Source organism: Carnobacterium mobile DSM 4848 (assembly GCF_000744825.1).
In the GTDB taxonomy this organism is placed as follows: domain Bacteria; phylum Bacillota; class Bacilli; order Lactobacillales; family Carnobacteriaceae; genus Carnobacterium_A; species Carnobacterium_A mobile.
Map to the genome: position 1 here is coordinate 692,058 of NZ_JQMR01000001.1, position 115,343 is coordinate 807,400.

The 115,343-nt window shown below is 36.2% G+C and carries 104 protein-coding genes, 1 tRNA gene, 1 other RNA gene, 1 pseudogene, 1 riboswitch and 3 other annotated features (2 of these 111 cut by a window edge); of the genes and pseudogenes, 15 read left to right on the forward strand and 92 right to left on the reverse strand.

Annotated features, from left to right (window positions below; genetic code table 11):
• From BR87_RS03110 to BR87_RS03155, 10 genes are all read right to left on the reverse strand, one after another.
• Positions 1-1,025: the 5' portion of a V-type ATP synthase subunit B gene (locus BR87_RS03110; protein WP_035028533.1), read on the reverse strand. 352 nt of this gene lie to the left of the window's left edge; the window shows 1,025 of its 1,377 coding nt (coding positions 1-1,025); it begins with the start codon at positions 1,023-1,025; the stop codon falls past the left edge of the window.
• Positions 1,018-2,802 (reverse strand): V-type ATP synthase subunit A, encoded by a 1,785-nt coding sequence (locus BR87_RS03115; RefSeq protein ID WP_035028536.1) that lies wholly within the window; start codon positions 2,800-2,802, stop codon positions 1,018-1,020. Before BR87_RS03115 ends, BR87_RS03110 begins: the two co-directional genes overlap by 8 nt.
• Positions 2,803-2,814: 12 nt before the next feature.
• Positions 2,815-3,126 carry a V-type ATP synthase subunit F gene (locus tag BR87_RS03120; RefSeq protein WP_035028539.1) on the reverse strand — a complete coding sequence of 104 codons (312 nt, stop codon included), beginning with the start codon at positions 3,124-3,126 and terminating at the stop codon, positions 2,815-2,817.
• Positions 3,116-4,120: a V-type ATP synthase subunit C gene (locus BR87_RS03125; RefSeq protein ID WP_035028542.1), complete on the reverse strand. Its 1,005-nt coding sequence runs from the start codon at positions 4,118-4,120 to the stop codon at positions 3,116-3,118. Before BR87_RS03125 ends, BR87_RS03120 begins: the two co-directional genes overlap by 11 nt.
• A 19-nt stretch (positions 4,121-4,139) precedes the next feature.
• Positions 4,140-4,718 (reverse strand): hypothetical protein, encoded by a 579-nt coding sequence (locus BR87_RS03130; protein ID WP_035028544.1) that lies wholly within the window; start codon positions 4,716-4,718, stop codon positions 4,140-4,142.
• A 47-nt stretch (positions 4,719-4,765) separates the two neighbouring features.
• Positions 4,766-5,245: a V-type ATP synthase subunit K gene (locus BR87_RS03135; RefSeq protein ID WP_035028546.1), complete on the reverse strand. Its 480-nt coding sequence runs from the start codon at positions 5,243-5,245 to the stop codon at positions 4,766-4,768.
• Positions 5,246-5,295: 50 nt separating this feature from the next.
• Positions 5,296-7,251 carry a V-type ATP synthase subunit I gene (locus tag BR87_RS03140; RefSeq protein WP_035028548.1) on the reverse strand — a complete coding sequence of 652 codons (1,956 nt, stop codon included), beginning with the start codon at positions 7,249-7,251 and terminating at the stop codon, positions 5,296-5,298.
• A complete protein-coding gene (locus tag BR87_RS03145) occupies positions 7,238-7,564 on the reverse strand; it encodes a hypothetical protein (RefSeq protein ID WP_035028550.1) in 327 nt (108 codons plus the stop codon). The genes BR87_RS03140 and BR87_RS03145 overlap by 14 nt, the downstream gene beginning before the upstream one ends.
• Before the next feature lie 45 nt (positions 7,565-7,609).
• Positions 7,610-7,656, reverse strand: a sequence feature (sodium ion sensor (DUF1646 type); this cis-regulatory element may regulate processes involved in with the transportation of sodium ions).
• Positions 7,657-8,052: 396 nt separating this feature from the next.
• Positions 8,053-9,462: an ISLre2 family transposase gene (locus BR87_RS03150; protein WP_035028552.1), complete on the reverse strand. Its 1,410-nt coding sequence runs from the start codon at positions 9,460-9,462 to the stop codon at positions 8,053-8,055.
• A 131-nt stretch (positions 9,463-9,593) separates the two neighbouring features.
• A complete protein-coding gene (locus tag BR87_RS03155; protein ID WP_035028554.1) occupies positions 9,594-10,463 on the reverse strand; it encodes a DegV family protein in 870 nt (289 codons plus the stop codon).
• 168 nt (positions 10,464-10,631) lie between these two features.
• Here BR87_RS03155 and BR87_RS03160 point away from each other — a divergent pair, with 168 nt between their 5' ends.
• Positions 10,632-10,949, forward strand: coding sequence for a hypothetical protein (locus BR87_RS03160; protein ID WP_035028557.1), 318 nt, complete (start codon positions 10,632-10,634; stop codon positions 10,947-10,949).
• A 212-nt stretch (positions 10,950-11,161) separates the two neighbouring features.
• On the opposite strand, the gene BR87_RS03165 is transcribed toward BR87_RS03160, so the two are convergent.
• From BR87_RS03165 to BR87_RS03205, 9 genes are all read right to left on the reverse strand, one after another.
• Positions 11,162-11,815, reverse strand: a complete 654-nt coding sequence (locus tag BR87_RS03165; RefSeq protein WP_169741145.1) for an ABC transporter permease — start codon at positions 11,813-11,815, stop codon at positions 11,162-11,164.
• 18 nt (positions 11,816-11,833) lie between these two features.
• Entirely contained in the window at positions 11,834-12,775 is a 942-nt protein-coding gene (locus BR87_RS03170) for an osmoprotectant ABC transporter substrate-binding protein (protein ID WP_035032750.1), read from the reverse strand.
• 31 nt (positions 12,776-12,806) lie between these two features.
• The gene (locus tag BR87_RS03175; protein ID WP_035028560.1) at positions 12,807-13,430 is read right to left on the reverse strand and encodes an ABC transporter permease; all 624 of its coding nucleotides are present in this window, start codon (positions 13,428-13,430) and stop codon (positions 12,807-12,809) included.
• Between the two features lie 12 nt (positions 13,431-13,442).
• A complete protein-coding gene (locus BR87_RS03180) occupies positions 13,443-14,636 on the reverse strand; it encodes a betaine/proline/choline family ABC transporter ATP-binding protein (RefSeq protein WP_280511511.1) in 1,194 nt (397 codons plus the stop codon).
• Between the two features lie 173 nt (positions 14,637-14,809).
• Complete coding sequence (gene cls, locus BR87_RS03185) at positions 14,810-16,261, reverse strand: cardiolipin synthase (protein WP_035028570.1); 1,452 nt, start codon at positions 16,259-16,261, stop codon at positions 14,810-14,812.
• A gap of 164 nt (positions 16,262-16,425) precedes the next feature.
• Positions 16,426-16,998 (reverse strand): energy-coupled thiamine transporter ThiT, encoded by a 573-nt coding sequence (gene thiT / locus BR87_RS03190; RefSeq protein WP_035028572.1) that lies wholly within the window; start codon positions 16,996-16,998, stop codon positions 16,426-16,428.
• A 71-nt stretch (positions 16,999-17,069) separates the two neighbouring features.
• A riboswitch (TPP riboswitch) is annotated at positions 17,070-17,172 on the reverse strand.
• Positions 17,173-17,278: 106 nt separating this feature from the next.
• Positions 17,279-18,358 carry a toxin Cry1Ac domain D-VI-related protein gene (locus BR87_RS03195; RefSeq protein WP_035028574.1) on the reverse strand — a complete coding sequence of 360 codons (1,080 nt, stop codon included), beginning with the start codon at positions 18,356-18,358 and terminating at the stop codon, positions 17,279-17,281.
• A gap of 58 nt (positions 18,359-18,416) precedes the next feature.
• Positions 18,417-18,908, reverse strand: coding sequence for a GNAT family N-acetyltransferase (locus tag BR87_RS03200; RefSeq protein WP_035028576.1), 492 nt, complete (start codon positions 18,906-18,908; stop codon positions 18,417-18,419).
• Between the two features lie 85 nt (positions 18,909-18,993).
• A complete protein-coding gene (locus BR87_RS03205; protein WP_051929652.1) occupies positions 18,994-19,662 on the reverse strand; it encodes an HD domain-containing protein in 669 nt (222 codons plus the stop codon).
• 426 nt (positions 19,663-20,088) lie between these two features.
• Here BR87_RS03205 and BR87_RS03210 point away from each other — a divergent pair, with 426 nt between their 5' ends.
• Positions 20,089-21,288: a quaternary amine ABC transporter ATP-binding protein gene (locus BR87_RS03210; protein WP_035028578.1), complete on the forward strand. Its 1,200-nt coding sequence runs from the start codon at positions 20,089-20,091 to the stop codon at positions 21,286-21,288.
• Positions 21,281-23,119: pseudogene (locus BR87_RS13310) on the forward strand (ABC transporter permease/substrate binding protein). Before BR87_RS03210 ends, BR87_RS13310 begins: the two are co-directional and overlap by 8 nt.
• Before the next feature lie 75 nt (positions 23,120-23,194).
• On the opposite strand, the gene BR87_RS03225 reads toward BR87_RS13310, so the two are convergent.
• Genes BR87_RS03225 through BR87_RS03235 form a run of 3 tightly spaced genes read right to left on the reverse strand, consistent with a single transcriptional unit; the run spans position 23,195 to position 26,873 of the window.
• Complete coding sequence (locus BR87_RS03225; RefSeq protein ID WP_035028585.1) at positions 23,195-24,874, reverse strand: ribonuclease J; 1,680 nt, start codon at positions 24,872-24,874, stop codon at positions 23,195-23,197.
• Positions 24,875-24,907: 33 nt separating this feature from the next.
• Entirely contained in the window at positions 24,908-25,786 is an 879-nt protein-coding gene (gene dapA / locus BR87_RS03230; RefSeq protein ID WP_035028586.1) for a 4-hydroxy-tetrahydrodipicolinate synthase, read from the reverse strand.
• Between the two features lie 40 nt (positions 25,787-25,826).
• A complete protein-coding gene (locus BR87_RS03235) occupies positions 25,827-26,873 on the reverse strand; it encodes an aspartate-semialdehyde dehydrogenase (protein WP_035028587.1) in 1,047 nt (348 codons plus the stop codon).
• Between the two features lie 226 nt (positions 26,874-27,099).
• On the opposite strand from BR87_RS03235, the gene BR87_RS03240 reads away from it, so the two are divergent.
• Positions 27,100-27,864, forward strand: coding sequence for an alpha/beta hydrolase (locus BR87_RS03240; protein WP_035028588.1), 765 nt, complete (start codon positions 27,100-27,102; stop codon positions 27,862-27,864).
• An 88-nt stretch (positions 27,865-27,952) separates the two neighbouring features.
• Here BR87_RS03240 and pnp read toward each other — a convergent pair whose 3' ends face one another.
• The 25 genes from pnp to gdhA form a co-directional block, all read right to left on the reverse strand.
• The gene (pnp, locus tag BR87_RS03245) at positions 27,953-30,058 is read right to left on the reverse strand and encodes a polyribonucleotide nucleotidyltransferase (protein ID WP_035028591.1); all 2,106 of its coding nucleotides are present in this window, start codon (positions 30,056-30,058) and stop codon (positions 27,953-27,955) included.
• A 205-nt stretch (positions 30,059-30,263) separates the two neighbouring features.
• Positions 30,264-30,533, reverse strand: a complete 270-nt coding sequence (gene rpsO, locus BR87_RS03250; RefSeq protein WP_035028594.1) for a 30S ribosomal protein S15 — start codon at positions 30,531-30,533, stop codon at positions 30,264-30,266.
• 233 nt (positions 30,534-30,766) lie between these two features.
• On the reverse strand, positions 30,767-32,755 hold the full coding sequence (gene uvrB, locus BR87_RS03255) for an excinuclease ABC subunit UvrB (protein ID WP_035028596.1): 1,989 nt from the start codon (positions 32,753-32,755) through the stop codon (positions 30,767-30,769).
• Positions 32,756-33,011: 256 nt separating this feature from the next.
• The gene (locus BR87_RS03260) at positions 33,012-34,397 is read right to left on the reverse strand and encodes an ISNCY family transposase (RefSeq protein ID WP_035028598.1); all 1,386 of its coding nucleotides are present in this window, start codon (positions 34,395-34,397) and stop codon (positions 33,012-33,014) included.
• 505 nt (positions 34,398-34,902) lie between these two features.
• Positions 34,903-35,157 carry a 30S ribosomal protein S20 gene (rpsT, locus tag BR87_RS03265; protein WP_035028600.1) on the reverse strand — a complete coding sequence of 85 codons (255 nt, stop codon included), beginning with the start codon at positions 35,155-35,157 and terminating at the stop codon, positions 34,903-34,905.
• A gap of 156 nt (positions 35,158-35,313) precedes the next feature.
• Positions 35,314-36,339, reverse strand: coding sequence for a DNA polymerase III subunit delta (gene holA, locus BR87_RS03270; RefSeq protein ID WP_425304598.1), 1,026 nt, complete (start codon positions 36,337-36,339; stop codon positions 35,314-35,316).
• Between the two features lie 65 nt (positions 36,340-36,404).
• On the reverse strand, positions 36,405-38,753 hold the full coding sequence (locus tag BR87_RS03275) for a DNA internalization-related competence protein ComEC/Rec2 (RefSeq protein ID WP_084683557.1): 2,349 nt from the start codon (positions 38,751-38,753) through the stop codon (positions 36,405-36,407).
• A 54-nt stretch (positions 38,754-38,807) separates the two neighbouring features.
• A complete protein-coding gene (locus tag BR87_RS03280; protein ID WP_156959127.1) occupies positions 38,808-39,263 on the reverse strand; it encodes a ComE operon protein 2 in 456 nt (151 codons plus the stop codon).
• Between the two features lie 108 nt (positions 39,264-39,371).
• The gene (locus BR87_RS03285) at positions 39,372-40,070 is read right to left on the reverse strand and encodes a helix-hairpin-helix domain-containing protein (RefSeq protein WP_035028608.1); all 699 of its coding nucleotides are present in this window, start codon (positions 40,068-40,070) and stop codon (positions 39,372-39,374) included.
• Between the two features lie 111 nt (positions 40,071-40,181).
• Positions 40,182-41,225, reverse strand: coding sequence for a SepM family pheromone-processing serine protease (locus BR87_RS03290; protein ID WP_035028610.1), 1,044 nt, complete (start codon positions 41,223-41,225; stop codon positions 40,182-40,184).
• A 49-nt stretch (positions 41,226-41,274) separates the two neighbouring features.
• Entirely contained in the window at positions 41,275-41,763 is a 489-nt protein-coding gene (coaD, locus tag BR87_RS03295; protein ID WP_035028612.1) for a pantetheine-phosphate adenylyltransferase, read from the reverse strand.
• Positions 41,756-42,331, reverse strand: coding sequence for a 16S rRNA (guanine(966)-N(2))-methyltransferase RsmD (gene rsmD, locus BR87_RS03300; protein WP_035028614.1), 576 nt, complete (start codon positions 42,329-42,331; stop codon positions 41,756-41,758). The genes coaD and rsmD overlap by 8 nt, the downstream gene beginning before the upstream one ends.
• A 79-nt stretch (positions 42,332-42,410) precedes the next feature.
• Positions 42,411-42,743, reverse strand: coding sequence for a YlbG family protein (locus tag BR87_RS03305; RefSeq protein WP_035028617.1), 333 nt, complete (start codon positions 42,741-42,743; stop codon positions 42,411-42,413).
• 60 nt (positions 42,744-42,803) lie between these two features.
• Complete coding sequence (locus tag BR87_RS03310; protein WP_035028620.1) at positions 42,804-43,976, reverse strand: CAP-associated domain-containing protein; 1,173 nt, start codon at positions 43,974-43,976, stop codon at positions 42,804-42,806.
• 36 nt (positions 43,977-44,012) lie between these two features.
• On the reverse strand, positions 44,013-47,444 hold the full coding sequence (locus BR87_RS03315; RefSeq protein WP_035028623.1) for a pyruvate carboxylase: 3,432 nt from the start codon (positions 47,442-47,444) through the stop codon (positions 44,013-44,015).
• 101 nt (positions 47,445-47,545) lie between these two features.
• Positions 47,546-48,706, reverse strand: a complete 1,161-nt coding sequence (locus tag BR87_RS03320) for an FtsW/RodA/SpoVE family cell cycle protein (RefSeq protein ID WP_035028626.1) — start codon at positions 48,704-48,706, stop codon at positions 47,546-47,548.
• Positions 48,707-49,081: 375 nt separating this feature from the next.
• On the reverse strand, positions 49,082-50,926 hold the full coding sequence (typA, locus tag BR87_RS03325) for a translational GTPase TypA (protein ID WP_035028629.1): 1,845 nt from the start codon (positions 50,924-50,926) through the stop codon (positions 49,082-49,084).
• 253 nt (positions 50,927-51,179) lie between these two features.
• A complete protein-coding gene (locus BR87_RS03330; protein ID WP_035028632.1) occupies positions 51,180-51,965 on the reverse strand; it encodes an inositol monophosphatase family protein in 786 nt (261 codons plus the stop codon).
• 55 nt (positions 51,966-52,020) lie between these two features.
• Complete coding sequence (locus BR87_RS03335) at positions 52,021-52,305, reverse strand: UPF0223 family protein (RefSeq protein ID WP_035028636.1); 285 nt, start codon at positions 52,303-52,305, stop codon at positions 52,021-52,023.
• Positions 52,306-52,318: 13 nt separating this feature from the next.
• Positions 52,319-53,263: a lactate/malate family dehydrogenase gene (locus BR87_RS03340; protein WP_244877022.1), complete on the reverse strand. Its 945-nt coding sequence runs from the start codon at positions 53,261-53,263 to the stop codon at positions 52,319-52,321.
• Between the two features lie 248 nt (positions 53,264-53,511).
• A complete protein-coding gene (gene lpdA, locus BR87_RS03345) occupies positions 53,512-54,918 on the reverse strand; it encodes a dihydrolipoyl dehydrogenase (RefSeq protein WP_035028644.1) in 1,407 nt (468 codons plus the stop codon).
• Positions 54,919-54,931: 13 nt separating this feature from the next.
• Positions 54,932-56,548 (reverse strand): dihydrolipoyllysine-residue acetyltransferase, encoded by a 1,617-nt coding sequence (locus BR87_RS03350; RefSeq protein ID WP_035028647.1) that lies wholly within the window; start codon positions 56,546-56,548, stop codon positions 54,932-54,934.
• A 138-nt stretch (positions 56,549-56,686) separates the two neighbouring features.
• Positions 56,687-57,664: an alpha-ketoacid dehydrogenase subunit beta gene (locus BR87_RS03355; protein WP_035028653.1), complete on the reverse strand. Its 978-nt coding sequence runs from the start codon at positions 57,662-57,664 to the stop codon at positions 56,687-56,689.
• Positions 57,665-57,666: 2 nt separating this feature from the next.
• On the reverse strand, positions 57,667-58,776 hold the full coding sequence (gene pdhA / locus BR87_RS03360) for a pyruvate dehydrogenase (acetyl-transferring) E1 component subunit alpha (RefSeq protein ID WP_035028655.1): 1,110 nt from the start codon (positions 58,774-58,776) through the stop codon (positions 57,667-57,669).
• A 526-nt stretch (positions 58,777-59,302) separates the two neighbouring features.
• Entirely contained in the window at positions 59,303-60,649 is a 1,347-nt protein-coding gene (gene gdhA / locus BR87_RS03365; RefSeq protein WP_035028657.1) for an NADP-specific glutamate dehydrogenase, read from the reverse strand.
• Positions 60,650-60,892: 243 nt separating this feature from the next.
• Between gdhA and def the strand changes: the two genes are divergently transcribed.
• The 3 genes from def to BR87_RS03380 all read left to right on the forward strand — a co-directional run bounded on the left by def (position 60,893) and on the right by BR87_RS03380 (position 63,321).
• Positions 60,893-61,456: a peptide deformylase gene (def, locus tag BR87_RS03370; protein ID WP_035028659.1), complete on the forward strand. Its 564-nt coding sequence runs from the start codon at positions 60,893-60,895 to the stop codon at positions 61,454-61,456.
• 201 nt (positions 61,457-61,657) lie between these two features.
• The gene (locus BR87_RS03375) at positions 61,658-62,953 is read left to right on the forward strand and encodes a Y-family DNA polymerase (protein WP_035028661.1); all 1,296 of its coding nucleotides are present in this window, start codon (positions 61,658-61,660) and stop codon (positions 62,951-62,953) included.
• On the forward strand, positions 62,950-63,321 hold the full coding sequence (locus tag BR87_RS03380; protein ID WP_035028663.1) for a hypothetical protein: 372 nt from the start codon (positions 62,950-62,952) through the stop codon (positions 63,319-63,321). The genes BR87_RS03375 and BR87_RS03380 overlap by 4 nt, the downstream gene beginning before the upstream one ends.
• A gap of 185 nt (positions 63,322-63,506) precedes the next feature.
• Here BR87_RS03380 and BR87_RS03385 read toward each other — a convergent pair.
• The 4 genes from BR87_RS03385 to BR87_RS03400 all read right to left on the reverse strand — a co-directional run bounded on the left by BR87_RS03385 (position 63,507) and on the right by BR87_RS03400 (position 67,977).
• Positions 63,507-63,579, reverse strand: a tRNA-Ala gene (locus BR87_RS03385).
• A gap of 37 nt (positions 63,580-63,616) precedes the next feature.
• Complete coding sequence (locus BR87_RS03390) at positions 63,617-64,396, reverse strand: Cof-type HAD-IIB family hydrolase (protein ID WP_035028668.1); 780 nt, start codon at positions 64,394-64,396, stop codon at positions 63,617-63,619.
• Positions 64,397-64,471: 75 nt separating this feature from the next.
• The gene (locus BR87_RS03395; RefSeq protein WP_035028671.1) at positions 64,472-66,250 is read right to left on the reverse strand and encodes an ABC transporter ATP-binding protein; all 1,779 of its coding nucleotides are present in this window, start codon (positions 66,248-66,250) and stop codon (positions 64,472-64,474) included.
• On the reverse strand, positions 66,247-67,977 hold the full coding sequence (locus BR87_RS03400; protein ID WP_035028674.1) for an ABC transporter ATP-binding protein: 1,731 nt from the start codon (positions 67,975-67,977) through the stop codon (positions 66,247-66,249). The genes BR87_RS03395 and BR87_RS03400 overlap by 4 nt, the downstream gene beginning before the upstream one ends.
• 437 nt (positions 67,978-68,414) lie before the next feature.
• Between BR87_RS03400 and BR87_RS03405 the strand changes: the two genes are divergently transcribed.
• The gene (locus BR87_RS03405; protein WP_035028677.1) at positions 68,415-68,633 is read left to right on the forward strand and encodes a DNA-directed RNA polymerase subunit epsilon; all 219 of its coding nucleotides are present in this window, start codon (positions 68,415-68,417) and stop codon (positions 68,631-68,633) included.
• The gene (gene rnjA, locus BR87_RS03410; RefSeq protein WP_035028685.1) at positions 68,630-70,306 is read left to right on the forward strand and encodes a ribonuclease J1; all 1,677 of its coding nucleotides are present in this window, start codon (positions 68,630-68,632) and stop codon (positions 70,304-70,306) included. Before BR87_RS03405 ends, rnjA begins: the two co-directional genes overlap by 4 nt.
• A 95-nt stretch (positions 70,307-70,401) precedes the next feature.
• Here the strand turns inward: rnjA and BR87_RS03415 are convergent, their stop codons facing one another.
• From BR87_RS03415 to BR87_RS03460, 10 genes are all read right to left on the reverse strand, one after another.
• Positions 70,402-70,701: a HesB/YadR/YfhF family protein gene (locus BR87_RS03415; RefSeq protein ID WP_035028688.1), complete on the reverse strand. Its 300-nt coding sequence runs from the start codon at positions 70,699-70,701 to the stop codon at positions 70,402-70,404.
• A 144-nt stretch (positions 70,702-70,845) separates the two neighbouring features.
• Positions 70,846-71,478 carry a response regulator transcription factor gene (locus tag BR87_RS03420; RefSeq protein ID WP_035028691.1) on the reverse strand — a complete coding sequence of 211 codons (633 nt, stop codon included), beginning with the start codon at positions 71,476-71,478 and terminating at the stop codon, positions 70,846-70,848.
• A complete protein-coding gene (locus tag BR87_RS03425) occupies positions 71,475-72,545 on the reverse strand; it encodes a sensor histidine kinase (protein WP_035028693.1) in 1,071 nt (356 codons plus the stop codon). The genes BR87_RS03420 and BR87_RS03425 overlap by 4 nt, the downstream gene beginning before the upstream one ends.
• The gene (gene liaF / locus BR87_RS03430) at positions 72,542-73,279 is read right to left on the reverse strand and encodes a cell wall-active antibiotics response protein LiaF (RefSeq protein WP_035028695.1); all 738 of its coding nucleotides are present in this window, start codon (positions 73,277-73,279) and stop codon (positions 72,542-72,544) included. Before liaF ends, BR87_RS03425 begins: the two co-directional genes overlap by 4 nt.
• Positions 73,280-73,455: 176 nt before the next feature.
• Positions 73,456-73,929: a transcription elongation factor GreA gene (greA, locus tag BR87_RS03435; protein ID WP_035028698.1), complete on the reverse strand. Its 474-nt coding sequence runs from the start codon at positions 73,927-73,929 to the stop codon at positions 73,456-73,458.
• A 260-nt stretch (positions 73,930-74,189) separates the two neighbouring features.
• Positions 74,190-74,843 (reverse strand): uridine kinase, encoded by a 654-nt coding sequence (gene udk, locus BR87_RS03440; protein WP_404813293.1) that lies wholly within the window; start codon positions 74,841-74,843, stop codon positions 74,190-74,192.
• Between the two features lie 80 nt (positions 74,844-74,923).
• Complete coding sequence (gene mltG, locus BR87_RS03445) at positions 74,924-76,075, reverse strand: endolytic transglycosylase MltG (RefSeq protein WP_244877067.1); 1,152 nt, start codon at positions 76,073-76,075, stop codon at positions 74,924-74,926.
• A gap of 285 nt (positions 76,076-76,360) precedes the next feature.
• Entirely contained in the window at positions 76,361-76,696 is a 336-nt protein-coding gene (locus BR87_RS03450; RefSeq protein WP_035028702.1) for a DUF1292 domain-containing protein, read from the reverse strand.
• A 64-nt stretch (positions 76,697-76,760) separates the two neighbouring features.
• Positions 76,761-77,183, reverse strand: a complete 423-nt coding sequence (ruvX, locus tag BR87_RS03455) for a Holliday junction resolvase RuvX (RefSeq protein ID WP_035028704.1) — start codon at positions 77,181-77,183, stop codon at positions 76,761-76,763.
• Complete coding sequence (locus BR87_RS03460; protein WP_035028707.1) at positions 77,183-77,449, reverse strand: IreB family regulatory phosphoprotein; 267 nt, start codon at positions 77,447-77,449, stop codon at positions 77,183-77,185. The genes ruvX and BR87_RS03460 overlap by 1 nt, the downstream gene beginning before the upstream one ends.
• Positions 77,450-77,630: 181 nt before the next feature.
• On the opposite strand from BR87_RS03460, the gene BR87_RS03465 reads away from it, so the two are divergent.
• Positions 77,631-79,016, forward strand: coding sequence for an ISNCY family transposase (locus tag BR87_RS03465; protein WP_035028710.1), 1,386 nt, complete (start codon positions 77,631-77,633; stop codon positions 79,014-79,016).
• 244 nt (positions 79,017-79,260) lie between these two features.
• Here the strand turns inward: BR87_RS03465 and alaS are convergent, their stop codons facing one another.
• Positions 79,261-81,909 (reverse strand): alanine--tRNA ligase, encoded by a 2,649-nt coding sequence (gene alaS / locus BR87_RS03470; RefSeq protein WP_035028713.1) that lies wholly within the window; start codon positions 81,907-81,909, stop codon positions 79,261-79,263.
• 658 nt (positions 81,910-82,567) lie between these two features.
• Complete coding sequence (locus BR87_RS03475; protein ID WP_035028716.1) at positions 82,568-83,449, reverse strand: YitT family protein; 882 nt, start codon at positions 83,447-83,449, stop codon at positions 82,568-82,570.
• Positions 83,450-83,653: 204 nt separating this feature from the next.
• Between BR87_RS03475 and BR87_RS03480 the strand changes: the two genes are divergently transcribed.
• The gene (locus BR87_RS03480) at positions 83,654-84,607 is read left to right on the forward strand and encodes a diacylglycerol/lipid kinase family protein (RefSeq protein ID WP_035028718.1); all 954 of its coding nucleotides are present in this window, start codon (positions 83,654-83,656) and stop codon (positions 84,605-84,607) included.
• A 67-nt stretch (positions 84,608-84,674) separates the two neighbouring features.
• Here the strand turns inward: BR87_RS03480 and recD2 are convergent, their stop codons facing one another.
• The 8 genes from recD2 to BR87_RS03520 all read right to left on the reverse strand — a co-directional run bounded on the left by recD2 (position 84,675) and on the right by BR87_RS03520 (position 95,037).
• Complete coding sequence (gene recD2 / locus BR87_RS03485) at positions 84,675-87,167, reverse strand: SF1B family DNA helicase RecD2 (RefSeq protein WP_035028721.1); 2,493 nt, start codon at positions 87,165-87,167, stop codon at positions 84,675-84,677.
• Positions 87,168-87,189: 22 nt separating this feature from the next.
• A complete protein-coding gene (locus BR87_RS03490) occupies positions 87,190-87,870 on the reverse strand; it encodes a tetratricopeptide repeat protein (protein WP_035028724.1) in 681 nt (226 codons plus the stop codon).
• Between the two features lie 193 nt (positions 87,871-88,063).
• Positions 88,064-89,188, reverse strand: coding sequence for a tRNA 2-thiouridine(34) synthase MnmA (gene mnmA / locus BR87_RS03495; RefSeq protein ID WP_035028727.1), 1,125 nt, complete (start codon positions 89,186-89,188; stop codon positions 88,064-88,066).
• Positions 89,189-89,372: 184 nt separating this feature from the next.
• Positions 89,373-89,714 carry a cysteine desulfurase gene (locus tag BR87_RS03500; RefSeq protein WP_035032768.1) on the reverse strand — a complete coding sequence of 114 codons (342 nt, stop codon included), beginning with the start codon at positions 89,712-89,714 and terminating at the stop codon, positions 89,373-89,375.
• Between the two features lie 97 nt (positions 89,715-89,811).
• Positions 89,812-90,960: a cysteine desulfurase family protein gene (locus BR87_RS03505; RefSeq protein WP_035028730.1), complete on the reverse strand. Its 1,149-nt coding sequence runs from the start codon at positions 90,958-90,960 to the stop codon at positions 89,812-89,814.
• Positions 90,961-91,109: 149 nt separating this feature from the next.
• Entirely contained in the window at positions 91,110-93,392 is a 2,283-nt protein-coding gene (gshAB, locus tag BR87_RS03510; RefSeq protein WP_035028733.1) for a bifunctional glutamate--cysteine ligase GshA/glutathione synthetase GshB, read from the reverse strand.
• Complete coding sequence (locus tag BR87_RS03515; protein WP_035028737.1) at positions 93,379-93,918, reverse strand: pyrophosphohydrolase domain-containing protein; 540 nt, start codon at positions 93,916-93,918, stop codon at positions 93,379-93,381. Before BR87_RS03515 ends, gshAB begins: the two co-directional genes overlap by 14 nt.
• A gap of 21 nt (positions 93,919-93,939) precedes the next feature.
• Positions 93,940-95,037, reverse strand: a complete 1,098-nt coding sequence (locus BR87_RS03520; RefSeq protein ID WP_035028740.1) for an AAA family ATPase — start codon at positions 95,035-95,037, stop codon at positions 93,940-93,942.
• A 300-nt stretch (positions 95,038-95,337) separates the two neighbouring features.
• On the opposite strand from BR87_RS03520, the gene BR87_RS03525 reads away from it, so the two are divergent.
• From BR87_RS03525 to BR87_RS03535, 4 genes are all read left to right on the forward strand, one after another.
• Entirely contained in the window at positions 95,338-96,618 is a 1,281-nt protein-coding gene (locus tag BR87_RS03525; RefSeq protein ID WP_035028743.1) for a replication-associated recombination protein A, read from the forward strand.
• A gap of 89 nt (positions 96,619-96,707) precedes the next feature.
• Positions 96,708-96,895: non-coding RNA, 6S RNA (ssrS, locus tag BR87_RS12805), on the forward strand.
• A 112-nt stretch (positions 96,896-97,007) separates the two neighbouring features.
• Entirely contained in the window at positions 97,008-97,289 is a 282-nt protein-coding gene (locus tag BR87_RS03530; RefSeq protein ID WP_035028746.1) for a hypothetical protein, read from the forward strand.
• A 135-nt stretch (positions 97,290-97,424) separates the two neighbouring features.
• Positions 97,425-97,886 (forward strand): universal stress protein, encoded by a 462-nt coding sequence (locus BR87_RS03535; protein WP_035028749.1) that lies wholly within the window; start codon positions 97,425-97,427, stop codon positions 97,884-97,886.
• A gap of 95 nt (positions 97,887-97,981) precedes the next feature.
• On the opposite strand, the gene BR87_RS03540 is transcribed toward BR87_RS03535, so the two are convergent.
• From BR87_RS03540 to BR87_RS03640, 21 genes are all read right to left on the reverse strand, one after another.
• Entirely contained in the window at positions 97,982-99,175 is a 1,194-nt protein-coding gene (locus tag BR87_RS03540) for an acetate/propionate family kinase (protein WP_035028752.1), read from the reverse strand.
• A gap of 21 nt (positions 99,176-99,196) precedes the next feature.
• Positions 99,197-100,204 carry a class I SAM-dependent methyltransferase gene (locus BR87_RS03545; RefSeq protein WP_035028759.1) on the reverse strand — a complete coding sequence of 336 codons (1,008 nt, stop codon included), beginning with the start codon at positions 100,202-100,204 and terminating at the stop codon, positions 99,197-99,199.
• Positions 100,205-100,350: 146 nt separating this feature from the next.
• The gene (locus BR87_RS03550; RefSeq protein ID WP_035028760.1) at positions 100,351-100,683 is read right to left on the reverse strand and encodes a hypothetical protein; all 333 of its coding nucleotides are present in this window, start codon (positions 100,681-100,683) and stop codon (positions 100,351-100,353) included.
• A 98-nt stretch (positions 100,684-100,781) separates the two neighbouring features.
• Positions 100,782-101,066, reverse strand: a complete 285-nt coding sequence (gene rpmA, locus BR87_RS03555) for a 50S ribosomal protein L27 (RefSeq protein WP_035028762.1) — start codon at positions 101,064-101,066, stop codon at positions 100,782-100,784.
• 29 nt (positions 101,067-101,095) lie between these two features.
• Positions 101,096-101,431: a ribosomal-processing cysteine protease Prp gene (locus BR87_RS03560; protein ID WP_035028765.1), complete on the reverse strand. Its 336-nt coding sequence runs from the start codon at positions 101,429-101,431 to the stop codon at positions 101,096-101,098.
• A gap of 17 nt (positions 101,432-101,448) precedes the next feature.
• Positions 101,449-101,757, reverse strand: a complete 309-nt coding sequence (gene rplU, locus BR87_RS03565; RefSeq protein WP_035028768.1) for a 50S ribosomal protein L21 — start codon at positions 101,755-101,757, stop codon at positions 101,449-101,451.
• A 15-nt stretch (positions 101,758-101,772) separates the two neighbouring features.
• Positions 101,773-101,846 (reverse strand) — a sequence feature (ribosomal protein L21 leader region).
• 119 nt (positions 101,847-101,965) lie between these two features.
• On the reverse strand, positions 101,966-102,646 hold the full coding sequence (locus BR87_RS03570) for an amino acid ABC transporter ATP-binding protein (RefSeq protein WP_035028770.1): 681 nt from the start codon (positions 102,644-102,646) through the stop codon (positions 101,966-101,968).
• A 15-nt stretch (positions 102,647-102,661) separates the two neighbouring features.
• Positions 102,662-103,210: an amino acid ABC transporter permease gene (locus BR87_RS03575; protein WP_342341580.1), complete on the reverse strand. Its 549-nt coding sequence runs from the start codon at positions 103,208-103,210 to the stop codon at positions 102,662-102,664.
• Between the two features lie 159 nt (positions 103,211-103,369).
• Complete coding sequence (locus BR87_RS03580) at positions 103,370-104,170, reverse strand: amino acid ABC transporter substrate-binding protein (RefSeq protein WP_035028773.1); 801 nt, start codon at positions 104,168-104,170, stop codon at positions 103,370-103,372.
• Positions 104,171-104,246: 76 nt separating this feature from the next.
• Positions 104,247-104,501: a binding site (T-box leader), on the reverse strand.
• A gap of 23 nt (positions 104,502-104,524) precedes the next feature.
• On the reverse strand, positions 104,525-105,319 hold the full coding sequence (minD, locus tag BR87_RS03585; protein WP_035028777.1) for a septum site-determining protein MinD: 795 nt from the start codon (positions 105,317-105,319) through the stop codon (positions 104,525-104,527).
• A complete protein-coding gene (locus BR87_RS03590) occupies positions 105,304-106,017 on the reverse strand; it encodes a septum site-determining protein MinC (protein ID WP_035028780.1) in 714 nt (237 codons plus the stop codon). Before BR87_RS03590 ends, minD begins: the two co-directional genes overlap by 16 nt.
• A gap of 48 nt (positions 106,018-106,065) precedes the next feature.
• On the reverse strand, positions 106,066-106,590 hold the full coding sequence (gene mreD / locus BR87_RS03595) for a rod shape-determining protein MreD (protein WP_035028784.1): 525 nt from the start codon (positions 106,588-106,590) through the stop codon (positions 106,066-106,068).
• Between the two features lies 1 nt (position 106,591).
• Positions 106,592-107,443, reverse strand: coding sequence for a rod shape-determining protein MreC (mreC, locus tag BR87_RS03600; protein ID WP_035028787.1), 852 nt, complete (start codon positions 107,441-107,443; stop codon positions 106,592-106,594).
• 152 nt (positions 107,444-107,595) lie between these two features.
• Positions 107,596-108,609 carry a rod shape-determining protein gene (locus BR87_RS03605; RefSeq protein ID WP_035028790.1) on the reverse strand — a complete coding sequence of 338 codons (1,014 nt, stop codon included), beginning with the start codon at positions 108,607-108,609 and terminating at the stop codon, positions 107,596-107,598.
• 444 nt (positions 108,610-109,053) lie between these two features.
• Entirely contained in the window at positions 109,054-109,254 is a 201-nt protein-coding gene (locus BR87_RS03610; RefSeq protein ID WP_035028792.1) for a cold-shock protein, read from the reverse strand.
• A gap of 416 nt (positions 109,255-109,670) precedes the next feature.
• Positions 109,671-109,871 carry a cold-shock protein gene (locus BR87_RS03615; protein ID WP_035028795.1) on the reverse strand — a complete coding sequence of 67 codons (201 nt, stop codon included), beginning with the start codon at positions 109,869-109,871 and terminating at the stop codon, positions 109,671-109,673.
• A gap of 172 nt (positions 109,872-110,043) precedes the next feature.
• Positions 110,044-110,244 carry a cold-shock protein gene (locus tag BR87_RS03620; RefSeq protein ID WP_035028798.1) on the reverse strand — a complete coding sequence of 67 codons (201 nt, stop codon included), beginning with the start codon at positions 110,242-110,244 and terminating at the stop codon, positions 110,044-110,046.
• A gap of 288 nt (positions 110,245-110,532) precedes the next feature.
• Positions 110,533-110,733, reverse strand: a complete 201-nt coding sequence (locus tag BR87_RS03625; protein ID WP_035028800.1) for a cold-shock protein — start codon at positions 110,731-110,733, stop codon at positions 110,533-110,535.
• Positions 110,734-110,914: 181 nt separating this feature from the next.
• Positions 110,915-111,607: a RadC family protein gene (gene radC / locus BR87_RS03630; protein WP_035028802.1), complete on the reverse strand. Its 693-nt coding sequence runs from the start codon at positions 111,605-111,607 to the stop codon at positions 110,915-110,917.
• Between the two features lie 237 nt (positions 111,608-111,844).
• Positions 111,845-113,152, reverse strand: coding sequence for a bifunctional folylpolyglutamate synthase/dihydrofolate synthase (locus BR87_RS03635; RefSeq protein WP_035028804.1), 1,308 nt, complete (start codon positions 113,150-113,152; stop codon positions 111,845-111,847).
• A gap of 126 nt (positions 113,153-113,278) precedes the next feature.
• A protein-coding gene (locus BR87_RS03640; protein WP_035028806.1) for a valine--tRNA ligase crosses the window boundary here: on the reverse strand, positions 113,279-115,343 show its 3' portion. 581 nt of this gene lie beyond the right edge of the window; the window shows 2,065 of its 2,646 coding nt (coding positions 582-2,646); its start codon lies beyond the right edge, outside the window — the gene reads right to left on this strand; its stop codon occupies positions 113,279-113,281.

A 115,343-nucleotide genomic window follows, 5' to 3' on the forward strand; every position in this document is an offset into this window, starting at 1 on the left:
ATCGGCGGCTGTATTCCGCTGTTGTATAATTCACGGGATAAAATAATTTGTCCTTCCGTGATATAACCAGTCAAGTCGGGAATCGGATGAGTGATATCATCTTCAGGCATCGTTAAAATTGGTATTTGTGTTACAGAACCTTTTCCACCTACTAAACGACCTGCACGTTCAAATAACGTTGCTAAGTTCGTATACAAATAACCTGGATAACCACGACGTCCCGGAACTTCACGTCTGGCAGCCGAAACTTCACGTAATGCTTCACAGTAATTTGTCATATCCGTCATAATTACTAAGACATGCATATCTTTTTCGTAAGCTAAATATTCTGCTGCTGTCAACGCCATTTTCGGAGTTGCAATCCGTTCAATAGCTGGATCGTTAGCCAAATTGATAAACATAACAGAGTGATCGATTGCGCCTGTTTCACGAAAATCTTCCATAAAAAATTCAGCTTCTTCAAAAGTAATGCCGATCGCTGCAAACACAATGGCAAACTCTTCTTCGGAATTCAAAACCGTTGCTTGTCTTGCGATCTGAGCAGCTAATTCCTTATGAGGCAAACCAGATCCTGAAAATACCGGTAATTTTTGTCCCCGGACCAATGTATTTAAATGATCAATAGTGGAGATCCCGGTTTGGATAAACTCATCCGGATAGTCGCGTGCCATCGGGTTGATGGCTTCTCCGTTTACATCTAAGGTTTTTTCAGGAATCAATTCTGGTCCATTGTCATTAATTCGACCCATTCCATCAAAAATTCGACCAACCATATCTTCAGAAACATCCAACGACAAAGGTCTGCCTAAAAAACGAACTTTTGTGTCTTTTAAGTTGATCCCACTGGAACCTTCAAAGATTTGGACCATCGCTTTATCGCCATCGATTTCTAAAACTTGTCCTCGTCTTCTTTCGCCATTTTGCATTTGAATATCGACTAATTCGTCAAATTTAACCCCTTCAACGCCTTCAACTGCCATTAAAGGACCAACAGCTTCTGTTACTGTTCTATATTCTTTAAGCATTTGAGTCCATACCTCCTTTTTCAACGATTTGATGAATAACTGTTTCAATATCAGTTTTCAACGTTTTAAATTCGCCGATGTTTTCTTCAGGAATATATTTTCCACGAGCAATTCTGTCACGAATGGCAACAGTTCCTTCAATAATTTCATTGAAGTAAGCTCCTAATTTCATTCCAGCTAACGCTTCGTCTTCAAAAAGAAGGATAGTTGATAACATTTCATATTGTTTTTCTCTTGAAGTATAGGTATCTACATCATCAAAAGCATTTTGTTGTAAAAAGTCTTCACGAATCATTTTAGCTATTTCTAATTTCAACCGATCATTTTCAGATAAAGACTCCACACCTACTAAACGGACAATTTCTTCTAATTCTGATTCGTCTTGCAGCAATGTCATCGTTCTTCTGACCATGCCAGTCCAGTCTTTTCCTAATACTTCTCCTGTATATTTACCTAATTCTTCTGAATATAAAGAATAAGATGACAACCAGTCAATTGAAGGGAAATGCCGTTTTTGTGCAAGTAAATTATCTAAGCTCCAAAATACTTTCGCTACGCGCAATGTATTTTGAGTCACCGGTTCAGATGTATCTCCTCCTGGAGGCGATACTGCTCCGATTGCTGTAATACTGCCTTCGCGTCCTGTTGAACCTAAAGTAATAACTTTACCTGCACGCTCATAAAATTCTGCGATCCGGCTACCTAAATACGCAGGATATCCTTCGTCTCCCGGCATTTCTTCTAAACGTCCAGACATTTCCCGTAGCGCTTCTGCCCAACGAGACGTAGAATCCGCCATGATTGCTACACTATAACCCATATCTCTAAAATACTCAGCAATCGTAATACCTGTATAAATGGAAGCTTCACGGGCAGCAACGGGCATATTTGATGTATTTGCAATTAAAATCGTCCGTTCCATAATAGATTCTCCAGTGTTTGGATCGACTAATTCAGGAAATTCATTGATTACATCCGTCATTTCGTTACCGCGTTCTCCACAACCTACATATACTACTAAATCAACATCTGCCCACTTAGCGATTTGGTGTTGCACAACTGTTTTACCGGCACCGAATGGTCCAGGAACAGCAGCAGCTCCTCCTTTTGCTACGGGGAATAACGTATCGATTACTCGTTGACCAGTGATCATCGGCTCAGCAGGGTTTAATTTTTTAGCAGTAGGACGACCATGTCTCACTGCCCATTTTTGCATCATTGTAAATTCTTTTACGCCGTCTTCTGTTTCTACTGTATAAATGGTGTCTGTAATGTCAAACTCACCATTCTCGATGCTTTTGATCGTTCCTTCTACTCCATAAGGCACCATTATTTTATGGTCAATCACTTTTGTTTCAGGAACAATACCTACGATATCTCCAGCAACTACTTTGTCGCCTACTTCAACAGTTGGCGTAAATTTCCATTTGGCCGTTCGACTTAAAGCTTCAATTGATACACCGCGAACCAAATAATTACTTTCTGTTTTTGCCATAAATTTATCCAATGGCCGTTGAATCCCATCAAACATTTGAGCAATCATACCCGGTGCCAACTCTACTGACAATGCTTCTCCAGTGGTTTCAACTGGTTCCCCTGGCCCAATCATGGATGTTTCTTCGTAAACTTGGATAGAAGCTACATCATTACGCATTTCGATGACTTCGCCGATCAATCCAAGTTTACCGACTTTACAAATATCTTGAATATTAGCTTGCTCCATGCCATCAGCAGTGACTAATGGCCCAGAGACGCTTACGATCTTTCCTTTGTTCAAACTGGTAACCTCCTATAAAATATTTTGCCCAACTGCTTTTTCAACGTTTTGCTGAATCCGTTCTTTTCCAATATTTAATGATCCTAAATGATTTGGAATCAAAATAACAGCAGGTTTAGGTACTTGATCGTAACGTTCAATCGTTTCAGGTATTAATTTACCTAAAGGCTCAGTCAAATAAATAATTCCATATTCTTCTTTAGCTAAACGATCTACAATACGTCGAGCTTCTTTAGCTCCGGATGCATAAAAAATATCAAACCCTAAAACTTTAAAAGGCAAAATCGAATCTTTATCACCAACTACTCCAATTTTATGAGCCATAATTGATCCGCATCCTTTCTCTAACCTCTTCGATGGGCAAATTGTTTTCTTTTCCTACTAAAATCAGACGCAAATTTTTCACTTCATTTTCTTTAGCGTAAATATAAGCCAATAAAGGCATCGGGCCAAAGGCTTCTAATTTTGCTGCTTTCATTTTCTCCATAAAGGCATCATCTGTTGCCAAATCTATTTTAACAGGAGACAGTTCTTGATTATCAGAATGAATGGAAGCCATTATGATAGCACGATACTTTCCTTCTGCTAATTTTCTGCCCGCATCTTCTAAACTTTCAGAACCTAATGAAACCAATTCTTCTTTAGGGATACTTCCAGAGCTAGATAAAATAGTAGTTAAAAAATTACGTGTCCGTTTCTGTTTGATCGCTCTTGCTAAAGTAGATAAATTGTTTAAATCAATGTATGACGTGATCAAATCCATCACTTGAGGGTCATTTATTTTTTTAGCTAATTGTTTCAAATGTGTAAAATAGCGCCGATCTAAAATAATATCAATCGATTGCGGATTTTTATATTCTTCATAATCCGTTAATACTTCTTGGATACTGATAAGGTATTCCTGTTCTAAGTCTTCAGATTTACCGGTTTCTACGGCTTGTCTTAACGTTGAAAGAGGTTCTTTTCCAATCGGAATCAACATTTCCGAGAAATTATTTCCAGTAACCTTTTCTTTAAGCAGTACTTTTAAATTATGATAAGAATAGCGTAATGAGAACAGTTCTACTAAAGCAGGTTCCGGGCTAATGCTGAACAGCTCAGCGTACATTCGTTGTAATTCCTTTACCAACAAAGCATCATAATCTTTTGTTTCTCTTAATTGCTCCACATCATTCCGATAAGGAGTATCTTTTAATACAGTTAGAGCTTCATCAAAGTTAGGCGATTGTAACATCCGTTCAAATTGATCATCCTTAAGGAGGTTGCTTTCGAAAACACGAATGCGTGCATTAGTTCCAGCAAATGCTGTTTGCTTCATTTATTCTCCTCCTCTCGTATTAAAACAATTTTTTTGATACAGATGGAACTAGCTGGTTTTTAAGTTCAGCAATTAAATCTTCAAACAAGTAATTGTACTCTATTCCTTTGTTTTTAAGAATAAAACCAGCTTTTTTATTGATTGTTTCAGTCTTTAAAGTTACCGAAATTCCTTCTTGAGCAACTTTTTCTATCCAACTTTCAGAAACTTTTTCAACTGATTTTTCACCTAGCACTAATTCAAGATTCTTGATTTCTTTAAATTGTTGCAATACCGCTAACAAAAAACTTTGAAATTCTGTCTCACTCCATTGCTCCATAGCAAACAAAGCTTCTTTAAATACTTCTTTCAAAGCAACTTGCTTTTCGCCTAACAATTGGTTTCGCTTATAGTTCTCTAAGCTGTCTTTATTTTTTTCAAAATCACTTGCCAAGCGACGATCAATCGCTTTTTTTTCTTCAACTTCTTCTAAAGCAAGCTCTTTTTCAGCTACTGCTACTTTTTCTTTTGCTTCTGTTTCTGCCTGACGTATCGTTTGTTGTACTTCTGCCTTCTTTTTTTCAATCATACGTTCAGTGATTAATTTAAGATCTGACATGATTTCCCCTCCATTCCTAGTTATCTTCTTTAGAATAGAACTGGATTTTATGCATTTAATACAAGCAAGAAGGAAATAACAAAGCCTAAAATAGCATACGTTTCAACCATGGCAGCGTAAATAATTCCTTTTGTAGCGTGTTCAGGTTTCTTAGCTAAAATTTGGATACCAGCAGATGCTACGCGTCCTTGAGACATCCCTGAGAACAAACCAGTAAATGCAATCGGCATTGCGGCCATCAACATATATAAACCTTGTGCTAGAGTAGTATCCGCACCTGTATTCAAATAAATCAAAAAGGCAATAACGAATCCATATAATCCTTGAGTACCTGGCAGCAATTGTAAGATCAAAGCTTGTCCAAATTTTTCTGGTTGTTCAGTTGTCAAAGCTGCTGCTGCTTCCCCTGTCATCCCTACACCTTTTGCAGAACCGATTCCTGAAAAGATTGTTGCAAATCCAATTCCCATAGCTGCGAAAAATAAACCGCCATTATTTTCTGATAAAAATGTTAATAAGTTTCCCATTATCTATTTCCTCCATTTAATTAACTATATTTTTTATTCAATTAATTGATTTATTGCCGTTTTTTTAAATAAATGTTTTTCTCAAATGTCTTCAACGGACTCAAAGCATGCCCGCCACCTTCGTAAAACTTCCCAAAGAATTCAACATATTGTAACCGAGCTGTATGCACATAAGCACTTAAGTAGGTCAAGAAAATATTTAAAGCGTGTAATGCAATAAATAGAACTATTCCAACTGTAAATTTAGCCAAAGGCGGCAAGAAATCTACAATCATATTAAACGCCGCAGCAATACTACCACCTGAAACACCTAAAGCCATTAGTCTAGTATAACTGACCAAATCACCGATATATCCAGTAACTCCATATAAGTTATACAGACCCAATGCAGCTCCCAAGCCTTTATTTTTTGAGGCTAACATGGTAACCAAGATAATACCCACGACATTTACACCTATTAAGATATAAGAAATCACTTTGAGGATTGGATTATCAAATACCAACATTCCTAATACCAATAAACCAATTCCTACAAGAATACCTACCCAGGCCATTCCGTCTACATAACTTGAAGCTCTTTCTTGTTTTCGCCATTTGACGCCGCTATTAATAACCAACCCATAAACCAGTTGGATAAAGCCAAAAACTACTGAAAGCACGAGGATCGTGATGACATCGCTCGTAGTCGACAACAGCTGAAATGGTAACTCGTAACCAAAAAAGCTCCCATAAATCAACCCCCAAATGATGACTGAATACGACAACAAGTGGAAAAAACGCAAAAACTTCGCCATACCGCGTTCTAAGTTAAAGAACTTTTGAGCAAGATACGTTCCTATCAAAAGAACTAGCCCGTACCCTAAATCAGCACTCATCATCCCAAAGAAAACTAAATAAAAAGGCATCATAAAGGGAGTCGGATCAATATCGTCGTACTTAGGCAAACTGTACATCTCTGTTACACTTTCAAAAGGTTCAACAAACTTGTTGTTTTTCAGCACGACTGGAACGTGTTTAAATTCTTTCATCTCAATTTCTTCTGAAACCACAGCATACTGTTCAGATCCCATATGCTCGTCTAATAGTTTTTTTAATTCGGGCAACTGTTCTTCTTCCAGCCAACCATTTAATAGAAATAAACTTTTCCCATTTAATAAAAGCGACTTTCCAATTTCTCTTTGCATTAAATTGTAAAAATATTCTTCTCCCAACTCTAACTCTTTTATTTTAGAAGAAAAAGACAGGATTTCTTTTTTTATTTTCTGCTCTTGTTCAGAGAGTTTTTTATTTTCTGATAAATTTCTTTTTAACTCTTCTTTTGGTAATAAACGATAAGGGTAATTAAATTTTGTGAATTGAAACTGATTTAAAATTGATTCAATCTCTTGCTGATTTTCCTTTGCTGTAATTACTAAGTAAGCTGCCTCATCCTTATATTGGAAAATTTCGTCTACATAGTTCGGCACAGCTTCTTTTAAAGCTGTTTTAAATTCTGTTGCATTTCCTGTTGCGATAGTGCCAATAAAACCTGCAATCACTTTAAAATCAGCTAAATCATTTGGATTAAAATCAAGCGGTTCCCATTTGCGTAAAAAACTTTCTTCTTCTATTACACTTTTTCGCTTTTGATCTAATTCAATCAATTGTTTTTCTCTTTCAGAAATATCTTGACAAAGACTTTCTAATTGAGAGACAGAAACGGATGCTTCCAGTTCTTCTAACGTATATTCGGCTCTTCCTTTTTTTAACTTAGCAAACATGCCAGGTTGAGGAATGTGTTGTTTCAAATACGCTAAAGCATACTGAACATCTTTTAAATGCTCTTCATATTCTGTTCTTTCAACTGCTGGAGTTTCCTTAGTATAGTAATCAAGAAGTGCAGATTCTTCTAAAGAGGTCAAATCAATTAATTCAAGTTTTTGCAATTCTTGTACTGCTTTTAAAAGAAGGTCTTTATCTGTTTGTTCTGCCAAAAGCGTTACTTTTTTCATTTTAGCTATTGCCATAGCGACTGATAACCTCCTTCACAATGTCATTTACCGCATCTGTTTGATTCAATTGGATCGAACGATTCATTTCATTCAGTTCATCAGCTATTTCTTGGTCAATCTTTTCTTTAATAACAGTGATTTTTTGATCGTATTCTTTTTGTTGTTCACGTTCATACGCGTTTAATTCAGAAGATAACTGTTTTTTGCGCTCTTCAATAGCTGTTTGTGCCGCAACCGATATATTTTCCAGCTTAGATTGGCTGTCTAATTCTAATTTTTCAGCCCTTTCTTCTGCTTCTTTAACGTACTGAATCGTTTTTATACTCATTATCTCACCTCCCTAAAGTCAAAAATGGACGCAGCTCAATAAGGTTTCTTCTCACCCCTTGAAGAATGCACCTTGAAAGCTATCGCCCAACCATTTTTATTTTATTAAATTTTCAATAGATTCTATCTTTTTCTTTCATTATCCTTTAGTGATAAGTTTAGCACTTTTTTCGTATAATTTCTACTTGATGACAACTTAACTGCACTTAGTATAAAATGAAAGAATAGCCATTCTTTTTACTTCTAAAAAAAGAATGAAAAACTTCTATTGAATTTCTCTTATTGTATCATTATATCGTTTTCATAGTCAAAATACAACTCTGTTTATGGATAGTTTGTGTCAAGTTTTTCTCGAGCGTCCTATTCCTTCACTAGTTTAGGCACTCTATTTTTGTACACCCATCAGCTACCGCACGGCTCCGCCGCTTGCTGGCCCATCTTTTGGAAGAACGTTCCTAAAACCAGGAACCTTCTTCCAAAAGACAGGAATTAACGAAAACTTTTAATTAATTGTCCTATTGCCGATGAACGAGAGGCATACAATGGAATGATCCCATTCTTTGCCCCGACTGACTGCCGCGTTTTCTCATGCAATAACGACGATAAACGAACCGTTTGGTTCAGCTTGCGTTGTTGTCTCGCACTTCTATTTTGTTGGTGAAGGTAGGCTTCACGCAAGGTGTGATTGAACATCCCTTGTTTCACCTTTACCATAGCTTCGCAACCTTCTGTGCTCCAATGCATCCCGCGCTTTTTCATGCGAAAAGAGATGTGTCGTTGATTCGATTCCATTGCGCCTAACCCTCTGGCGCCTTTCGGAGCCTGTTCTACTTTTTCGCGCCAATCGAAAATCCGATCCCAATTCCGTAAAACATAGGTTCTAAATGTATTCAGTTTTTCCACTGCTGCTGTTTCGTCTAACGTACTTTCATACGTATCCAGCCAAATAGTTAAATGATCTAAATCATGCGTCTTTAATGCTTGCTTGACCTGCTGTTTAAAAACGTTAGTTTTCACGCCAAATGCACGATTCAAGCCTTGGAAGACATGATAAGAGTCTAGCTGATTGAGAACGGGATAATTCGATTGAGAAAAAGCTTCTTGGAATCTATCTGCAGTATAGCCTTGTCCACCGTCACTATTGGTAATGACTTGGGCTTGTTGTAAGGCATAATGATTCGCTGTAAAGGCTTGAACCTCTGCCCAAAAACCAGCGGTTTTTTTAGTCGTCATAATGGCTTTAGGTTCCTTTAAGGAAACGCGTTTTCCGTTTTTATTCCAGCCTTCGTAAAGAATGGCATGACGAACTTCTAAGCTTTTTTTCTTTTCTGTTCCACGAACAAAAACGCCATCCGCTTCGGCATAGAAATAGTCCACTTTTTTCCCTTCTGGCAATTCAGCTGCTTCTTCTAGCTCCAATACGCTTTCTTCATCTTCACGTGCTTGTGCGGATCCAACGCGTTTAAGAAGACTGCCAACTGTTTGGTGGCTGATTGTGACAGCCGTCCATTCATTTAGCATAGTTGCAGTATCTCGATAAGTAGATTTACTCGCCAACTCAGCCACTTTTACTTCTACTAATGGACTATGACGCTGATATTTTCGAATGCCTAACCACTCATCTAGTGGATAATGATTCTGATCCGTGTGATCTACCATTAAGGTACGATAGTACCGAATGGGACCGAAACTAAATTGGACCATTTTCCAATCTTCTCGTTTCACTTTCCAACCTTCAAGTTGTTTCTCCTCTTTGATCACCTGATTGATATGAGTGAAGACATCTCCCACTAATTCAGAAAATACTTCATACATATAAACCTGAATAGCTTCTTCTGTCTCTATTAAATGGTTTGAATCCTTTATTATTTGGTAAACCTTTGATATAATCTTATTCATAAGAAGGCCTCTTTCAATTATGTATTTGCCGGTCAAGCATACATTTATGATAGAACGCCTTCTTTCTTTTTGCCAGTAAAAAATAATAATATCTCGAGAACTATTTTACACATACTATGGATAAGTTCTGCTTATTTTCTCTCGTCTCCGAATGAAAAAACTGCAAGCGAGCCAAAACCAGTATGCGCAGCAATCGTTGGACCATAAGGATAAATTTTGATATCTTTAACAGCAGCTTTTTCTTGAATCGCTTCTTTCACCCAAATCGCATCTTCCGGCACACCAGCATGTCCGATAAAAAGTGTTTGATCTTGTGGATCAATCATCCCATCTACTGTCTTTTGTACTAAAAACTGCAAAGATTTTTTGCGTCCCCGAGCTTTTGCAAAAGGAACTAACTTTCCAGAACGGTTCATAACGATAATGGGTTTTACATTTAACAATGTTCCTAGTGTCGCAGAAACTGCAGAAATTCTTCCACCACGTTCTAAATGTTTGATATCTTCGACAGTTACCCAAGAATGCAGTTTAGTTTTATTTTTCTCTACCCATTGAGCTACTTCTTCTAAAGATGACCCTGCTATTTTTCGTTGTACTGCTTCATAAATAAGTAGTCCATCTCCTAAACAAACAGCTAAAGTATCAATAATTGTGATATCAACAGTCTCATATTCTTCTCTTAACATTTCCACAGCTGCTAATGCATTATTATAGGAACCACTTAATCCTGATGAAAAAGCCAAATAAAGTACGGGTATGTTTTCTTCAATATAGTATTTGAACACTTCTAAATAAGTTCCTATATTGATTTGAGAAGTTGTTGCTATTTCTCCGTTTTTTATTTTTTGAAAAAAGGCTTCTCGATCAAAAGTTTTCCCTAAGTCATCGATGTATTCTTTTCCCTCCATATTAACGATCATATTCATAATATGAATGTTATGTTCTTCAACAAACTCTATCGGTAGATCACAACACGAATCAGCCATTATTTTATAACTCATACCAAAACTCCTTAGTAAACAAACTTTTCTTTTTTATTCTTCAATTCTTATTATAGACAGAAAATCCTTGAAAAGAAAACTTTATTATTAATATTTTGAAAAAGACTTGCACTTCTGAACGTTTGTTCGTATAATAAAAATATCAAACAAACGTTCGGAGGAATAAACATGGAAAAAAACTTTGCTGAAAAACAACCTAATTTTTTTAGTAGAAAAGTTGTTTTATCTAAAGACATGGATTCACTGCAAGTACTTCCTCAAATGCCAAAGCACCAAGTTCTATATTTTTTAACTCAAGCCTATGAACGCCGTAAACCTATTATTCTTCAAACCAACAAAACAAAGCATGTTTTAACTGTAAAAGAACAAAAAGGCTTATTAAGATATGCACCAAACCAAAAAAAATTACTTATTTTAGAAAACTCAGACCAACAAATGACCTATATGCTTTCATTTGATGATATTCGACATGTACGTTTAGCTTAAGACAATAAGCAAGAAAGAGGATGAGACAAAAGTCTCATCCTCTTTTGCATATCCAACTATTTATTCGAGAACGTATTCCAAAAAGCAGTTCTGACACCCTTTTATCTTGCATTTATTCGTCGCAGTTGCCTTAAATCTTGCAGTTTTAGTTGCTTAGAGATACGGCATGCAAGATAGAAGTTGCGGATCTAAACGCTTTTTCTACACTCCCTTTAAGTTCGGATTTTGTTGGTTGGGTCCATTTTCTTTTCAATAAACCCTAAAACCAAATCACTAATAATAGCCATCAATGCCGTCGGAATCGCTCCAGATAAGATAATGGCTCCTCCATCTGTGGCATTGACCCCACGTGTAATAATATCTCCCAAGCCGCCAGCTCCAATAAATGTGCCGATTGCAGTGATTCCAATTCCTACAACCAATGCATTACGGATACCTGCCATAATGACAGATAAGGATAAAGGCAACTCCACCATATAAGTTAGTTGTAATCTCGTCATTCCCATACCCTTGCCTGAGTCCAAGATGTTGCGATCAACACTCCGTACTCCAGTGTAAGTATTTTTAATGATTGGCAGTAAGGAATAAAGAAAAACAGTAGTAATAACTGTATTTGTACCTAAACCAAGACCTAGCATCAAAATAGAGAGCATAGCCAAAGAAGGAATAGTTTGAATCACATTAGCAATTCCAATAACCCAATCCGCTAATTTTCCGCGACGAGAAATCAAAAATCCAATCGGTATACCAACGACCGCTGCAAAAAGAACGCCATAGATAGAGATTAAAAAGTGGCGCAAAAACTGCTCCCAAATATAAAAGCCGTTTTCATTAAAATAAAACCATAACTGTTCCCAAAGTCCCATTTTTGAAATATCCACTATTTATTCATCTCCTTTCGTATTTACTTCTTTATCTTCGAAGTAATTGTTTGCACTCAAGAAATTTTGTGCAACAGTTTTTGGTTCTAAAAGATCGTTATCAGCTTGATAATTCAACTCTTGCATTTTTTCTGTTGAAATTGTACCCTTTAATCTTAATAAAACCTCATTCAATTCTGGATAATCTTTTAATACTTGATGTGTGGCAACAGGGCTGGCGTCATAAGCTGGGAATAAATGTTTATCATCTTCTAGAACAACCAAATCATAACTTTTTATTCGTCCATCCGTTGAGTAACCTAAGACTACATCCATTTTGTCAGCGGATAAAGCATCATACACTAGACCAATTTGCATCGGGTAGACACGATTAAAATCAAAACCATATGTGCTCACAAAAGCTTGATAACCATCCCCTTTTCGCTCCATCCAAGAATTATCAGCACCTAAATTCAAATCTGAAATAATATCTTTTAAATCACTGATTGTTTTAAGGTTATATTTTTCAGCAGTTTCTTTCGTTACCATAAAGGCATAGGTATTAGAAAAACCATAAGAAGGAAACCATTTTTGGTCAAATTTTTGATCAAATCCCTTTACAACAGCTTGATAAGCTTTATCAGAATCTGTTATCGGTTCTAAACCCAGTTCACCCGTTAGAGAGGTTCCTGTATACCGAGAACCGGATACATTTGCATCTCCGCCTATCAAAGCTTGATGATTTAAAGTAGATGAACCTAAATTATTAATAAGTTGAGCATCTATATCCAGATAATGTTCAACCATACCTTCAACAATAAAGCCTAAAATTTGTTGTTCCGAAGTTGTGCCTCCGGTAATAGTGATCCCTTTTTTATCAAACCCTCCGCCTAAGCCTGGAAGTGAGCAACTGCTTAACACTACTGTTGCCAAAAGAAGGAGCACAATTTTATTAATTTTTTTGATTGTGTTCATTATTTTGAAACCTCCTATATTTTTATGCACTGGCGGGCGTTAATTTTTTCTCTAATTTCCCTAACAAAAAATCTGCTAATAAGGCTAACAAGGTGACGGGAATAGTCCCACCAATGATTAGCTCAGGAATAAATAAGTTTAGTCCGTTAAAAATAAAATCTCCTAATCCCCCTGCTCCGATATAAGAAGCTAAAGTGGCCCAAGCAATAACATATACGCCTGAAAGACGTATGCCTGACATGATCACAGGAGCAGCTTGTGGCAATTCAACTAAACGAATCAACTCCATATCTGTCATTCCCATTCCTTTCCCAGCATCTTTCAATCCTGGGTCTACTCCTTGTATGCCAATATATGTATTTCTTAAAATAGGCAATAAGGAATAGATAAACAACGCAATAATGGCAGGTAACTTTCCAATTCCCAAAATAGGAATCATCAAAGCTAGCAAAGCTAACGAAGGGACAGTTTGCAGAATTGTCGCTAATCCCATAACAACAGAAGATACTCTTTTAAAACGTGTTAACACAATTCCTAAAGGAACAGCCACAATCACTCCAAGCATTAAGGCGACAGCAGAAATGTAAAGATGTTCCCAAGTTTTTAGCAACAGATCAGAACCATTGCTTGCAAAAAAATCAGCCATGTTTCTTCCCTCCTACTCTTTACTTTCTTTTGATACAGTGGTTTCTAATGGGTTCTCATTTGGTGTCTCTGATTCATCCCCATCGCCCCAAATAGTGTCATATACGATATCTACTAAAGAAGCACGCGTAACAATACCTATTAATCGATTATGATCATCAACAACTGGTACATTTTTAAATCCGCGTTTCAAGATCCGTTGAACAGTATCTCTTAACAAAGTACCTTTTCGTACAAAGTAAACTTTAGTAGACATGATATCGCCGACACTCGTAGCGCGTTTACGGTTTAAATCTATGCTTTCAATATCGACAAACCCTTTGAGGATTCCAGCATCATCCGTTACTAATAAAGTATCAACTCGTCTGTCGCGCATGATTTTAATCGCATCAGTAATTGATTTTCCTGGAGTAACAGAAGCAGGATTTTTCAACATTACCTGTTCAACGGTTTGAATAGTTGGACGTGCTTGAATCAAGCGATCTTCTCCAATAAAATCTTCAACAAATTGATTTGCCGGTGCTGATAAAATATTATCAGGAGTGTCAAATTGAACGACCTTTCCTTCTTGCATAATAACAATACGATCTGCAAGTTTTAGTGCCTCATCCATATCATGAGTAACAAAAACGATCGTTTTTCCCAATTCTTTTTGAAGTTCTTTGAGCAATTCTTGTAAGGAATCTCTTGTAATAGGATCTAATGCTCCAAAAGGCTCATCCATTAAAATAATATCTTGGTCAGCAGCTAATGCTCGAATGACGCCAATTCTTTGTTGCTGTCCACCGGAAAGTTCGGATGGATAACGATCCAAGTATTCCAAAGGCAAATCTACTTTTTTGATTAAATCCTCTGCAATCTCTCTTTGCTTATCTTCTGGCCATTTCATTAGCTTAGGAACCAGTACAATATTATTAAAAATCGTCATATGAGGCATTAATCCGATTTGCTGGATGACATAACCGATTTTACGACGCAATTTAACCGGGTCTTTTTTCATAATGTCTTCTCCGTTAATCAAAATTTCTCCAGAAGTAGGTTCAATCATTCGATTGATCATTCTCATAGAAGTTGTTTTTCCACTTCCACTTGTACCGATAAATACAATAAATTCACCTTTATCAAAGGACAAATTAATATTTTCAACTGCTACTTTTCCGCCTTTATAAACTTTTGAAACATTTTTAAATTCAATCACAGTTTCCACCCTCTTATCTAATTTTCATTTCGTTACGAAAAAAATCGCATTATTCTTTCTAATTATCTCTTAAATAGCTCATATTATCAACCTTCTATACTTTTGATTAGAAAACAATTAAAAAAAAGACTTGAAAAAGAAGATTTTTTTCGCTTCTTTTTTAAGTCTTTTTTTTACTGATCTTATAGAATAGGAGAAAATAACCGAGAGAATGTTTGTTTAAACTTCAACCAATAGGATTGGTTGTCTAATAGTTCTTGAGTTAATAGGTAACTTTTCTCAATGTCCTTATAAAAAAGTTTTTGCTGTTGTTTCGCTACTTCCGGGTCGTAAATAAAAGCATTCACTTCAAAATTCAACTTAAAACTGCGAAAATCGAAATTAGCTGTTCCGATTGAACAAATTTTTCCGTCTATCACTATTGTTTTGGCATGTAAAAATCCATTGTCATAAATGTATACTTCTGCTCCAGCCGCCACCATTTCTGCTGCATAATAAACCGTAGCACGGTAAATAAACGGATGATCGGGCTTGTTTGGAATCATGATCTTAACGTCGATCCCAGACATTACAGCAATTTCAATTGTTTCCAACACAGAATCGTCTGGAACAAAGTAAGGCGATTGAATAAAAACTGATTCTTTTGCCATACTGATCATTTTAATATAGCCTTTTTTTATTTGCTGCGTTTCATTGTCTGGTCCGCTTGATACGATTTGCATATTTGTTTTTCCTTGTTTCTTTATCAGCGGAAAATAATTTTCTTGGTATTCTAACTTATGATGAGAAACAGTCGCATTCCAATCCATTAAAAAACGACTTTGCAAGGGCAAGACAGCATTCCCTTCAATTTTCATATGAGTATCACGCCAATAACCAAATTTTTTGTACTCTCCTAAGTATTCATCGCCTACATTAAATCCTCCAGTATAGCCGATTTCCCCGTCAATAATCACAATTTTACGGTGATTACGGTAATTAAATCTTAAATTAATGAAACTAAAATGCGAACCAAAAAAAGACTCAGCGTGTCCTCCAAGAGAGCGTAACTTCTTAAAGAAATTCGGTTTTAAAGAACGGGATCCTAAAGCATCATAAATAACGAGTACCTCTACACCTGCTGCTGCTCGTTCTTCAAGTGCCGCTAAAACACGATTGCCAATTTTATCGTTTTTAAAAATATAGTAAATTAAATGAATATGGTGCTGGGCAGCATACAAATCTTTGAGTAGTGCATCAAATTTATCGGCACCATCAGTAAATAATTGAACCTTATTTCCTTTCGTTAGAATCGATTCATCACTTTCTAGAAATAGGCTAGCCATCTCCTTAGCGTTTTCTGTTGCTTGCTTAGTAGACAATAAATTCTCATCATCTGCCAGCATTTCCTTTTGTGCTTGAACCAGTTCAGGCATTCCGATACTTTCTTGTGCCTTGATATCAAAAATCTTTTTACGTGATAATTTGTTTCCAATAAACAAGTAAAAAATAAAGCCTACGATAGGCAATAACACCAAAACGAGCAGCCAAGCCCAAGTGGCCGCGATATCCCTTTTTTCTCGGAACACTGTAATGATGGCAAAAATGGTGTTTAAAAGAACGATGGCAATTAAGCTTATTAAAAAAATTTGCATAAAGTAATCCTTTCAAATTAAATTCTCTTCTTATCTTACTATGTTATTTTTTTTTTTACTAGCATTATTCAATTAATAGGAGACTATTTCTGCCTAAACAAAAACCACTTACCTTTAAGAAAAGTAAAGTGGTTAATATGTTCTCTTTTTTTAACACCTATTTCTCACTGTTTTGTGTCTTTTGGTATAAATAATAAAGGTGCCGTTTTACTGAGAAGCAGCAACGCAATAGTGGTAACTAGTATGGTGGCTAAGGCACTTCCTCCATTGGCAATAAAAGAATACCATAGTGGGTTCATGCCTTCTGGTGCATAACTGCCCCAGAAATAATATCCAGCTACAAAATGCCAGAAAAAGCGAGCAAGCGTGCCCGTTATTGTTCCCAAAATAATGTATCCTATTAATTGAATTGACGCTTTTTTCTGTATGGCTTGTTGAATAGGCTGCGCAAACAATCCGGCAAACCCTGTAAACATAAACGCCACAAAATATTCAATAAATCCCTGTACTAAATTCAAAATAGAAACATTACCAACTAAATAATGTAATATTCCCCACAAAAATCCAGCAGCTATTCCGGCTGCAGTCCCTCTTCTGAAAGCATAAAGAATCATCGGTATCATTCCTAACGATACTGTGAAACCCGTTCCGATATTTGTTGGCAGCATTGATAGCACGATGGCTAAGGCTGCTACGATCGTTCCTTCTATTCCTACACGTAATCGTGTATTTTCCATAAAAAAATCCTCCTTTGATGTGTCGAACAGTGCCACACAACAAAGGAGGAGCTCAGATGATTTTTTACGATCAAGTGCCCCGTCACAATTCCTACGCTCGTACTAACGAACAGGTTCGAAGGGTCAGAATCAATGATTCAATCTCAGCATTTTACAGCACCCCTTTGTGATGGTTGTTCTATTCTTTTTAACTCTTACCTTCATTCACTATAGTTAATCTTTCACTTAGTGTCAAGCCTCTTTCTGTAACTCGTTTTTATTTTCCCTACCAAAATAGCTGCTATTGATTTTCTTTTGAAGCAGAATCTGCTTCTTCATTTTTAGCTTCATCCGAATTAGGCGCGTCTGAATCTGTTGGTTTTTCTGAATCGGGTACATTGTCAGAACTTTCAGTATCGGGTTCTTCTTCTGGAACTTCTTCTGAGTCTTCAGGTGCTCCACTTTCCGAACTTGTTTTTTCATCCTCAGTAGTTGTTGAGTTTCCTGAATTTTTATAATCACTTGGCGGATTATAGCTGGGTTTCCAAGTCCCTTGGTTGCTAGTACTATTGTTTTCATAAGTCGTTGAGGAAGATCCTGCTGCAGCTTCTTCTTGCTGTTCATTTTCAGCTTGAATCGCTTCCTCTTCTTCTAGTGCACGTAACCGCTCTTCTTCAGCTATTCTTTCTTCTTCTAACAACTTTTCTTGTTCTTCATTTAGAACCAACTGTTTTTCAACCAGCAACAATAAATCTTGTATTTCTTTTTGTGCCTTTTTGTTTTTTATTTTAGTGACTTTGCTTTCTGCTTCTTCATATTGTTCTCGAGTAACTGTTTCTTTAACCGTACCGTCTTTTAAATTTTCAAAAAGACCCGTTACGGTTTTTCGCGTTTCTTCTAGTTGTTTATATTGTTTTGCTGCTTCATCTAGTTCTATTTTTAATTCTTTGTATAAAGGCAAAGACACTGATTCAATTTTTTTTACTTCTTTTTCAGCTTCCTCAAGTTGCTCCTTAGTTACATCATCTGCTAAAATCTTGTTTTTTATTACATTTTCAATCTGGGTTTGCGCTTGATAAAACGTTTGTGCTCGCTTGACGTCTTTTAAAAGATCTTCTTTCACTGCTTCATTTGATAAGTTTGTTACTTCTGTTGCTGCTTCTGAAATTTGCTCTTCTGTAATGCCGGCTGCCAGCTTTTCTTTTTTATCGTTTTCAAACAAAGCACTGACTAATTGTTCGATTTCTTTTGTTTGGTCCATTTTTTGTTCTGTTTTCTTCATTTTTTCTGCTTGGACAGAACGGTGGTAGTGAGCGCCGCCCCAAATGGTAATAACGGTCAGTACAGCAAGGGTAGCAAGAACTATATATTTTTTATTCATTGAATAAATCCTCTTTTCTTGTTTTTCTTAATAGCTATTTTAATGTTCCAAAACCTTTTTAAGTAGTACTGTTAAGCTTTTTTGCATAGATAAATTTGTATGTATCCTTTTCCTTTATCCGTTTTTTTGTATCCTTAAATCCTGTTTTCAAGTACAACATTTGCCCGCTTAAATTATCATAATCAACTGTTAAAACTACTTCATTGATGTCTTTAAATTTTTCTTGAATAAAAGCAGGCAATAACTCCATCGATAACTTTCCATAGCCTTTCTTTTGAAAACGTTGATCAATTGAATGATTTTGCAAAAACAGTGTTTCTTCGCTAAGGGGATAATTTTTAATCAACTTGCCTCTTTGTAAAATAAAAAATCCTACTAAGTTTTCCTCTTTTACTATTAAAATAGGATACTTTTGAGTTTCATGGAGACTTTCTGTCATCGCATCTATCGGCATAGCTGTGTACTGATCATCTTCTAAAAAGTAGCTTTCTAAAAGCGGAATATCTTCTATCGTTGCTTCTTTCAATTCAATTTCATGAATCGCTGCCATATGATTGCCACCGCCTAGTATCTTTTTAGTGTGTCTAGTTTTTCAGATGCGGGAAGCCGCTGCACCCTTCTTTCCCTAAATCAATTCAACAGTTGCCTTCCCATTCTTCATAAAATTCCTTTAAATAATTCTCCATATAGTCATGGCGTTTAGAAGCTATTTTTCTTCCAGTAGAAGTATTCATCAAATCTTTTAATTTGAATAGTTTTTCATAAAAATGCATAACTGCTGTACCTTCGTCAGAGCGATATTGTTCAAGAGTCAAATTCTCGCGTGAATATGAAGCATCCGGATCATGTATCAAACGTCCACGTGCACCTGTATATGCCATTGTTCTAGCAATCCCAATGGCTCCCAACGCATCCAAACGATCAGCATCTTGAACGATTTTACCTTCTATTGAAGCCAGTTTCGTTTTATTTGTTCCTCCTTTATAAGAGATATTCAAAATAATTTCCAAAATAGCTTCTTTTTCTTTTTTTTCTAACTTAATAGTATGTAACCAATCAAATAATTTTTTCTCGCCAGACTCACTATTTCGATTTATTTTCTCATCGGCAACATCATGTAACAGAGCAGCCATTTCATAAATAAATGGATTTGCAGCTTCTTTTTCTTGGGCTGCGATGGTTTCGGCTAAGTTTCGGACACGTTGAATGTGCCACCAGTCATGCCCGCTAGCGTCTTCTTTCAATAAATGATAAACAAAGTGCTCAGTTTGTTTTATTGCTTCCTTTTGGCGGTTAGACAACATCTAGCAGCCTCCTCGTTACTTTTATATTGCTTAGTTTAGTTTATCAATCAGTTTCTAAAATCACAAGTTTTATCTGTCATTAACGTGACTTTATTTATTCTTTTTATTCTTATCTTAAGGTACTTTTCAGAAAAAATAACAGTCGGTTTTTTATTTTATTAAAAAATTCTCATCAAATTCTTACTTTTTCCCCATAGCTTTGCTGTGTCAATGAAAGCAAGCCGTTATTGGTCATTATTGAAAAGCACCTTTGTTTTCATTTGATAGAGAAAATGTTACACTGAATTTTGTGTTCACTTCGGCGCGGGTTGTTTTCTTGCTATGAAAAGCTTGTTTGTAGCCATTTGCAGGTTAAGCAAACTGCTATTTTTCCATCATTAAATAGTTCTGATCACAGAACAAAAAAATAAAAAAGGAGATGAGAGTTTGTCAAAAATAAAAGTTGAAAATGTTACTAAAATTTTTGGTAAAAGAAATGAACGTGCTCTAGAATTATTGAAACAAAATAAGTCGAAACAAGAAATTTTGAAAGAGACAGGCTTAACGGTCGGTGTCAACAACGTCAGCTTCTCGATTGAAGAAGGAGAAGTATTCGTCATCATGGGATTATCAGGAAGTGGGAAATCTACTTTAGTACGCATGTTTAATCGTTTGATCGATGCAACTGAAGGTAGTATCTATATTGACGGTGAGAATTTATCGAAAATGGACAAGAAGGCTCTACGCCAAGTCCGCCGTGATAAATTAAGTATGGTTTTCCAAAATTTCGCCTTATTTCCACAACGTACTATTTTAGAAAATACTGAATACGGCTTAGAAATTAAAGGCATCGATAAAAAAGAGCGGACAGAAAAAGCAACCCAAGCTCTTAAAAATGCTGGTTTAGGTGATTACCTTTATCAATATCCTAAACAATTATCCGGAGGAATGCAGCAACGTGTTGGATTAGCTCGAGCGTTAGCCAATAATCCAGAAGTTCTCCTAATGGATGAAGCTTTTTCCGCTTTAGACCCCTTGATTCGTAAAGAAATGCAAGACGAATTAGTTGATTTACAAGCTTCTGTTCAAAAAACAATTATTTTCATCACACATGATTTAAACGAAGCTTTAAGAATCGGTGACCGTATAGCTCTAATGAAAGACGGCGCACTCGTTCAAATTGGTACTCCGGAAGAAATTTTAATGAATCCGGCGAACGACTATGTTGAACGTTTTGTTGAGGATGTGGATCGGTCTAAAGTATTGACAGCTGAAAACATTATGAAACGGCCTGAAACTGTCAATATTAAAAATCATGGACCACGTGTAGCTTTAGAACAAATGCGGCGTGAAGGCTTATCTAGTATTTTAGTGGTCGAAAGCAATCGAAACTTGCAAGGATACATTACTGCTGAAGATGCTTCTACAGCACGTAAAGAAGGTATCACAAGTATTCAGACTATCCTTAAAACAGATATCCCAACTGTTACCAGAACTACTACAATGAACGATATCTTCTCAGTGATTTATGATTCAACAACTCCAGTTGCAGTAGTCGATAATGGCAAATTGGTAGGAATTATTGTCAGAGGGGCTGTTATTGCTGCACTAGCTGGTGAAAGCGAGGAGGATTCAGAAAATGAATAATATACTAGACTTTATTCCAAAATTACCCGTTGCTCATGCTGTTGAAGAATTAACCGTTTGGATTACTCAAACTTTTGCGTTTCTATTTAATCCAATTCAAAAATATTCAGAAATCTTTATGAAATCTGTTACAAACACTTTATTGTTTATCCCGCCGGTTATTTTTATCCTTCTGATTGCTGTACTAGCATTTTTTGTATCTGGCAAAAAATTTGGCTTAGCAACTTTTTCTCTTGTAGGTTTATGGTTCATTTACAATCAAGGACATTGGGACAACTTAATGAATACAGTTACCTTAGTGTTAGTTGCTAGTCTATTATCAGTGATCATCGGAGTTCCGTTTGGCATTTTAATGGCTAAAAGCAAAATCGCCAATGCGATTTTATCGCCTGTCTTAGACTTTATGCAAACCATGCCGGCTTTTGTTTACTTGATACCGGCTGTTGCCTTCTTTGGTATCGGTATGGTACCCGGAGTATTTGCATCTTTGATTTTTGCTATCCCCCCTACTGTTCGATTTACCAATTTAGGAATTCGTCAAGTTTCAAGTGAACTTGCAGAAGCTGCAGAAGCTTTCGGTAGTACTGGATCTCAGAAATTATTTAAAGTGGAATTGCCTTTAGCTAAATCGACCATCATGGCTGGTATCAACCAAACGGTCATGCTTGCATTATCAATGGTCGTTATTGCTTCTATGATTGGTGCACCTGGTCTTGGAAGAGAAGTTCTTTCTTCCTTACAACGTGCTCAAATCGGTACAGGTTTCGTATCTGGTATTGGTTTAGTTGTACTTGCAATCATTATTGATCGCATCACACAAAAATTAAACAAAAAAGCTTAATTGTTTGTTAAATAAAAAGAGAGTTTAATTCAAAAATACGTTTAAATTCGAAAAATCTTATAGATAAAAATGAACTATTAGGAAAAGGGAGATGAATCAATTATGTCAAAATTTAATTGGAAACGACTGAGTTTAATAGCTGGACTAGGTTTATCATTGATTGCTGCAGGCTGTGCGGCTGATGATACAGGAAAAGAAGATACTGTTGGAAAAGGGAAAGAAATTGAGCTAGCCTATGTTGAATGGGATACTGAAGTTGCCTCTACTAACGTTATTGGAGCTGTTTTAGAAGATCTTGGTTATAATGTTAACCTCGTTCCACTCGATAATGCTGTAATGTGGGAAGCAGTTTCAACAGGCGAGGCTGATGGTATGGTAGCTGCATGGCTTCCAGGTACTCATGGTTCTCAATTTGAAAAATACGGTGATCAAGTTGTTGATTTAGGTGAAAACTTAGAAGGCGCTAAAATCGGTTTAGTTGTCCCTGAATATATGGATGTTAATTCTATTGCTGATCTAAAAGACGAAGCCAATAAAACAATCACCGGAATAGAACCTGGTGCTGGAGTTGTTGGAGCAGCTGAACAATCACTTGAAGATTATTCTAATCTAAGTGATTGGAATGTAGAAACATCTTCATCTGGAGCAATGACGGTTGCATTAAAACAAGCAATTACTAATCAAGAAGATATTGTTATCACTGGCTGGTCTCCTCACTGGATGTTTGCTACGTATGATTTAAAATATTTAGATGATCCTGAAAATTCATTTGGAGAAGCTGAAACAATTAATACGATGGTTCGTGAAGGCTTAGAAGATGATATGCCTGAAGCTTATCAAGTATTGGACCAATTCCACTGGACAACAGATGAGATGGAAGAAGTTATGTTGAACATCAGTAATGGTGAAGATTCAGCAGATGCTGCTAAAGCATGGATCGAAGAAAATCCAGATCGTGTTGCTGAATGGACAAATGGTGTAACAAAATAAACGATTATTAATTCCGCTTATTCCATTGCACTCAAAAAAGGCTTGAATCGAAATTTCGATTCAAGCCTTTTTTATTTATTTACGACGATTACGAGAACTGGTTTCCATAATAATCGGTAAAATAACCGGTCTTCTACGTGTCTGTTCAAATAAATACTTGCTTAAAGCATCTCTGATTTCTTGTTTTAAGCGGCTCCATTCAAACTCTTTATGGTTTAAATTGTCTTCTACCACTTCTCTAACGATTTCATTGCTTGCCTTAATTAAATCGGTATTTTCTTTAACGTAAACAAACCCTCGTGTCATTACTTCAGGGCCAGACATGATTTTCCCTTTTTTACGACTGATCGTCACAACTGCAACAAATATTCCGTCTTCTGAAAGCAATTTGCGGTCCCTTAAGACAATGTTTCCAATATCGCCAATACCAATGCCGTCAACCATTGTGTTGCCTGCTTCTACTTGTCCCGACATATGCATCCGGCCTGATTTGTATTCAACTATATCGCCTTTGCCAGGGATAAAAATATTTTTAAACGGGATACCCACTTCATGAGCTAACTGAGCGTGAGCTGCTAAGCGACGGTACTCCCCAGTGACAGGAACAAAATAAGTTGGTTTAACTAAATTTATCATCAATTTTAAATCATTAGGTGTAGCATGTCCTGATGCTTTTAAATTATCTGAAATTTGTTTAACTTCACCACCAGCACGGTAAATCATATTTTTAGTTTTATTAACGGTTACTTCCATACTAGCAGAAGGACTCGTTACAATATAAACCAAGTCGCCTTCTTTAATGTTTACTTGGCCATGTTTACCCAACGACATTTTTTGAAGGGTCTTGATCGGCTCGCCTGTTGTGCCTGTTTCTAAAATAACGATTTCAGCGTCTGTATAATTCTCAATATTTTCAATTGGAATAATCAAATCTTCACTTGGTAGTTGAATTTTTTTCAAATTCATTGCAACTTCAACGATTTCTTCTACTTTTTTCCCTGTAATAAAAACTTTTCTGTCTGATTTATAAGCTGCATCCAAGACTTGCTGAATACGTAAAATATTGCTAGCCACACTTGCTACAATGATACGCTCTTTCGTATTGCGAAATGTATCAACTACTTCTTCAGCCACTTTTAAATCACTGACGTTTTCGATCGAACTTTCTGCATCGCTAGAATCACTTAACAAAGCTAAAACATTTGTTTTTCCAATATCGCTAATTTTGGCCAAGTCTGTTTGATAAGCCGGAGTAGCGCTTTGATCAAACTTAAAATCGCCTGTATAAACAATACTGCCTTCATTCGTTTTCAGTGTGATTCCTACTGAATCTGGAATTGTGTGATTCGTTCTAAAGAAACTCACGATTGCATTTTTAAATTCAATTTCGGTATTTTCATCAATTACATGATAATCATTAAATTGACTGACTTGGCTATCTTTTTCTACAAATAATTTTGCTAACGCAATAGTCAACTCCGTTCCAAATACCGGAACATCAAATTTTTGAAGAAAATAAGGTAACGCTCCGATGGCATCTTCATGCCCATGGGTCAAGAAAACTCCTGTTACACGATCATGATTTTCTTCTAAATAACTAAAGTCAGGAATAACGATATCAATTCCTAACAATTCTGTCTCTGGGTACATTAACCCACAGTCTAAAACAAAAATTTCTTCATCCACTTCAATAACGTACATGTTTTTTCCGTTTTCTCGCACGCCGCCTAATGGAATAATTTTAATGTCACTCATTTCTTCACCTCTATTTCTTTCTTTTCATTTTTGCTAATTTTCTAACTGTAAACTTTCTAATATTTTCTGCTTTTCTTCTTGTGTGCAGGCCACCAGCGGCAACCTCACATCGCCTGTATCTATTCCTAAATGGTTCAAAGCCATCTTGACCGGAGCTGGAGAAGGCACTGTAAATAAGCTATTCATTTTAGGCAGCAACTTGCGATGTTTCTCAGCAGCTTGATCGACCTTTCCTGCTGCAAGCAAATCGTACATGTCTGCCATTTCTTTCCCAATAATATGGCTGGCAACCGAAATGATTCCTGTTGCTCCTACGCATTTAGCTGGAAAAGCCAAATTATCTTCGCCTGAATAAACTAAAAAGTTCTCATTTGCTTGTTCAACAATGAAACTTAATGCATCCATTCCCAAACAATCTTTTACCCCTATAATGTTATCTAGTGACGATAAACGAACAGTCGTTTCCGGGTCGATAACAACACTTGTCCGACCAGGAACGTTATATATAATAATGGGCATGTCTGTATTTTGAGAAACAGCTTCAAAATGAGCATATATCCCTGCTTGATTGGGTTTGTTGTAATAAGGCGCAACAACTAAAACGGCATCAATACCTTGAATTTTTTCTACCTCTTTTGTAAAAGAAATTGTTTCAGCTGTATTGTTTGAACCTGTTCCTGCAATCAGAGGAACCCGTCCATCTACCAGCTCAACTGTTTTTTTATATAAATCTAGTTTTTCTTGATGGGATAAGGTAGGTGATTCTCCTGTGGTTCCCCCAACAACTAAGCCTTCACTCCCATTTGCTAAGAGATAATTGATCAAAGCTTTCAATTTGATGAAATCTAATTGCCCTTTATTATCAAATGGTGTTGCCATTGCCGTAATGATTCTCGCTTTTTTCAAATCCATAAAGTACACCTTCTCTTTCAAAACAACAGTATTGTTCGCCTTATTTTTCAGTTACTAAGTTAAGTTCATGCAACGTTTCAGCTATTTGGACTGAATTCCAAGCTGCTCCCTTAAGCAAATTATCTGAAACGACCCACATATGATACCCTGTTTCTTCATCTATATCTTTTCTAATCCTGCCTACAAACGTTTCTTTTTTACCTTCTGCTGCAAGCGGTGTTGGATATAATTGAACAGTTGGATCATCTTGTAAACTTACTCCAGGTGCTGTCCGCAATAGGTCTTGAATGCCAGAAACAGAAGCCGACTTATCTAAAACTTCAATATAAATAGACTCTGAATGACCAGAAATTACTGGAACACGCACACAAGTAGCTGAAATTTTGATGTCTTCATCAGACATGATCTTTTTCGTTTCGTTGATCATTTTCCATTCTTCATAGGTATAACCGCCTTCTGTAAATAAATCAATTTGCGGTAAAACATTAAAAGAAATAGGGTAATGTTTTTTATCGCCGCCAGACGGTAAAATGGCAGCTTCATAAGCTTCGTTACTTAACATCTGTTGAGCCTGTTCTTTCATTTCATCGACAGCTGCTGCTCCAGCACCGCTGACTGCTTGATAAGTTGAAACAATGATCCGATTCAATCCATACTTTTCACGGATGGGTTGCAAAGCTACCATCATTTGAATGGTAGAGCAATTAGGATTAGCAATAATCCCCTTATGGTTCTTCACTGCTTCCGCATTAACTTCGGGAACCACTAAAGGAACCTCTGGATCCATGCGGTAAGCACTTGTATTATCTATAACAATGGCTCCTTTTTTAACTGCTTCAGGTGCAAATTGTTTTGAAATACTTCCTCCAGCACTGAATAAAGCGATGTCTACGCCTTCAAATGCTTCGGCTGTGGTCTCTTCGACAACTAACTCTGTATTGTTAAACTGTAGCTTTTTCCCTGCTGAACGTTTTGATGCAAGCAACTTTACCTGTTGAATGGGTAAAGATGTACTTTCTAACATTTCAATCATTTTTGTTCCGACTGCTCCAGTTGCGCCCACTACGGCAATAGTATATCCACTCATTAAATAATCTCCTTCACAAATCTTTTCATTTATCTAACTTACTATTTAGTCAATTCCTTTACAAAAGTAGCCAATATATATTTTAGCACAAATAGCAAAGAAATCATACAAAACAAGATTATTCCCCCTTTTCTTCTTTTTTCAAAGACAAAATTATTTCATTGTATGTTAAAATAAATAAACTGTTCAAATCCTCGTTTATTGCGAGGATCAGAAAGGAGAAAAGATGAAAAAAAAGAAAAAGTTAGGTTTAGTCCTTCTTTTATTGCTTGCCAGTTTAGCGTTTATTATGTTGTTTTCACTGAATACGCTGACCTATACTCCCACGTCACAAGCTCTTCAAGCTGTCACAACTCATTCCAATTATAGCGTTCACGAAACACAAGACGTTGTTTACTTTGAGCCTGCCGAAACAAGCTCTTCTACCGCTATTATTTTTTACCAAGGAGCTTTTGTGAAAGAAAAGAGTTATGGGCTATGGGCTGCAAAATTAGCAGATGCAGGTTATCCTGTTTGTCTGATCCACCACCCTCTAAATTTGGCCGTAATGAAACCAAATAAAGCTCAACAAATTATTGAAGACTATAATATTACAAGTTACGTAATTGGCGGTCACTCATTAGGTGGCGTTATGGCTAGCCGTTTCGCTCATGACAGCTTAAAAAAGCAGTCAATGGATCAGCAAATGTTAAAAGGTGTATTTTTTCTAGCCAGTTATCCCGATAAAAAAGGCAGCTTAGAAGATCGTTCTTTGCCAGTTCTATCTATTACGGGTACCAATAACGGTGTCTTAGATCAGCAAGCTTTTCAAAACAACAAACAATTTTTACCTAAAGATACTGATTACATAACGATTCAGGGTGGAAATCATGCTGGATTTGGTAGCTATGATAAACAAAAGGGCGATAACGATGCCGCTATTACCAATAAACAGCAGCAAGAAGCTGTTTTTACTGCACTACAACACTGGCTAGCAAGCTTTCCTGAATAATCGTCTTATTTGAGTGCTGTAATTGAATATGTATTCTCAAAAAAAGGAAAAAGCTCTGCAATTAAACAGAACTTTTTCCTTTTTTAAATTAATCTTCTTTTTTTAGTAAAGCTTTAATAGAGAGGTTTATCCGTCCTTGTTTATCGATCTCAACAACTTTTACATCAACGGTTTGTCCCAATGCAAGAACATCTTCTACTTTACCAACTCGTTCATTAGCAAGTTCAGAAATATGAACCAATCCATCTTTTCCTTTAGCTATTTCTACAAAAGCACCGAATTTTTCAATACGTTTAACTTTACCAGTGTAAACTTTACCTACTTCGATTTCTTTGGTCAACTCTTCAATGATTTCTTTAGCACGCTTGATCATTGCTGCGTCTTCTGAAGCAATACTGATTTTACCTTCTTGATCAATATCAATTTTAACACCAGTTTCTTCAATAATCGCATTAATTTGATCGCCGCCGCGGCCAATAACCACTTTGATTTTTTCTGGTTTAATTTGCATCATTTCAATTTTCGGAGCATATTGGCTTAATTCTTTACGTGGTTCAGCAATTGTAGATACTAGTTCATTTAAAATTTCTAAACGAGCTTTTTTAGCTTGTGTCAATGCTTCTTCAAGAATTTGCGGCGTAATTCCTTGAATTTTAATATCCATTTGTAAAGCCGTAATACCGGCAGTTGTTCCAGCAACTTTAAAGTCCATATCGCCTAAATGGTCTTCTAATCCTTGAATATCTGTTAATACCGTATAGTTTTCGCCTTCCATTACAAGACCCATAGCAATTCCTGCTACTGGGGCTTTAATTGGCACACCAGCATCCATTAAGGCTAAAGTACCTGCACAAATGCTCGCTTGAGAAGAAGAACCATTTGATTCTAATACTTCTGAAACTAACCGAATCATATACGGGAAGTCTTCTTCATTTGGAATGACTTGTAATAAAGCACGTTCTCCAAGGGCTCCATGACCAATTTCACGACGACCAGGGCCACGACTAGGGCCAGTACTTCCGACAGAAAATTGCGGGAAGTTATAATGATGGATAAATCGTTTGCTCTCTTCGATTCCCAACCCATCAATTATTTGATGTTCTCCTAGCGGGGCCAAAGTAGCAATAGTAAGAGCTTGTGTTTGTCCTCGAGTAAATAAACCTGATCCATGAGTTCTTGGCAAAATACCAGTTTCAGAAGCTAAAGGACGAATTTCATCGATTTTACGGCCGTCTGGACGAATTTTATCTACAGTAATTAAACGACGTACTTCATCTTTTTCCATATTCTCCACAATCGTTTTAATTTCTTTTTGTATACGATTCGCTTCTTCATGTTCGCTATATTTTTCTTCATAAAAAAGAATAGCTTCTTCTTTAACCGCTTCAATATTCTCTTCTCGTGCTAATTTTTCTTCTGTTTTAATTGCAGTACTCATTTTTTCTTTATACGCATCGTTTACTTCTTTTTCTAATTCTGTATCAATTTGCAATAAAGAAATTTCACTTTTTTCTTTTCCGACAGCTGCTTGAATTTCTTCTTGGAAAGCAACTAATTCTTTGATTGCATTATGCCCAAAAAGCAATGCTCCTAACATATCTTCTTCAGAAACTTCTTCCGCGCCGCTTTCGACCATATTGATAGCTTCTTTTGTACCTGCAACAGTTAAGTGGATATCAGACATGGCTTCTTGTTCAACAGTTGGATTAATAACGTATTCTCCGTTTACACGACCAACATCTACACCAGCAATTGGACCGTTGAAAGGAATATCTGAAATTACAAGAGCCAGTGATGAACCGAACATAGCTGAAAAAGAAGGTGAGCAATCTTTTTCTACGGACATTACAGTATTGGTTATCTGAACTTCATTACGAAAACCATCGGCAAACATTGGGCGAATCGGACGGTCAATCAAACGAGCAGTTAATGTAGCTGCTTCGCTGGGACGTCCTTCCCGTTTAATAAATCCTCCAGGGATCTTACCAACAGCATACATTTTTTCATCATAATTTACGGTCAACGGGAAAAAATCTACATCTTTTGCTTTTTTACTAGCTACCGCTGCAGATAAAACAGCTGTATCTCCATAACGAATCATAGCTGCTCCATTTGCTTGTTTGGCTAGTTGTCCAACTTCAACCGTTAGTGTACGGCCTGCCCATTCCTTTGTAAAAACTTGTTTCTCTGTCATATATTGTCGTTCTCCTTTTTTTCTTAAACTGTTGTTCATTTTCCACACAGACTACTAAACAAATGTCAATCTTTAAGGTTTTAAACACTCACATTTGTATAGTAGGATGGTTTATGACACAACTAGTTTTATATTTTTAAATAGACAATGCAAAAAATAAAGCGAGATTCCTGCGAACCTCGCTTCTTAAATAGACTCACATTTTTTAACGACGTAGGCCTAAACTTTGAATCAATTCACGGTAACGATTAGCATCTTTGTTACGTAAGTATGCTAATAAATTACGACGGTGACCAATTTTTTTCATTAGTCCACGGTATGAGTGGTGGTCTTTTTTATGAACACGTGCATGCTCATTCAAATGATTGATTTCTTCAGTCAATACAGCAATTTGTACTTCTGGAGAACCAGTATCTCCTTCGTGTATTGCGTATTGTTTCATGATTTCATTTTTTCTTTCTTTAGAAATTGCCATTTCTAAACACCTCTTCCTTTTAATTTATCCTGTTACTGAGTATACGTTGGTGATTCGTTAAACCAAGTAAAGGATTGTGTCTTGCACATAAATAAACTTTACATGATGTTAAAGATAAATGCAAGCATTTATCTCATCTTCTTTATCTATTTTGATCTTGTTTTTTTTAACTCATCAGTTCCTAAAGCACCACTTCATTCAGAGGTGTTTACTTCCGCTCCAACGACTCACTTTTATTTATATTGAGCCGTTAATTCCAGCACAATATCTCTTAAATTAGCCGCTTTTTCGAAATCTAATGCTTTTGCTGCTTCTTGCATTTCAGCTTCTAATTTTCCAATTAGTTCTTTTCTTTCTTTTTTGTTTAAGCCCGCTACTTTATCGGACGTCAATGAACCTTTATCTTCTCCAGTTACAGCAGTTGTGATAGAAATCAAATCACGTACTTCTTTAATGATAGTCGTTGGTGTAATGCCGTGTGCTTCGTTATACGCTTCTTGTGTTTTACGTCGCCGACTTGTCTCTTCAATAGCGGCCTTCATTGAATCGGTAATTTTATCAGCATACATAATCACTTTTCCGTTTTGATTACGAGCTGCACGTCCAATCGTTTGAACCAATGATCGTTCGCTTCTTAAGAACCCTTCTTTGTCTGCATCCAATATCGTTACCAATGAAACTTCCGGTACATCAATACCTTCTCTTAACAAGTTGATCCCAATCAAAACATCATATACTCCTAAGCGCAGATCTCGAATAATCTCCGTTCGTTCTAGTGTTTTAATGTCACTGTGTAGATAAGCTACTTTGATGCCTACCTCTTTTAGATAATCCGTTAAATCCTCAGACATTTTTTTCGTCAATGTCGTAATAAATACCCGTTCATTTTTCTCAATGCGTTCATTGATTTCATTGATCAAATCATCAATTTGACCCTTGATTGGACGAACTTCAACAATTGGATCCAATAACCCCGTTGGGCGAATGATCTGCTCAACAACTTCTGGCGTACGTGCTAATTCATATGGACCAGGTGTAGCCGAAATATACATGATTTGGTTTACATGTTTTTCAAACTCTTCTAAACGCAGCGGTCTGTTGTCTAAAGCACTTGGCAAGCGGAATCCATATTCAATCAAACGCTCTTTGCGCGCTTTATCTCCATTGAACATGCCTCTAATTTGTGACATGGTGATATGCGATTCATCCACGACAATCAAAAAATCTTCTGGAAAGAAATCTATCAATGTGTATGGTGGCTGACCAGGTTTGCGGCCATCCATATGTCGAGAATAGTTTTCGATTCCTGAACAATAGCCCATTTCTAATAACATCTCCAGATCATAGTTGGTCCGTTGTTCTAGTCGCTGGGCTTCAATGAGTTTATCTTCTGCACGCAATTTTTTTAGTTGTTCTTCCAGTTCGGCTTGTATCGTTTTTACTGCATTACGCGTTTGTTCTTCATTTGCTACAAAGTGAGTAGCTGGAAAAACAGGTACATGCTGGACTTCAGCTTTAACTTCTCCGGTTAAAACATCGACTTCTCGAATTCGATCAATTTCATCTCCGAAAAATTCTATCCGAACCGCATCGCTGTCACGAGAAGCCAAGAATATCTCGACTACATCTCCTCTTACTCGAAAATTCCCCCGTTGAAAATCAATATCATTTCGGACAAACTGCATATCTACTAAACGACGCAGCATATCATCACGCTTCATTTCCGCCCCAACACGCAAGGACAATACATGGTCGCGGTAATCAATAGGATTAACTAGACCGTAAATGCAAGAAACGGATGCCACAACAATAACATCACGTCGCTCTAATAAAGCACTTGTTGCTGAATGCCGTAATTTATCGATTTCATCATTCACACTAGATTCTTTTTCAATAAATGTGTCACTTGAAGGAACATATGCTTCAGGTTGGTAGTAATCATAATAACTAACAAAGTATTCAACAGCATTATTTGGAAAAAACTCTTTAAATTCACTATATAATTGACCGGCTAATGTTTTATTGTGTGCAATAACGAGTGTCGGTTTGTTTACTTCTTGAATCACATTAGAGACTGTAAACGTTTTGCCTGTTCCGGTTGCACCAAGCAACGTTTGCTCTTTTTTTCCTTCTTCAATTCCTTTAACTAATTCTTTAATCGCATCAGGCTGGTCTCCATTAGGTTGATACTTAGAAATTAGGTCAAATTGGTCTTTTTCCATCTTTTTACTTCACATCCAGTCTATTATTCTTTTAAAAAGTGTAAAGTATACCTATTTATAATAATTTATACTGGCTTTATTCTACCACTGAACATACGTTCTTACAACCATAAGCTTAAGTTGAGGCAGTGTCTCACTAAATGTATAAAAGATGTCAAGCGAAAGTAAAAATGTCCCAAAACCAAGGGTCACATTAATGCAAGCTTTTACTTCGCAAAAGCTTGCATTAATGTGACTGAATTTGTTAAAATTAGCCTTAAGCTGTTTGTTCAGCTTCGTACTCTTCGAGTGTTTTTCCGACACTGCGAAGATATCTTTTGAAAGATTCTAGTTTCCACGGGTGAGATTGTGGGGGAATATACTGGCGTCTTTCTTTTTTTTGCTCTGGAATCGGATCAAACTCTTTTGAGTAATAGTCATGCTCTTTCAGGCTCCTTGTTGTGTATATTTTTTCAGCTATATTTACATAGATATCTCCATTAAACGCTTCGATAATTAGCACCTTTGATTTTCGTGTGAAGTATTTATCTTCACTACCTTCCGTAGGCAGGTAGTAGTTATTTTGATAACGAATATGATGCCCACTATCCACTTTTCTATTCGCTACTCGTGCTAATAACAAATTGATTTCAGATTTAGTTGGTGCCTTTTCATAAATGGATTCCTTCGTTTTATGACCAAACTTCTTATTGAAAGTTCTAACCCATTTCGTTAAAAAATGATTGGATTCCTCAATAGATTGTATTCCAGCTAATTCTAAATCTACAGGAAGTCGCGATTGAACAGTCCCGTTTAAGCGCTCTACACGTCCTTTAGCTTGTGGAATAGATGAAGTTCTAATCTCAATACCGAGTTGATGACAGGCAAACCCGAACTGGGTAAATGTATCTTCTTCAACCGCTCTCATGGCTTTTGATGTGTATTCAAAAACCGTTCGTTTATCTGTCAAAAAAGCTAAGGGAATGCCTTGTTTCGTTAGAATCTGATTGAGCACATGATAATAACCCTTGAGTGTTTCTTGCGTATCGAAATAAGCCCCAACGATATTACCAGAAGCGTCATCAATAGCTAAATGAAGATGTGTCACCTCTTTACCAAACCAGTTATAGGAACTGGCATCCATTTGAATAAGCTCCCCCTGATATTTCTTTCTAGGACGGCTGGGATGGCTTTTTTCGGGTAACTCCATTTGATCTTCGGCTCTTGGAACCAATGGGTTCTCAGCCTTTTTTTCTCCTTTCATCGATTTAGCTTTGATTCGAGCTTTTATTTTCTTACGCGTTTTTCTTTGGGTTTTAGGTGATAAAATATTCGCTTGATATAAAATACGACGAATAGTCGTATCGGTGTAACAGATGTCATAATCCTCCTTCAGAATTTCAGTAAAATGCTTCACATTAGGCTGTATCTTAAAACTTTGATAGAGCTCGACCACTTGTTTTTTTGTTTCCTTTGGCACAGCGTGCTTAGCCGTTTTTCCTCTGTTACCGTGTGAAAAAATAGCTTTTCCTCCTTTTTGATAGTCTTGAATCAATCTGTTGACTTGCCTCGTCGAGAGCCCAAGTTCAACACAAGCTCTCTTTTTTTCCTTTCTTTTTTCTGCCACAGCTTTTATTACTTTATATTTTTTATCTTCATTCATCGTTAGCATGATCCTTTTCATGAGTTTATTTTATCATTTTGGGACATTTTATGCTTCGACCTACTTAGGACATTATCACGTTCGAATGATAGGCAGTGTCTCACTAAATGTATAAAAGAGTATCTTTTAACAATTAGTTGTGTTATACTAGTTTGGTATTAAGAGTAAGTATGAAGCATTATATAAAATAGTTTTTAAGAAATTTATTCACACTGGCGCAGTTACAGAACTGTAAGGACATAAAAGAGGTTGGGTTTATGTTGTTTAAATGAGAAATCGATTGATATAATTTGAATAGTATTTTTCTCCCCGAATAACTTTAAGAATATTTATTTTTAATTAGAAAGCCACTCCATTTTGGAGTGGCTTTCGTCCATTTAACGGGAAAAAAACTGGAGTCATCTAGTCCTTTAGTGAACAACGAAAATAAGAAAAGATGGTACGTATTGTTAGAACAATACGTACCATCTTTTCTTTGACTTATAAATAAGTTAACTGTGCTTTCTTATTTAGCTAATTTAGCTGTTAAACGAGATTTGTCACGGTTAGCTTTATTTTTATGAATCAATCCTTTTGATGCAGCCATATCAATAGACTTGATAGCTTCTTTGTGCAATGCTTCAGTATTTTCGCTTCCAGCTTCAGCAGCTTGAACGAATTTTTTTACAGCAGTACGCATAGCGCTCTTTTGTACATTGTTTTCTAAAGCTGATTTTTCTGAAGTACGGACGCGTTTGATTGCAGATTCGATGTTTGGCATTTGATTCACCCCACTTTCAATTAATTACAACTTAAAATAGATTATTCTAGTTGTTTCCAACACTTAATCATTATACATAACGCTTCGCTGCATTGCAATATAAACTGTAAAGTTTTTTTACTTGATAGCTTAAACGACAGTTGTGCTTTTATCCATTTACCGTCTGCCAGCAAATCGCAAAACAAATAATTCAAATTGCATTTCTCGATCGCCTTGTCCTGTTTTTAACCGGTATTCCGCTTCTATCAACCCATTATAAGCTTCAATCAATGTCTGTTCGTCAAACTTTCGCATTTGCTGAATGCCTAATTTCACTCGAAAAGGATGTACTTTTAATGTCTTGGCTATATCTCCTTGTTGGTATCCTTTTTTCTCAAGTATTTTTATTTGAAGCAGCAAACGAAATTGCGTGGTCATGATTGCATTAATTTTAATAGGATCTTCTTTTTGTAGTAAAAGGTCTTGATACAATTCAAGCGCTAAACCAGTTTCTTTTTTTAGGACGTATTCATTTAACGCAAAAATGTTTTGTTCTAATGATTTAGCTACTAATTCATTAACGGCTTCTTTCGTTATAAATTTAGTTTCTTGTCCGAATAAAATCAATTTTGGCAGCTCAGACATAGCAACTGACAACTTTGCATCTGTCAATTGAATGAATGATTCAAATGCTTCAGGAGAAATAGTGAAGCCTTCATTTTCAATAGTCTTTTTTAAATACTGCCGCATCTCTTTTTCTGCCATTGCTCTGGTTTCAATCACTACTGCTTTTTTTTTCAATAGTTTTGTTATTTTTTTTCGCTCATCTAGCTTTTCATAAGGAGCAAAAACAACTAAAGTTGTCGTTTCTGAAGGTTGATTAAGGTAGTTTTCAAACCATTTTATATCATGTTCAAGCTTAGACTTACTTTTATCTCCTGTTAAAAAAAGAGGCCGATCAATGATGACAAGCCGTCGGTCTCCAAAAAAAGGAATGGATTCTGCGTCATCTAATGCTGTTCCAAGTGGAGTTTCCTCCATATCATAAGCACCATAATTCAAGTCGATTTCATCTTCTTTTAAAACTGAACGGATGATTGTGTCTCGGGCAATTCCTCCCAAATAGTCTTCAGTTCCTAAAACCAAATAAACTGGTGCAATCTCACCCTTTTTTAGTTTTGCCATCTCGCTTGCGAAATTCAATATGGTCACCACTTTCTTATCTTGCTTTCATCGTACAAATCCCTAAATGATTTTGCAAGGGAAATTTACTTTAGAATAGTATAAAACTTTTCACGGTAAATATGTTCCCCAATTTTTATATAGCGGTAATGAACAGCACCATCTAAATCTGTTCGGTAAATATGGGCATTGGTTTGCTGAAGTTGAAGTAAAACATCTGGGTCAGGATGGCGATAACGATTCTTTAACCCACACGAAATCAATGCCTTTTGTGGGTTAATTAAGTCTAGAAATGGTTTAGTAGACGAAGTACGACTTCCATGGTGACCAACTTTTAAAACATCTACTTTCAACTCAGGATAATGCTGAACAATCTTTTTCTCCCCTTCTTCTTCTAAATCACCAGTGAACAACCAATAAAAGGAACCAATTTTTCCATAAAGAACCATTGAATCATTATTTTCTCCTTGCCCTGGAACAAACGGCCACAATACGCTTAAGGACTGATTAACAGAACTCCTTTTTTTGGTCGAAGCTAAAACTTCTTGAATAAACGTGCCGGTACTTTTTAGTTTTAAGACAGTTTGCAGAAAAGCTGCTTTATTTGTTGTACCTGCTGGAAAAAGAAGTTCTTTGATTTGAATCGTTTCTGATAATTCCTCTAGCGCACCCATATGGTCTTCATCCCCGTGAGTGATGAACACTTGATCCAAAGAAGATAACCCATGTGCCTTTAATACAGGAATCAATGTCCGACTAGCGACAGACGTTGGCTTTTCTTTCTCTTCCCAGTCTTCTTTCTCAAATGCCAGCATACCGCCTGTATCAATCAAATAATTTCCTCTTCCAAAAGGTTCTTTAATCAACACTGCATCTCCTTGTCCAACATCGATCAGGATAACTTCTCCAAATGGAGAATACCTTTGGTAAGCGACAAATGTAATCAAGACGACGAACAACAAGCCAATACTATATCGTCGTTTTCTCTTCTTATTCTCTAAAGTCATGAGAAAATAAAGCAACGACAAAATGAATAAACTAGTCAAAAAAAGCGGAACTCTTCCCGTTACAATCATAGCAAATGGGCGGTTGCTGAGCCAATGTACGGTTCCTTCGAGCATACCTAGTATACCATCCAGGCTCTTTACGATACCTGAAAAGATTAAACTGCCTTGTAGGAAAAAAGAAAGAAAAAAAAGCCCGATTAACACTGGTAAGAGCAGCCATGCAAAAATGGGAACAAATAATAAATTAGCAAAAACACCGATCCAAGAAAATTCAAAAAAATGAAAAGACAAAATTGGAATGGAAACCAGCATCAAAATAAATGATATCAATAAGTTATTAACTAACGCTGGTCTAGATCGGCTCAAAAATGTTTGAGAAAGAATCAATAAAGTAAGACTCAATACATAGCTTAATTGAAATCCTACTGAGTAGAGTTGGTAAGGATCGATCAGCAAAGCCGATAGCATTGTCCAAGACCAAGCATCAAGATTAGACATTTTCCATTTAAAATGCGAACTGACTAACAAAATCAAGCTCATCACAACGGCTCGGTAAACGCTGGTCCCCCAATTCGTTAAGCTCCCATATACCGGCAAAATAACCAGCATGTAATAAAAAGTTGTTTCTTTTGTAATTCCTATACGCCAAAAACTATAGATTAAACCGGTTAATAAGAATTGAATATGTAGACCAGAAATACTGAGTAAATGGACAATCCCAATATTTTTAAAACTTTGCATAGTTGCTTGATCCAAAGAAGCCATTTCAGCGAAAAGGAGTGTTTTCATATATTGTGCCGTTTTTACTGACATCGTCTTATCAACGTAGTTTAAAAGAGTCGATCTTATATAATTAAAGTTAAGTTTTTCTTTAAAAGAAACAGGTTGCTCGATGACCTGAATGGTTTCAGCTTTCAATATCCAATGGATTCTTTTTCGGTATAAAAATTGTTGGTAATTAAACTGAAATTGGTTTCTATTTTTTTCGGGTACTGTTAGCTTTCCGGTTAGTTTAATTTTTAAATTAGCTGCTTGAGCTTGCCAATCTTCTTTTTCTTTTAATGAAGACAGAGTATAAAAAGTAATGACTTTTTCTGAGATTTTCGGATGATGTCCCGTTGCTTTGATTACCCCATAAAATTGTATTTGATTTCCATCTATTTTCAGCTCGTCTGCATCTACTTCCATCAAAAAAGTTTGTTCTTCTGCAAGCAATTTTGTCTGGTTTGACCACTGATGAATTCCAGTAACAAAACTAGTCAACAAAACAAAAAAAAGCGTTCCAATAATTAAAGTACGTTTTCCTGTCTTGCATAAGCGAATCAAAAAAAATACCAGCAAAAACAAACTTAACCAATGTCCTGCAGTCAATACAACTAGGCTGCTGAGCAAACATAAAATAGCTGAAAATAAAACATAATCTCTCATCTTATCTTGATTAAGCTGTCATTGTCTGGGAAAATACTTTGAATGTCCATTTTTTTAAAATTTTAAACTTTCAAAAAAATGTTCTGGCAAATCTACTTTTTCACATTGAACGTGGGCTTGTTCAATCAGTTTTAGTGCATATGGATTGTTATGGTAATCTTCTAAATAATAAATTTTTTTAATTCCCGCTTGCAGAATCATTTTAGTACATTGAAGACAAGGAAAATGAGTGACATAAATCTCTGCGCCTTCTGTTTGAGCGCCAAATTTCGCACATTGCAAAATAGCATTCATTTCTGCATGGATCGTTCTTAAGCAGTGACCATCAACAACATAACAGCCTTCGTCGATACAGTGGACATCGCCGCTCACTGATCCATTATACCCGCCAGCAATGATTCTTTTTTCTCTAACGATCGTTGCTCCGACTGTCAGTCTCTCGCAAGTACTTCTTAAAGAAAGTAATAAACTTTGTGACATAAAATATTGATTCCAAGGAATACGTTCTATCATTTTAGTCTCCTCCTTCATCTTATTTGGTAAATAAACCGTGATCATTTTAATTCCTTAAATGCTTATTCAGTATACAAAAGCTCCTCCTAACTTTCAATCTTTCTTTTATTCAACGCCCACTGTAATAAAAGCTTTCAATGCCTCAAATGTTTTTTCCCCTATGCCCGATACTTCTTTTAATTCTTCAATCGTTTGAAAAGAGCCGTTCTCTTGTCTATACTGTAAAATCTGTTCTGCTTTTTTTTCGCCTATACCAGACAGAGTCTGCAATTCTGTTGTATCTGCTGCATTAATATTCACTTTACCAGGTTCTGTATCCTTACTTTCTTCAGAAACGGTCACTGTAACGGGAGGTTGTTCTGCTATTTCAGAACTTATTTCTGCTTCACTCCTCATTTCAGGAATGGTAATCATCATTTGATCCGATAACTTTTGTGCTAAATTGACTGATTCTTGATTTGCTGTAGGCAAAAAACCGCCTGCTAGGGCAATAGCATCAATTAATCGTAAATCTGAACTCACTTCATAAACACCAGGGAGGTAAACAGCTCCTTTTACATCTACATATATTTTTTCTGTTTTTGCTTTATCTGGAGAATCTGCTTCGTTGTTGTTCATTTTGGTTTCTTTATCCAAAGAACTACTAGAAAAATCGTTCAGCAAAAAATCATTTTCAGTCGTTGGTTTCGGATTTGAAAATAGCATGAATATCAACGTTCCTATCATTATCAACAATAATAAACCTGTTCCCATTCCCAGAAACAATCGATTTTTTATTATCCATTGTTTCACTGTTTTTTCCATACATCAGTTCGCCTCCTTAATTAATGCTTCTTTCTTAACTATCTGTAAAAAAGGAGCATTTATGTTAAAAAAAAATCCTCAAATCTATTTTACATAGACTTGAGGAATTTTTTAATTTAATTTTTTCAAGTAATCAATCGCATCTTGAAAGTTTTTTACTGGAACAACAGTCATTTTCGTCTCTAATTTATTGGCTGCTGCCACTGCTTCTTTATAGTTCGATTGTAAATTAGGGTAATTCTTTTGAATAATCGGATCAATGGTATCATCAGGTGCAAAAAATATAGTTGCCCCTTCTTTACTTGCCGCTACCACTTTCTTTTCAATACCGCCAATTCGTCCGATTGTTCCATCTGAAGAAATCGTTCCTGTTCCTGCGATCTCATGTCCTTTTCGCAAATCATTTCCGGTTAGTTGAGTATAAATTTGCAAAGCAAACATAAATCCGGCAGAAGGACCTCCGATTTGATCTGATTTAACGGTTACCGGTATTTCCGTTTCAATCGTCGTATGCTCAACTAAACTAATACCTAGTCCTGGAAGTTTCGTTTCCTTCATTTCTGTTAAAGGTGCCGTGACCGTATCTGTTTTACCATCTCGTTGATAAGTAACCGTTAGCTTTTGCCCTACTTTTTGTTGCTTTACATAATCCATAAATTGATCTGAGCTTTCAAAAGTTTTTCCATCTAAGGCACTAACAGTATCACCGATTTTTAATTTCCCTTCAAAGTTGGAGTTAGGCAGAACAGACATGATATAAATGCCCTTATAGGTTAAAGTATAAGGCTTATGAGCTGTTTTATAAGCTAATTCAATGGCCGCATTAATTGAACTATCCATATAGTACTTTTGCAAATTATTGTACTCTTCATTAGAAGTAGTCGTACCAAAAAGCTCATCTTGCGTCAATCCTTCATGATAAGGCAAGTACCTCATCAAATAAGTCAATGGTGTTGCTTGCCTGATCGAAACAGTTGTAAGCATATAACTTCCTTTATTCATATCCTTTTGATCATCAACTTTAATCAAATCAGACAAATGAACAGCCGAACCTGGAGCTTCTATATAATAAGGAAGAGGCACAACAAAGCCTAAAGCTACCAGAAGAAGAGCTATTATCCACCCTATTCGTTTTGGACTTTTTCTTTTTTTCATCGCAGTCACCCTTTTTGTAAGCATTTTTTGATTGGGATGTCATATTATATTAGTCACCAGCATATTTACTTTTAACTGCAGCGTTGACATGATACGGTACTAATTCTGAAATATCACCGCCAAAAAAAGCAACTTCTTTAATTAAACTTGAACTCAAAAAGCGATGCTTTTCAGCAGCCATCAAGAAAACTGTTTCAATTTCTTTATCTTGAGTTTTATTCATTGCCGCAATATTTGTTTCGTATTCAAAGTCTTGTAGGTTACGTAATCCGCGAATCATAGCATCAGCGCCGATTTTTTTTGCTAAGTCAACTGTTAAGCCGCTTGTATGTTCAATTACTGACACATTTGCTAAATGAGAAACAGCTTGTTGGATTAAATCCGTTTTTTCGGTTGCACTGAATAAAGATTTTTTTGACGTATTAGTTGCTACAGCAATAACCAATTGATCAAACAGCTTGGCAGCTCGTTCAATTGTATCTAGATGCCCATTGGTCAAAGGATCGAAACTCCCTGGGAAAAGTGCCACTTTAGTCACCTTTATCTCCTCCTTCTTTAATTACCTCATATAAAACAACTTTGCTGGCTCCATAAATTTCTGTTCTAAATTCCTCAGCTATTCCAATGGTTGTCGGTAAATCAATTTTCCGACTGACTTCACAAATAATTAATGCTTTATCTGCTAAAAGGTTTCCTGTCATAATTTTTTCAAGTTGTTGTACAATTTCCTGTTCTAAATAAGGAGGGTCTAAAAAAAGCAGATCAAAGCTTTTTTTTCTGCCGATCAAAACATCGATACTGCGATTAGCGTCATTGCGGAAAACTTCAAATTTACTTGTTTCTTTAGTCATTTCAATGTTTTCTTTGATGGTTTTGATTGCTACAGGATCTTTATCAATTAAAACAGCATGCTCCATACCTCGAGAAACGGCTTCAATAGCCAGACTGCCACTTCCTGCAAATAAATCCAAACAAGTACCGCCATCAAAATATGGGCCTATAATATTAAATAAGGATTCTTTTACTTTATCAGTTGTAGGTCTTGTGTTTTTACCAGGAACTGCTTTTAACTTTCTCCCGCCATATTCGCCTGAAATTACTCTCATCTGTTCACCATTCCTTTTTCAATTCCTGATTTTTTGTTCTAAAAAAAGAAGGAACTTGAATAATTCCTTCTTGGTCTCATTACTCTAGTTTAGGCAACTCATTATTTTCTAAACAAACATTGTCCATTTCTGTAACTTTCTCAGCTTCTTTTCTAGGAGCTGATTTTCCAAGTATTTCTTTAAAGTCCATATTGATTTGGGGCCTATAAGATGGCTCTACCTGACGGACAAAATGTAGTTCTTTTAATTTTCTTTCCGTTGTTTCTACTTCTGATTGATTAACATATAGAACAATGTATTTCATGCGCTTGGAAACGTAATGAATCAAACCAAAACGCTTTAATGTTTTTAAATGTCTGAGACTGTATACCCATACAATGATCCCTTGTCGTTTATTTAATACTAACTCCATTATCGCCCCTCCTCTTCTTATGTTCCAGTTGTTTTTCCATCTTAACAACTGATTTTAAGTTCATTTCACAGAATTTGCTGTATCTCTATCTAGAATCAAAAGAACTTCTTGTCCGCGAAAAGCAATACCGATTCTTTTTAGGTTCGGATCCATCAAGAGTATCCGCTGATTTTCAATACTAAACCAAAAAGATGCGTTCCAAGTAGAGTCAGCTGATTGATTCGAATACAGAACCCGAGTATCCGCTAAAGGTACTTCCTCCAGCTTTAACTTTTCTTGTATTAAATCAGTCGTTAACGGTGGATATTCATCTATTTCATGCTCGTTTATTCCGGTTCCATCATCTTTAGATTGGGCGTCGTCTTGTAAGGAACTTTCTTCTTTGTTATTCACATGGGCTTTTTCAGCAAGCTGTTTTGCTTGATAGGTGAAGATATCATTAGCCATGTTGGTTAACGCAGTGTCATACGTCAAAACGGGCACTTCATAGCGTTGACGCAAACTATTGAGAATCGTCAAAATTTCTTGTTGGTTACTTTTATACACTTCTTTAAAATCATTTTCTTGGTATTCTACAGCAGGGATTGGAGTTTGAGACGTGATCTCATAAACGCCTAATTGTAAAAGTGACCGTTTATCTAGGTAACGAATGGCATTCACTTCATTGGTCTTTCGATCAAACATCAAAATAGCAAAGGTTTGATTTTCAAAAGGAATCAAAGGATGGTAATTCAAGTCATTTTCTGATAATTCAAGTGTATACGTATCCTCCTGATAATCTATGGAAAAAGTCGGATAAAACATAGTCAATTGATAAATTTCTGTAATATCCATTCCTATTTTAAAAGGAGAAGCATCTAATTGTGCACCTAAAACAAAAATATTTGTAATTTTTCCATCAGCAGATACTCCTACTTGAAAGTAATCTTGCTCGTTTTCACCATAGACCCACCAATCATATCCGTACAGAGTAGGATCAATCCGTAAAGGTTCTCCAAACTCTTCCTGGATTTTTTCAACCGGTTGTCCTATATAAAGCCCAATACCGGATAAAGGGATTTTTTCTTGTTTAAATGTAGCTGGCTGATTAACAGCATTTTCTTTTTTTACTTCTTGTGCTTTATTTTTCTGTGTAATAATTTCAGAAGGACCCTCTGACGTGATTTGGGGAACCAAATAAGTTACAGCCATTAAAAGCAGAAAGATCGGTACAGCTCTTAAAATAGTTTTCACTTTTTATCAGGTCCCCTTTCAGTCACTGACGTTTTTTTATTTTGCTACCATTTCAATCAACAAATCATCTGTTTCGATAAGATTGCCAGGTTCTACATAAATTTGATCAATAACACCATTGAAAGTAGCTTTAATAGTGGTTTCCATTTTCATTGCTTCAGTGATAACAATCGGTTGCCCCTGACTGACACGTTCCCCTTTCGATACCAATACTTCAATCACTGAACCCGGCATCGTTGCACCGATCTGCTCTTTGTTTGTCGGCTCCGCTTTTTTACGGACTACCTTTGTACTGGTAATACTCGTATCTTTCACTACTACTTCTCTGCCTTGTCCATTCAAATCAAAGTAAATAGTTCGATTTCCTTCAGCATCTGGTTCACCTATTTGATTTAACTTAATAATTAACGTTTTTCCTTTTTCAATTTGAACTTCAATCGATTCTCCTGTTCGCATACCATGGAAGAATGTTACCGTATCTAGCACTGTTACATCCCCAAATTGTTCATAGTTCTTTTGGTAATCTAAATAAACTTGTGGGTACATAATATAACTTAATACATCTTCATCTGATGGGATTTTATCAATTTTTTCAGCTAATTCTTTTTTTATCTCAGTGAAATCAACCGGTTTCGCTAATGATCCTGGTCTTACGGTAATGGGTTTTTTCTCTTTTAAAATAATTTTTTGTAGTTTTTCCGGAAAGCCCCCAACTGGTTGTCCTAAATCTCCCATGAAAAAGCTGATGACAGATTCTGGAAAATCAATTTCCATCCCTCTTGTATAAATATCTTCTTCTGACAAGTGATTTTGAACCATAAATAAAGCCATGTCTCCTACAACTTTTGAAGAAGGAGTAACTTTAACAATGTCTCCAAACAGTTGATTAACTACTGCATACATTTTTTTAACTTTGTCCCATTCGTCATCTAACCCTACAGCTTTTGCTTGTTGTTGCAGATTAGTGTATTGTCCTCCAGGCATTTCGTGTTGATAGACTTCCGTTTGAGGAGCACTAACTCCATTTTCAAAGTCGTTGTATCGCGCCCGCACATCTTCCCAATAGCGGTTAATTTGTTGGGCATTTTCAATTGTGATCGAAGGAACACGTTCTGTGTCCAACAAAGCATAGTATAGGCTATTCATACTAGGCTGACTGGTTGCTCCGCTCATCGCACTCATTGTTACATCCACAATATCTACTCCTGCTTTGACAGCTGAGGCATAGGTAAAAATACCGTTGCCGCTTGTATCATGAGTATGCAAATGAATCGGCAGATCCACACTGGCTTTTAATTCGCTGATTAAACGATAAGCTGCTTGAGGTTTCAAAATTCCTGCCATATCTTTGACAGCAATAATATGAGCTCCTTGTTTTTCCAATTCTTTAGCCATTTTTTTGTAGTACTGTACCGTATATTTATCTCTTGTTGGGTCATTGATATCTCCTGTATAACAAATGGCTGCTTCCGCAATCTTGCCCGTATCCCGGACGACTTGAATGCTTTTTTCCATTTGCGGAATCCAATTTAAGCTATCAAAGATACGGAATACGTCAATTCCATTTTGGGCTGCTTGTCTGATAAAGGATTCAATCACATTATCGGGATAATTTTGATACCCTACAGCATTGGAGCCTCTAAACAACATTTGAAATAACGTATTCGGCATTTTCTCTCTTAATTTACTTAGACGTTCCCATGGGTCTTCATTTAAGAATCGATACGCCACATCAAAAGTAGCTCCGCCCCACATTTCAGATGAGAATAATTGCGGAATAGCTTTTTCAGTTTCTTCAGCAATGGCTAAGAAGTCTTGAGTCCGTACACGAGTAGCCAATAAACTTTGATGCGCGTCTCTAAAGGTCGTATCCGTTAATAAGACTTCTTTCGACCGCTTGACCCATTCTACTACAGCATCTGCTCCTTGCTGATCAAGGATATTTTTTGCGCTTTGATAGTTCTCGTCCAACAAAATCAGCTGTTTTGGCTTTCTAGCAGGTTCATAGAATTTCTTTTCTGCTTTCTCAATTCCTGGAAATCCGTTTACCGTAATATTGCTGATGTATTTCATTGTTTTATTTCCTCTATCACGGACTTTTGAGAACTTGAAAAGTTCTGGGGTGGTATCAATGAAAGTCGTTTTAGCATTACCTGATAAAAAAACAGGGTGAGAAATAACGTTTTGCATAAACGGAATATTTGTTTTGACTCCGCGGATCCGGAATTCTTTTAAAGCACGGACCATTTTTTGTACAGCCAATTCAAAAGTAGATGCTTGTGTACAAACCTTTACCAATAAAGAATCGAAGAAAGGCGAAATGACACTTCCTTGGAACCCGTTTCCTGCATCTAACCGAATGCCAAAACCTCCTGGAGAGCGATACGTATCAATCTTACCAGTGTCAGGTAAAAAGCCATTTAAAGGGTCTTCTGTGGTGACACGGCACTGAATAGCAGCTCCCATTAATGGAATAGCTGACTGTTGCGGTATTTTTATGTCTTTGTGCAAATCCATTCCTTGAGCAATTTGAATTTGAGCTTGAACAATGTCAATACCTGTGATCATTTCTGTAATCGTATGTTCTACTTGAACCCGAGGATTCACTTCAATAAAGTAAAATTCTGATCCTTCTAACAAAAACTCTACGGTTCCAGCATTTACATATCCGACGTGTTTCATTAATTGAACAGCTGCTTGACACATCTTTTGACGTAATTCTTCCGTGATAGACACACACGGAGCTACTTCGACTACTTTTTGATGGCGACGTTGAACAGAACAATCACGCTCATAGAGATGGACTATATTTCCATGAGAATCACCTAGAATTTGAACTTCAATATGTTTAGGATCTTTGATGTAGCGTTCTACATATATTTCATCGTTTCCAAAAGCTGCTTTTGCTTCACTGCGTGCCCGTTCAAAACTATCTCTAACTTCTTCAACAGAATGAGCCACACGCATTCCTCGGCCTCCGCCACCCAATGCTGCTTTGATAATAATAGGGTAACCATATTTTTCCCCAAAGGCAGTGACTTCTTCTAAATCCGCAACTGGACCATCTGATCCAGGGATAGATTGTATTCCTGCATTAATGGCAGCTTCTTTTGCCTTAATTTTGTCACCAAAAATATCTAAGTGATGCAATTTAGGTCCAATAAAAATAATACCTTCTTGTTCACAACGTTTAGCAAACTCAATGTTTTCAGATAGAAACCCATAACCAGGATGAATGGCATCAGCACCTGCATCTTTAGCAATCCGAATCAAATCCTCAATATCAAGATAAGCTTCAATTGGTTTTTTCCCTTTTCCGACCAAATAAGCTTCATCCGCTTTAAAACGGTGAACAGAGCTCTCATCTTCCTGTGCATAAACAGCAACTGTACCAATATGTAGTTCCGTTAAGGCCCTAAATATCCGGATAGCTATTTCTCCTCGGTTAGCTACTAATACTTTATCCATCTTCTCACTCCTAAATCAATTTATTGTTTGCCTTTGACTACTGATTAAAAAAAGCCTCCTTTATTACAGAGGCATTCTTCGTTTTAACTCTAACTTTTTGGTCAATTTATTGTTTTCTCTTCCAGTCTGCGCTTTTTATCTAGTGAACTTACATTTAAAACTAATCCTATTGAGATAGTTAACACTAGTGTACTAGATCCCCCATAACTTATAAAGGGAAAAGTTACTCCAGTAATTGGAAGCAATCCTAAAACTCCTCCTAGGTTGATTGAGCCTTGAATTAAAAACATAGTAGCAATTCCCACACAAAGCAAAGAACCAAAGGGATCTTTTGTTCGAATAGCTACAAGATAGATCCGCAAAATTAAAAAAATAAAAAGGGTTAAAATAAACAAGATACCTAATAATCCTAACTCTTCACCTATGATTGAAATGATAAAATCCGTATATGGCTCAGGCAAGTAGCCTGTCTTTTGAACACTTTGTCCAATTCCAACACCAAAAAGACCACCACGGCTAAGAGCATAATAAGAGTTCACTAACTGTAGTCCAGCACTTTCAGACACTTCAAAAGGATCCCAAAAAGCTAGAAAACGATCATATTGATAAGCTTGCAGAAAAGGCAGTTTTGTACCGAAAACTCTAACCAATTCTACCACACCAAGTATCACTGTAATTCCTAGTGCGCCCATCGTAACGCCTAATTTAGTCGAAACACCACTAGCGAAAATCATAATTACACCAATAAATAAAATAATAGCTGCTCCGCCTATATCGGGTTGGATTGCTATCAACAATAAAATCACGCCAAATAGAATGGCAGGCTGTTTCATTGAAGACCAAAAATCACGCACAATTTGCTGTTGTCTCCGGGAAAAAATGTAAGCAAAATACCAAATGACCGCAACTTTGGCAAACTCAGCCGGTTGTATCCCAACTGGGCCAATATTTAACCATCCTTTTGCTCCATTTATTTCTTCTCCAAAAATAAGAAGATAAATTAATAATCCTACTATGAAACTGATAGCGTACATAATTAGATTCTTGTGTTTTAATTTAGTATATCTGATGAAAAAGATAAACAAACTGATAAGTAATCCTGCCCCTACAAACAAAGCCTGCTTAATAAAATAATATTCTGAATTATTGTATTCACTAATGGCAATGTAACTACTCGAACTGTAGACCATCAGTGTTCCAAATACAGAAAGAATCAAGTAGGGAATAAAAATATAATAATCTAAATACTTTAACTTTTTCATGCTCTCGGCTTAAAAGAAGCCCGCGGCCTCCTTTATATTTTTATTTATTACTATAAAGCCTTCAGATACGTAGTATGCTTTTTCTTAAAATGACTCAGCAAGAACCGATAATGATCTGTCACTAAAACGAATCATTTTATACTACTAGTTAAACACTTTTTCTAAAGTAACAGTTTTATTATATCAACAAAAGCTTTATCCAACAATATGAATATGAAAGGCCAGGTATTTTTATTTGTCAAAACATTAAGCTATTTTAAGTCCAACCCATGAATGCAGTGGGCTATGCAATTCCGTCATATAAGGTTTCAGGAAAACAAAAAAAGATTTCAAGAACATAAAAATGTCCTTGAAACCTTTACGTAACCAAGTGGCTTAACCTATTTGAGAAGTTTTATTCTTTTTAGCAGATTTTTCGCGTTCGCCTTTATTTAAGATTTGTTTACGTAAACGAACATTTTCAGGAGTAATTTCACAATACTCGTCATCTCCTAAGAATTCTAAAGATTCTTCTAATGTTAAATGACGCGGAGTTTTGATGACGTTTGTTTGGTCTTTATTCGCTGACCGAACGTTTGTTTTTTGTTTAGCTTTAGTGATATTTACCGTGATATCATTTTCACGAGAGTTTTCTCCCACGATCATTCCTTCATAAATATCAGTTGATGGTTCGATAAAAATTGTTCCACGATCTTCAACACCCATGATACCATAAGTTGTTGTTTTACCCGTTTCTGTTGAAACCAATGCACCGTTACGGCGTCCGCCGATTTTAGTTTTTAAGCGCGGCAAATATTGATCAAATGTGTGGTTCATGATTCCGTAACCACGAGTCATCGAAAGAAATTCAGTAGAATAACCAATCAATCCACGAGCTGGTGCCAAGAAAGTTAAACGAACTTGTCCATTTCCGTTATTGACCATATCTTGCATTTCACCTTTACGCGCACTCAAAGATTCAATGATTGATCCCATATATTCTTCAGGAGTGTCGATTTGAACTAATTCAAAAGGTTCACATTGAACGCCGTTAAAGTCACGTAAAATAACTTCTGGACGAGAAACTTGTAATTCATAGCCTTCACGACGCATATTTTCGATTAAAATAGACAAATGCAGTTCCCCACGGCCAGAAACGATCCAAGCATCAGGTGAATCCGTATTTTCAATACGAATAGAGACATCTGTATGCAATTCTGACATTAAGCGTTCTTCAATTTTACGTGAAGTAACCCATTTTCCTTCGCGTCCTGCAAAAGGAGAATTGTTCACTAAGAAAGTCATTTGCAAAGTAGGTTCATCAATATGCAATATTGGTAATGGATCAATGTGATCAGTAGGTGTGATGGTTTCTCCAACGAAAATATCTTCCATTCCTGAAACGGCAATCAAATCCCCAGCTTTTGCTTCTTCAATTTCAACTCGGTCTAATCCAAAGAATCCTAATAATTTAGTGACACGGAAATTCTTCGTTGTACCATCTAATTTACTCAAAGTAACGCTATCGCCAACTTTGATCGTACCACGGAAAACACGGCCGATACCGATACGCCCAACATAATCATTATAGTCTAGTAATGATACTTGGAATTGCAACGGTTCATCAGAGTTATCAATTGGTGCTGGAATTTCTTTGATAATTGTATCAAAAACATAATCCATTGTAGGTTCTTGATCATTTTTGTCGTCTGAAAGGCTGCTTGTACCATTCATAGCAGAAGCATAAATAACTGGAAACTCTAATTGCTCATCGTCTGCGCCTAACTCAATAAATAATTCAAGTACTTCGTCTACAACTTCTGCTGGACGAGCAGCGTCTTTATCAATTTTATTTACAACAACGATTGGAACTAACTTTTGTTCCAAAGCTTTTTTTAATACGAAACGTGTTTGCGGCATAGTTCCTTCATATGAATCGACAACTAAAACTACTCCGTCAACCATTTTCATAATACGTTCAACTTCTCCACCAAAGTCAGCATGGCCTGGCGTATCCAGAATATTGATATGCGTGTCTTTGTATTTAACGGCTGTATTTTTAGCTAAGATGGTAATCCCACGTTCTTGTTCAATGGCATTTGAATCCATCGCTCTTTCAGCCAATTGGTTATGGGAATTCAATGTATCCGATTGTTTCAATAACTCATCTACCAACGTGGTTTTACCATGGTCGACGTGGGCTATAATGGCTACATTTCTAAGGTCTTCTCTTCTTTTCATTACTCTATTCCTCCAAGATTCTTCTTGTTATTTCAATGCTTCTGATTCGCTATCTATCTTTATAAAAATTATTCAACCCAATTTATGCACTTGAACTTTTCCATAAGCTTCTGCAAAATTCAGAATGAAAACGCATTGAAAACTTATGAAGACAACTATCAACTTGTCTATTCTACCACTAAAACAAATAATTGAAAAGAAAAAAGTTTGTGATAGCAGTATATTTTCGTTCTTTTTTATGCAACCGTTTTATTTATCGCTCTAAATGGTAGTTCTTCATGATTTCGTTATACGCTCTTGGCGTAGCCAAAATTGTTGCATTGTGCTTCAATAAATCAATCTTTTTGCCGTTTAATTGAGTGTATACGAGCCCGACTTCTTCAGCTATAATTTTTCCAGCTGCAATATCCCATGGAGCTAACGAAGCACCCAAGTACCCAACTAACCTGCCTGTAACGACATGTACTGTTTCAAGACCAGCGGAACCGATCATACGTACACCGCTGCTAGCTCTTCCAATTTTTCTTGCTTCTTCGTTTGTTTCATCCGCCATTAAGCGATGGCTAATGGCAATCAAGCCTTGGTTTAAGGGTGTATCTTCTACGTTTTTTAATCTTCTTCCATTTAAATACGCACCTTGTCCTTTGGTTGCAAAATAAAGTGCATCTTGCATAACATCATAGATATAACCTAATTGGCCTACCCCATCTTCGTAGATACTAATCATAATGGCAAAGTCATTTTGCTGTTTCACAAAATTTAAGGTCCCGTCAATAGGATCAATAATCCATACGATCCCTTCTAAGTCAGTCATTTGATGGCCTGAGCCTTCCTCTCCTAAAATACGTTCCCCTGGAAAAAAAGTCTCGATTTTTTCAATAAAAAATCGTTCAATTTCTTTATCGATATTTGTCACTAAATCTGTTCTATTGGTTTTTTCGTGAATCACAAGTTCATTCTCAAAAGAAGCTTTACTGATTTCTGCAGCCTCAGAGATCCATTCTTTGATCAGTTGGTTTCTTTTATCTAGTTGATTCAAGAAATCACTTCCCTTCTATTCTTTTAAATTATCATGTACTCCCTTTATTTTCTACTTATTTGCTTGTTATAAGAAGCGTTTTTTTATTAGTTTTCTTAGCTGCTTGGACTACTTTATAAAGAGAATAACCCGAAATAGATTCGAATTCACGACTCCACTTTTTTTCTTCACCAATAGAAGGCAATACTTGCTTAAAACTTTTGTATTTTTCTAAAAAGAGCTCTCGGTTTATCCCCGTTTCATAGGCTAGTTCAACTGCCCGCCATAAATTAATCACTTTTTCCATTTCATCTCTTGTCCAGTCATAATCCATTGGGTAACTATAATTTTTATCGTCCATTTTCTACTCCTTTTTATCCTTTTTCTATCCAATCTAAATTCGCTCGGATATTTTTAGCTGCTTCCAGCAATTCTTGTTTTTCTAAATCCGAAAAGTTTAACCCTGTTGTTTTACGTATTCCCTCTTCTCCCAACAAAACTGGAAGGGCTAAGGGAATATCTGTCATTTTTTCTATATTTGCCAAATGAACTAACGGAACGATCGCTTCTTCGTTTGTTAACATAAATTGAACCAACTTTATTAGAGCAGTTGCAGTAGTAAAAGGAGAAGTAAACGTATCAGAAAATAAATTTTTTTCTAAAATTTTCTGCTCTATTTCAAACATGTCTTCTTGATCGATACCACTATCAGAATCAATCGTTAAACTAAGAATAGAATTACCGCCAACGTTAGATCTACTCCAAGCAGCGATTTTATGTTCTTTTGAGCTGCCGCCAATAATGAAAGCATTGATATCTCGCGGCGAGATCCCTAACTTTTGACTTAATAATTGCTGAAACAAAACAGAATCAATGTATGTTCCAAGCCCAAAAATCTTCTCTTTAGGCAATCCAGAGAATTTCCAAATCAAATAAGTAAAGATATCAGTCGGCTCTGTTGCAATTAATACTATACCGTTAAATCCATTTGCCATTGCCTGCTTAATGATTTTTCTGATTAACCGTATATTTCTTCTTAAGTGGTTTTCATCTGTTTCTTCTTCTAATTTTTTTTCGTTAGCAGTGATGACCATTATATCTGTTGTTTGAAAATCTTTTTCGTGTCCAATAGTAAAAGACCCAGAAGAAAAAAAAGCTGTTGCATACTGTAAATCATGGATAAACTCTTCTTTTAAATCATTTTGCTGAAAGAAAAACACTTCAGCTAATTTTAATTTCAACATACTAAGAAACCCAAATTGATAGGCTCTATCATCTGTGCCAACGATCATTATTTTTTTATCTTGTTTTTTAGCCACTTTATCTCCTCCAATAGCAACAGTTGTTAAAAATTCAGATGAATAAAATCAAAGGCGACCCCTCTCTCTTTTCATTATAACAAAAACCCGTTAGTTTCGTGTCTTTTTTGAATTTCAAATATAAAAAAAGCACTTATTCTTTACAGAATAAGCGCCTTTTTTTAATTGGAACACGTCTTTATTGGAACAATGAAGACGAGAAGCTGATTTTTAATCTTCAGCTCTTTTTTATTATTGATTGTTTTAAATTACATATGAATCGGCATACCTAATGCTAATTCAGAAGCATCCATTACAGTTTCAGCTAGAGAAGGATGTGCATGAATAGTTAAAGCAATATCTTCTGCAACCATTCCTGCTTCGATAGCCAATCCTAATTCAGCAATCACATCGCTCGCACTTACACCAGCCATTTGAGCCCCAACTAGAATGCCTTCTTCTTTAGTTGTTACCAAGCGTACGAAACCTTCTGTTGCGTCTAAAGATAGAGCACGTCCATTACCTGCTAATGGGAATTTTGAAGCTTTAACATCTAGTCCTTTTTCTTTCGCTTCAGCAACGGTTAAACCAACAACTGCTAATTCAGGATCTGTAAATGCTACAGCCGGCATCGCTTTGTAATCAACAGCTACCTTTTTACCTGAAATGGCTTCCGCTGCGATTTTAGCTTCATAACTAGCTTTATGAGCTAGAGCAGCACCTGGAACAACGTCTCCGATAGCAAAGATGTTTTTAACACTTGTACGTCCTTGTTCATCAACTTTAATCAATCCACGTTCAGTTAACTCGATCCCAGCACCTTCTAATCCAAGTTCATCAGTATTAGGACGGCGGCCAACAGTTACCATAACGTAATCAGCATCAATTGTTTTTTCAGTACCGTTTACTTCATATTTAACGGTTACGCCGTCTTCAGTTTCGACTGCTTCTTTAGCCATTGCAGATGTTTCAATAGTTACACCTTTTTTAGCAAAATTATTCGTTACAAATTTGATCATGTCTTTTTCAAATGTCGGCATAATCGAAGGAGATCCTTCTAAAATAGTAACCTCTGCACCTAAGTTAGCATAAGCTCCAGCTAATTCGCTTCCGATATAGCCTCCGCCTACAACAACTAGTTTTTTAGGAACTTCTGGAAGAGCCAGACCGCCAGTTGAATCGATCACACGTTTACCAAATTTGAATCCTTTGATTTCAATTGGACGGCTGCCTGTTGCGATAATAGCATTGTTGAACGAATACGTTTGAGCAGTTGCTTCACCCATGACACGCATTGTGTGTTCGTCGTTGAAATAAGCTTCTCCGCGTAAAATTTCAACTTTATTTTTTTTCAATAAACCTTCAACGCCTTTAGTAAGGGTTGCAACAACTTTATTGTTTTTCCATTCTTGTGTTTTAGCAAAATCTAAAACGACATTTTCAGCTGTAACGCCGAATACATCAGAATGTAGTGAATCTTGGTAATGATGTCCTGCACTGATCAGCGCTTTTGAAGGGATACATCCAACGTTTAAACAAACGCCGCCAATAAATTCTCTTTCCACGATTGCTACTTTTTGACCCATTTGAGCGGCACGAATTGCTGCTACATAGCCTCCTGGGCCTGAACCAATAACAACTGTGTCTAATTCTATTGCGAAATCTCCTACTACCATTTTGTACTCACCCTTACCCTTCCATTAATAATAATTCTGGATCAGCAAGCAATGTTTTTAATTCATTCATTGCTTTTTGTGCAGTTGCTCCATCGATAATACGGTGGTCAAAACTTAATGACAATTGCATAACTGGTGCTACTACAACTTCATCGTCAGCATTTACAATAGCTTTTTTAGCAATACGGCCAACTCCTAAAATAGCAACTTCAGGGTAATTGATAACTGGAGTGAACCAGCCGCCGCCAATTGATCCAATGTTACTGATAGAGATAGATCCGTTACTCATTTCGTTAGCTGCTAACTTACCTTCTGTAGCTTTACCAGAAAGCTCAGTAATTTCACCAGCGATAGAGAAAATGCTCTTAGCGTCAGCGTCTTTAACAACTGGCACAAACAATCCGCGATCTGTATCTGTAGCGATACCGATGTTGAAGTAATGTTTATAAACAATTTCATTTGTTGAATCGTCAATTGATGCATTTAAAGCAGGGTATTTGCGTAAAACAGATACGACAGCTTTAACAACATAAGGTAAGAATGTTAATTTAACGCCTTTACCTGCTGCAACGTCTTTGAAACGTTTACGGTGTGCCATTAATTTAGTAGAATCTACTTCATCAAATAATGTCACATGCGGAGCGGTTGCTTTACTATTAACCATAGCTTTAGCAATTGCTTTACGCATACCCGTCATTGGTTCGCGTGTTTCAAGTTCTGCTTGTGAAGATTTAAATGGTTGAGCTGGAGCTGCTGCTTTAGCTGCTGGAGCTTGTTTTGTTGCTGCTGGAGCTTCAGTAGTTTTGGCTGCAGGAGCTGTTGAACCATTTTTCTTGAAGTTTTCAATATCTTCTTTTGTTGTACGGCCGTTTTTACCGGTAGCTGTTACTAAGCTGATATCCACATCGTTTTCACGTGCAAATTGACGTACTGATGGCATAGCAAGTACACGTTTGCTAGAGTCAGAAGTTTTTACAACACTAGAATCTGTTGAAGCGCCTGCTGCTGGATCTTTTGCTTCACTTTCAGCTGCTGGTTCTTCTGGAGATGTAGCAGGTGTTGCACTTTCAGTATTGTGTTCAGGAGAATCAATCTCAACGATTGCTTGTCCTACCATTGCAACTGTTCCTTCTTCTACCAAAATCTTTTTAACAGTACCTGAAACTGGAGAAGCAATTTCTTCAACTGATTTATCGTTTTGAATTTCTAGGATTGAATCTTCTTCTTTGATTTCATCGCCTTCAGCTACTAACCATTTTACAATTTCGCCTTCAGCCATTCCTTCACCAACATCTGGTAATTTGAATTGATAGAAAGAGCCACCTTGGTTTGCTGGAGCTGCTGCTGGTACTTCTTTTACTGGAGCTGGAGCTGCTTCGTCTTCTTCATGTCCTGGTGCATCGATTTCAACGATAACATCCCCAACATTTGCAACTGTTCCTTCTTCTACCAAAATCTTTTTAATTGTACCTGAAACTGGAGAAGCAATTTCTTCAACTGATTTATCGTTTTGAATTTCTACGATTGAATCTTCTTCTTTGATTTCATCGCCTTCAGCTACTAACCATTTTACGATTTCGCCTTCAGCCATTCCTTCGCCGACATCTGGTAATTTAAATTTAAAAGCCATTTAATATCTTCCCTTCTTTTTAGCCATTCTATTTTCAAAAATAGGTTTGATTGAACACATTTCAACAAGAACAAATGCAACCATTTAATTGAACACTAAATTGATTGCATCTGCATTGCTTTATCTAATAGAAATAAATTAGAAGTTGTAAACCTCTTTTACTTTGTCTGCAATATCATTTGCATTTGGTAACCAAGAGCCCTCAGCTAGACCAAATGGGAAGACAGTATCGGGAGCTGCTACGCGGCCGATTGGTGCTTCTAATGAAAGGACTGCACGTTCAGAGATTTCTGACATAACCATAGCGCCGACACCTGCTTGACGTTGAGCTTCTTGAACAACTACTACGCGTCCAGTTTTTTCAACTGAAGCTACGATTGTTTCAATGTCTAATGGAGAAATAGTTCTTAAGTCAACGATTTCAACTGAAATGCCTTCTTTTTCTAACTCATCTGCCGCTTTGATCGCTTCACGTACCATAGCTCCATAAGTGATAACAGAAACATCTTTACCTTCACGAGTGATAGCAGCTTTTCCTAGTGGAACAGTGTATGATTCTTCAGGAACTTCATCACGGAATGAACGGTATAATTTCATATGTTCCATAAAGAAGACTGGGTCATTATCACGAATAGAAGCAATCAGCAAGCCTTTTGCGTCATACGGATTAGATGGAACAACTACTTTAATACCAGGAGATTGTGCAATCAATCCTTCTAAGTTATCTGAGTGCATTTCTGGAGTATGAACTCCTCCACCAAACGGTGTACGAATAGTGATCGGCAAAGTACGAGTGCTGCTCATACGGTAACGAGTACGTGCTGCTTGTCCAACAATTGAATCCATTACTTCAAAAATGAATCCGATAAATTGGATTTCTGGAACTGGACGGAATCCTTGAAGTGCCAATCCAATTGCCAATCCGCCAATGCCTGATTCAGCAAGCGGTGTATCTGAAACTCGGTCTTCACCAAATTTGTCTTGAAGGCCAGCTGTAGCACGGAAAACTCCACCATTTTTACCAACATCTTCACCAAAAATCAATATTTCTTGATCGCGTTCCATTTCTTGTTCAAGCGCTTCAGTAATTGCTTGGATCATTGTTTTTTGTGCCATGATTATTTACTCTCCTTTGCTTCAAAAGCCGCAATTTGTTCACTAATTACTTGAGTAGGTTCTTCAAACATATTTTTCAAGAAATCAGAAACTTTTTGTTTAGGTGCTTGGTCAGCTTCTTTAGCTGAGGCTTTGATTTCTTCTTGTGTTTTTTCGATTAAAGCTTGTTCTTTCTCTTCAGACCACAAACCTTTTTCAGTTAAGAAGTTACGGAAACGAATTAATGGATCACGTTGTTCCCAATAGTCAAAACTTTCTTGATCACGGTAACGTGTTGGGTCATCTCCTGAAGTTGAGTGAGGACCAAAACGAGAAGTTACTGTTTCAATTAGTACAGGACCATTTCCAGCAAGTGCCCATTCTCTTGCTTGTTTAGCAACAGAGTAAACTGCTAATGGATCCATTCCGTCTACTTGAATACCAGGGATTCCTGCTGCAACAGCTTTTTGAGCTAAAGTAACAGCTGCAGTTTGTTTATGACGAGGAGTTGAGATTGCGTATCCATTATTTTGTACAAAGAATACGACTGGTGCTTTATAAGCTCCAGCAAAGTTCATACCTTCATAAAAGTCCCCTTGAGATGAACCGCCATCACCTGTATAAGTGAAAGCAACATTTTGTTTGCCACGTTTTTTCAATCCAAGTCCTGCGCCGGCAGCTTGGATAATTTGTGCTCCGATAATAATTTGAGGCGGCATAGCATGTAAATCTTCAGGATATTGGTTTCCTTCAGCATGTCCACGAGACCATAAGAAAGCTTTTGAAACTGGCAAACCATGTTGGATCAATTGAGGAATATCACGGTATCCAGGGTATAATTCGTCTTCTTTTTCAAATGCAAAATAACTTGCCATTTGTGATGCTTCTTGTCCAGCAGTAGGAGCATAGAAACCTAAACGTCCTTGACGAGCAAGCGCCATTGAGCGTTCATGCAGGATACGAGACCATACCATTCTCTCCATTAATTCGACTAATTGATCATCAGATAAATCAGGCATAATATCTTCATTAACGACTTTACCGTCCTTATCTAAGATTTGGACCATTGGAAAAGCAGCATCAATTGTGCTTAACAATGCTTCGAAATCTACAGGTTGTTTCTTGTTAGCCATTTGTAATCCATTCCTCTCTTTTACAATCTATTTTTTGTAAGGTGCTGTTTTATACAGTTGTTTAATCTGTATTAGTGCAAACTGTTTACTTGTTAAATTTACCATTCTTTCCTATGTTATGCAAGTATATCAACACCACTACAGCAATGAAAACTAATTCAACAACAATGAAAATAAAAAACGGTTTGTTTCATGAATGGCTAGTGAATATTTTCACTACGTTATTTTTTGCTTCTTTTCTAATTTATTTTACCCCTTATAAAAAAGTGAAACCGCAAAATTGTTCGTTTAAAGATAAAACTGTTATATAATTTTAAATTAACTGTATTATAATCAGTACAGTTTAAAAGACAAATGTTACATGTTATTTTTTTCACATTACTTATTACAAAATTAGAATTTTCTAATTTTCAAATATTATTATTATTTTTGTTAAAGAAGTTTTCTGACAATGGCCAATAAAAACAATTTTGTTTTTTAAAAAAGAAACAAATTCTTTTTTAAGAACTTGTTTCTTTTTACTTTTTTAGACTATGCCTTGGCTTATCATGGAAAGAGCCACTTTAACAAACCCAGCTATGTTGGCTCCGGCTACAAAATCTCCTTCTACCTGATAAAGTTTTGCAGTATCTCGCACCTCGGTATAAATTGCTTCCATAATATCCGTCAATTTCTCATCTACTTCTTCAAACGACCAACTTAATCGTTGACTATTTTGGCTCATTTCTAAAGCAGACACCGCAACTCCACCTGCATTAGCAGCTTTACCAGGTGCATACAAAATACCTGCTTGGCGATAAACTTCTATAGCTTCTAAATCAGAAGGCATATTAGCTCCTTCTGCTACAGCAATCACACCTTGTGCAATCATGTTCTTTGCTAAGTCTTTATTGACTTCATTTTGTGTAGCACATGGCAACGCAATTTGGTAAGCTTCTTCAATATCCCAGATATTACCTTCAGAGTAAATCGCAGTGGGATGAGTTGTAACATATTCTGAGATCCTCTTTCTTTCTACTTCTTTCAATTGCTTAACGGTTGTGTAATCAATTCCAGCTGGATCTAAAATGTATCCATTGGAATCGGAACAAGCAATGACTGTTCCGCCCAGCTCATGAACTTTTTGAATGGCGTATAAAGCAACGTTTCCACTACCAGAGACAATTACTTTTTTATTTTCAAATGATTTGCCTTCATTTTGCAGCATTTTATCTGTAAAATACACCAAACCATAACCGGTAGCTTCTGTTCTCGCTAAGCTGCCCCCTAACATAAGCGGCTTTCCTGTCAACACTCCTGCTTGAGAGCCATTGATTCGTTTATATTGACCATACAGATAGCCTATTTCTCTTCCCCCTACCCCAATATCTCCTGCAGGAATATCAAGATCCGGTCCAATATGGCGTTGCAATTCAGTCATAAAGCTTTGACAAAAACGCATGACTTCTGCATCTGATTTCTCTTTAGGATCGAAATCGCTGCCGCCTTTTCCACCGCCGATAGGCAACCCGGTTAGGCTATTTTTGAAAATTTGCTCAAACCCTAAAAACTTTATAATACTTTGGTTTACGCTTGGATGAAAACGCAGACCGCCTTTATATGGACCATTGGCTGAATTAAATTGAACACGAAATCCTCTATTTACCTGGACTCTTCCTTGATCATCAGTCCAAGGAACTCTAAATTGAATGATGCGTTCTGGTTCAATGATACGCTCCAAAATATTTTGTTCAATAAATTCTGGATGAGCAGTAAAAACAGGCTCAATACTATTTAAAAATTCTTTTACCGCTTGTAAAAATTCAGTTTGATCTGGATCTTTCTTCACTAATTTAGAGTAGGTTTCTTCAATATATTTTCTTGCTTCTTCCATTATATCGTCTCCTTCTTTCTTCGGCCAATGATTAACAAGGCTTTTTTTCTTTCTCATGATTATCTCATACTTCTTTTTTAAAAAAAAGCTTTTCTTTTCAGAAACTTTACAACACCAGAACAACAAGACATTTTTTTCGTGCATTTTGTTATATTTGCTGTTAAGATTATTAAGTTGATAATTAATCATATCCTTTACTTTATACAGATATTAGAAAAACTACTACACAGGAGTGAAATAAAAATGATTACAATGAACGACATCATTAGGGAAGGAAATCCGACATTACGTTTACCTGCTGAAGAGATAACTTTTCCTCTTGATGAAGAAACAAAAAAATTAGGTCAAGACATGCTGGAATTTCTACAAAACAGTCAAGATCCAGAATTAGCTGAAAAGTATCAATTGCGAGCTGGCGTTGGTTTAGCAGCACCACAATTAGACATTTCAAAACGAATCATTGCAGTTCACATCCCTGATATGGAAGATGAAACCAATGAGCCTATTCTAAGCGCTGTTATGATTAATCCAAAAGTGGTTAGTCATTCTGTCCAAAGTGCTTGTTTAGCAGAAGGTGAAGGGTGCCTTTCTGTTGATCGTGAAGTACCTGGATATGTACCTCGCCATAGCCGAGTAACTGTAACTTATTTAGACTTAAATGGCGAACAACAAAAGATTCGCTTGAAAAATTATCCAGCTATTGTAGTACAACATGAAATTGATCATATTAATGGTATTATGTTCTATGATCATATCAATCAAGATGCACCTTTTAAATTAGATGATAACGTATCTATTATTTCTTGATCTTCGTTAACAATATAAAAGCAGGTACAAAAGAACTCAAACTCTTTTGTACCTGCTTTTTTTATCTATAAACACATTAAATTAAGTTCGCGCGTAAAACAACTTTTAATCTCTAATAGTAAAGAGTTGTTTTTTTGTCTCTATTTGCTTTACAAAACAAACGTATGTTCGGTATAATGAAATCAAAAAGGAGGAGTTCCAATGGTATTCGATTATTCGAGAGAATTAAGTCAAGATATTCTCTGTGTTGATGTAAAATCATTCTACGCTTCCGTTGAATGTATCGAACGCGGTTTACATCCTTTAAAAACGATGTTGGTTGTAATGAGCAACGCTGAAAATTCCGGGGGTTTGATTTTAGCTGCTTCTCCCCGAGCAAAAAAAGTATTGGGTATCAGCAATGTTTCTAGAAAATGGGAAATCCCTCCTCATCCCGATTTGTTGATCGTTCCTCCGCGAATGAATTTTTATATTGAGAAAAATACTGAAATCAATGATATTTTTCGCAAGTACGTTTCTGATGAGGATTTACATATTTATAGTATAGATGAATCGTTTGTATCGGTTAGATCTAGTTTAAAACTCTTTAAAAGAAAAAATGCTTACGATATGGCCAGAATGATCCAATATCATATTTATAAAAAGACAGGTTTGTATGTAACGATCGGGATTGGAGACAATATGCTCTTAGCTAAATTAGCTTTAGATAACGAAGCAAAATACAATGCCGATTTCATTGCGGAGTGGCGATACAAAGATGTGCCGAAAACGATTTGGAAAATAAAAAACATGACTGACATGTGGGGTATTGGGGAACGAACTGAAAAACGATTAAAGCATTTAGGCATTAAATCAGTATACGATCTAGCACACTCCAATTTCTATCATCTAAGAGAGTCTTTTGGGCTTATCGGAGAACAATTGTATGCTAGTTCTTGGGGAATCGACCGCAGCAATATTAGAGAACCGTACCGGCCATTAGAGAAAAGTTATGGAAACTCTCAGATCCTTACCAAAGATTACGTAAACAGACAAGAAATTAAAATTGTTATTCGGGAAATGGCTGAACAAGTCGCAACACGCATCAGAAAACACCATTGTCAAACAGGTTGTGTCACTCTTTCTGTTGGTTATTCTAGGAATACAGAAGAACGCGGTTTTTCACGTCAAATGAAGGTACCTGTTACTTCTAACTCGAAAAAACTAGTGCAGTATTGCTTTGAACTCTTTACTAAATACTATGATGGGCAAGCTGTTCGAAATATTGGCATTACCTATTCAAATTTAACATATACAAGTCATATCCAATTAGATTTATTTGAAGATCCTTCTCAACAAATTGCAAACGAAAAGTTAGATCTGTTGGTGGATAGAATAAGAGACAAATATGGGTTTCAATCATTGGTACATGCGAGCAGTCTTTTAGAAGGAGCTACAGCTATTAATCGGAGTTCGCTTATTGGGGGACACGCTGGCGGAATGGAGGGCATACAATGAGTTTTTTAAATGGAGAGTACCGAGATCGCGGGATTAAAAAATGGGCCGGCTTCTATTTATCAGAGCATACCGCTGCTCAAGAAAAAGAAACCAGTGAAAGAAAAAGTTTAAATCACCAAAAAAGACAAATGACTCAAAAAGAAATTGAAGCACTATTGAACGAAGCCATTGTAAAAAATAAAACCGTCGCTATTCAACTTGAAAAAGTAGACCAAAATGGAATGTATGAAGCTGATATTATAGGGCTTATTAAGGGTGGTGACGCATTAGGCATTTTTATAAATAACACAAAAGTTGAATTTGATGAAATTCGCCATATCCAATTTGTCACTCTTAAAAAATGGAGCAAGATGACAGACGATATGTGAATATTAGAGGAGAGCAAACTCTCTATTTTAAAAGTCTGACCAATGAAAAAAGGTGAGCAGAATATGAGCAAAGGTATTTAAATATAGACTAAAACAAACATTCCTTAACAAACAAAAAACCACTAAGAATTCTGTCAGGTAAACAGTTCTTAGTGGTTTCGAATTATACAGAATAACTGCACGTATGGAGATAAGGGGGATCGAACCCCTGACCTTTTGGCTGCCAGCCAAACACTCTCCCAGCTGAGCTATACCCCCATAAATAAGAATAAATTCTTATTTATAACTGCCTTGATTATATCAGATGAAGGTCTTTCAACGCAAGGTAAATTCCATCTTCGTTGCAATTTTCCGTTACTTTATCTGCTTTTAGTTTGATCGTTTCTAATGCGTTCCCCATAGCTACTCCCATTCCCACTTCAGTCAGCATTTCAAGGTCATTTAGTCCGTCACCAAAAGCTATCGTATCTTCCACCTTAAATCCTTGGTTTTCAGCAAATTTTAAAACTGTACGAGCCTTAGAGCCATCATGTGGAACAATATCTACCCCAGTGTTATGCCAACGGACAAATTTAAATTTAGGAAATTGACCATTTTCATAAGCAGCTTTTTCTGCATCAGGATAAAAAATCAATCCTTGATATAATGGATGATGCAAATAATAATCCGCATCATGCGGCGGAACACTTGAACCGACGCTTTTCATGGCTGTCATCATTCTAATATCATTTTCTGTATGACGTCTTTTTAAAGCATCCACTGATTCATACACAATAGCATGTTCTTGCGCATCAGCTACTTGCAGCAACCGTTCAAATTCTTTTAGATCCAATTTGTTTTCAAAAACCAATTCATTATGGTAATAACCTGCTGCGCCATTGCAAAGAATGTAGTTTGTAAACTCTAATTCATCGATAACAATTTGAGCTAAAGCCAGATTTCTTCCTGTTGCAATGACAACTTCGTGTCCATTTTCTTTTAATTGTTTTAAAGCTTTTTTTGTATTAGGCAATACTTTTTTTTCATCATTTAAGAGAGTTCCATCAATATCAAAAAAAATCATTTTCTTTTGCATTATTTGTAACCAACCCTTTCTATACTTAAAAAAAATAATTAAAAATGAGCATCTTTTTAAGACGCTCATTTAATTTTATTCTTCTGCTTGTTTAAATTGACTATTATACAGCTTCTCATAAAATCCGCCTTTATTCAATAGCTCTTGATGATTGCCTTGTTCCACGATTTCTCCTTGATCCATTACTAGAATCAAATCAGCATCGCGAATTGTTGACAGTCGGTGAGCAATCACAAAACTTGTCCGGCCTTCCATGACTTTTTTCATTGCTGTTTGGATCAATGCTTCTAATCGGGTATCGACTGAACTAGTTGCCTCATCCAAAATTAAAATCTTGGGATCGGAAATGATTGCACGTGCAATCGTCAATAATTGTTTTTGCCCTAATGAGATGTTAGATGCTTCTTGGTTCAATACCATATTGTATCCGTCTGGCAATGTACGAACAAAATGGTCAACATTAGCAGTTTTGGCCGCATCAACTACTTCATATTCAGTAGCGTCTAATTTTCCAAATCGTATGTTATCAGCAATTGTACCATTATAAAGCCAAGCATCTTGTAAAACCATACCAAATTGCGATCTCACATCTTTTCGAGACATTGTTTTAGTATCAATGCCGTCTATTTTGATGGCGCCGCTATCTACGTCATAAAAACGCATTAATAAATTGATCAAAGTTGTTTTTCCTGCCCCAGTTGGTCCGACAATAGCAACCATTTGTCCGCTTTTCACTTGAACATTTAAGTCTTTTATCAAAGGCTTGTTTTTAGTATAACCAAATGTTACTTGCTCAAAGCTGACATCGCCAGCTACTGTTTCGGGTAACTCAACCCGAATAGCATCAGGTTTTTCTTCTGGTTCGTCTAATATTTCAAAAATCCTGCCGACTGCAGCTGCAGCACTCTGTAGCACACCCGATAATTGTGTAATTTGTGATAAAGGTTGGTTGATTTGCCAAATGTATTGAGTGAAAGCTTGTAAGTTCCCTAAAGAAAGGGTGCCTTGGATAACAAATAGCCCACCAATCACTGCTACTCCAAAATAAACCAAATTAGTGACAAGTCCAATTAAAGGACTCATTATGCCAGATACAAAAGCTGCTTTAAATCCAAATTTATTTAAGCGCTGATTAATAACTTTAAATTCTTCTAATTTATCTTTTTCTTTCCCATATAATTTTATTTCAGAAAAACCGCTGAAGCTTTCTTGTACGTGTCCATTCATAGCTCCTAACGCATCTTGCTGTTCAATAAAATAAGGTTGTGATTTGCGAATAATAAATTTAGAAATCGCGTAAGACGTTGGAATCATCAATAATATAATAGCTGCTAATGGTACAGATAAATACAACATCATCACAATAGCGAAAATAATCCCCATAATCGAATTTACGATTTGAATCAAACTTTGCTGCATAGCATTACTGACCGCGTCCACGTCATTGGTTACCCGGCTTAGGATATTCCCTTGTTGGTTACGGTCAAAATAAGCAACAGGCAACCGATTGATTTTTCCTTCTATATCGTTCCGCAAGTCACGCATCGTATGTTGGACAACATTCGTCATAATATAAGAAGAAGTATATAAGGTGATTTGATAAATACCTGCTACTCCTAACATGACATAAATAATTTGACGAACATATGCAAAGTTGACTTTCGCTCCCGGTATTCCTTTCAACATATCTGCTACATTATTGCCTACCTCCGTTAAGGCTAAACCAATAATAAACGGTTGTAAAGCATTCATTAACATACAAAGCATCGTCAGACAGATAGCTGCAAAAAAGCCTACTTTATATGGCTTGATGTAATTCCATAAGCGACGAATGGCCACTACCGATCCTCTCATGCTAATTCCTCCTTCGTCAATTGCGAAGCTGCAATCGCATAATAAATCTCTGAAGTCTTTAATAACTCTTCGTGCGTTCCTTGAGCTACCACATTTCCTTTATCCAAGACAATTATTTTATTTGCATGCCGGATAGAACCCACGCGTTGAGCAACAATCAATACAGAAGCTTCTTGAGTTTCAGCTTTCAATCGCTCTCTAAGCCGTGCATCAGTTTGATAATCTAGAGCTGAAAAACTATCATCGAATATATAAATATCTGGTTTTTTTATAATCGCTCGAGCGATCGATAACCGCTGCTTTTGCCCACCCGACATATTACTGCCGCCTTCTGCTAAAAGCTCTTCGTATTGATCTGGTTTAGATAATATAAATTCTTTTGCTTGTGAAATATCTGTTGCTTGTTCAATTTCTTTTGTGGATGCATTCCATTTGCCGTACCGCATGTTTTGAGAAATGGTTCCGGTAAAAAGCAGCGCCTTTTGTGGGATAAAGCCGATTTTTTTTCTTAAGGCGCGAAGTTGATAATCCCTTACGTCTACTCCATCAATCAAAATACGGCCTTTTGTCACATCATAGAAACGCGGAATCAATTGAATTAGCGTTGATTTTCCGCTTCCAGTACTTCCGATAAAAGCTACTGTTTCTCCTGGTTCAGCTGTAAAACTAACATTTCGGATAACAGGAGATTCAGTATTTCCCGGATAAGCAAAGGTAACATTTTCAAATGCAATGTGCCCATGAATAGCTGTTTCCGTTACTCCACCTTCATTTTCATCAATGGATGGCTTTGTTTGCAACACTTCTTCTATTCGTTCAGCAGAAACAGCAGCACGCGGGTACATCATAAATACATTTGCAAATAGCATAAATGAAAAAAGGGCATGAAAAATATATTCTATAAATGCAATCAAGCTACCTACTTGTAAACTTCCTTTTTGGATCTCCACAGCTCCCAACCAAACAATTGTTGCTAGAATCAAATTAAAAATAATAGAAAAAACCGGCATGGCTACGGCCATTAATTTAAACAGCTTTTTTGAAACAGCTGTATATGCTTGATTGACCTTAACAAATCTTTTTTCTTGAAAAGCTTCTTTAACAAATGCTCGAATAACTCGTAAACCAGTTAAATTTTCACGTAAATTCTGATTGATGTTATCTAAGTTTGCTTGTTGAGTTTCTGATAAAGGCTCTGAACGTTTAGCGATCAGCCAAACAATTGCAAAAAGAAAAGGAATAGCGATTAAGACGACATAAGAAAGTGATGAACTTGTACGCACAATCATAATAAAACTAGAAATAAACATAATAGGTGTCATCATACCTTGTCTTAATACCATCTGTAAAAAAGTCATGATTTGAAAAGCATCATTTGTCGTTCTTGTTACCAATGAAGACACACCAATTTGATTAAATTCACTATGTGAAAAAGCTTGAACTGACATAAATATATCGTTTCTAATGTCTCTCACAATATTAGTCGTGATCCTACTGCCTGCGTAAGCAAGTCCAATGAGTCCCGCTAGACCTATAACAGCAATCACAATCATCCATATGCCATAATATGTAACAACTGAAAAATCATTCATAACGATTCCTTTATCGATAATTAAAGCTAGTAAAGTGGGCAACCCTAATTCAATAAGAACAAACCCAAATACACAAATAAAATTTAAGAGTAACAACCCTTTATAATTCCTTAAATAACGCCACATTAATTTCATCTATTCATCTCCTTTTAAAAATTAAGGGTGTAATCATTCCAATAATATAGCATAATTTAAGGAAAAGGAACATTCTTACTTTATTTTTTTATCCGAATACATAACTTTATTAGCTTTTCTTCAAGATTGAACGTAGTTTCTATACTTACTTATTGAATTATGGTAAAATGATACTACCTGTTGTGAGACTACCACAACCACCAGTTCGGGAAAAAATATTATAAAGTATTTTATCGTTCGCTTACTTTAACATGCTGCCCATTTTTTCTATATTGTTTTTCCTATATAAAAATAAGACAAAACTGATGTGGTTTTATCTAATCATCACTGACTACTGTAAGTCGATGGTTTTTTCATTATGCAACAAAAATATCACCAAATAAATGATTACTAACACAACTCATCATAAATGATGACAGTTAAAAGGAGAGAAAAAAATGATTTTTAAAATCACTTATCAAGAAACAAAAGTAAGAAATCCAAAACGGGAAGAAACTAAAACACTTTATCTTGAAGCTGAAACTAGTATAGAAGCCCGTTCAATTGTTGAACAAAATACCCCCTTCAATATTGAATTTGTTCAGCCTCTTGAAGGAAAACATTTAGATTACGAACAAAAGAATCCGGAATTTATTATCACGGAGTTTTCTAAATGAAACTTTCTATAAAAAACAATGAAGCAGCCGTCTTTGCCATTGGGGGTTTAGGTGAAATTGGTAAAAATACTTATGGTGTTCAATTTCAAGATGAAATCATCATTATTGACGCTGGTATTAAATTTCCCGAAGACGACTTACTAGGAATTGATTATGTCATTCCAGATTATAGTTACATTGTCCAAAATATAAATAAAGTAAAAGCTTTAGTCATTACTCATGGTCACGAAGATCATATTGGCGGAATCCCATTCCTATTAAAACAAGCTAATATTCCTATTTATGCTGGCCCGCTTGCAAGTGCCTTGATTCGTAATAAGTTAAATGAACACGGATTATTACGTGATACTGAATTACATGAAATCAATGAAGATGCGGTCATTAAATTCCGTAAAACGAGTGTTAGCTTTTTTAGAACAACTCATAGTATTCCTGAGGCTTATGGGGTTGTCGTTAAGACACCGCCTGGCAATATTGTAGCAACAGGCGATTTCAAATTTGATTTTACTCCAGTTGGCGAACCAGCTGATCTGCATAGAATGGCTAAAATTGGAGACGAAGGTGTCTTGGCTCTGCTTTCAGATAGTACAAATGCTGAAATTCCAAATTTCACTAAATCTGAACAAGTAGTTGGAGAATCTATCACAAGTATTATGCAAAAAGTGGAAGGTCGGATTATATTCGCAACTTTTGCTTCAAATATTTCCCGCTTGGAACAAGTTGCTAATGCAGCAATTAAAACGGGCAGAAAAATTGCTGTTTTCGGGCGAAGCATGGAAGCTTCTGTTGCAACAGGCCGTCAGCTAGGTTATATTACAGCTCCAGATGACATATTTATTGAAGCACAGGAATTAAATCGTCAACCTGCTAACGAGACAATTATTTTATGTACTGGCTCACAAGGAGAACCAATGGCAGCTTTAAGCCGAATCGCTAACGGTACACATCGACAAATTTCGGTACAACCTGGTGATACAGTCATCTTTTCTAGTTCGCCGATTCCTGGCAACACTGCCAGCGTCAATCGGGTGATTAACTTGCTGTCCGAGGCTGGAGCAAATGTGATCCATGGAAAAGTCAACAACATCCATACTTCTGGTCATGGTGGACAACAAGAAGAAAAATTAATGCTGCGGTTAATAAAACCTAAGTTTTTTGTCCCTGTTCACGGGGAGTACCGGATGCAAAAAATTCATGCTGGTTTAGCTGAACAAGTAGGTATTCCAAAAGAAGATTGTTTTATTTTAGAAAATGGCGATGTTCTTGCTCTGACAGCTGATTCTGCAAGACGTGCTGGACATTTTGATGCTGGCGATGTTTATGTAGATGGTAAAGGCATCGGAGATATTGGAAATGTTGTTTTACGTGACCGCCGTTTGCTTTCAGAAGAAGGTTTAGTTGTAGTTGTGGTGACGATTGATTACAAAGCGAAAGAAATTTTAGCTGGACCAGATATTTTATCACGTGGCTTTATTTATATGCGTGAATCTGGCGAATTAATCAATGATGCTCAGCGAGTAATTGCTCGTGGTTTGAGAAAACTACTCACTACTAGCGAAGACACCATTACAGAACAAATGGTTAAAGCTGCTATTACTGAAAGTCTTAAACCGTTCTTATACGAGAAAACGGAACGCCATCCAATGGTTTTACCAGTTATTATGCCGGTATAAAAGATACCAACTTTGGCTTTTGAGTCTGTTTAAAAAAATAATTATAAAATAAAAGAGGAGTTGGGACAAAAGTCCCAACTCCTCTTTTTATCTCTTTAGTCTTCTTGAACAACAAAAGTATAAATAGGTTCATCCTTTTCCGCATTAAAATCAACTTGTAAATCATATCCACTAAAGAACCACTCATCATTTTTTTCAATAAAATACAAAACTCCGTTAATTTCTTCTTTTACAAGAGCATCTTCAGGCTGATCTACAGCCATTCCTACAGAGAAACCTTCATGAACGTTTGTTTTTCCATAAACCTTGCCTAAAAACCGCACACCGCTCTCTGGAGAAACCCCAACTTCATTTTCAAACCACTCAATAGCTGCTGGTGTTAATTCTATTTTCATGTGTTAGTTTCATAAGTACTCTTTACTTATGAATCCTCCTTCCAATCCACTGACTTTCTAGTAATAGTTTAACATACCTCAGCAAAAAAAACAGGTACTGAATTTGTACGCTATTAGCTTTAAAAACAAAATCAATCAATATGACTACTGAATCAAATGATGCTTAAATGCATAGATAGCTGCTTGCGTCCGATCGTCGACATCTAACTTCGCTAGTATATTAGAAACATGCGTTTTAACTGTTTTTAATGTAATAAATAGAGCGTCTGCGATTTCTTGGTTTGAATTGCCTTGTGCGATCAAAAGTAGGATTTCTTTTTCTCGTTTAGTTAAGTCTTCATGCAGCTGATGAGTTTTCTTTTGAGAAAATCGCATCATCATTTTACCTGTAACTTCTGGTTCTAAAATAGTTTCTCCCTTATAAGTAGAACGGATAGCTTCAGCTATTTCGCTAGCAGTAGAGGTTTTTAGTATATAACTAGCAGCCCCTGCTTCAAGAGCTGGATAGACTTTTTCATCATCAATAAAGCTAGTCACAATAATAATCTTCGCTTCTGGCCATTCAGTCATAATAGCTTTAGTTGATTCGATACCATCCATTACGTCCATTACTAAATCCATCATAATAACATCTGGTCTTAATGCTAACGCTTTTTCATAGCCGATTTTTCCATTTTCAGCTTCCCCAATCACTTCAATATCTGATTGGATGGATAAATAGGATGAAACACCTAAACGCACCATTTCATGATCATCGATCAATAACACTTTTATCATTCAGCCTCGCTCCTTTTAATGAGAGGTATTTTGATTTCTATACTTGTTCCTTTATTAATGAAACTAATTATTTTACACGTCCCGCCCATTCCATTTACTCGTTCTTTGATATTTTCTAATCCATAGTTCCCTGCTTTTTTATCATCAGGATTAAATCCAATACCATCATCAATCACTCTTAATAATAGCGAATCAGGAAATTGATGTAAATAAACTTCTAGTTCTTTTGCTTTTGAATGCCGTAATGTATTTGAAAGGAGTTCTTGAACAATACGGAAAAGGTGGTCTTCCATACCAGTAGCCAACAGTACATCATCAATTTCCCAGGTGAGTTGGATTTGAATTTTTGTTTTTAATTCAGTTAATAATTGCTCAATTCCTTTTTTTAACGTTTTTCCTTCTAAATTAATGGGTCTTAAATGAAGTAACAAAGCTCTCATTTCCGATTGTGACTCGTTAATAATACCTTCTACCATCTTTAACTGTTTTTGTAATCCAGTATCGGAACCCTCTACTTGTTCATTAATAGCTGATAGCATCATCATAGCAGCAAATAATTGTTGGCTAACAGAATCGTGTAGTTCTCTGGCCAGGCGGTGCCGCTCGATCTCCAGTATCTCTTCTTTTGTTTGCCCATCAACTAATTTAGGCAAATTGCTTTGGTCTTGTACTTCTTTTGATAATTCAAGCAGCTTCATACGAATAGCAGACAAAGAAGCTTTTATATCTTCTAAATAATCGATCTCTCCTTCTGTATCTGTTAAGAAATCTTCAAAGTATTCCGGCAAATAGTTTCCGCTTGCAAGTAATCGAAGCGTCTCTTCTAATTGATGCCACTCTCTGCGCTGATTGACATAAATCAGCAATGTAGTAATCAAACCGATCAACAGAGCTAGTCCTATCAGATAAAGCAAATAAGGAATATGTAGAAACCTGGCCGTAAAAATATTAATATGCCAAGTTTCAGGAGAAAATGCATATCCATAACATAAGGATACACCAAGTAAAATCAAAAATGAAAAAAAAGCAATCTGAATGAACCGCATCTTGATGTTTTCTTTTTTCATATTGAAATCACCTCTAAATCTCCTATTAGAACAGTTGTAATCAGTTTTAATTTTCGAGAACTCTCATTAAATTGCTGACTATATAATTTAACGGATTCGTTATTTAAAGCGTATGTTTCTCCTTCGAAATTTACTTTTCCTTTAAAAGCACTATGTTCAACCATAATTCCAATACCAGCCGGTACTAGAATGCGCGTTTTTCCAAATCCTTTGCGGATCACCACATAACTCTCATTTTTCGGTAAAAGCGTATTTCCAATATCCACTATCGTATCTCCCATAAATACAGTGAGGTTAATATCATCCCATTCGTATACGGTATTTCCGATTCGTTCATTTCCGATCCATTTCCGCTTGAATCGTTTACCGTCCTTAGGTAAAGATTCAGTTGTTTCTACGACAATAATGTCTTTTTCTTGCCATGGTACATTTTCAAAATTCAATGAATCGAACTTCGAAAATAAATTTCCCCCAGTAGTTGCGAAAAATAAGATGGCACAAATCAACATGAACCAAATCGCACTTGTCGATAAAAGGGCCATTAAAATCAAAAAACCGCCAATCACTAAATAAGTTTGCTGTTTAGAATTTCTTTTTACTTGTTTACTGCGCAATAAAATGAAAGCCCCCATAATAATAAAAGCTAAAGTACCCATGTTACTGAATGCTTCATATACTAACCACAAGAGCAATAGGGCTTCAATTAAAATAAATAATTGCCATTTTTTATTCATCTTACTCTTCTTTCCTTTCTCAGTATTGCTGTAGGATACAACAAGTATAGGGTACGCGCTTAAAACAAGCAGCCAGCTAAAGCATGAATTTCTCCTACAACTAAAGTCTGATTTTATCAAAAAAATGAATAAAAACAGCAACACTTTACAAAAAGGTTGCTGTTTTAGTCAATTTATTATTCAATACTAGAAATTTTAATTGTCATATCGCCACCTGGAGTTGAGATGACTACTTCGTCTCCAATTTTCTTGCCCATTAGTGCTTTTGCAATCGGCGAATCATTTGAAATACGACCGCTAAATGGATCTGCTTCTGCACTTCCGACAATTGTATATTCTTCTACATCTCCATCAGGCAATTCAACAAACGTTACTTTGCGTCCTAAAGATACTTCATCTGCTGCACTATTGGAATTATCAATAATTTCAGAAAAACGCAGCATCGTTTCAATTGTTGTTATCCGTCCCTCAACAAACGCTTGCTCGTCTTTAGCAGATTCATATTCAGAGTTCTCTGATAAATCGCCAAAGCTGCGTGCAATTTTTATTCTTTCTACGATTTCTTTTCTTTTCACTGTTTTCAATTCTTCTAATTCTGCTTCCAATTTTTCTTTACCTTCTAAAGTCATTGGATATACCTTTTCTATCATAACTAAATTCTCCTTTTTAAATCAAACTTATCTATTGGTTCTTATCTCATTTATTTTATTATTGAAAGCGTACTTACAATTTCAATAGAGACAAGATACCATGAAGACAGACATTTGTAAACACTTAAAATCTAATTTCATTTAATTTTAAGTGTTATTTTTGAAGTGCTGCCATTTATATAAAGAAGTGGTATAGATAAAAACCAAATAGTATATTTTCTTTTAAAGACAACTGAAATACCCTCATTATTTTTTAAAATTTAAGCTTTCATTTGATATTCAAGGATACTTCTGATTTTCGTAGTCATTAAGTCTATTGCTACTTGGTTGCTGCCGCCTTCTGGAATAATAATATCGGCAAATTTTTTAGTCGGCTCAATAAATTGAGTATGCATTGGTTTAACAACTGTAAGGTATTGTTCAATGACAGAATTCAAAGTCCGGCCTCGCTCCTCAATATCTCGTTTGATTCTTCGAATGATACGTATATCATCATCTGTATCAACATAGACTTTAATGTCCATTAACTCTCTTAAACGCTTATCTTCTAAAATTAAAATACCTTCTAAAATAATAACTTCTTTTGGTTCTTGTAAAATAACTTTGTCACTTCGTGTATGTGCTTCATAGTCATATACTGGCTTTTCAATTGAACGATAATGAATCAAATCGTTTAAGTGTTCTATCAATAAATCTGTATCAAAAGCAAAAGGATGATCATAGTTTGTATTTAACCGTTCTTCATAAGACAAATCACTTTGATCTTTATAGTAAAAATCTTGTTCTAACATTAAAATGGAATGCCCTGAAAAATGATTATAAACAGCACGACTAACACTTGTCTTTCCACTTCCAGATCCCCCTGTTACACCAATGACAATTGGTTTGTGTCTATTGCTCATGCTATTACTCATGCTTTTGTTCGCTCCATTCCTTATGAAAAGCATTGAACCATAGGCTCAATGCTTTTCATGCTTCTGTTTAATTTTTTTATTTACTCAGTGATATACTCATCTATAAGTTCTTGGTGTTCTGTATAAGTTCTCGAAAAATAGACTTTTCCCGTTTTAGTATCAGCCAAGAAATATAAATAGTTGGTTTCAGCAGGATTTAATACTGCTTTAATTGAATCTTGCGAAGGACTGTCGAAAGGACCAGGCCCGTATCCTGTATTTTTGTATAAATTATAAGGGGAATCCACTTCTAAATCCTTGTAAGTAACGACTTCTTTGTGTTTATTCAAAGCATACAACACACTAATATCCGATTGTAAAGGCATCTCTGCTTCTAAACGATTAAAAAAGACGCTGGCAATTTTTGTACGATCTTCATATGTATTGCCTTCGCGTTCTATCAAAGAAGCTAGAGTCATCACTTCATGAACAGTTAAATGTTTTTCTTGAATAGCAGTATAATATTCCTGCATGACTTCATCCGTTTTTTTCACCATATTTTCAACAACTTCTTTAAGCGACATTTCTTCTGTAAAGTCATAAGTTGCCGGGAATAAATACCCTTCTAAAACGTATCGCGTATCTTTAGCATCCATCGCATTAGACAATAGTTCAGGGTACTTAGTTTGTAAATCAGCTAAAAACTTTGGATCTTGAACAATCTTCAAAAATTCAGCAGCTGTAAAATCAGTTGATTTTTCAATCGAGTCGGCAATTTGTTCGACTGTTACTCCTTCTTGAACTAGAATTTTGGTTCCGTCAAAAGCTACAGGACTGCCTCCCTCTTGTAAAGAATGAATAATTTCGTCTAATGTCATCGAAGGAGAAAAAAGATAATACCCGGCTTGAAAATCAGTTTCGTTATTGAGTTTAATATAAAAACTAAATACAGAAGCGCTCTTTATAACCTTATCTTTCTCTAAAATACGTGAAATATCTGCTGAAGAGGCTCCAGAAGGAATTTCTACTTGGATTTCTTCCTTGCTTGATGCATTTAATGGTTCTAGAGAAGTTGTGACATAATGGTATCCTACCACACCTAAGACAACCAGCAATAAAAATAAAATCGTAATAATACTCAAAACAATTTTATTGACCATTTTTTTTTCTTGTTGCCTTTCAGCTACTTTTGAATAAGGTTCTTTTTTATTTTCTTTTTCCTTCATTGCCTGTTTATGCGTATCTTTCTTCACCAAGAAGAGGCCCTCCTATCAAAATCAAGAAAACCATCGGATTTTCTACTCTCTTTTTTTCACTTAATCTTAGTTATTTTAAATTCCCAGCTTACACTAATATACATAATACCATACTCTATGTAGTAAAAAAAAGACAACAATCATTTTATTATGTATTTATCATTAATTTAACCATTTTCGTGGAACACAGATTATTTGATGCTAGACAACAAAATTGAGCTAATCAGAGATCCATTAGCTCAATTTTAACGTTATTCAATTCTTTCTGCTGAAATGTTCTACTTAAAATGATTCTTCGTCATCAGCCATAAAAGTATTCAATACTTCTTCAATCATATCCCATTCTTGATCTGTTTCAATGGGTTCTAAATCACCTTGTTTGCCATCTGCCATTTCAACATAAGAGTAAGCTTGCAATTCAACTTCTTCTCCTTCAGCAGAACCAGCAGGGTAAACTAAAACATAAGATTTTTCGAAATCATCTGAATCAAAAGTAAATAGAATTTCATACAATTCTTCATTTCCTTGTTCATCGATAATTGTAATATGTTCATGTCCTTCATGTTCATGATCGTGTTCATGTTCATGGTTGTGGTTGTGGTTGTGATCATCTGACATATTCAACTCTCCTTTACAAATAAATATCCTTCTTATTCATTTTAACGTAACTTTCCTTTAAAAGCTAGTTTTGATTGCTGTCCAAGTAATTTTGGAGAATCATCACTGCAGCTACTTTGTCTATTACTTTTTTGCGTTTTGCACGTGAAGTATTGCCTTCTTCAATCAACATTCTTTCAGCTTGCACAGTTGATAACCGTTCATCTTGAAAGAATATAGGAATTCCGAATAAATCTTTTAAAAGCTGAGCATAGCGAATGGAAGCTTCTGCACGCGGGCCAACAGAGTTGTTCATGTTTTTGGGCAGCCCAACGATGATTTTTGAAACTTCGTATTCTTTTATTAACTCGCTGATCCTCACCATTCCAAATTCTTCTTGAGCTTCATTGATTTTTATAATTTCAATTCCTTGAGCAGTCCATCCAAATGGGTCGCTTATTGCAACACCTACTGTTTTTGAACCGACATCTAATCCCATTGTCCTCATCAGGCTTCTTCTCCACTCGTCTTCAGATAGGTTCTAACCAATTCTTCCACTATTTCATCACGCTCGTGACGTCTAATTAAGTTTCTGGCATCCTTATGACGTGGAATATACGCTGGGTCTCCAGAGAGTAAATAACCGACAATTTGATTGATTGGATTGTATCCTTTCTCTTCTAATGCTTCGTACACTAGTGTTAATGTCTGTCTAACATCTTTGTCATGATTATCACCGACATTAAACCGAACTGTTTCATCTATTGAACTCATATTCTGCACCCCGATTTCTGTAAACTCTACTCTTATTCTACAAGAAAGCACTTCAAACTACAATAACTATAAACAATTGTAACCAGATTTTATCATTCGAACGTGATAATGTCCTAAGTAGGTCGAAGCATAAAATGTCCCAAAATGATAAAATAAACTCATGAAAAGGATCATGCTAACGATGAATGAAGATAAAAAATATAAAGTAATAAAAGCTGTGGCAGAAAAAAGAAAGGAAAAAAAGAGAGCTTGTGTTGAACTTGGGCTCTCGACGAGGCAAGTCAACAGATTGATTCAAGACTATCAAAAAGGAGGAAAAGCTATTTTTTCACACGGTAACAGAGGAAAAACGGCTAAGCACGCTGTGCCAAAGGAAACAAAAAAACAAGTGGTCGAGCTCTATCAAAGTTTTAAGATACAGCCTAATGTGAAGCATTTTACTGAAATTCTGAAGGAGGATTATGACATCTGTTACACCGATACGACTATTCGTCGTATTTTATATCGAGCGAATATTTTATCACCTAAAACCCAAAGAAAAACGCGTAAGAAAATAAAAGCTCGAATCAAAGCTAAATCGATGAAAGGAGAAAAAAAGGCTGAGAACCCATTGGTTCCAAGAGCCGAAGATCAAATGGAGTTACCCGAAAAAAGCCATCCCAGCCGTCCTAGAAAGAAATATCAGGGGGAGCTTATTCAAATGGATGCCAGTTCCTATAACTGGTTTGGTAAAGAGGTGACACATCTTCATTTAGCTATTGATGACGCTTCTGGTAATATCGTTGGGGCTTATTTCGATACGCAAGAAACACTCAAGGGTTATTATCATGTGCTCAATCAGATTCTAACGAAACAAGGCATTCCCTTAGCTTTTTTAACAGATAAACGAACGGTTTTTGAATACACATCAAAAGCCATGAGAGCGGTTGAAGAAGATACATTTACCCAGTTCGGGTTTGCCTGTCATCAACTCGGTATTGAAATTAGAACTTCATCTATTCCACAAGCTAAAGGACGTGTAGAGCGCTTAAACGGGACTGTTCAATCGCGACTTCCTGTAGATTTAGAATTAGCTGGAATACAATCTATTGAGGAAGCCAATCATTTTTTAACGAAATGGGTTAGAACTTTCAATAAGAAGTTTGGTCATAAAACGAAGGAATCCATTTATGAAAAGGCACCAACTAAATCTGAAATCAATTTGTTATTAGCACGAGTAGCGAATAGAAAAGTGGATAGTGGGCATCATATTCGTTATCAAAATAACTACTACCTGCCTACGGAAGGTAGTGAAGATAAATACTTCACACGAAAATCAAAGGTGCTAATTATCGAAGCGTTTAATGGAGATATCTATGTAAATATAGCTGAAAAAATATACACAACAAGGAGACTGAAAGAGCATGACTATTACTCAAAAGAGTTTGATCCGATTCCAGAGCAAAAAAAAGAAAGACGCCAGTATATTCCCCCACAATCTCACCCGTGGAAACTAGAATCTTTCAAAAGATATCTTCGCAGTGTCGGAAAAACACTCGAAGAGTACGAAGCTGAACAAACAGCTTAAGGCTAATTTTAACAAATTCAGTCACATTAATGCAAGCTTTTGCGAAGTAAAAGCTTGCATTAATGTGACTCTTGGTTTTGGGACATTTTTACTTTCGCTTGACATAACTATAAACAATTGTAACCAGATTTCTATTTTTCTTTTTTATTGCATTGATTCGCTTTTCTTTTTCGTTCTAAAAAAAATAGACTGAAACCCTTAGAATTACTGATTTCAGTCTATCTCTTCTCTTTCCCGATTTTACCTAGCTATTTTGTTGGACCCAGTCTGTAACTCTATCTAATGCAGCAGTTAATCCAGCTGGATTCTTTCCTCCTGCTTGAGCCATATCAGGGCGTCCACCGCCGCCGCCACCGACTAATGGAGCAATCTCTTTGATTAAATCTCCAGCTTTCAATCCTTTTTTAATGGTTTCTTGATCAACTGCTGTCAACAAATTAACTTTTCCATTTTTAGCAAAACCAAGAGCTAAAACATTTGAAACAGCTTTTTGTTTCCATTGATCTGCAAATTGACGCAATTGATTCATATCAGCGGCTTCTACTTTTGCTGCTATGACGGTAAGACCATTTACTTCCTGAACCTCACCAAAAATATCATTTGCTTGTTCATTGGTCAGCTTCGCTTGTAATGCTTCGTTTTCTTTTTGTTTTTCTTTAAGATCTGATTGTAATTGTTCGACTTTTGCCTCTACGTCTTTAGTTTGTTGAGCTTTTACTAAGTGTGCCACCTTATTCAATCGACGTTCTTCTGTCTGGAAGAATCTATAGGCAGCTTCGCTTGTAACAGCTTCGATACGACGCACACCGGCTCCTATACCTGACTCTGAAATAATCTTAAAGACGCCAATTTCACTTGAATTTTTAACGTGCACGCCTCCACACAGTTCTATCGAATAATCTCCTACATTAACAACACGGACAACGTCCCCATATTTTTCACCGAACAAGGCCATAGCGCCCATTTCGCGTGCTGTTTCAATATCCGTTTCTACAGTAGCGACTGGAAGAGATTCCCAAATCTTTTCATTTACTTTGCGTTCCATCTCAGCCAATTCCATTTGCGTCACTTGACCAAAATGAGTAAAATCAAAGCGCAAGTAATCTGCAGTAACTAATGATCCTGCTTGATTAGCATGTTGGCCAAGGCTGTCTTTTAATGCTTGATGCAATAAATGTGTTGCAGTATGGTTGCGTGTGATTTTACGACGTACTGTTTCATCAACAGATAAGTGATAAGTTTCTCCTACAGTAAGTTCTTCTAGAACCTCTACTGTATGCAAAGGCTGGCCGGCAGGAGCTTTTTTCACATCCACTACTTTTCCAACTAACTGGCCTGTAGCGTCTTTGATAAGCCCTTTGTCTGCGACTTGTCCTCCCATTTCAGCATAAAACGGTGTTTGATCAAAAATCAAACGAACTTTATCGCCAACTTCTGCTTTCGGTACTAGTTTTTCATCAGTTGCAATAACTTCAAGTTTCCCTTCTGCTGTTGTTTGGTCATATCCAATAAATGTACTTTCAGCTTTAACTTCTGAAAACAATTGATTTTGTGTTCCCATTGATTTTTCATCGCTTCTCGCTGCACGAGCACGGTTGCGTTGTGCTTCCATTTCTTTGATAAAACCTTCATGATCAACAGTTAATCCTTCGTCTTTTGCATATTCTTCTGTAAGTTCAACCGGGAAGCCAAAAGTATCATATAGTTTAAAGATATCTTTTCCACTGATCCGAGTTTCTCCCGCTGATTTTAAATCAGCCACTAACTGGTTTAAAATCATTAACCCATCATTAATTGTTTCATGGAAACGTTCTTCTTCTGTTTGGATTACTTTCGCAATAAACGTTTGTTGTTCCAGAATTTCTGGATAATGGCTGAACATGATTTTCCCTACAATCGGTACTAATTTATACATGAACGCTTCATCTATTCCAAGTTTTTTCCCATGCATAACTGCCCGGCGTAATAAACGACGTAAAACATACCCACGTCCTTCGTTTGAAGGTAATGCTCCATCACCAATTGCAAAACTCACTGCGCGCAAATGATCTGCAATTACTTTAAATGAAATATCGTCTTGGCTGTTTTCTCCATACTTTTTACCATTGCTTATTTTTTCAATTTCTTTAATGATCGGCATAAATAAATCTGTTTCAAAATTGGTAGGCGCATCTTGCAAAATTGAAACAAGACGTTCTAATCCCATTCCAGTATCAATATTTTTATTAGGAAGAGGTTCGTAAGTGTCATCTTCTTTGTGGTTAAATTCAGAAAAAACTAAGTTCCAAATCTCAAGCCATCGTTCATTTTCACCGCCTGGGTAATTTTCGGGATCGTCTTTTGCCAAAGTATCAAATGCTTCGCCGCGGTCATAAAAAATCTCTGAATCAGGACCACTTGGGCCAGCTCCGATATCCCAAAAATTATCAGCCACTTCGACAATATGATCTTCTGCTAACCCTACTTTTTCTCGCCAAATTTGAGCTGCTTCTTTATCTTCTGGATAAACCGTTACATAAAGCTTTTGCGGATCTAAATTCAGCCACTTTTCATCAGTTAAAAATTCCCATGCCCAAAGGATCGCTTCTTCTTTGAAATAATCTCCAATAGAAAAGTTCCCCAGCATTTCAAACAAAGTATGGTGTCTAGCCGTTTTACCAACATTTTCAATATCATTAGTCCGAATACTTTTTTGTGCATTTACTATTCTTCGGTTTTCAGGAATAACTGAACCATCAAAATATTTTTTAAGTGTGGCTACTCCTGAGTTGATCCATAACAATGTTGGGTCTTCTATTGGCACCAGAGAAGCACTTGGTTCAATTGAATGACCTTTTTTTTCAAAAAAATCTAAAAACATTTGACGTACTTGATTACTTGATAATTGTTTCATCCTTGTTCTTCCTTTCAATCTACTAGCTATTTTTTGTTAAAAAAAGGGTATAAAAAAAGCCCAATTACAACATTGCCGGACAAGGACGAATTAATCGCGGTACCACCTTGTTTGCAATGATGTCATTCGACATACTCATTACCTCTTACTTCTCGATAACGTGAGAAACGATAGTATTTCTACTATATATAAAAAAGGGAGCATCTCATTCATTTTGCGAGTTTTCTTTCAGCCTAGGAAAACCTTTCTTTGAGCAATTATTAAAAGAGACATATCCTTTTACCATCGACTAAAGTATAGGAGAACTTTATTTGAATGTCAATAAAAAAATTAAGGGAGTGAGACAAAAGCGTTTAGACCCGAATCTTCTACTTCGCATACCGTATCCCTAAGCAGCTAAAGCTGCAAGGGCTAAGGCAACTGGAACGAATAAGGGCAGTATGGTCACACGACAACCGAGCATTCAATAGAAACACTGTAGGCTAGCGCCTAAGTGTATCCTGTCTTTACGTAGCTAAAGTTACTACAGGCATGACAAAACGGACGTTGGGTCTGCTTTTTGGAACACGTTCTAGCATAAACATTCCGATATGCAAAGGAGGTTGGAACTTTTGTCCCAACCTCTTGTACTTTATTTTTCTATTGTGTTTCGACGCGGTTACAAATTTTCAGTAGTAGAATCTTTAGCTAGTGTAAAACCTTTTCCCCATACTTCGCTAGCACTCATCACGACAACAAAAGCATCAGGATCTACCTCTAAAATGGTTTCTCTCAAATACGTAAATTCTTGTTCATCTACCACGCACATCAGCATTTCTTTAGCATGATTACCATAACCACCAGTAATGCTTAAATTAGTAACACCTCGATTAATATTTTGATAGATAGCGGTTTTGATCTCTGAAGCAGCTTCGGAAATCACCATGACGTTCTTAGAACGATTGAAGCCAACTTGAATCATATCAATTGTTCGACTGATAACAAATAGGGAGATAATAGAAAACATGACGATTTCTCCATCAAATGCAATTAAAGCAGCCAGAATAACTAAGCCGTCTATTAGTGCAACACTTGTCCCTAAAGGCAGCTTTAAGTATACATGGATCACCTGTGCTATAATACTTGTTCCGCCTGTTGAGGCTTTTGCTTTAAAGACTAACCCAAGGCCTATACCTGTGGTAATCCCTCCAAATAGTGCCGCTAATAAGGGGTTCATGGTCCATGGCTCTAAAGAACTAAGCATCCCAATAAAGCCTGGAAGAATTAAACTTCCTAAAATAGTTTTAAACCCAGCTTCTTTACCTAATGCAATAAAGCACAACGCCAGTAAAGGAATATTAAAAGCGAACTGAACAAGCGAAGGATCCCATTCAAACAAACGATGTAAAATTGTGCTGATTCCGCTGACCCCACCTGAAACAATTAAATTTGGCAATAAAAATACGTTAAATGAAACTGCCGCGATAAAAGAACCGACAACAATGAAAATGATGTCGATTACTTGTAAGGGGAAATGATCTTTTTTTATTTTCTTTTTCATTATAAACTCCTTTTTTTTCTCAAACTTTTTAAACCACTGCTCATTCTATCATTAATTTTCTGCTTTGAAACCTTTTTTTAAATTATTCTGTTCGGGTAAACAAGCCTTCCGTCTCGTATCTGTTTGACTATTTTTCCTCTTACTTTTTTATCTCCTTTGATTTATACTTATCTAGCTAACGATCAATTAACTAAAGGAGTTTCCATGATAAAGCCAAAAGAAATCCATATTGTTTTTAATGAACTTTCTGGTTCCGGGAAAGGTCAGCTTATTTGTCAAACTTTAGTAAAAGAAGTAAAGGAAAAAAAGCTTTCTTTTTCCTTACATAAATCATGCTATGCCGGTCATACTGTCAAAATAGTAGCAGAATTAGTTCAAGAACTGAATGCTTTGCTTAGTTCAGCCACTGCTATACTGCTGATTGTCGGCGGAGATGGAACTTTACATGAAGCACTGTTAGGACTTGGTGAAACATATAAACACATTCCACTAGCTTATATTCCAGCAGGATCAGGAAATGATTTTGCAAAAGGATTAGGGATTTCAAAAAACACTTCAAAAGCACTAGAGCAGATCTTATCTGTTAAAACACCTAGAGAAGTAAATGTTATCCAATTTAAAGAAAACAATAAAAAACAAATCCGTTATGCTGTCAACAACGTGGGTGTCGGATTTGATGCATCAACCGTCAAACAAGCAAATCAATCAACAGTGAAAGCACGTTTGAATCGATACCATCTTGGCTCCTTAACTTATCTCATTTCGGTCATCACTGTCTTGTCTCAACAAAAAGCGTTCCCCATCGAAGTCGTAACGGACCATCAGAAGCTATCCTTTCCTAAGGCTTTTTTAGTTACCGTGAATAACCATCCTTATTTTGGCGGTGGAATTAGAATTTCCCCCAAAGCTTCTCCATATGACAATAAAGTTGATTTAATTGTCCTTGAAAAATCTTCTGTCTTTAAAATTATTTGGCTTTTTTTGTTACTGCTAGCTGACGGACGTCATTTAAAGCATAAAGATGTGCATTATATTAAAACTGAAAACCTTCGCCTGTATTCCGCTGTACGAGAAGAAGTTCAAGCAGACGGTGAACTTTTAGGTTATCGTACAATTGATTTACAGCTCTCTTCATCTTCACGCTATTTCTGGTTTTAATGTTGAAAAACTCTAAGCTGTCAAAAGAGCTAAAAGAACAGATTACCTGTTTCTTTTAGCTCTTTTTTTAAGGAGCGATACCTTCCATGCCGATCATGGGATCAATTTTATTCGATTGAATCAATTCTATTGTTAATCGATAAGAAGCCGGCACTTCTTCTTTCATTTCAAACAATGAATCCTCTTCTAGCGTCTTCTCACTAGCGACTGATTCTGAAGTAGCTGTTTTATGTTTTTCTTCTGAGGATTCCTTAAAAGCGGCTTGTGTCGTTTCATCAGATAAGACGTCTTTTTCTTCTATAAGCCGTTCTTTTAATGTAGTCAAACGTGTAGCCGAAGATTTCATAACACATTCTTGAAAAGCTGAATTTTCTCCGCATAAAATTAATAATTCGCTGCTCCTGGTGATCGCAGTATAAAGCAAATCACGTCTGAGCATTCTGCCATAATTTTGAACCATTGGCAAAATTACCATCTTAAATTCGCTGCCTTGTGATTTATGAATCGAACAACAATAAGCTAAAGTGATTTTATTCCATTCATTTCGTTTGTACGTTACTTCATTCGAATCAAATTGAATAACCAGCTCATCTACTTTATCTGCTGTTTCTTTTGCATAAGTAATACTGGTAATTTCTCCCATATCTCCATTAAAAACGTTTAATTCAGGGTTATTGACCAATTGCAGAATTTTATCTCCAATGCGGTAAACCCGGTCGTTAAATTTTACTTCTTTGCGCTGGCTTGTTTCATTAGGATTCAGAATTTCTTGCATCATTTTATTCAACGCATCAATACCAGCCGGACCTCGGTACATTGGCGCCAGAACTTGGATGTCTTGAGATGTAAAACCTTTTTCTTTTGCCTTCGCTACAACTTGTCGAATGACTTCTTCAATCTGGTAAGCATTGCAAGAAATAAACGAACGGTCTTTTTTATTTTGAGTAAAATCCCCTGGCAAACGTCCATCTTTGATTTCATGTGCTAAGGGAATAATAGTTGACCCGTCTCCTTGACGATAAATTTCATTCAATTCCATACTTGGAATTAGATGGGCATCAATCAAATCATGCAGCACTTGTCCTGGTCCAACAGAAGGCAGCTGATTTTTATCACCCACGAATAGAACTTGCATATGTTGAGGTACCGCTCGAAGCAACTGATTGGCCAGCCAAGTATCAACCATCGACATTTCATCGACAATCAACAGGCCTCCTTCTAACTCACGGTCAGATTGTTGGTCTTCATTATTGTTTTCTCTCCCATTTAATCCTAATAGGCGATGAATCGTACTGCTTGGCAAGTTCGTCGTTTCATTCATTCTTTTAGCGGCACGTCCCGTCGGCGCTGTCAATAATATTGGAAAAGGCTGTTCTTTATAATCGTTTAAATCTAATGATAACCCATTTAATTCAGCAAATAATGAAACGATTCCATTTAAAACCGTCGTCTTTCCTGTTCCTGGACCACCCGTTAAAATAAACATCGGAGATAGCATCGCTTCCTCAATTGCTTTTACCTGTGATGCTCCATAAGAAATTCCCAATCTTTTTTCTAGTTTTCGAATTTCCTTAGGAATATCGTGGGTACCATATGTAATTTTTTTGCGATTTAATAGACGTTTAACGGATGTACTGATTCCCCATTCAGCAGCATATAATGATTTAATATACAGTTTTTTCTGATCTTCGATAATTTGATTTTCTTCGATCAGATGAACTAATTCATCAGCTACTGCATCTGGTTCAATAATAAATGAACGGCTAGATTCTAAAACAGTTAAACTCTCTTCCAACAGATCTTCAGCTGATGTATACGTGTTGCCTTGACTTAAGCACAATTCACTCAAAGCAAATAAGACCGCTGCTCTTAATCGTCCTGGAGAATCAGGAGCAAAGCCCAATTGTTCCGCAATAGCATCCGCTTTTTTAAAGCCGATGTTTTCAATATCCTGAACCAGTTGATAAGGATTTTCCTGGATGATTTCCAATGTTTCTCCTTGGTAGGTTTGATAGATATTATAAGCTAGTTGGCTTCCAAATCCATAACTGTTTAAACCAATGATGATTTTCTCCATTCCATCACTAGCATGGATCGTTTGGATCAAGACTTCTTTTTTCTTGCTGTTTAATCCTGTTACTTCAGCTAAAGCATCTGGATTTTCACTGATTTTGTCAATAGCGTTTTCGCCTAAAACATGCACGATGTTTTCAGCTGTTTTCTTCCCAATTCCAGGGAACTTGTCGCTGGAAAGGTAATTTATTACACCTGCCATCGTCGTAGGTTTTTCTTGTTTGTAACGATTACTATTAAATTGAAGGCCAAACTTAGGATGATCGATCAGTGTGCCATAAAAACGATACGTCTCTTCTTCTTGAATTTGACCAAAGTTTCCTGTGACGACAATTTCTTTATCCGCATAATCACTGTTTGTCTCAGTCACTCTTATTAATAAAACTTTATAAAAATTTGTTGGATTTTGATAGAATATTGCGACGACTTGTCCTACGATATACAGTTCTTCCGTTGCAAATAAGTCTAATTTTTCTTGTTCGACCATTTCTATCCATCCTTTCCGTTCATTATTCTTCTTGAAACTGAATAAATTTTTCGATCGCTTGCAGTTGTTGAAGCCGTTTTAAATGTGCTTCAGGGTTTAATTCATGAGAAGTTTTAAAAAAACTTTCTACAGTAGTCGCTGATTCATTTAAAGCCATCCCAATCACACCCCGTTTAAACCATGCTTCATCATTATCTGGGGTTACTGCGACAGCTTGTTCAAAATACCCCTTTGCTTCCTTAAAATGGCCTGTTTGCATAAAGCAATCCCCTATCAAGAGAATCAGCAAACTATCTTTTGAATTCTCTGGGTAGGCTAGTAGTAAATAAACAAGGGCTTTTTTAGGGTTTTCTAACATTAAATAACATTGGCCTATCATAATCGCAGCATCATTTTTTAAACTGGTTTCTTCAGCCTGAAAAACACGTTCAAAATACACCAGACTTTTTTCAGGCATATTTTTGTAGTAATACAAATTCCCAAAAGTATATAGCAATTCTAGGTGATTTTGGTATTTTTGAAGTGCCGTTTCTAAAACAGCTTGAGCATCTTCGTATTTTTTAGCTAAAATTAAAATAGAGGCTAAATTACAGTAACTATCACTATTTTCAGTTTGTTCTTCGATTTCCTCAAACAATAATCGGATCGCTTCGTTTAATTTTCCTTGTTCCCATAATTGAAAAGCTTTATGGTTCCGATTCATTTTGTTCACTCCTTTTACAACTCTTACTATTCTACATCAAAACAGCCTGTTTTTCTACTCAAGGAAAAAATCCCTTTTATAAAAAGCAATAAAAAAATTACGTGTAAGCACATTAAGATGCTTACACGTAATTTATAAATACTAGCTAATTGTTCGAGACCAATACGCTAAAACGCGCTCATCCTCAAAATTTTTAAACGTATTGCAATTCTTTCGTTTCATTGTAAGCTGCATCAATCGTTCCGCCGCCTAAACATTCCATTCCATTATAAAATACAACGGCTTGTCCTGGAGTGATAGCTCGTACAGGTTCATCAAATTCCACTGTTGCGGTTGTTCCATCTTCATTTAAGTGAACAGTAACTGCTGTGTCCGCTTGACGATAACGGAATTTAGCCGTACATTTGAATGTTTTCGGCATATCTTCATTAACTGTAAAATGAACATCTGACGCGTTTAAGTGGGTTGCGTATAACCATTCATGATGGAACCCTTGCCCAACATAAAGCGTGTTTGTCGCTAAATCTTTTCCAATAACAAACCATGGTTCACTCGATTTTCCGCCGCCGCCAATACCCAATCCTTGACGTTGTCCAATCGTATAGTACATCAATCCATCATGCTGTCCTTTTACTTCTCCATCAGGAGTTACCATTTTCCCGGGTTGTGCCGGCAAATAAGTCATTAAAAATTTTTTAAAATCGCGTTCGCCAATAAAACAAACCCCAGTTGAGTCTTTTTTCTTAGCGGTAGCCAAGCTCGCTTCTTCAGCAATTTTACGCACTTCAGACTTTTCCATTCCACCTAAGGGGAATAAAACTTTTGATAGTTGTTCTTGAGATAATTGATTTAAAAAATAGGTTTGGTCTTTGTTATTATCCACACCTCTGAGCATATGCGTCACGCCATTTTCATCTCGTTCAACTTGGGCATAATGGCCAGTTGCAACGTAATCTGCACCCAACTCAGTTGCATAATCTAAGAACGCTTTGAATTTAATTTCTTTATTACACATTACATCTGGATTAGGTGTCCGGCCTTTTTTGTATTCGTCTAAAAAGTATTGAAACACTTTATCCCAATATTGTTTTTCAAAATTAACAGAATAATAAGGAATTCCAATTTGGTTCGCTACAAGAGCTACATCATTGTAGTCTTGAGTAGCTGTACATACGCCAAACTCATCTGTATCATCCCAATTTTTCATAAAAATACCCACAACATCATAGCCTTGTTGTTTCAATAATAAAGCTGTAACGGATGAGTCAACTCCACCGCTCATGCCGACTACGACACGAGTATTGCTGTTGTCTTTCATACTATCACCATCATTTCAAATAGATTCTGAAAATCTTAACGATTTGAAGGTCGTATTTTTTCAGTCTTAATCATTATACTAACTTTTTGAAAGAAAGCAAGACAGCTGTTTGATAAGAAAGCTAAAAAATAAAAAACCGCATAAAAGAAAACGGCAATGGCTCATCCTCTTTTATGCAGCTGATTTACTCTTTAATAAAAATGCCTTGTTCCACAAAATTCTGCATAATGAATTCATATTTTTCTCGGATTTTAATAAAAGCTTCTCCATTGTAAATGTTAACGGCTCTCAATCCATTATGAGTAGTCGCTGAAAGTTTTAACTGAGTTAAATCACTGGATACCATTACTTTCAATTTTATTCCTTGTTTATTTAATGAGTTATCATCTAACGAACGAATATATTGAAAGTTTCCAGTTTTTGCTTCTTCAAATCCATTGTCTCGTAATGTATAACGTTTTACATCAGGGTTAACGGCATACGTATCTGTTGATCCCTGAAGTTTCGCTGTTTTTGTAAATGCCACTTCCATTCACCTCATCTTTTATTTTTCATTCTTTTTACATCAGAATGTTCATTCTAATGATATTCTAGCTGTTTTTTCCATTCCCATCCTATTTCAACTACTTTTTTAACCGGTTAATTACTTTTATCAGTTCATCTGCTAATTGATCAATACTTTTAGAAGTTGTTCCTAAACCAAAACTAATCCGAACAGATTCGTTGATTCGCGAGCTTCTTTCACCGTACATAGCTGTTAATACATGACTAGGATCGATATTCCCTGCTGTACAAGCTGATCCGGCAGAAATAGCAATACCAGCTAAATCCAACAGCAGCAGTAATTTTTCTGAGGAAACTCCAACAAACCACATACTGACGATATGAGCCAAATGAACAGTTGGATCGCCGTTTACTTCAAAATCGATCCCCGCATCTTCTAATCGTCCTAATAACTGATTCCGGTAATGATGGTAAGCTGTTTTGCGTGCTTCTTTTTCTATCTGTGCAATTTCAACAGCTTTTTGAAATCCTGCAATAGCTGGTATATTTTCTGTCCCAGCTCTGCGTCTTGTTTCTTGTTCACCGCCTAGCATAAAACTAGGCAAATGGATTTTCTCATTAATGTACAAAAAGCCTATTCCTTTAGGTCCATTGATTTTGTGGCTTGAAGTAGAAAGCAGATCAATATGATCGCGCTTAACATCAATCGTTTCTAAGCCATATGCTTGCACTGCATCTGTATGGAAGAATGCTGACGACTCACTTTCCTGAATGATTTCTCCAATAGCAGCAATATCCGTTAGAGCGCCTACTTCATTATTTCCATACATAATGGAAATGAGTATCGTGTCACTTCGTAAGGCTGCCCTGACTTGTTCCGGATCGACTTTTCCTAGTTGATCTACCGGCAAATACGTTACTTCAAACCCGATTGATTCCAAGTATTCCATTGGTTTCAACACTGCATGGTGTTCAACAGCCGTTGTAATCAAATGTTTTCCTTCCGTTTGGCGAGAAAATGCAGTTTCTAAAATAGCGGTATTATCACTTTCTGTTCCGCCGCTTGTTATGACGATTTCGTTTGGTTTAGCTCCAATACTCTCAGCAAAAGTCTGCTTAGCCTCATCCATTATCCGCCGACTATCCCGTCCAAATTGATGAATACTTGAAGCATTTCCATAATGATTTTTCATTGTTTCATAGACGACTTCTATCACTTCTGGGTGTACCGGACTAGTTGCAGCATGATCTAAATAAATTTTTTCCATATTGCCCCTCCGTGACCATTTTTTGATTCTTAAAATTTTACCACTATTTTTTCTCTTCGACAATAGACAAAATAACATAAACAAATCGGCTATTTATTAATGTGTTTATTGTTGATTACTTACATTTCTATCCATTTATGCATCAAGAATTAATTGATTACTTCCGGAAACAGCATTTTTAAGATTCCCATGGTTAATGGTCGGCCTTTGCCTTCAGAAACAAAAGCATGCATATGCATTGCTGGATTAAAATTTGCTTCAATTACAGTATAGCCTGGACAGTCCACTGTAGATGGTTTTTGGTAATCAGGTATAATCAAATCTACCCCACAAACTTTTGCACCAATTGTCTTTGTCATTTTTACAGCAGCATCTTTATACGTTTGATCGATCAAGTCGGTCATATCAATTGAATCTCCACCGGTGCTGATATTCGAATTTTCACGTAAATAAACGCGTTTTCCATTTTCTGGGATACTGTCAATTGTAAATCCTTGTCCTTTTAGCATCAGTTGTTCAATTTCTCCAAGTTGGATTTCTTCTAAAGGTGCGCGATGATTCGTTCCGCGTAACGGATTTTTATTTTTTTCTGTGACTAACTCTTTTACGGTGTGTTTCCCGTCTCCTACAACATTAGCAGGCACGCGTAATAAGATAGCCGCTACTTGGTCATCTAATACGAAAAAGCGATATTCTGTCCCTTCTATAAACTCTTCAACCAACACAGCAGAATCTTCTTTAAAGGCAAAATCCATTGCTGATTGATAATCTTCAAAACTTGCTCCTTCTTTAAAGATAGAGATCCCTACTCCATAATTAGTTGATTTAGGTTTTACTACAATCCCTTTATTCTCATATTGCCAATAGCTCTCTTCAGCTTCAGCTTTCGTTTGGTATTCTTCTCCTACCGGAACTTTAAATCCAGCTTCAGCTAAAACTTTTTTTGTGACAGTTTTATTTTCCATAATCAAAGGAGCAATATACGTATCTTTGGATGTCATATTCGCATTTTTTACATATTCACTGTGCTTTTGATAATCCAGCTTTAAAAATTGTTCAGATTCATCTAAAATTTCCACTTTTAATCCTTTTTGAAGCGCATCAAAAAGCAATAATTGGGTCGACATCTCCATGTTCGAAAAGCCTCTTAATGAGTAAGGGCGCTTAAGGGCCTCTTTTTTGTAGTGTTGAGCTAACTTCATACCAAAAGACAAGTACGATCCAGCTTCTTCAATTCCTTTGATTATTCGTGCAGCAATCGTTTCTTCTGGATAAATAAGCTGTTTTTTTGCTTGTTGGATACAGTCAAGCTGTACCTCAGTTCCATTCGTTTCTCGAACCATTTCCTCCATTTGAGCAATTAAATCCAATCCTTCGTTTTGAAAGCCGGTTACATCATTAGGGTGCTCTAAAGCAATCGCATCGCTCATCTTTTTCCCTTCTCTAACTTCAGCCATTGTTGCTGTATCCTCTTTCCAAACCATTAACATACAGAAAAGATGAACAACTTGCATATCTTGTTCTGACATCCCAAAAGCATCAAAGGGGTTCAAGTCAAAGATTCTTAACTCTACATATGAAATTCCTTTCGTCAATAATTCGTGAACAGTTTTTGTTTCTCTTAAGCGAATACCTGAATAGAATTCTCTTTCTTCACTTAATTTCCCTTCACTCACTGCTTCTTCTAAATCAGCAACATAATCGGCTACCGTTTCAAACGAAATAGAGACATCATCTGAATTGGCATAACCATAATGGCTACTTCGAATGCTTCTGATATAGTCTCGCGGTGCACTGTTTCCCTGCTGGTCATTTTTAAAGAAAGTTTCATCGCCTGTAGGAGCAGCCCCTAAAAGGTAAGTTAGCAGCCATTGATAACGCAGAAAATTCTTAGCTAACTTCAAGTAAATAGCTGATTTAAAGTCTATCGGGTTTAAAATATCTGTTTGATTTTGATACAACCGCTCAATAAATTCTTTGTCGAATTCAAAGTTATAATGTACGCCGCTCAGCATTTGTTTCGTCTTCCCATATTTTTCTGCTAAATAATGCCGGTAATCAACATCTTCACGTTTTTCTAGATTAGCCACTGGAATAGCTTCTTCTTCTGGCAGCGTTACAGGCATACTCATTGGCCAGATGTATTCATCTTCAGGAATCGTTCTTAAGGCCACATCATGAAGAGCGCTTAACCAACGATGTGTTTCGTGAATCGAAGTAACTGGCGAAGTAATAAACTCTAATTGAGATTCACTAAAATCGGTTTGAATATATGGATGAAATGACCGATTTCCAAATTGTCGTGGATGTTCTGTTAAAGCTAGTTTCCCAGAGGATAAGGTACGCAACCCTTCTTTTTCTATCCCATAAACAGCTTGATAAAATGCATTCTCCATTTTTATTTCTTTAATGTTTTCTTTAATTGTCTTCATGCAATTCTTCCCTCTTTTTTTCATTGATTTGTCGTTCGATTTCAGCTCGGATTTTTGGTTCAGGAGCAAAATCTCTTTCCCAATTTTCTGGCTTCATTACTTTGCCATCTGATTCTCGGTAATGTGGTTTGCCATCCGAAAACAATTTTCCCATATTCGCTTCATGAACGATTGAAAAAATAGGCTCAGGGTCCACTCCCATCAAAACAAATGAACCATAATTAAAATAATTAGCATCAGTCAAAGCGTCAACTTGACCAATTAAATTTGATTCCACTGTTTTTTGTTCCGTTCTTATTTTAGTAAGCGTTTGGTTCACTTCCTTTTGCCATTGAGAAAAAAGCTTATCAAAAGCAGAGAGATCTCCAGAGACACTTGCATACAGAAACTCTATGATCTCTTCAGTTGAAAAAACTGCCCTTGATAAAGCTTCCTCAGGAGTAAGGGCTTTTGGGGTTTTATTTTCCGAAGGATGAAAAACTGTATGGAACTCTTGAGTTTGTTCATAGGCAGATCGTTTACTCATTTTAAATTCTCCTTAATTATCTTAGCGATTCCTAGATTCTTTTAGTGAACCGTCCTCATTTATCGAGTCTTGCGAAATTAAATATTTTCGTAAAGCTGCATTTTCAGACTCCAACACTTTCCGATTCATTTCTGATTCTTTCAAATCTTGTTGCATGATTTTTAAAAATTGAAAGTGGTCAGTGATTGACCGATCGGTTTTTTCAACCTGAGCTTTTTCACTAAGTACTTTTTTTAAATCTTCTTCAAGTCCTGCTATCTCTTCTTTTAATGCTGCATTATTTTCTACTAGACTACTGTTGTAGAATAAAAGTTCGTTTGCTTCTTTTCCTGTTTTTCCTTCAAGTAAGTTAGTACAAATCAAATAAGCAGCCAGACATGCAATCAAAATAAACAGAAAAATCGGGAGAAATGAAATCGGGTGTAAAAAAGACAGCCAAATAATAGCTAAACTAGCTAATAAAAAAATAACTAAACTGGTTCTGAAATTTTTTATTTTTCTTTTGTTGTCTTGACCACGGTAATAGTACATTTGATTCTGTAATTCCTGTTCACGTAAAAGATATTCATCTTGTTTTTTTTGTATAGCATAAAACAAATTTTTTTCTTTATTCTCCAGCTGTTCTTTCATTTGTGCTTGATACAGCAAAAAACGTTCTTTTTCTTTTTCCAACTGTTCAAATTCTTTTTCTGCTAATTTTTGATATGCCCTTCTTTTCGCAGCGACTTCTTTTTCTAATGCAGCTGATTTTTTTTGAACAGCTTCTTTTATTGTTTCTTCTTCTTTAGCTGCTTCATCTATTAAATTCCTTTTGCTTTCTGCAAAAGTTTTTTTCAATGCTTGTTGTTTTAAGACATAAGTAAGTTCTAGTACAGCTATATATTCTTTTAAATTTCGGTTTTTTTTCTCTTTCTCTTGTTTAAGCGCCACTTTATATTCTTTAATTGCTTTTTTTAATTCTGTCAATTGATATTGAATATCACAGTAGATGCCTTCAGTTTGCTGGTAAGCCTCATTTAAGATCTCCTCAGCTTGCAATTTAGTTAAATAAAGGGCTGTTTCTTGAGAAGTACCAGGAGCTGACTTGCTCTGCTCTTTTAACTTTAACTTCTCTCTCATCTACTTCACTCCTTCAGTATATCTAGAAATAGTATCATGATTATATTGCTAAGTCTTTGCATAAAACTACCGGCTTCAAGAAAAAATTATTCGGTTAAACTGCAGTTAAAAGCTTTTTGCAGTTATTCCTGTATTTATACTCATTTATGATAGCATAATTTCTAGTCAATAGGGAGAATTCCAGACTATTCTACTTACAAAAAAGCAATTAAAATAAAGCAAACGAATGTTCCTTATGAGTAGAAGCTGTGCTTTTAAAATGATATACTAGATAGAAAGAGTTTTTAAGGAGGTCCTTTTTTGAATAAGCCCTTAGCGTTTCGTATGCGGCCGACTCGCATAGATCAAATCGTCGGACAATCTCATTTGGTTGGCCCTGGGAAGATCATTCAGCGAATGGTAGATGCCAAGATGCTTTCCTCTATGATTTTATACGGTCCGCCAGGAATTGGAAAAACCAGTATCGCCAGTGCAATTGCTGGTTCTACCCAATATGCTTTTCGTATTTTGAATGCAGCTACCGATACTAAAAAAGACTTACAAATTGTAGCAGAAGAAGCAAAAATGAGTGGTTCAGTTATTCTGTTACTAGATGAAGTGCATCGTCTTGATAAACCCAAACAAGATTTTTTATTGCCGCATTTAGAAAGCGGACGTATTATTATGATTGGTGCAACCACTGAAAATCCTTATATTACGATTAATCCTGCAATTCGTAGCAGGACGCAAATTTTTGAATTAAAACCTCTTTCTATTGAAGACATTCAATCTGCTCTGCTCCGGGCCTTGAAAGATAAAGAACGCGGCTTAGGCAACGAATCAGTAGCCTTACAAGAAAAGGCTTTATTGCATCTTTCTCGTGCAACTAACGGAGACTTAAGAAGCGCACTAAACGGATTGGAATTGGCTGTTAAATCTACAGAACCTGATGAAAATGGAGTTATTCATATTACATTAGATATTGTTGAAGAATGCATTCAGCGTAAAGCCTTAACGCATGATAAAGATGGTGATGCTCACTATGATGTTATTTCAGCTTTACAAAAATCTATTCGCGGCAGTGATGTAAATGCTGCACTTCATTATTTAGGGCGGTTAATCGAAGCAGGAGATCTTCCAATCATTTCAAGAAGATTAATGGTCATTGCTTACGAAGACATCGGATTGGCAAATCCCGCTGCTGCCCAGCGAACGGTAACAGCGGTCCAAGCGGCTGAAAAATTGGGTTTTCCAGAAGCTAGAATCCCTTTGGCTAATACTGTAGTAGATCTGTGTCTTTCGCCAAAATCCAATTCATCTTATGTAGCGATTGATGCTGCCTTAGAAGATATTCGGGCAGGCAAAAGCGGAGATGTGCCTGATCATTTAAGAGACTCTCATTATAGTGGTGCCAAAAATCTAGGAAGAGGACTACATTATAAATACCCTCACGATTTTCCAGGTGCATGGGTAAATCAACAGTACCTTCCTGATAAATTAACAAAAGCAGTGTATTACCATCCGAATCATACAGGCAAATATGAAGATGCATTAGCTCAGCAATACGATAAAATAAACCAAATAAAAAAGCAAAAAAAATAACGTTTTCTTTCTTATGCTACTGCGATAACGGTGCTTAAACCCAACCTAATTTATTGACAGCTTTATAGGCGTGTGCTACTATAAGGATAAGATTTCTGAGATGTTCGTCATGTCCAACATGTGTTGACCGAACAATTAATAATACCTTGGGATCCTAACTGATTCAAACAAATAACAAGCCTTTTCACTTGGTAGTTAGCTGTTTGACAGCGGAGCCCACCTGCTAACTGCGGGTTCAATACAACCTGGACGTATCAACGGCATCACCGGATTTCTTAATTAAAGTTGAAAAACTTTGAAAGCCATTCTTCATTGAATGGCTTTTTTCTTATGTTATACTTTTCTTATACATATGGTAGTTTCTAGTACTATAAAAAGGAGTGAAATGAATGCTGCTATCTATTTTATTTGGTATCTTTGCTTTTTTGATATTTTATTTGGCTTATTTTTTATTCAGTGGAAAAGCTGCTGTTTTTATCACAAAAAAACAAGATGAAAAAAATCGCCTTGCCCAAACTTTTTTTTCAGTTATCGGAATTTTATTAGCGATCAATGGATTCTTCGCGCTCTTTTTAATTTTTTACCATCCAATTTGGCTTGCTTTGATACTACCTGGACTCGTTTGTTTGATTGTGCTTGCTTTTGTGTTTGGCTTGAATTATTTTATGTGACATATATGTACGTAAAATTTTTATGTTCTTTCTGAAATGTAATCTCTATGAAAACGGATTTATTTAGGGTACAATAGAAATAGAAATAAGTTGGCAGAAAAGTTAATAAAATCTTATTAGGATGGAGTGGTTTATATGTTACAACAATACAATCGAATTTTAGTAGCGATTGACGGTTCAAAAGAAGCAGAATTAGCTTTTAAAAAAGCTGTGCAAGTAGCTGTACGGAATAACTCAACTTTAGTATTAGTACATGTTATTGATACACGAGCTTTCCAAAGTATTTCTACTTTTGATGGTTCAATGGCTGAAAAAGCTAAAGACCAAGCGACTACAACTCTAGAGGAATATGTGCGCTATGCTAAAAATCATCGTGTTGCAGATATCAGCTATTCTATTGAATACGGTTCTCCAAAAGTTCTGATTGCCAAACAGATCCCCGAAGATAAAAACATTGATTTGATCCTTTTAGGTGCAACTGGATTAAATGCTGTAGAACGTATTTTCATCGGCTCTGTTTCTGAGTATGTTATCCGCCATGCTTCTTGTGACGTATTGATTGTCAGAACTGATTTAGAAAACAAAAAGGAATCATAATTGTTTAATCAAAAAAAAGACCTCATACTTTAGTATTCTAAAGTACGAGGTCTTTTTCATCAAACTTCATTTCAAGTCCGCACGTAACGGCTCAATTATTTAACACGCAATCTTTCAACATCACGAGCAATAGCGATTTCTTCGTTTGTTGGAATCAATAACACTTTAACTTTCGAATCAGCTGTTGAAATAACGCGTTCTTCGCCGCGCACTTTATTAGCTTCTTCGTCAATTTTTGCTCCAAACCAATCCATTCCATCAATAATAATTTGACGAGTTTCTGGAGAATTTTCTCCAATACCTGCTGTAAAGACAATTGCATCTGCACCATTTAAGACTGCAAAATATTGACCGATGTATTTTTGTACACGGTTATAAAAAATATCTAATGCTGTCTGTGCTTGTTCATTGCCTGCTTCAGCAGCTTCTTCTACATCGCGCATGTCGCTAGATACGTCAGAAAGTCCTAATAGTCCTGACTTGTTATTCAAAATATAAATCATTTCGTTAATATCTGTGATGTTTAATTTATTCATTAAGAACGGCAATAATGATGCATCAATATCCCCAGAACGTGTTCCCATAGTAATACCAGCTAGAGGTGTGAAGCCCATTGATGTATCGACTGATTTTCCACCTTCAACAGCTGTAATTGAACCGCCGTTACCTAAGTGACAAGTAATCAATTTTGTTTCTTCAAGCGGTTTTCCTAGCATTTCTGCTGCACGCTCGGATACATATTTATGAGAAGTTCCGTGAGCACCATATTTACGAGCTGCAAAATCTTCGTAATAACTCATTGGAACACTGTATAAGTAGTTTTCTTTTGGCATAGAAGTATGGAAAGAAGTATCGAATACAGCTACGCTTGTGATATTTGGCAACAATTTTTTAAACGCTTTGATCCCTGTTGCATTTGCTGGATTGTGCAAAGGGGCGAATTCTGCTAAACTTTCAATTTGTGCTACGACTTCATCAGTTACTAAAGCAGAGTCTTTAAATATTTCACCACCTGCTACAACACGGTGTCCTACTCCTGTGATTTCGTCATAACTTTCAATAACGTTTAATTCGATCAGTTTATCTAAAACCATTTGGATAGCAATTTCATGGTTTTTAATATCTTCTACTACTTTGTATTTTTCACCATTATATTTAGTAGTAAACACGGAATTCGTTAATCCTACTCGTTCCACAATTCCTGAAACGATTTCTTCTTCTGCCGGCATTTCGTATAATGTAAATTTTAAACTTGAACTTCCTGCGTTAATTGCGATTGTTTTTGACATAGTGGGTGAATCTCCTTTGTTTTATTTATTTTTTTTATTCCAAGTTTCAACTTCCTGCATAAAATGGAGCATAGCTGGCTGATTTTTAAAATCAGGAATTTGTGCAAGTAAAACTTGCTTCACTTGTTGGGCGTGATTTCCTTTTTTCTGAAGCAAAAGAATGGATTTTCGTGAGTTTTTTGTTTGAAATAATTCTTTTGGTAAATGCAGCATACCTTGAAGATAAGCTTCTTCTTGAATCATTTTAGTCAACGCAGCTGCCTCTTCTGTTTCAAATAGCTGAGAAGGAACTAAAAAGACTCCGTAACCGCCTTTTTTTAAATAATGAATGCTTTGTTCAATGAATAAGTGATGTGCAAAGGAATGACCTTTTTCTGAACTGGTTTTAAATTGCTTGGCTTGTTTATCTACTGGGTAGAACCCAACTGGCAAATCACTCACAACAATATCTACTGGATCCACCAGCAAGCCAGTAAGCGCATCTTGATGAGTCAGTTTAATCTTTTGTCCTTGCAATTCTGTACTAATTAAAGCCAACACTAATAACAAATCATCATTATCAATTCCTTCGGCGACTACTTCGATGTTTCGAGCACTTAATCCATTGTAAACGGTCGATAATAAGTTTCCTGTTCCTACTGCCGGATCAAGTAACCGAATCGTTTTTAAAGTTGGATCCATTAGGGTCTCAATAAGATAAGCTAAAACAAAACCAATGGCATCCGGTGTCATTTGATGATTTGCTTGCAGCTTATCTTCTTTTGCACCTTTTAACAAAGCTAGTTGAAAACTTTTTCTAATCTCTTCTGGCTCCATTTCAGCTAATGGCAGATCTTGGTATAATGTATTCAACGCCTCAGCTGTTTCCTCAGAAGGCAGATTATTTTCTCGTCGAGCTTTTTTTCCATCAAGGATGTTTTCACCTGTTTCGGAAAGCCCTTCTAAATATGAAACACCTAGTTCTTTCTGTAGCATTTGAACGGAGGTATCTAATGTTGAAAATAAACTCTCAATCTCTTTTTGAGACAATGGGTGCAACCTCTTTTCTTTATTTAAAGCTATTCTACCTTAATTTCTAATCTTTGTTTAGAAAGAATTATCTGTTCAGTATTTTTCACTACCTGTATTATTTTAACGAAAAATCACTTAATTTACAAGACTGTTCTTGTTGAATCTTATTTTAATTGTTTGTATAGGCCTAACCCAATAACAATGCCTAGGACCAATAGATTAATTATAAAGTACTTTAAAGAAGATTTCCATAATTGGCTCTTTTTCGAATTGCGGTAGCTAAAATTACTGGCTGGCTTTCTAAAAATTAAATAGATAAGCAATCCTGGAACCAGTAAGGTTACAATCATTATAAGTACCCACAGCCAGCCGCGCATACGCCTAGCTTCTGCGTCATAGTACATCCATCTGGCTAATTTAACTACTCCGATTATAAAAAGAATAATGACAATAGCCATCACACTAATGCCCAAAATTCCGATGATCAAGTCACTCATTCTAACGCTCCTTTTAAAGAAAGTTTCGTTATTGCACATGTTTTAAACTTAAAAAAAAAGCTCTTCTACAAGAATAGAAGAGTTTCTTTTGTGTTTAATTATTGAGCAGCTGGATAAACAGATACTTGTTTTTTGTCGCGGCCTTTACGTTCGAAACGAACAACGCCATCAACTTTTGCAAATAAAGTGTCATCTCCACCAATACCCACATTAGTACCTGGGTAAATTTTTGTACCGCGTTGACGGTATAAAATTGAACCACCAGTAACAGTTTGACCATCTGCACGTTTAGCACCTAAACGTTTAGATTGAGAATCACGTCCGTTAGTAGTAGATCCGCCCCCTTTTTTATGGGCAAAGAATTGTAAATTCATTTTCAACATCTGAATTGCACCTCCTGTTTTAATCTAATTCATTGCTTTAACTTGACATAATCAGAATATTCTTCTGCTATACTATTTAAAGATAAGCAAAGACTTTCCAAAAGAATCTGTGCAATGTTTTCCTGCTCATCATTTATTCCTATTGGCAGTTCAACATATAAGTAACCGCCTTCCACCTCATCATTTGCTTCAATAAGAGGAGTGAAACCGCCTAAAGCAGCTAAGCTGTTAGCAGTTCCAATGGTTAAAGCTGATACAGCTGCACAAACAATGTCTGTTCCGTAAGCTCCTGACTCTGCATGTCCAGTAACTTCAAAAGAAACAATCGCCCTTTTATCGTTACGTCTAAAAAATGCTTGAATCATTCACAAACACCGCTTTCTTACAAGTTGATTGCATTGATCATTACTTTTGTATATGGTTGACGATGTCCTTGTTTGCGATGAGAGTCTTTTCTGCGTTTGTAAGTAAAAGTCGTAACTTTCTTTTGACGACCATGCTTTTCTACAGTACCTTCAACAACAGCTCCGGCAATAGTTGGAGCTCCAACTTTTGTTTCTTCGCCACCTACTAAGATAACTTCATCAAAAGTGACAGTTTCACCAGCTTCAACGTTTAATTTTTCAATATAAACTGCTTGGCCAACTTCAACTTTAATTTGTTTTCCACCTGTTTTAATAATTGCGTACATTTATTCGCACCTCCTTATTAGACTTAGACTCGCCGTCATGAGCGCCATTTAGGACTTGTAAACTCATTCCCGCGCGGTTGTAGTTGTGGTGCTACACATTAACAACAATAGTAGCATACCAAAAAGCACCTTCCACGTCAATCAATAATTTTCATTCTTGAGTAAAAAGCTGCTGCTAATTTTCTTCCTATCCTTTTTTCTTTTTAGGTCAAGGATGAATAAAAGTATCTGAAGAAACCACACGTGTCCCGAATTCTTTTGCAAACTCTTTATCATGTGTCACAATTAAAATACCGGTACCTGCAGCAGCTATTTTCTGCATCATTTTCCCAATATCACTAGCAGATTCACGATCTAAAGCTGAAGTTGGCTCATCGAAACATAAAATTTTAGGGTTTAACATCATTGCCCGGGCAATGGCCACACGCTGTTGCTGTCCACCTGATAGAGTACGTGGATAAACATCTTTTTTATCCGCTAAACCCATTTGCAAAAAAAGAGATTCAGCTTTGTCTATCGCTTCATTTTTTGACATTATTTTTTGTCCAACAGGTGCTTCTATACAATTTTCTATAATCATTAAATTCGGAAACAATTGATAATCTTGAAAAACCATCCCAATTTGTTTTCTATAAGCCGCTCTCTCTTTTTTAGTCGTATATTCCGCTTTGCCAGCAGTAGAAGATTTGCATAAATAATTGCCGGCAATAGAAATGGAACCTTGATCCGTTTCTTCAAGTCCATTCAACAACCGCATGAAAGTAGTTTTTCCTGTACCTGATTTCCCGATTAAAGTCACAACTTCTTTTGCCTTTATTGTAAAGTCAAAGTCTTCAATCACTTTTACCTGATTGAATTCCTTAGAAATATTTACTGCATTTAATACCATTTTATTTTCACCTCTTTAAAAATCGAATTTTGTTTCAATAAAGTTCAAAGCTACTGTAATGATGCCAGTAAGCAGAAGATAAATGATGCCTACTGCTGCAAAGGGGAGCAGTGAAGCATACGTATTAGCTGCAATTTGCCCAGCTCTCAACAACTCACTTAACCCTAAGATGTATACAAGCGACGTGTCTTTTACAAGCGAAATGACTTCATTTCCTATTGAAGGCAGTACGATCCGAAAAACTTGTGGAATAATAATTCGTTTAAATCCTTGGAATTTTCCCATTCCCAAAACCTTGATAGCTTCAAATTGTCCGATAGGAATCGATAAAATTCCTCCTCTAAAAATCTCAGCATAATAAGCTGTATAATTTAATAAAAAGGCTAAAATAGCTGCTGTAAAACGATCAAAAGTTATCCCAATTATCGGAAGGCCGAAGAAAATAACCATCAATTGTAACAATAGCGGTGTCCCGCGCATAATATAGATATAAAGCTGAATGATCCATGTCACCCATTTTGGGCCATAAATTCTAATACAGGCTATCAGAAACCCTAAGGGAATCGTTAAAGATAAAGATAATAAAAAATAGTTTTAACGTAGTGGTTAACCCGTTTAGCAACGCTGGCATAATGTCTGTCATTAAGTTCATCTTCCTTTTCCCCTTTCGCTACTTTTATTTAATTGATTTGTTTTTTTAGTAGTCACTTGACTATCTTTTGATCACTCTGCAAACCAATTGCTATAAATCTTATCATACGTTCCATCTTTTTTGATAGCTGCTAACGTTTCGTTCACAGCCTCTTTCAATTTCACATCTGCTTTTCGAAAACCTACTGCATATTCTTCCTCACCAAAGTCCTCATCCAGCACTCGGTAATCGGCATCGGTATTCTGCTTCATATAATAACGACCAAGCGTTTCGTCTACAACGATCGCATCACTTCTGCCAGACTTCAAATCATTGAATACATCATTATTAGAAGGATATTGAATAATCTCGCCATTTTTGAGTGACGGTACAATATTCGATTTATCTGACATAATGGCATCCACTGCACTCGATCCTTGTTGAGCAGCTAACGTTTTATTCTTTAAATCTGCTTTCTTTTGAATCGTGCTATTTTTTAAAACAATAATGACTTGGCTATTATTTAAATAGGGTTCACTAAAAGCAACTTTTTGTTTACGTTCTTCTGAAATGGTATAACCATTCCAGATCACATCAATATTCCCTGCATTTATCTCTGTTTCTTTCATAGACCAGTCAATAGTTTGAAATTCAACGGCAATGCCTAACCGTTTGCCAACTTCTTTGGCTAAATCGACATCAAACCCAACAATTTCACCGCTTGAATTGCTATATCCCATTGGAGCAAAGGTATCATCCAATCCCACAACTAACGGGCCTTTTTCCATAATCTTATCGGAATTATCTGCTTGAGATGTATTGCTGCTGCATCCTGTTGCCAACATTGCCATTGAACCCAATGCAATCATTGTTTTAATCAATTTGTTTTTCATATTAATCTCTCCTTTTTTTGATTATTTTAAGTAAAGAAAACAAAAAAAGTCCTTTGCTTTCCTGATCAACAGGAAAGCAAAGGACGATAGTTTAAATTATCGTGGTTCCACCTTTTTTTATAGTCTCTTCACAGAAAACTATCTCATCACGTTCAAAAATACTAAACGCTAGTACGTTAACGGGTACATCCGGGACAGTTTACTAACACTATAGCGAATTCAACTGCCAGCTTAGAGATGTGTGTTCAGAATAGATCTTTGATTGCTCTCACCAACCGCAACCTCTCTTTGTAAAGACGCTAATCTTACTTTTTCTCTTCATTGCTTTTGTTTATTTTACAAACTATAGCATAATTAATTTCGTTTGCCAAATATTTTCTTCCAAAAACTTTCTTTTTCTTTTTTTAGGGACATCAGCGGAACGGTTTCACCTAAGATGCGTCGTGCCACATTACGGTAACCCTGGGATGCCGGGTTTTTAGGGTCTAAAACAATCGGATCCCCTTTATTAGATGAACGAACAACGTCATCATCATCAAAAATAATGCCTAATAAGTCTACAGATAAGTGTCGTGTGATTTCATCGACATCTAAAACTTCCCCATCTTGCATCATCCGTTTACGAATACGATTAATAATCAGGCGAGGTGGTTCTAATTCTGTCTGCTCTAATAATCCGATGATCCGATCAGCATCGCGAATAGCAGATATTTCCGGAGTCGTTACCAGGATTGCTTCATCTGCTGCTGCAATAGAGTTTTGAAACCCTTGTTCGATTCCTGCTGGACAATCAATTAAAATAAAATCGTAATCTTCTTTTAACTCATTTACAATTTCAATCATTTGATCGCCATTCACATCATTTTTATCAGCATTTTGTGCTGCTGGTAATAAATACAAATTATCATTAAATCGTTTATCTTTAATAATGGCTTGATGTAGTTTTGCTCGGCCTTCAACCACGTCAATAATATCGTAAATAATGCGGTTTTCTAACCCTAAAATAACATCTAAGTTTCTTAGTCCTATATCCATATCAATTAAGCAGACCCGTTTGCCTTGCAAAGCGAGTGCTGTTCCAATATTTGCAGTAGACGTAGTTTTTCCTACGCCGCCTTTTCCAGAAGTAATGACTATTGCTGTACCCATGATTTTAATCCCCCTGTCACTTTACCTAAATTTGGACGCATTTTTCTCAACTGATCTAAAGATTCAAAATCCAAAATATGTAAATCATTAATATACGCAAATTCATTTTTTTTAATTTGTTCTTTATCAGCAGATTGATTTTCAATAATTTGAATATTATCAGCTATTCGTACTTGTGCGTTTGTATGGAAATCAGCCACAACCACTGCTGTTGCGTCACCTTCAAATCCAGCATGAGCAATGCCGTGTAATTCTCCGATTATAAAAATATTGCCATTTGCTCGAATCACTCCACCGGGGTGTACTTTCCCCACAAAAAGAATGTCCCCGGGCGCTTGAAGAACTTGTCCGCTGCGGATTGTTTGAATTTCCATTTGTAAACTTACTGCTTGTTGCCATGCTAAGGCATTTTCATACGTGATAACAGCAGAGTTGATTTTTTTTATTTCAAATTGACTATTGTTTTTAATTTTTTCTGTAATTTCCTTTTTTTCTTCATCAGATAATAAACGGTTCCCTGTTGAAATTTCTAAATGGATTTCTTTTTTCTCTTCTTCTGCATCTGTTTTTTTGGCTTCAGTTTTAAGATGTTCCAATAATTGCTCTAATTCTTCAATGATCGTAGTAAAAGAAGCCGATTCATCTAAAGTTAACATAAAACCATCTTTGTTTCCTTTTAATGACACACTCTGTTTCACCTTAACAACTCCTTATCAGCTAAATAACGAATGAACATTCCATCGTATTTAATTCTCTAATATTTTAATTATTATCTTTTTTAAAGGATAGAATGCCAATATAAAGAATACGAGATTTAACAATAAAGTTGGCCCTAAACGACTGGCCATAAAAGTAGTCATATCTATCTCTGCAAAGCCCAAAACTTTATAAAATCCATATAGAATTGTTTCTACAATGCTTAGATTGATCACAACCATCATCCCTATAGTAAGCGCATTTGGATGCAACACTCGCTTTACTTTTTCTGTGATATATACAATAATTGGAAAAATTGCGACATACATACCTAAGATCCCTACATAATAACTGTCATAGAGCAAACCAAAAATAATTCCATAAAGAATCATTTTATTTCTTGGAAGATAAAAGGACATTAACACAAAAATAAGAACAACTAGTCTAGGCGTCATTATATTCCCATTTTCTCCATACAATTGGACAGAAAAAACTCCCGATAAAAGACCATCTATTAAAAAACCAATAAAAATTACAAGCGGAGCAAAAACTTTAACTTTCCATTGTTCGTTCATCTTACTCACCACTCTCAGCTGTTCGTTGAATGAAAGTCACATAACGAATATCATTTAAGTCCGCTGCCGGTGTTACATAAGCTTCTTGTGATAAACCATGAGCATCTAGTTTAACTTCATCGATCGTTCCAATCAACAATGAACTTGGGGATACTCCGCCTAGTCCTGAAGTCATTACTTGATCTCCTTTTTTTATGGTTACATCAGTAGTTATTTGTTTCATAATCAATCGATTCGTTTTTGTATCATATCCATTGATAATACCATGAACGAATCCATCTTTAGAAGAAACTGAAGCGGCAACTCGGTTGTTATTTTGGTCAAGTGTCGTTATCAGCTGAACTTTTGAACTTGTTGGACTTACTTCTATCACTCTTCCAATCAATCCATTATCTGCCATCACAGATAACCCGACTACTATGCCGCTTTGACTCCCGCGATCCACTACAATTTGGTTGATCCAATTATCTGGATTCCGACTGATGACTGTACCGTTTATTTTCTTATAATTTGAAAGAGTATCTTGCAATTCCAATTGTTCTTTCATTTTTTGATTATCTTGTTTTAACTCACTTAACTCTACTTCTGTTTCGTATAAACTATCAATTTTTGATTTCAATAATTGATTTTCTTCATACGTATTTTTTAAATTATCTACTGATTCCATAAAATTAACTACGGCATTGGTTGGTTTGGACAACACGCGGCCTGTAATAGCAGTGATGTCATTACTAAACTGCTGTACTATCGGTAATTTGCTTTTTTCTGTAATAGAATAGGCGATTAGCCCTAAACAAACGATAACACTCACCAATAATATAATTAGTTTTTTATTTGAAAAAAATTGATGCAAATTCTCACCTCATTAATTCTTCAGGCTTTATCCATTTTAACATATCTTAAACTAAATAACTTCGTATTTTGTTATTTTATTGTCCGAAATGAAAACGATGCGGAAAAGCAAAATACTGCCCGCATCGTCACATTACGTCATGTAATTTTTACTTATTTCATTCTTTTCTTTTTATACAAATTCATATGTTTTAAAGATTCACCAGTACCTAAAGCTACACAATCTAGTGGGTCAGCTGCTACGAAAACGGGAACTTCAGTTTCATCAGCGATTACATCACTAATGTTTTTCAAAAGAGCTCCTCCGCCTGTCAAAACAATTCCATGATCAATTACATCTGCAGAAATTTCCGGCGGTGTTTCTTCTAATGTTTCTCGCACAGCGCTAACGATCCCATCAACAACTTCTTTAATCGCTTCAGCTACATCAATGGCTGAAACTTCAATAGTTTGTGGTAATCCAGTTAACAAATCGCGTCCCCGAACATCCATAGAGCCATATTCAGGTGCTTTTTCTGCCGATGCACAACCAATAGCAATTTTGATTTGTTCAGCTGTACGTTCACCAATCAATAAATTATATTTTTTACGAATATAATGAATGATTCCATCATCCATGCTATCCCCAGCCAAACGGATAGAACGACTGCTCACTATCCCGCCAAGTGCTATTGTTGCTACATCAGTAGTTCCGCCTCCAATATCGACAACCATACTGCCTGTAGGATCCATGACCGGCAAACCTGCTCCAACAGCTGCAGCAAATGGTTCTTCCAGAATAAAAGCATCTTTAGCTCCAGCCATTCTTGTTGCATCAATTACAGCGCGTTTTTCCACTTCAGTTACACCACTTGGTACACAAACCATGACATAAGGTTTAGATGTTGTTTTTCCAATAGCTTTTTCAATGTAGTATTTCATCATTGCAGCTGTAGTATCATAATCTGCAATTACGCCGTTTTTCATAGGGCGAATAGCGACTATTGAACCAGGTGTTCTCCCGATCATATTTCTGGCATCTTCACCAACTGCTACAATTTCTCCAGTATTGATATCTTTTGCAACTACTGAAGGATCTCTTAAAACAATTCCTTTACCATCAACGAAAACATTTGTATTGGCTGTTCCTAGATCAATACCAATGTCTTTATTTCCAAATTTAAACACATTATTTCATCCTCTCAAGTCTGTCTAACATCAGAATTTTTAGAATATAGTACAATTTATTTTTAACTATTCATTAAACTCTAAGACAGTATAACAAAAAAAAGATATTTTTGCCTTGTCAGAAACCATCATACTTCATTTTTTTTAGCAAAACATTAATAATTTACGTAATTTAATAGAAATTTAAGTTTGCTTCACATGAACGTAGCGGTTTTCTAAACCATTGTCTTTAAAGATTCTCTTATTTTTCTTTTTTTAAAAGCATATCAAAAAAAGATCTATGCCCATCCAGTTTCGGTTACTGTATTCTAAACAGCTAAAGCTGCTGCAGGCAAGTCGAAGTGAACACAGGTCTGATTTTTAGAACCCTTCTAGAATAAATAATTGGATATATAAAAGAGGGTGAGACGTTTGTCTCACCCTCTTACCTTAATTGTAATTTAATTAAGCTTTAACAACGTTTGCTGCTTGAGGTCCACGGTTTCCTTCTTCAACGTCGAAAGTTACTGCTTGTCCTTCTTCTAAAGATTTGAAGCCGTCTCCTTGGATAGCTGAGAAGTGTACGAATACGTCATCTCCACCGTCGCGTTCGATAAAGCCAAAACCTTTTTCTGCATTAAACCATTTTACTGTACCTTGTTCCATAATAAAATATCCTCCTCGTGCGTTTTGCACATTTGTTAATTCTTGCTAACGGTGCGAATTGGAATGTTATGAAACAATTCTTTTCTACTACCTCACAAAAACTTAAATACAGTGTATCATTTATTTTTAATAATAGCAAGTTAATCTTGCTATCTTTTTTAAGCGGATCAGTTATTGAGCAAAAAAACAGCGTTTAGACCCAAAGCTTCTATCTTACATCTATTGCACTCCTCAGCAGTTAACACTATAAGGACTAAAGCAACTGAAGCGAGTAAACACAGAATGGACCGCACATCAACTGAGCATTGAAATCGGGCTTCATGACTGCCTTTTAGAGAACGTTATTAAAATATAGTTAAGGAATAGAAAGGAGGTTAACCCTTTCGGGCTAACCTCCTTAGTTATTTTAGATTTAATTAAGCTTTAACAACGTTTGCTGCTTGAGGTCCACGGTTTCCTTCTTCAACATCGAAAGTTACTGTTTGTCCTTCTTCTAAAGATTTGAAGCCGTCTCCTTGGATAGCTGAGAAGTGTACGAATACATCATCGCCATCTTCGCGTTCGATAAAACCAAAACCTTTTTCTGCATTAAACCATTTTACTGTACCTTGTTCCATTATAAATATCCTCCTCGTGCGTTAAACACTATATATTTAACATTTTTGCTAACGGTACGATTTGGAATGTTTCTGCAACGATTCTTCATTCTACCTCAACAAAATGCTAAATTTATTTTAACATATCGCTGTATATACCGCAAGTAAAACGCTTCATTTTCTTACTTTTTCATTAGGCTTTAACAACGTTTGTTGCTTGAAGTCCGCGGTCGCCTTCTTCAACGTCAAAAGTTACTGCTTGCCCTTCTTCCAAAGTTTTAAACCCTTCACCTTGGATAGCTGAGAAATGCACAAATACATCGTCGCCGTCTTCGCGTTCGATAAAACCGAACCCTTTTTCTGCATTAAACCATTTTACTGTACCTTGTTCCATTATAAATATCCTCCTCATGCGTTAAACGCTATGTAATTGATGTTTTTACTAATTAGTATCATTTGAAATGTTTGGAACATTTTTCTTTTACTATGCAAAAACTCACTAACAGTATAACAAGTCCAAATATACTTATCAAGCAAGAACCCTAATTAACAATCTACAAAAGCTTCTAACAGTTGAAGCTGCTGAAAACCTTTATCGAATATCTTTTAGAGCCTCATTAGCCAGATGTACAAAAGAGAGTGAGACAAATGTCTCACTCTCTTACCTTAATTGTAATTTTAATTACGCTTTAACAACGTTTGCTGCTTGAGGTCCACGGTTTCCTTCTTCAACGTCGAAAGTTACTGCTTGTCCTTCTTCTAAAGATTTAAAGCCTTCACCTTGGATAGCTGAGAAATGTACGAATACATCGTCGCCGTCTTCACGTTCGATAAAGCCAAAACCTTTTTCTGCGTTAAACCATTTTACTGTACCTTGTTCCATAATAAAATATCCTCCTCGTGCGTTTTGCACATTTGTTAATTCTTGCTAACGGTACGAATTGGAATGTTATGAAACAATTCTTTTCTTATACCTAAACAAAAACCTGACGTAAGTATAGCACGATTATTTTAATAACACAAGCTTATAAAGACTTTAATTAAATTTTATTTTTTCTCCTTTACTAAAAGACTCCTAACTCTTTTAAACTAATGTACCGATCTTGTCCAATAATGAGATGATCCAATAAGTCGATCCCGATTAATTCCCCACACTCAAACATGCGTTTAGTAAATAAAATATCAGCTTCCGAAGGTTCTGGATTACCCGAAGGATGATTGTGCCCTACAATAATGCGAGCTGCCGAAACGCGGACTGCCCCTTTAAAAATTTCACGTGGGTGCGCAACCGATGAATTCAACCCACCTATAAAAGTGGTTTCTTTTTTAATGATTTCATTTTTAGTATTCAAATACAACACCATCACATGCTCTTGCTGCAGGTCCCGCATTTCTCCTAACAGCATCTCTCCCGCTTTGCGACTGGAAGTTATTTGTCCAATTTTAATTTGAGGAGCTTGTGCAATCCGCATGCCCAATTCAATTGCAGCTCTTATTTCGATTGCTTTAATCTTCCCGATACCAGAAACAACCATCAACTCTTCTATAGAAGCTGTTTTCAAAAAATACAAATCTTCAAATGTATTTAAGATTTCCATAGCAAGTGCCATGACATTGGTACCTTTTGTTCCCGTTCGCAATAAAATTGCTAGCAATTCATGGTTTGCTAGTGCTTTTTCACCATATTGTTCCATTCTTTCTCTAGGCCTTGAAAAAACAGGAACTTCTTTCACTAGACTTGTTGACCTCTCTCTCATGTTTCTCCCCCTTTTCTCCATATTTTTACTATCTGCAAAAAAAGGGGAATCTATTTTTTTATCATACTAAGAATAACAGTTAGTTTAAAAATCAACTTTTTTAGATTGTATGATCCAGTCTTAACATGTTCATACAGTCTGCTTTTCTTCAATAAAGTCTTTGACTTATATTAAGTCTTGATATAGGGCTGCCGTTTTTGTCTCGCTTGTTCCGCTTAGTTACATTTCTTTGGTTAATCATCCATTATTTGGTTTCGTTAAAAATTGTCTTACTTCTGAAATAAAGTACAACGATCCCGTAATTAAGATTACATCACTCTCATCCATCTCATTCACTGTGTCCCTTAAAGCTTCTTGCCAATGTTCTTTGATGGTCACTCCTAATCCAGCATAACCTTTCAATTCGTCTATTGTTGCTGCTCTAGGAAAGTCAAAGCTAGTCAAAATAAGATGAATATTAGGCAATTCTGTCAATAAACTAACCATATTTCCAATTGCTTTATCCTGCAAAACAGCAAAGATCAAATAAACTTCTTGTTGATTAAAATCCAGTTTGATCGTTTCAACTAAACGACGAATAGCCGGTTCATTATGAGCCCCATCAAGAATCATTAGTGGTTTATCGTTAACCTTTTCCATACGACCTGGCCAAAAAGATTGTTTCAGTCCTCTTCTTGTATCTTCATGATTTAATACTAAGCCAGTTTTTTCACTATAAATCCTCAAAGTTTCAATCGCTACAGTTGCATTCTCAATCTGGTGTTTTCCCAACATTCCGATTTGCAATTGATTCAAATAAATAGCCTCATCTTCAAATGTAAACTGCTCTCCCCATGTCGGCAAGGTTTGCCATTTCGTTGCTGTAAAATCTTTTCCAAAAAAATAAACTTTGCTTCCTTTCTCATTTGCATGAGCTTCAATAACCTCTAACGCTTCTTTAGGTATCTTGCCTGTTACAACTGGCACTCCTGGTTTAATGATACCAGCTTTTTGAAACGCTATTTCCGGTACTGTTTCTCCTAAAATTTTCATATGATCCAACCCGATAGTAGTGATAGCTGAAACAATTGGTGTAATTACATTAGTAGAATCTAATAACCCTCCTAGCCCTACTTCAATGATCACTACGTCTGCATGACCTTCACCGAAATAAACAAACATCATCATAGTGATAATTTCAAATTCACTCGGCCCATCTAATTCCGTTTCTTCAAGTTCACAGGCTAACGGGTATACAATATTAGCTAATCGTATGATTTGTTTATCTGAAATAGGTTCTCCATTAACGCTGATGCGTTCATTGAAGAGTTCGATATACGGCGAAGTGTATGTTCCAACTACTTGACCATTAGCTTGCAGCATATTTCTTAAAAAAGTAACTGTAGAGCCTTTCCCATTTGTCCCAGCCACATGAATTGCTTTTATTTTCTTATTGGGAAAATCTAGTCTCTCTAACATCCATTCCATTCTTTTCAAACCGGGCTTCATCCCGAACACTTTTCTTCCATGTATCCAATTTAATGTTTCTTCAAATGTTTCAAACATTAAGCAACCCACCATTTCTTATACTGACATTCTTCCCCATTATAAACCACTCCTATTGAATATGGTATTCAAAAAAACCTGTCTTTCACTTTAATGAAAGACAGGCTCTTCAACAAATTTATTTGATTAAAGTTGTGCTTTTAATACTGCAATCCGTTCTTGAACAATTGTGTATTTTTCGAGATATTCAGTTTCTTTAGCTCTTTCAGCTGCCACTACAGCTTCCGGCGCTTTATTCACAAATTTTGCATTTGCCAATTTCCCTTTTACACGCTTCACTTCTTTATCCCATTTATCCAGCTCTTTTTCAAGACGTGTAATCTCTTCTTCCAAATTGATTAAGCCTGTTAAAGGAAGATAAATTTCAGCCCCTGTAATAACTGCAGTCATTGCTGTATCTGGAGCTTCTACATTGCTTGAGATTACTAGTGTTTCAGGGTTGCAGAAACGTTCAATATAAGAGACGTTTTCATTTAAGAATTGTTCGATAGTCTCATCATTTGTTTTGATCAGTAATTCTATTTTTTTCGACAAAGGTGTGTTTACTTCAGAACGGATATTACGAACTGCACGAATCAATTCCATCAATACATCCATCCCTTTAGTCGCCTTTTCATCTGATAATTCAGGACGTACGACTGGATATTCTGCCACTACTAAAGATTCGCCAACATGAGGAATGTTTTCCCATATCTCTTCAGTAACAAAAGGCATAATCGGGTGCAAAAGACGCAGTGTTTGATCCAAGACATAAGCTAAAATGCTTCTAGTCATTTGCTTAGCTTGCTCATTTTCACCAAATAACACTTCTTTACTCATTTCAATGTACCAGTCACAAAAATCATCCCAAATAAAGTGGTATAAATGACGTCCAGCTTCACCGAATTCAAATTGCTCAAATAGATCAGTAACTTTTGCAACAGTTTCATTTAATTTTGTCAAAATCCAACGATCTGCTACTGTTTTTTCACCTGTTAAATTGATTTGTTCAACTGTGAAACCTTCCATATTCATTAAGGCAAACCGGCTGGCATTCCAAATTTTATTGATAAAATTCCAAGCAGCATCCATTTTGTCATAACTAAATCGTACGTCTTGTCCAGGAGCAGATCCATTCGATAGGAACCAGCGCAATGCATCAGCACCATATTGATCGATTACATCCATTGGATCAATGCCGTTGCCTAACGATTTACTCATTTTGCGTCCGTCTTCATCACGGATCAGTCCATGAATCAGCACATTCTTAAACGGTCTTTTTCCAGTAAACTCTAAACTTTGGAAGATCATTCGGCTGACCCAGAAGAAAATAATATCATAGCCGGTAACTAGGGTATTTGTAGGAAAATAACGTTTAAAGTCTTCTGCTTCTTCATTTGGCCATCCCATTGTTGAGAACGGCCATAAAGCTGAACTAAACCAAGTATCTAGTACATCAGGATCTTGTACCCAATTGTCGCTGTCTTCTGGTGCTTCCATGCCAACATACAATTCTCCGGTCGTTTTGTGATACCATGCAGGAATACGATGTCCCCACCATAATTGACGCGAAATAACCCAGTCATGGACATTTTCCATCCAACGCATATACGTATTCTCAAAACGTTCAGGTACAAAATTCACTTTATTCACTGTTTCTTGGTTATCCATAGCTTCTTTTGCTAAAGTCTCCATTTTAACAAACCATTGTGTCGATAAGCGCGGTTCAACTACTACTCCGGTCCGCTCAGAGTGTCCCACACTATGAATCATTTTCTCAATTTTGATTAAACGGCCTTCTGCTTCCAAGTCCTTAATGACTGCTTTACGAGCTGCAAAACGATCCATACCAGCATATTTACCAGCTAACTCATTCATCGTACCATCTTCATGCATCACATTAATTCGAGCTAGGTCATGACGGTTTCCGACTTCAAAGTCATTAGGGTCATGAGCCGGTGTGATTTTAACGACTCCGGTACCAAAATCCATTTCAACGTACTCATCTGCAATAATTGGGATTTCACGGTTCATTAACGGCAACAAAACGGTTTTCCCAATCAGCCCTTGATACCGTTCATCTTCAGGATGCACTGCAACCGCAGTATCACCTAGCATAGTTTCAGGACGAGTAGTAGCAATTTCAACAGTTCCGCTGCCATCTGTTAACGGGTAGCTCATATGGTAAAAAGCTCCTTCAACGTCTTGGTGG

What these genes read in the sequence shown, in the direction of transcription:
- BR87_RS03120 (WP_035028539.1), bottom strand. Translation starts at nt 3,126, where the DNA reads ATGGCTCATAAAATTGGAGTAGTTGGTGATAAAGATTCGATTTTGCCT.
- BR87_RS03125 (WP_035028542.1), bottom strand. Translation starts at nt 4,120, where the DNA reads ATGAAGCAAACAGCATTTGCTGGAACTAATGCACGCATTCGTGTTTTC.
- BR87_RS03130 (WP_035028544.1), bottom strand. Translation starts at nt 4,718, where the DNA reads ATGTCAGATCTTAAATTAATCACTGAACGTATGATTGAAAAAAAGAAG.
- BR87_RS03135 (WP_035028546.1), bottom strand. Translation starts at nt 5,245, where the DNA reads ATGGGAAACTTATTAACATTTTTATCAGAAAATAATGGCGGTTTATTT.
- BR87_RS03140 (WP_035028548.1), bottom strand. Translation starts at nt 7,251, where the DNA reads ATGGCAATAGCTAAAATGAAAAAAGTAACGCTTTTGGCAGAACAAACA.
- BR87_RS03145 (WP_035028550.1), bottom strand. Translation starts at nt 7,564, where the DNA reads ATGAGTATAAAAACGATTCAGTACGTTAAAGAAGCAGAAGAAAGGGCT.
- BR87_RS03150 (WP_035028552.1), bottom strand. Translation starts at nt 9,462, where the DNA reads ATGAATAAGATTATATCAAAGGTTTACCAAATAATAAAGGATTCAAAC.
- BR87_RS03155 (WP_035028554.1), bottom strand. Translation starts at nt 10,463, where the DNA reads ATGAGTTATAAAATAATGGCTGATTCGTGTTGTGATCTACCGATAGAG.
- BR87_RS03160 (WP_035028557.1), top strand. Translation starts at nt 10,632, where the DNA reads ATGGAAAAAAACTTTGCTGAAAAACAACCTAATTTTTTTAGTAGAAAA.
- BR87_RS03165 (WP_169741145.1), bottom strand. Translation starts at nt 11,815, where the DNA reads ATGGGACTTTGGGAACAGTTATGGTTTTATTTTAATGAAAACGGCTTT.
- BR87_RS03175 (WP_035028560.1), bottom strand. Translation starts at nt 13,430, where the DNA reads ATGGCTGATTTTTTTGCAAGCAATGGTTCTGATCTGTTGCTAAAAACT.
- cls (WP_035028570.1), bottom strand. Translation starts at nt 16,261, where the DNA reads ATGCAAATTTTTTTAATAAGCTTAATTGCCATCGTTCTTTTAAACACC.
- thiT (WP_035028572.1), bottom strand. Translation starts at nt 16,998, where the DNA reads ATGGAAAATACACGATTACGTGTAGGAATAGAAGGAACGATCGTAGCA.
- BR87_RS03195 (WP_035028574.1), bottom strand. Translation starts at nt 18,358, where the DNA reads ATGAATAAAAAATATATAGTTCTTGCTACCCTTGCTGTACTGACCGTT.
- BR87_RS03200 (WP_035028576.1), bottom strand. Translation starts at nt 18,908, where the DNA reads ATGGCAGCGATTCATGAAATTGAATTGAAAGAAGCAACGATAGAAGAT.
- BR87_RS03205 (WP_051929652.1), bottom strand. Translation starts at nt 19,662, where the DNA reads ATGTTGTCTAACCGCCAAAAGGAAGCAATAAAACAAACTGAGCACTTT.
- BR87_RS03225 (WP_035028585.1), bottom strand. Translation starts at nt 24,874, where the DNA reads ATGAGTGACATTAAAATTATTCCATTAGGCGGCGTGCGAGAAAACGGA.
- dapA (WP_035028586.1), bottom strand. Translation starts at nt 25,786, where the DNA reads ATGGATTTGAAAAAAGCGAGAATCATTACGGCAATGGCAACACCATTT.
- BR87_RS03235 (WP_035028587.1), bottom strand. Translation starts at nt 26,873, where the DNA reads ATGAGTGGATATACTATTGCCGTAGTGGGCGCAACTGGAGCAGTCGGA.
- BR87_RS03240 (WP_035028588.1), top strand. Translation starts at nt 27,100, where the DNA reads ATGAAAAAAAAGAAAAAGTTAGGTTTAGTCCTTCTTTTATTGCTTGCC.
- pnp (WP_035028591.1), bottom strand. Translation starts at nt 30,058, where the DNA reads ATGACAGAGAAACAAGTTTTTACAAAGGAATGGGCAGGCCGTACACTA.
- rpsO (WP_035028594.1), bottom strand. Translation starts at nt 30,533, where the DNA reads ATGGCAATTTCTAAAGAAAGAAAAAATGAAATCATGAAACAATACGCA.
- uvrB (WP_035028596.1), bottom strand. Translation starts at nt 32,755, where the DNA reads ATGGAAAAAGACCAATTTGACCTAATTTCTAAGTATCAACCTAATGGA.
- BR87_RS03260 (WP_035028598.1), bottom strand. Translation starts at nt 34,397, where the DNA reads ATGAATGAAGATAAAAAATATAAAGTAATAAAAGCTGTGGCAGAAAAA.
- rpsT (WP_035028600.1), bottom strand. Translation starts at nt 35,157, where the DNA reads ATGCCAAACATCGAATCTGCAATCAAACGCGTCCGTACTTCAGAAAAA.
- BR87_RS03275 (WP_084683557.1), bottom strand. Translation starts at nt 38,753, where the DNA reads ATGAGAGATTATGTTTTATTTTCAGCTATTTTATGTTTGCTCAGCAGC.
- BR87_RS03285 (WP_035028608.1), bottom strand. Translation starts at nt 40,070, where the DNA reads ATGGAAAAAACAGTGAAACAATGGATAATAAAAAATCGATTGTTTCTG.
- BR87_RS03290 (WP_035028610.1), bottom strand. Translation starts at nt 41,225, where the DNA reads ATGAAAAAAAGAAAAAGTCCAAAACGAATAGGGTGGATAATAGCTCTT.
- rsmD (WP_035028614.1), bottom strand. Translation starts at nt 42,331, where the DNA reads ATGAGAGTAATTTCAGGCGAATATGGCGGGAGAAAGTTAAAAGCAGTT.
- BR87_RS03305 (WP_035028617.1), bottom strand. Translation starts at nt 42,743, where the DNA reads ATGGAGTTAGTATTAAATAAACGACAAGGGATCATTGTATGGGTATAC.
- BR87_RS03315 (WP_035028623.1), bottom strand. Translation starts at nt 47,444, where the DNA reads ATGGATAAAGTATTAGTAGCTAACCGAGGAGAAATAGCTATCCGGATA.
- BR87_RS03320 (WP_035028626.1), bottom strand. Translation starts at nt 48,706, where the DNA reads ATGAAAAAGTTAAAGTATTTAGATTATTATATTTTTATTCCCTACTTG.
- typA (WP_035028629.1), bottom strand. Translation starts at nt 50,926, where the DNA reads ATGAAAAGAAGAGAAGACCTTAGAAATGTAGCCATTATAGCCCACGTC.
- BR87_RS03335 (WP_035028636.1), bottom strand. Translation starts at nt 52,305, where the DNA reads ATGGACGATAAAAATTATAGTTACCCAATGGATTATGACTGGACAAGA.
- lpdA (WP_035028644.1), bottom strand. Translation starts at nt 54,918, where the DNA reads ATGGTAGTAGGAGATTTCGCAATAGAATTAGACACAGTTGTTATTGGT.
- BR87_RS03350 (WP_035028647.1), bottom strand. Translation starts at nt 56,548, where the DNA reads ATGGCTTTTAAATTTAAATTACCAGATGTCGGCGAAGGAATGGCTGAA.
- BR87_RS03355 (WP_035028653.1), bottom strand. Translation starts at nt 57,664, where the DNA reads ATGGCACAAAAAACAATGATCCAAGCAATTACTGAAGCGCTTGAACAA.
- pdhA (WP_035028655.1), bottom strand. Translation starts at nt 58,776, where the DNA reads ATGGCTAACAAGAAACAACCTGTAGATTTCGAAGCATTGTTAAGCACA.
- gdhA (WP_035028657.1), bottom strand. Translation starts at nt 60,649, where the DNA reads ATGGAAGAAGCAAGAAAATATATTGAAGAAACCTACTCTAAATTAGTG.
- def (WP_035028659.1), top strand. Translation starts at nt 60,893, where the DNA reads ATGATTACAATGAACGACATCATTAGGGAAGGAAATCCGACATTACGT.
- BR87_RS03375 (WP_035028661.1), top strand. Translation starts at nt 61,658, where the DNA reads ATGGTATTCGATTATTCGAGAGAATTAAGTCAAGATATTCTCTGTGTT.
- BR87_RS03380 (WP_035028663.1), top strand. Translation starts at nt 62,950, where the DNA reads ATGAGTTTTTTAAATGGAGAGTACCGAGATCGCGGGATTAAAAAATGG.
- BR87_RS03390 (WP_035028668.1), bottom strand. Translation starts at nt 64,396, where the DNA reads ATGCAAAAGAAAATGATTTTTTTTGATATTGATGGAACTCTCTTAAAT.
- BR87_RS03395 (WP_035028671.1), bottom strand. Translation starts at nt 66,250, where the DNA reads ATGAGAGGATCGGTAGTGGCCATTCGTCGCTTATGGAATTACATCAAG.
- BR87_RS03400 (WP_035028674.1), bottom strand. Translation starts at nt 67,977, where the DNA reads ATGAAATTAATGTGGCGTTATTTAAGGAATTATAAAGGGTTGTTACTC.
- BR87_RS03405 (WP_035028677.1), top strand. Translation starts at nt 68,415, where the DNA reads ATGATTTTTAAAATCACTTATCAAGAAACAAAAGTAAGAAATCCAAAA.
- rnjA (WP_035028685.1), top strand. Translation starts at nt 68,630, where the DNA reads ATGAAACTTTCTATAAAAAACAATGAAGCAGCCGTCTTTGCCATTGGG.
- BR87_RS03415 (WP_035028688.1), bottom strand. Translation starts at nt 70,701, where the DNA reads ATGAAAATAGAATTAACACCAGCAGCTATTGAGTGGTTTGAAAATGAA.
- BR87_RS03420 (WP_035028691.1), bottom strand. Translation starts at nt 71,478, where the DNA reads ATGATAAAAGTGTTATTGATCGATGATCATGAAATGGTGCGTTTAGGT.
- BR87_RS03425 (WP_035028693.1), bottom strand. Translation starts at nt 72,545, where the DNA reads ATGAAAAAAGAAAACATCAAGATGCGGTTCATTCAGATTGCTTTTTTT.
- liaF (WP_035028695.1), bottom strand. Translation starts at nt 73,279, where the DNA reads ATGAATAAAAAATGGCAATTATTTATTTTAATTGAAGCCCTATTGCTC.
- greA (WP_035028698.1), bottom strand. Translation starts at nt 73,929, where the DNA reads ATGATAGAAAAGGTATATCCAATGACTTTAGAAGGTAAAGAAAAATTG.
- udk (WP_404813293.1), bottom strand. Translation starts at nt 74,843, where the DNA reads ATGAGTAATAGCATGAGCAATAGACACAAACCAATTGTCATTGGTGTA.
- BR87_RS03450 (WP_035028702.1), bottom strand. Translation starts at nt 76,696, where the DNA reads ATGTCAGATGATCACAACCACAACCACAACCATGAACATGAACACGAT.
- ruvX (WP_035028704.1), bottom strand. Translation starts at nt 77,183, where the DNA reads ATGAGGACAATGGGATTAGATGTCGGTTCAAAAACAGTAGGTGTTGCA.
- BR87_RS03460 (WP_035028707.1), bottom strand. Translation starts at nt 77,449, where the DNA reads ATGAGTTCAATAGATGAAACAGTTCGGTTTAATGTCGGTGATAATCAT.
- BR87_RS03465 (WP_035028710.1), top strand. Translation starts at nt 77,631, where the DNA reads ATGAATGAAGATAAAAAATATAAAGTAATAAAAGCTGTGGCAGAAAAA.
- alaS (WP_035028713.1), bottom strand. Translation starts at nt 81,909, where the DNA reads ATGAAACAATTATCAAGTAATCAAGTACGTCAAATGTTTTTAGATTTT.
- BR87_RS03475 (WP_035028716.1), bottom strand. Translation starts at nt 83,449, where the DNA reads ATGAAAAAGAAAATAAAAAAAGATCATTTCCCCTTACAAGTAATCGAC.
- BR87_RS03480 (WP_035028718.1), top strand. Translation starts at nt 83,654, where the DNA reads ATGATAAAGCCAAAAGAAATCCATATTGTTTTTAATGAACTTTCTGGT.
- recD2 (WP_035028721.1), bottom strand. Translation starts at nt 87,167, where the DNA reads ATGGTCGAACAAGAAAAATTAGACTTATTTGCAACGGAAGAACTGTAT.
- BR87_RS03490 (WP_035028724.1), bottom strand. Translation starts at nt 87,870, where the DNA reads ATGAATCGGAACCATAAAGCTTTTCAATTATGGGAACAAGGAAAATTA.
- mnmA (WP_035028727.1), bottom strand. Translation starts at nt 89,188, where the DNA reads ATGAAAGACAACAGCAATACTCGTGTCGTAGTCGGCATGAGCGGTGGA.
- BR87_RS03505 (WP_035028730.1), bottom strand. Translation starts at nt 90,960, where the DNA reads ATGGAAAAAATTTATTTAGATCATGCTGCAACTAGTCCGGTACACCCA.
- gshAB (WP_035028733.1), bottom strand. Translation starts at nt 93,392, where the DNA reads ATGAAGACAATTAAAGAAAACATTAAAGAAATAAAAATGGAGAATGCA.
- BR87_RS03515 (WP_035028737.1), bottom strand. Translation starts at nt 93,918, where the DNA reads ATGAGTAAACGATCTGCCTATGAACAAACTCAAGAGTTCCATACAGTT.
- BR87_RS03520 (WP_035028740.1), bottom strand. Translation starts at nt 95,037, where the DNA reads ATGAGAGAGAAGTTAAAGTTAAAAGAGCAGAGCAAGTCAGCTCCTGGT.
- BR87_RS03530 (WP_035028746.1), top strand. Translation starts at nt 97,008, where the DNA reads ATGCTGCTATCTATTTTATTTGGTATCTTTGCTTTTTTGATATTTTAT.
- BR87_RS03535 (WP_035028749.1), top strand. Translation starts at nt 97,425, where the DNA reads ATGTTACAACAATACAATCGAATTTTAGTAGCGATTGACGGTTCAAAA.
- BR87_RS03540 (WP_035028752.1), bottom strand. Translation starts at nt 99,175, where the DNA reads ATGTCAAAAACAATCGCAATTAACGCAGGAAGTTCAAGTTTAAAATTT.
- BR87_RS03550 (WP_035028760.1), bottom strand. Translation starts at nt 100,683, where the DNA reads ATGAGTGACTTGATCATCGGAATTTTGGGCATTAGTGTGATGGCTATT.
- rpmA (WP_035028762.1), bottom strand. Translation starts at nt 101,066, where the DNA reads ATGTTGAAAATGAATTTACAATTCTTTGCCCATAAAAAAGGGGGCGGA.
- BR87_RS03560 (WP_035028765.1), bottom strand. Translation starts at nt 101,431, where the DNA reads ATGATTCAAGCATTTTTTAGACGTAACGATAAAAGGGCGATTGTTTCT.
- rplU (WP_035028768.1), bottom strand. Translation starts at nt 101,757, where the DNA reads ATGTACGCAATTATTAAAACAGGTGGAAAACAAATTAAAGTTGAAGTT.
- BR87_RS03570 (WP_035028770.1), bottom strand. Translation starts at nt 102,646, where the DNA reads ATGGTATTAAATGCAGTAAATATTTCTAAGGAATTCAATCAGGTAAAA.
- BR87_RS03580 (WP_035028773.1), bottom strand. Translation starts at nt 104,170, where the DNA reads ATGAAAAACAAATTGATTAAAACAATGATTGCATTGGGTTCAATGGCA.
- minD (WP_035028777.1), bottom strand. Translation starts at nt 105,319, where the DNA reads ATGGGTACAGCAATAGTCATTACTTCTGGAAAAGGCGGCGTAGGAAAA.
- mreD (WP_035028784.1), bottom strand. Translation starts at nt 106,590, where the DNA reads ATGAACGAACAATGGAAAGTTAAAGTTTTTGCTCCGCTTGTAATTTTT.
- BR87_RS03610 (WP_035028792.1), bottom strand. Translation starts at nt 109,254, where the DNA reads ATGGAACAAGGTACAGTAAAATGGTTTAATGCAGAAAAAGGTTTTGGC.
- BR87_RS03615 (WP_035028795.1), bottom strand. Translation starts at nt 109,871, where the DNA reads ATGGAACAAGGTACAGTAAAATGGTTTAATGCAGAAAAAGGTTTTGGT.
- BR87_RS03620 (WP_035028798.1), bottom strand. Translation starts at nt 110,244, where the DNA reads ATGGAACAAGGTACAGTAAAATGGTTTAATGCAGAAAAAGGGTTCGGT.
- BR87_RS03625 (WP_035028800.1), bottom strand. Translation starts at nt 110,733, where the DNA reads ATGGAACAAGGTACAGTAAAATGGTTTAACGCAGAAAAAGGTTTTGGC.
- radC (WP_035028802.1), bottom strand. Translation starts at nt 111,607, where the DNA reads ATGAGAGAGAGGTCAACAAGTCTAGTGAAAGAAGTTCCTGTTTTTTCA.
- BR87_RS03635 (WP_035028804.1), bottom strand. Translation starts at nt 113,152, where the DNA reads ATGTTTGAAACATTTGAAGAAACATTAAATTGGATACATGGAAGAAAA.